Consider the following 115,343-nt stretch of genomic DNA (forward strand, 5'->3'; position numbering starts at 1 on the left):
AGCCGGCTGTCTCCGAGACCGATGTGCAGGCCGGTACCGAGTCGGACGGTGGCGAGCACGGCACCTTGACGATCGCCGACGCCGACGCGATCCCGACCATCACCCTGGAGCCGGTTCTCGGCGCCGAGGAGGGCGACACGCTCACCGTCGTCGCGAAGCCGAGTGGCAAGGCCGAGCGGGACATGGACTACACCGTCGTGATCGCGGGGACCGGTGACAACCCGGCCACCGCCACCGACGACTACACCGCGACCCCGGTGCCGGTCACCATCCTCGGCAGTACCCCAGCGGGAACCGGTGTCGACTTCCTGGAAGTCGACCTGGCGGACGACCAGGCCGACGAGTATGCCGAGACGTTCAAGGTCACGGCCACCAACACCACATACACCTCGGCGGATCCCGTCGAGCAGACCTACGCGATCGCCGACGACGCGAACGACCTGACGCCACAACTGGTGGCCGGTGGCCCGCAGACGGTCGGGGAGAGCACCACGACCGTCGACGTCCCGGTTTCACTGAGCTGGGACGGCCTGCCCAACACGAACGACGCGACATCCACCCAGAAGACGATCACGGTGGACTGGGCCACCGAGGACGGCACCGCGATCAACCCGGGCGACTACGCGACCGCCTGGGACCAGATGACGTTCACGCCCGGCGACCCGCTGACCCAGAACGCCCAGGTGACGATCGCTTCGGACACCGTCTACGAGGCGGACGAGACGTTCAAGGTCAAGCTTTCCGCCCCGACTCCGACCGGCGACAGCACCATCGGCACCGCCGAGTCGGTGATCACCATCGACGATGACGACGACGTCAACAAGCCGACGTACTCGGTGACCGCGACGAGCGTGGCCGAGGGTGCCTCCGCCGAGGTCACGGTGACGCTGACCAAACCGGCGGTCTCCGACATCACCTTCGACGTCAGTGTCGGCACTGTCGGGGCGTCCGCGCCGACCGCCGGCGTCGACGACTACGACGTGACCGACACCACGATCACCGTGCTGAAAGGCGACTCGACCGGCACCGGCGACATCGCGCTGGAGAACGACACCCTCTACGAGGGCACCGAGAACGCGACGGTGATCGTGAAGGCGGCCACCGGCGAGACCGACGTGAAGCCGGGCACCCAGACCGGCGACGTCGAGTACGGCGCGCTGACCATCGCGGACACGGACACCGTTCCGACGATCACGTTGAACACCGTCACCGACGGCGCCGAGGGCGGCACGATCGACGTGATCGCGACGCCGGACGGTGTCGCCGAACGGGACATGGTCTATGCGCTGACCCTGGCGGGTGCCGGCACCGATCCGGCCGAGTCCGCCGACTTCACCGACAGCGCGGCGACGGCGACGATCACCGGCGGTTCGCCGGCGAACACGCCGATCACGCTCCGGTCGATTCCGGTCGCGTCCGACCTGGTGGACGAGAACGACGAGACGATCGGGGTGACGGTCCACAACAACACCCACACGACCGGCGACGTGTCGTCGACCTACACGATCGCCGATGCCGCGAACAACAAGTCGCCGAACGTCGTGGCGACCACCCCGACCGCCGTCAACGAGAACGCGGGTACCGCGGTCGTGCCGGTCGCCCTGAGCTTCACCGGCATCTCCGGGAACGTCGCCACCTCGACCGAGAAGACCATCGAGGTCGACTTCGCGACGGTGGAGGGCACCGCCAAGGAGGTCACCGACTACTCGCCGCTGGACGACAGCCTGACGTTCAGCCCGTGGAACACGACACAGTACGTCACCGTCCCGCTGATCGGCGACGACGCCTACGAACTGACCGAGCAGTTCACCGTCCATCTCGACAACCCGACCGGTGAGGCCGCCGTCACCACTCCGGACACCGTCGTCGAGATCACCGACACGGACCCGAAGCCGACCTTCACGATCACGCCGAGCCGTACGGTGACCGAGGGGCAGACCGCCTCGTACACCGTGACCCTCGGCTCTCCGGCGGCCGACGACGTCACGCTGGAGGCGTCGATCATCGACGTCACCACCACCGACGGTGGCTCCGGTCCGGGTAAGGACGACTACACCGCGCCGGCGAACCCGATCACCATCCTCAAGGGGCAGACCACGGCGACGGTCAGCGTCCCGGTCACCGACGACACCGCTTACGAGGGCCAGGAGACCGCGACGGTACGGGTGTCCCTGGGCACCGGAGAGTCGGAGGCGATCGGTGGTCCCGCCGACGGAACACTGACGATCACCGACAACGACGCGGTCCCCACGATCGCCCTGACCTCGGTGGAGGGTGCCGAGGGTGCCCCGCTGTCGGTCGTCGCCCGGCCGACCGGTGTGGCCGAGCGCGCGATGTCCTACACGCTGACCGCGGCCGGTGACGCGACCGCCGGCAACGACCCCGCCGAGCCCGCCGACTGGACGAACAACCTGACGACGGGCACGGTCCCGGCCGGCACGGCGTCGAACACGGCGCTCGACTTCGGTTCGATCCCGCTGCTCGCCGACACGGTCGACGAGCCGGTGGAGACGGTCAAGGTGACGGCGCACAACTCGACGGTGACCACGCCGGACGTCTCCGCCTTCTACCGGATCACCGACGACCCGCTGGACAAGGCGCCGTCGGCGGCGCTGGGCTCGTCCTCGGTGACGGAGGCGGGTGGCCCGGCGCAGGTGCCGGTGACGCTCACCTTCGACAGCGCCAACGGCGCGACCTCGACCGAGCGGCCGATCTCGATCACCTATCAGGTCCTGGCGGGCAACACGACAGCCTCGGACCGTGGTAACCCGACCACCGCGAACCCGCTGGTGTTCGCACCCGGAACGACGAGTGACGTGATCCGGATCCCGATCGTCGACGACGTGGAGGACGAGTCGGACGAGACGTTCCGGGTGAAGGCCACCGCCGTCAACCCGTCGGACGTCACGTTCACCGCCGACACCGCGTCGGTCGTGATCATCGACAACGACGACCCGGTGACGCCGACGAACCCCGGCGGCCCGAGCACTCCGGGTGGTACGCCGTCGTTCTCGGTCGCGGACGTGGCGGTCTCGGAGTCGGCCGCGAACGCCACCTTCACGGTGACGCTGAGTTCGGCGGCACCCGGTGACGTCGACCTGGCCGTCGCGATCAAGGACGGTACGGCGAGCGACGCGATCACCGGTCCGGGCGGCGACGACTACGACGCCCCGTCGACCTCGCTGGTCATCGCCAAGGGCGCCCGGACCGGTCAGATCACCGTGCCGCTGCGTCCGGACCAGGTCTACGAGGGTGAGGAGACGGCCCAGCTCACGGTGGCCCTGGCCGGCGGTGAGACGGACGCCACCGGCGCGGCCAAGCAGGTGAACCTGACGATCACCGACGACGACGCCCGGCCGACGGTCGCGGTGCAGCCGGTGACCGTCGCCGAGGGGGAGAACGTCACCGTCTCGGGAACCGTCACCGGTGTCGCCCAGCGGGAGCTCACCATCACGGCGCCGACCGTGACCGCTGGTGGCGGCGGTGGTGACCCGCTGGAGGAGAACGAGTTCGACTACGCCGGCGACGACGCGACGGTGCCGGCCGGCACCGCGAGCGGGTCGACCGTGGAGCTGGGCACGATCCAGTTCTCCGACGACACCGTGGACGAGGACACCGAGACCCTGTCGGTGAACTTCGCGCAGAGTGGCACGGCGACCCGTTCCCAGGCACCGACGGTATTCAAGATCACCGACGATCCGGACGACGTCGCGCCGACGGTGACGATCGCCGACGCGGACAGCGCGGAGAGCGCCGGCACTGTCGAACTGGAGGTGTCGCTGGAGTTCACCGGCGACACCACCGGCACCGAGCGGACCGTCACCGTGCCGTGGCGGACCATCGCCGGTACCGCGAAGGCCGGTGAGGACTTCACCGCGTCGTCCGGCACGGTGACGATCACGCCGCCCGCGGGTTCGGCCACGGTCTCGGTTCCGCTGCTCACCGACGATCAGAAGGAGACCGAGCAGACCTTCAGCGTCTTCCTGAGTGGTGCGAAACCGTCGGACGTGACGATCACGAAGCCGAAGGGCATCGTCACGATCGACGACGACGACAAGGCGAAGACACCGACGCTCTCGGCGCCGGGAACGGTCACCGGCAGCGGGCGGATCGCGATCACCGGCCGGGCCGGCGCGGGCTCGACCGTACAGCTGCTGAGTGCGCCCGGCACGTCGGGCGGTGAGTTCAAGGTGGTCCTGACCGCTGTCGCGGACCGGGACGGCAAGTTCGCCTTCAACCCGAACTTCACCGCCGGGTACCGCCTGATGGTGAAGGCCGACAACCTGACCTCGGCGGTACGGACCGTTCAGCTCCGGCAGGATCCGACCATCACCGTGGCCTCGAACGCCCGCGGCGCCGCGACCGTGACGGTGACCGGCGACCCGGCCCGCGGCGGTCAGGACGTGCGTGTGCAGCAGTTGGTGGGCCGGAGGTGGGAGACGGTCGCGACCGGTGAGCTGAACAAGAACGGCAAGTTCACCACCACCGAACGGAACCTGCGCGCCGGTAACCACTCGTTCCGCGCGGTCGTCGCGGCGACGCCGTCGCTCGGCATCCTGGCGGGCACGTCACCGGCGAAGCAGATCCGGGTCAGATGATCGAAGTGTGTCGACAGTGGAGGGCGGCCCGACGGGCCGCCCTCCGCCGTTTAGACATGATGTGAAGGTTTTTATACCGAAAAACGCGTTCCGCCGATAACGGTGCGATACGCCGGTTAGATTACGGATGGCTCGGCCTCACACTGGATCTTGTTTTCCCGGTGTCTGCGCTGCTGAGGGCCGGTACAACACCGCCCCCACCGCCCCTTAGGTGCGGTACCCGAACAGGCAAACCCGTCGCGAGGCGGGGACGCAAAGCCAGGGGCCTCCCCGCTGGAGGTTGCCCAGCCGCCGAAGGAGACAGAAGGACATGCACTATCACACCCGCCGTACGGGGTCGGGCGGTTCCGTGCCGCTCGCTCTGCGCGGTCCGAAATCGGTGCGAACGCTCTTGTCGGCCGCCGTCGCCGGTGCAATCGGCCTCGCGCCCGCCGTCTTCGTCGCGTCGCCCGCGTACGCGATGGTCCCGACCTTCACCGTCACCACGACCGCGACGGCCTCGGCGCCGATCGTCGAGACGGCGACCACCACCGTGTCCGGTGGAGTGACCACGGTCACGCAGAAGAAGGCCACGGTCTTCGTCACGCTGTCGGAAGCCGCCCCTGACGGCGGTGTGGAGATTCCACTGGAGATCGGTGGATCCGCCACGAACGACACGGCCGTCGGTGGTGCCGACTCGGTCACCACCCGCGACTTCACCACGCCCATCACCTCCACGGTGACGATCGACGCGGGCGAGTTCAGCTCCTCGATCGACGTCGAGATCTACGACGACAAGATGGACGAGGACGACACCCAGTTCTTCACCGTCCGCGTCCCGTCGGACTACACCGACATCGCACCGCTGTCCGCGGCGACCCGGGCCACCAAGGTCTACATCGCTGACGACGAGGCCACCCCGACCGTGTCGGTCGGCGACGCGGGAACGGTGACCGAGGCCGACGACGCCTCGCTGCTCTTCCCGATCACCCTCAGTGGCCGTTCCGAGAAGACCGTGACGGTCGAGGCGACCACGGCCAACGGGGTCACCGCGGGCGACAGCTACGGGGCGACCGCGGGCAGCGACTACACGGCGCTGAACAAGACGGTCGTGACCGTTCAGAAGAACTCGGTCTCCGGCGTCGCCGTGGTGCCGGTCCTCAACGACGAGGTCGTCGAGGCCAGCCCGGAGAAGCTGACGCTCTCGATCGCCAATCCCACGAACGCGACTCTGGGTACGCCCACGAGCGGTTCCGGCAGCATCACCGACGACGAGGCCGCACCGACGGTCAAGCTGTCGCTCGACCCGCTGCCGTCCTACGAGACCGACGCGGTGACGACCTTCCGTCCGGAGGGCAACACCGGCGAGGCCGCCAAGACGATCAACGTGAAGCTCAGCGGCACGTCGAGCATCCCGGTGCGTCTCAACTACGAGTTCGTGCCCGGCAACGGCACCTACCCGGCCACGAAGGACAAGGACTACAAGGGCGCCTCCGGCACCCTGACCATCGCGCCGAACCAGACCTCGGCCACCATCCCGGTGACGTTCATCGGTGACACCATCTTCGAGCCCGGCTCGGACAGCGACCGGACGACCAACGACGATCCCGCCACCGACGGCGAGACCTTCGCGATCGTCCTGACCAGCCCGAACGGGTCGGTGAGCGCCGACAACCTGGGTGCCGCGAACGCCACCACCTTCACCATCGGTGACGACGACTCGGGCCCGGCGACCTTCGCCACCAGCAACGTCGAGGTGAAGGAGGGCGACTCCGGAACCACCGTCGTCAAGGTGCCGGTGACGCTCAGCGCTCCGCTGGACATCGACGCGGTCCTGCCGGTCTCGGTGACCCCGATCTCCGCTGTGGACGACGGTGTCAACGAGGGCGACACCGCGGGTGCGAACGACTACGACCCGCCGACCGCCGCCTCGGTGACGATCAAGGCCGGCGAGACCGCCGGTTACGCCGAGGTCGTGATCAACGGGGACACGGTCTTCGAGAAGAACGAGACCCTCACCGTCGGGTTCGACATCGGCAGCATGGACACGGCCCGGCTCTCCGCCACGCCGGCGCCCGGCACGCTGCACACCGCACTGGTGACCGTCACCAACGACGACGCGGCACCGACGTTCACCTTCAGTGACGTCGCCGCGCCGGAGGGCGGCCTGGTCCGGATCGGTGGCACCGTCAACGGCATCGCACAGGACCCGTACACGATCGCCTTCGCGGCCGCCGCCAGCGCGTCCGCGACCGCGAACGCGGCCGGTGCGGTGGAGACCGTTCCGGCGACGCCGGGTGTCGACTACGAGACCACGGCGATCGCCGACTTCACGGTTCCGCGCGGCAAGTCCGGCACCGTGGTGGTCTCCGACCGCAGCACCGCCAACCTGGCGTCGATCTATCTGCTGCCGGACGACATCGACGAGCCCACCGAGACGTTCACGGTGACGGCGACCGAGAAGGGCACCACGCTGGTCGGCTTCGCCAAGTCGGTCGGCACCTACCGGATCACCGACGACCCGTCGGACCTGCCGCCGGCCGCGTCCCTCCAGGACGAGTCGATCGGTGAGTGGGAGCAGTCGGTGGACGTCGGGGTCGACCTGATCCCGAACGGTGAGGCGACCTCGACCACCCAGACGATCAAGATCCCGTACAAGACGGTGGACGGGACGGCCAAGGCGGGCGAGGACTACGTCAAGGCCGAGGGTGTCCTGGAGATCAAGCCGGGCGACACCCCGAAGATCAACGTCAAGATCATCAACGACAAGTGGGCCGAGGACGAGGAGACCTTCGAGGTCCGCTTCGGCAGCCCGGTCTCGCCGGTCGGCGCCTCGGTGGTCAAGAGCACCGGTGAAGTGACCATCAAGTCGGACGACAAGACCGACCCGGTCAAGCCGACGCTCAGCGTCACCGGCCCGGCCAAGGGTGTGGGCGGCGCGACGATCAGCGGCAAGGCCGCCCCGAACGCCACCGTCGAACTGTGGGGCGCGATGCTCCCGGAGACCGACCCGGCCAAGGGCAAGTGGCTGGCCGAGGTCAAGTCCGACGACGAGGGCTGGTTCAAGTTCCCGTCGCGGTCGCTGAGCCAGGGCTGGGTCTTCGCGGTCCAGGCGACGGACATGGTCTCCTCCGCGGTGACCGTCAAGGTCACGCAGAACCCGTCGTTCTCGGCGAGCACCACCAAGGGCAAGCTGAACGTGTCGGTCGCCGGTAACCCGAAGGCGTCCGGCCAGGCCGTCACGGTGCAGCGGCTCTCCGGAGGCAAGTGGGTGAACGTCGGCAAGGGCACCACCAACTCGGCCGGAGCGTTCAAGAAGGCCTACAGCTTCAAGTCGAAGACCAAGCTGACGCTGCGGGTCCAGGTCGGCGGCACCTCGTCGCTGGGCATCAACAGCGGCTGGTCGGCCCAGAAGAAGATCACCATCAAGTAAGCCGTAGTACATGAGACGGGGGCGGCCATCCGGCCGCCCCCGTCCCGCATGTCCGGGTGTCAGTCGACCTCGGCGACAGCCTGGGCGAACTGTGCGGAATAGAGCCGGGCGTACGCCCCACCCGTCGCGATCAGCGAGTCGTGGGTGCCCTGCTCGACGATCGACCCGTTCTCCATCACCAGGATCACGTCGGCGTCGCGGATCGTGGAGAGCCGGTGCGCGATGACGAAACTGGTCCGCCCGCTGCGCAGGGTCGCCATGGCCCGCTGGATCAGCACCTCGGTCCGGGTGTCGACCGAGCTGGTCGCCTCGTCCAGGATCAGGATGCTCGGCTCGGCGAGGAACGCCCGGGCGATGGTGACCAGCTGCTTCTGCCCGGCACTGACGTTGGACCCCTCCTCGTCGATCTTCGTGTCGTAGCCCTCGGGGAGCATCCGCACGAAACCGTCGACGTGAGCCGCCTCGGCCGCCGCGTGCACGGCCGCGAGATCGGGGGAGTCGGCCCCGTACCCGATGTTGTCGGCGATGCTGCCACCGAACAGCCAGGTGTCCTGCAGCACCATCCCGATCTGCTCACGCAGCTGCTCCCGTGGCATGGACGCGATGTCCACACCGTCCAGGGTGATTCGCCCGCCGGTCACGTCGTAGAACCGCATCAGCAGGTTGACCAGTGTGGTCTTACCCGCGCCGGTGGGGCCGACGATCGCGACGGTCTGCCCCGGCTCGACGGACAGGGTCAGGTTCTCGATGAGCGGTTTGTCCGGCAGGTAGCGGAACGACACGTTCTCGAACGCGATCCGCCCGCGCACCCCGTCGAGAGCGACCGGAGCCGGATCCGGGGTCTGCTCGGGCGCGTCGAGCAGGGCGAACACCCGCTCGGCCGAGGCCACACCGGACTGCACCAGGTTCGCCATGCTGGCCACCTGGGTGAGCGGCTGGCTGAACTGGCGCGAGTACTGGATGAACGCCTGCACCTCGCCGAGGGTCAGCGAACCGGACGCCACGCGCAGGCCGCCGACCACGGCGACGAGCACGTAGTTCACGTTGCCGATGAACATCATGGCCGGCTGGATCAGGCCGGAGACGAACTGGGCACGGAAGCTCGAGGCGTACAGCTTCTCGTTGTGTTCCTGGAAGGTCTCCGCCGCCTCGCCCTGCCGGCCGAAGACCTTGACCAGGGTGTGCCCGGTGAACATCTCCTCGATGTGGCCGTTGAGCTGCCCGGTGACCTTCCACTGGGCGACGAACTGAGGCTGCGACCGCTTACCGATCACGGTGGTGAGCCAGATCGACAGCGGGACCGTGACCAGCGCGATCAGCGCCAGCAACGGGGAGATCCAGAACATCATCCCGAGTACGCCGACGATCATCAGCAGGGCCGTCACCAGCTGGGCGAACGTCTGCTGCAGGGTCTGCGCGATGTTGTCGGTGTCGTTGGTGGCGCGGCTCAGCACCTCACCGCGTGGTTGCTTGTCGAAATAGGACAGCGGCAGCCGGCCCAGCTTCTCCTCCACCTGCTGGCGCAGGTCGTAGACGGCGGCCTGCACGGCACGGGTGGTGAGCCGGCCCTGCATCACGCCGAACACCCAGGCGAAGACGTAGATGATCGCCACCCAGGCGAGGACCTGGGCCAGCCGGTCGAAGTCGATGCCCTGCCCGGGCGTGAAGTCGACGCCGGAGAGCAGGGAGGCGAGGTTGTCCTGGCCGGCCGCGCGCAGCTCCTCGACGGCCTGCTCCTTGGTGAGCCCGCCCTGGAAGATCTCCATCCGGCCGATCACCCCGCTGAAGATCACATCGGTGGCGTGACCGAGGAGGTACGGCCCGAGCACCGACAGGAAGACCCCGAGGGCGCCGAAGAGCAGCGCGCCTCCGACGAACAGCCGCTGTGGCTTGAGCAGTCCCAGCAGCCGCTTGGTGGAGCCCTTGAAGTCCTTGAGTTTCTCCGGCGGCCCACCGGCCATCATCATGCGGGCCGCGGGCGGCCCACCTGGAACGGGCCCACGACGTTGAGGTTCGCTCATCTGAATCGCCTCCCCTCAAAAGCAGAAGTGGGCAGAGCGCGATCATGACGCTCGCTTCGCTCGGTCATGCCGCCGCCTCCTCCACGGTCAACTGGGACAGGACGATCTCGCGATAGGTCGGGCTGGTCTCCATCAGGTCCTCGTGAGTGCCGGTGCCGACCACCTTGCCGTCGTCGAGCACGATGATCCGGTCCGCGTCGCGGATCGTGCTGACCCGCTGCGCCACGATCACCACCGTGGCGTCCGCGATGTGCTCGGTCAGGGCCGCCCGCAGTGCCGCGTCGGTGGCGTAGTCGAGCGCCGAGAACGAGTCGTCGAACAGGTAGACCTCCGGGCGGTGCACCAGCGTGCGGGCGATCGCCAGACGCTGACGCTGACCGCCGGAGACGTTGGTGCCGCCCTGCGCGATCGGCGCGTCGAGCTGCCCGTCCATCGACTCCACGAACGAGCGGGCCTGCGCGATCTCCAGCGCCTCCCACAGCTGTTCGTCGGTGGCGTCCGGATTGCCGTACCGCAGGTTGGACGCGACGGTGCCGGTGAACAGGTAGGGCCGCTGCGGGACCAGGCCGATCAGCCGGGACAGCAGGCCGGGCTCGATCTCGCGCACGTCCACCCCGTCGACCAGCACCTGGCCCTCGGTGGCGTCGAAGAGTCGTGGGATCAGGTTGAGCAGGGTCGTCTTGCCACTACCGGTGCTGCCGATGATCGCCGTCACCTCGTTGGGGCGCGCGGTCAGACGTACCCCCGAAAGCACGCCTGCCTCAGCCCCCGGATAGCGGAAACCGACGTCGCGGAGCTCGAGCTCGCCGTGCCGCGACAGCGTGGTGACCGGCGCCGTCGGCGCCGCCACGCTGGACTCGGTGCCCAGCACCTCCTCGATCCGCTCGGCGCACACCTCGGCCCGCGGGACCATCATGAACATGAAGGTCGCCATCATGATCGACATGAGGATCTGCATGAGGTAGCTGATGAACGCGGTCAGCTCGCCGACCTGCATCGACCCTGTGTCGATGCGGTGACCGCCGAACCAGAGCACCGCGACGCTGGAGATGTTCACGATCAGCATCACCGTCGGGAACATCAGCGCCATGACCTTGCCGACCCGCAGCGACACGTCGGTCAGCTCGTCGTTGGCGACGCCGTAACGCGCCCGCTCGTGGTCGTCACGGACGAACGCGCGGATCACCCGGATGCCGGTGATCTGCTCCCGCATCACCTGGTTGACCCGGTCCAGACGCTCCTGCATGGACCGGAACAGCGGCCGCATCCGCGCGATGATCAGGCCGATCACGGTGACCAGCACCGGCACGATGACCAGCAGCAGCGAGGAGAGCGGGACGTCCTCCCGCATGGCCAGCACGATGCCGCCGACGCACATGATCGGCGCTGACACCATCAGCGTGAAGGTGAGCAGGACCAGCATCTGGATCTGCTGGACGTCGTTGGTGGTCCGGGTGATCAGCGACGGTGCGCCGAACTGGCCCACCTCACGCGCCGAGAAACTCTGCACCCGGTTGAAGATCGAGGACCGCAGGTCACGTCCGACGGCCATGGCGGTCCGTGCCCCGAAATACACCGCCACGCCCTGCGCGATGATCTGGAGCAGGGTGATGCCGAGCATGCCGGCGCCGACCCGCAGCACATAGTCGGTGTCGCCCTTGACCACGCCGTTGTCGATGATGTCCGCGTTGAGCGCGGGCAGGTAGAGCGTCGCGATCGTCTGCAGGAACTGGAAGAGCACCACCAGGGTGATCTCCATCCGGTACGGCCGCAGATGCAATTTCAATAGTTTGATCAGCACGCCTGTTCCGTCTCGTCGATGTGAATGCCGTCCAGCAGCAGCGACGCCAGGTCCGCCCCGCTGAACGTGTCGGGCTCCCCGTACGGCCCGAAGGTGTTGGCACCGCAGAACATCAGCAGCAGGTGAGCGGCCCGGTCCGGGGTCACCCGGAGAACGGCCGCGTCGGGCGCGAAGACCGCGGTCACCGCCTCGGCGATCTTCGCCCGGTTGGCGGCCATCTGGGCGACGGTCTCCGGGTCCTGCGCGCCGACCATGATCAGCTTGCGGGCCGCGTGCATGAGGTGCGCGCGCTCCAGGAACTGCCGGTGCACCAGCTCGGCGGCGAGGATCACCCGCTCGCGCAGCGGCAGCGACCTGTCGATCGCGGCCAGGCCGTCGAGGTCGGGTTGGGGGTCGAGCGCCTTGACCACCGAGCAGACCACCAGCTGGCTCTTGCTCTCGAAGACGCCGAAGATCGTGCCCTCGGCCACTCCGGCCGCACTGGCGATCTGCCGGGTGCTCACCTCCAGACCGTGCTCGTGCAGCAGCGGGATGGTCGCCTCGATCAGGGCGGCCCGCCGCTCCTCCGGCGCCATCGCCGGGACGCGTCTGCGTCGGTTCTCCATGGCGGCCACTGTAATGAGCGAGTGCTCACTCAGCCAACTTGTTTTTACCGGTCGAACCGGAACCGGCACCCTGGCGTATGAAAGGAGCGTGAGCACAACGAAGCCGTACCGCCGCGCCATCCGGCACCTGACCACGGGATTCGCCGCTGTTCTGGTGTTTCTGGCCCTGATCGTCCCGGACCAGATCTTCCGGCTGCCGCCCGGTAACTCGATCTTCACCGCGCTCCTCAGAGTTCCGGTCGAGGCGCTGATCGCCGGAGCAGTCCTGCTTCTGCTGCCGCAACGGGGGCGCCTCGGCCGGGCCCGCCGGCCCCTCGCCGCCGGGATCGGGCTGCTGCTCGGGCTCCTCACCGTGGTCAAGATGATCGACATCGGCTTCTTCGCCGTGCTGGCCCGCCGCTTCGACCCGGTCCTCGACTGGATCCTCGTCGACGACGCCTACAACTTCATGGTCGACTCACTCGGCGAACCCGCCACCATCGGCCTCGCGGTCGTGCTGGTGCTCCTGTCGATCGGCCTGGTCGCCGCGATGACCTGGGCCGTCCTGCGGCTCAGCGGCATCGCGTTGAACCACCGGGTCGGCGCCTGGCGCGGCATCGGCACCGTCGCGGCCGCCTGGATCGCCCTGTCCCTCATGGGCACGCAGCTCATCGGGGGCATCCCGGTCGCCTCGCACACCGCCGCCGACCTGGCCGCGCACACCGCCCTCGCGCTGCCCAACGACCTCGCCGACCGCAAGCGGTTCGCCGCCGAGGTGCAGGTCGACGCCTACCGCGACCGGCCCGACGACCAGATGCTGACCGCCTTGCGCGACAAGGACGTCATCATCTCGTTCATCGAGAGCTACGGCCGCGACGCCATCGAGAACCCGGCCTTCAACAGCGCCGTCCTCATCAGCCTCGCCGCCAACCAGCAGGCGCTCACCGCCAAGGGCTTCGCCTCCCGCAGCGGCTGGCTCACCTCGCCGACGGCCGGTGGTGGCAGTTGGCTCGCCCACTCGACGTTCCTGTCCGGGCTGTGGATCGACAACGAGCAGCGTTACCGCAGCCTGGTCTCCTCCGACCGGCTGACCCTCACCCGGGCGTTCAAGAGCAGCAGCCATCGTACGGTCGGAGTCGAACCCGGCATCATCTTCGCGTGGCCGGAAGGCCAGTTCTACGGATACGACCACATCTACGACTCACACACGCTGGGCTACAACGGCCCCGGATTCAGCTGGTCCCCGATGCCCGACCAGTACGTGATGTCGGCCTTCCAGAAGCTGGAGTACGGCTCCACCGACCGGGGCCGGCTGCTCGCCGAGATCACCCTGACGTCCAGCCACACCCCGTGGGCGCCGGTGCCCAGCATGATCGGCTGGGACGAGGTCGGCGACGGCAGCGTCTACGGGCCGGTGGCCGCCAACGCCGAAGGGCCGACCAGCGTGTGGAAGGACGAGAAGCGGATGCGCACCGAGTACGCCCGCTCGGTCGCCTACTCGATGGACAGCCTGCTCGGGCACATGGCCGAGTACGGCCGCGACGACCTGGTCATGGTCTTCCTCGGTGACCACCAGCCGGCCTCCGCCGTGGTCGGCAACGAGGCCACCCACGACGTACCGATCACGATCATCGCGAAGGACCCGGCCGTCCTCGACCGGATCGCAGGGTGGGGCTGGACCGACGGCCTCAAGCCCGACCCGGCCGCCCCGGTCTGGCGGATGGACACCTTCCGGGACCGTTTCCTCGCGGCCTACGGCCCGGAAGGCGACCCGCACTGAGGCCCCGGCCGGGGCTCAGCCCGGGATGACGTCGATGACCTGCCCGGCCGGGAGCCGGGGGGTCTTCGGCGGCGCCGAGTGCGCCGGGTCCAGCGTGCCCAGACGCACCGCAAGATAGGGGAAACCGATGTCGCCGAGCATCCGGCGCAACGTCTGCCGGGTGAACGGGATCTCCACCGGGCTGCTCAGCGGCAGCAGGCTCACCGCCTGCTCGGTCGCGGCCAGCCACAGCCGGCTCAGCGCCTCCCCGCCACGCAGCCAGTCCCCGGCCCCGTCGCCCTCGCCGTAGAGCACCGCGTACACCGCCGCCTTGTCGTGCCCGTCACCGGCGGCCAGGGTGCCCTTCGCCTGGAAGTCCCGCTCGGCCACCGTGGTCAGCGGCACCTCCTCGGGCAGCGCCGACGCCGGGATACCGGTGCCGTCGGCCCGATCGCCGCCCACCCAGGTCGCCGTCTCCGCGGCCAGCCGGTCGTCGTGCGCCTCGGCGTGCTGGGCCCGGTCGACCGCCACGGCCAGCGCCAGCACCTGGTCCCGGCCGAGGACGTGCAGCCGGGCGCCGCTCTCCTCGGTGACCTTCACCAGATGCCGCAGCGTGTCCTCGGGCACCCGCTCGTCGGTGACGGTCCGCCGGTCGGTACGCCGCACCTGCAGCATCTGGAAATGCCGGGTCGCCTCCGGCCGGACCGCAACCTGCTCGACGGCGCGGATCACGGCGAGCGGCTCACCGGCGGGCCGCTCCACCTCGTGCCGCCAGCCCTCGGCCTCCAGCGCCACCTGGGCGTGATGCAGCGCGGTGCCGCAGCTCAGCAGCAGCATCCGGCCTTCCGGATCCTGCTCGCGGAGCTGCCGCTCAGAAACCCCGAACAGCTCCAGGCGGTCCTCCCGGACCACCCAGCGCCACGGTTGCGTGTTGTGGATCGACGGGGCGAACCGTGCCGCATCCGCCGCCTGGACCAGTGCGCGCTTGACCTCGTCGGTGTCGTTCATGTCCCTATCGTGCGCCATCGGACCGGTGCCGGGTACGGCCTTCCGCCCCTAGCGCCGTTACGCTTCTGCGATGTTCAGTGTCGACCTGACCGAAAGTGCCCAGCTTCGCCCACTCGAACCGTGGCAGGCGGAGGAGTTCCTGGCCCACATGGACCGGGCCCGTGCCACGCTCGACCCGTGGATCCCCTGGGCGAGCGTCAGCACCGACCTGGCCAGCGCCACCGCGACCCTCCAGCGGTACGCGGACAACGCCGCCAAGGACAGGCAGCGGCTGTTCGGCATCTGGCTCGACGGGGTCCTGGTCGGCGGCACCATGTTCGTGGCGTTCGACGCCAAGGTCGGCAACTGTGAGCTCGGCGTCTGGCTGGAGCCGTCGGCGACCGGCCGTGGCCTGGTCACCCGGGCGGCCCGGGTGCTGATCGACTGGGCCTTCCGGACCCGGGGCCTGCACCGCGCCGAGTGGCACTGCAACCCCGACAACACCAACAGCTCCGACGTGGCCCGCCGGCTCGGCATGACCAGGGAGGCGCTGCTGCGCGAGGCCTACCCGTGGAACGGTGTCCGCAACGACACCGAGATCTGGGCCGTCCTCGCCTCCGAGTGGAAGTAGATAGCCGGCCGTGTTCGCCGAACCGTCGCTGACCCATCGCCGGGAGGACGGCCTCGACGTCCCCCTGCTGCTCTGGCGCTTCCCGGAACCGCTGCTCGCCGTCTCCAGCGCCGTCCTCGGCGGCGGTGCCGGCCCCCGGGAATGGCTGATCAACGCGTCGGTCGCGATGTCCTACGCCCGCCCCGACCCGGACGCCCACCTGGCCTCGCTCGCCGCCGGCCTCGGCCTGACCGGCCCCGGGATCGGGCTGCTCACCGGCGTCGACGTGGCCGACGCCGTTCACGTCCGCGACGACGACGTCCAGGTCCACGCCACCGTCGGTCTCGGCGCCCCGATCCAGGCGGCGTCGGCTGAGTCCGGTTTCGATCACCGCCCCGCTGCCGATTCCGGGTCCGGCGTCGATCACCGCCCCGGCACCGTCAACATCGTCGTCTGGGTGCCGCAGCGCCTCGCCGACGGCGCGCTGATCAACGCGGTCGCCACCGCCACCGAGGCCAAGGCGCAGGCCCTCACCGACCTCGGGCTCGCCGCCACCGGGACGGCCACCGACGCGGTCTGTGTGCTCTGCCCGCTCGACGGCCCGCCGGCCGCCTACGGAGGGCCGCGGTCGCGGTGGGGCGCGCCGCTCGCCCGCGCCGTGCACCGGGCGGTCCTCGACGGCGGCGCGGTCAACCTGGCCACCGGACGGTCCTGGTCGGACCGCGCGGCCCGTTCCTGAGCGCCCGGGGGGGTCATCCCTGGGCCGATCATTCCTAGGGCCGAGCCAGGCCGGAATCGATCAGGATCCGCCGACCCGCGCCGTCCCGGACGAAAGCAACGAGATCGGCGCCCTTCCCGGGCTTCACCAGCACCAGGCTCACCCGCCCGACCGCGACCGGCTCGGCGTTGAGACCCACCCTCTGCACCGCAGAAGGATCGTCGCTGGCGAAGACGTCCGCGGCCGCACCGCCGGCGATGCGATCGGCCAGATCCAGCCCTTCGCCGTACGAGAGAACGACCTCGACATTCGGATACTGCGCCTCGAACCCGCGCTCCACCTCGACGAACGCCTCGGCCAGCGACTCGTCCACGGCCACCTTGAGCTCGACGAGCCCCGCCTGGGCCCCGTCACCCGTCCCGGTCCCGTCGCCGTTCCCGGTTCCGCCAGCCGTCCCGTTCCCGGCTCCGTCGCCCTGTCTCTGTCCGCCGCCCGCCGACGCGCCCGGTCCGGGTCCGCCGCCCGGTCCCGTGTCGTTCGTCCCCGGTGACGCCCCTGCGCAACCTCCGGCTGCCAGCACGCCGGCCATCAGGACGGTGACGAGTCCCCGCATCGTTCCCCTCCGCTCACTGCATGCGGAACCGCCGGGTTCGGCGATGTCCGCGGCCTCCGATGTCATCGCTACGACTCCGGTCCCCGCCGGCCGGTTCCGGGGGACGGCCGGGCTGTCGGCGTTCCGACCGCTCTGTGGCGGGTCTTCGGGAATGTGCAGATCCACCTCGTCCCGTGAGCGTCAAATCGGCACAAAAAGTGCCACCCTTCCGCCGTTGCGCACGTCACACCCCGACGTCATGCTGGGGTCGTGCCGGAACGCATCGCCGAAGTCACCGCACTGCTCGCCGAGGTCCTGGCGCCGCGTGCCCCGCTCACCGTGATCGTCGACGGCGGCGATCCGGGTGCCGCGGCGAAGTTCGCGTCCCGTCTCGCCGCCGCGTTCCCGTCCACGGCACGCGCCTGGAGCGTCGACGCGGTGCTCGGTCTGATCGGCCCCGGCGGAGGGCTGTCCGACTCGGCGCTCAACGTCCTGGAGCCGGCCACCGACCGCATCCTGGTGTATCTGCGCGGCGGCCCCCGCCACCGGTTCGCCGAGGGCGACGGCGAACGTCGTGCCCAGGTCGTCATCGACCACCGTGACCCCGACTGGCCGGTGATCCGGCACGTGCATCCCGACCTGGCCCACGTGGACCGGTGGTACCTGTCGGAGAGCCGGGCGTTCTTCGCCGCCCGCGCCGCCGACTGGGACACGAAGTTCGGCGACGACATCCCGCGCTACACGGAGGCGGTCCGGCTGGCCGGGGTGCGACCGGGCGACGTCGTCCTGGACATCGGTTGCGGCACCGGCCGTGCGCTGCCCGCCCTGGCCGCCGCCGTCGGCCCCACCGGCCGGGTCGCCGGTCTCGACTTCACCCCCGGCATGCTCAGCGCGGCCCGAGCCGCCGCCCGCGACGAATGCGCCACCCTGCTGCTCGCCGACGCCCGCCACCTCCCGGTCACCGACGCCGCGGCCGACGTGATCTTCGCGGCCGGCCTTGTCCACCATCTCCCCGACCCGGTAGCGGGCCTGACCGAACTGGCCCGGGTGACCCGCCCCGGCGGCACCCTGGCGATCTTCCACCCCACCGGCCGAGCCCAGCTGGCCGCCCGCCACGGCCGGACCCTGCGCCCCGGCGAGCCCCTCTCCGAAGAACGCCTCGGCCCGTTGCTGGCCACCGCAGGGTGGCACCTACACCGCTACGAGGACATCCCCGACCGTTTCCTGGCGTTGGCCACCCGTCGTTGACCCGACCCCGCCGCGTTCGGGGCCATCGGTGCGGCCGCCCCCCGGTGCACGGCCGATGGTCGGGCGACGGCGGAGGCCGACCGCGCCACCGCGGTGACGAGTGCACACACGACGACAGCCGGTGACCTCCCCGCCGGATCTTGCCCGATCGGCCACCGCTTCCGGTGGGTGGGCCGGTCGAGACCGGGCGGGTGGGGGAGACGCCGGGGAACGGATTGGTGAGCGGGGGTGGGAAAAGCGGATGACCGGCGGCGGCCCGGTCGATAGCGTCGCCGGAATGCGCGCGCTTGACGAGAAGGAGATCCGGGGCTCTTTCGTGAACTGCAGCCGTGGCGAGGCCGCCCGGATCCGGATGCCGGCCGGTTTTTCGGGCGGCGACATTCCCTGGAGCGATCTGGATTTTCTCGGCTGGACCGACCCGGGTGCGCCGTTGCGGGCTCTGCTGGTCGTGCCGGACGGTGACCGTCTGACCGGGCTGGTGCTGCGCCGGCCCGAGCCGCGGCGGGCGAGCGCGATGCGGTCCAGCATGTGCCGTGTCTGCCTGACCGATCACGCGTCGTCGGGGGTGGCGTTGTTCGTCGCGCCGCTGGCGGGTGCGGCCGGGCGCAACGGCAACAGTGTCGGTGAGTATCTCTGCGCTGACCTGGCCTGTTCGCTGTATCTGCGGGGGCGGCGGCAGCCGCGGATGCGCCTGGTGAAACGGGAGGAGACGCTGACTCTGGCCGAGCGGATCGATCGGGCCATGACGAACCTCACGGCGTTCACCGCGCGGGTGGCGGCGGGCTGATGTGATTCGTGCCGCCGGCATGGAAGGCTTGCCCGCATGGGCATGGTCAAGGTTGTCGGGCTGGTGCTGCATCCGCGGCGCGACTGCGGCTCCGCGATCGAGGCGATCACCGGCTGGGCCGCCGAGCGTGGGGTGACCGTTCTCGGTCTGCCCGATGAGGTGAGCCGGATCAACGGTTGCACGGCGGTGGCGGTCGGGGCCGAGGAGATGGTGGAGCGGGCGGGGCTGCTCGTCAGTCTCGGCGGCGACGGGACGATGCTGCGCACGATGCGCCTGGTCGAGGGGCGGGAGACGCCGGTCCTCGGGGTGAACGTGGGGCGGCTCGGGTTTCTCGCCGAGGTGGATCTGGCGGGGCTCGGGGACGCGTTGTCGGCGATCGACGAGCACCGTTTCACGATCGAGTCGCGGACCGCGGTGCGCACCACGCTGCCGGACGGGCGGGTGGTGTCGGCGTTCAACGATGTCGCCCTGGTCCGGGTGCCGGGGCACGGGCTGGCGGCGGTCGGCATCCGGGTGGAGGGCAGTGGTTTCGTCAACTACGCGGCGGACGCGGTGATCGTGTCGACGCCGACCGGGTCGACGGCGTACAGCTTCTCCGCGGGTGGCCCGATCGTCTCGCCGAACGTGCAGGCGCTGATCGTGTCCGCGGCGGCGGCGCATTCGTCGTTCAACCGGTCGCTGGTGGTGGACACGTCGGAGCAGCTGGCGCTGGATGTGCTGCCGACCAGTGGACGGCTGGCGATCGAGGTGGACGGGATCATCGAGGGGCACGCCTCGGCCGGGGACCGGCTGGAGATCACCCCGGTCCGGGAGGCTGCCCGGGTGATCCGTTTCGGCCGTACCTCGTTCTATGAGCGGGCCCGTCGCAAGCTGCGGGTGGAGGGCAGCGCGTCGGCGGTCGCGCTCGATCCGGCGGACGCGGTGGTCGTCGACAGTTTCGAGCGTCATCGTTACGAGGTGCTGATCAGCGGAGAGACCGTTGGAACACTCGAATACGCCATGAAACCCGGACAGATCGAGCTACTGAACACCGAGATCGACCAGGCGTTCTCGGGTCGTGGGCTGGCCGGCCGCCTGGCCGCCGCCGCTCTCGCCGCCGCCCGGTCACGCGATCTCACGGTCATCGCCACCTGCCCGTTCGTGGCGGGCTATCTCGAACGCCATTCCGAGAGCTGAGGACAGATCAATGGGCCAAGCCGCGATCCTCACGGTCGACGACGACCCGTCCGTCTCCCGCGCCATCGCACGTGACCTGCGCCGCCGCTACGCCGACCGGTACCGGGTGGTCCGCGCCTCCTCCGGCGACGAGGCCCTGGAGGTGCTGCGCGAGCTGAAACTGCGCGGCGGGCGGGTCGCGGTGATCCTCGCCGACTACCGGATGCCGCAGATGAACGGCATCGAGTTCCTGGAGCAGGCGATGGACCTGTTCCCGCACGCGCGGCGGGCACTGCTCACCGCCTATGCCGACACCGACGCCGCGATCCAGGCGATCAACCTGGTCGACGTCGATCACTACCTGCTGAAGCCGTGGGACCCGCCGGAGGAGAAGCTCTATCCGGTGCTCGACTCGCTGCTCGACTCCTGGGAGGCGACCGGCGAGCAGGAGCTGCCGGACATCCGCCTGGTCGGGCACCGGTGGAGCGAGCCGTCCTTCCAGATCCGTGACTTCCTGGCCCGCAACCTGGTGCCGTACAAATATTTCGGCGCCGACGAGCCGGAGGGCCGCCGCCTGCTGGAGGCGGCCGAGGCCGGGCCGGAGGCGGTGCCGCTCGTGGTGACGGCCGACGGGCGGGCGCTGTCCCGGCCGAGCGTGCAGGAGGTCGCCGAGGTGGCCGGGCTCTCCACCAATCCGGGGCGCGACTTCTACGACCTGATCATCGTCGGCGGTGGGCCGGCCGGGCTGGGCGCCGCCGTCTACGGCGGGTCGGAGGGCCTGAAGACGCTGCTGATCGAGCGGCAGGCGGTCGGCGGGCAGGCCGGTCAGAGCTCACGGATCGAGAACTATCTGGGCTTCCCGGACGGCATCTCCGGCGCCCAGCTCACCGACCGGGCCCGGCGGCAGGCCGACAAGTTCGCCGCCGAGACGATCAGCACCCGTGAGGTCGTCGGGCTGCGTACCGACGGGTCGGCCCGCACGCTCACCTTCGCCGACGGGGGCGAGGTGTCGGCGCACGCCGTGCTGCTGGCGACCGGTGTGTCGTACCGTCCGCTGGTCGCCGAGGGTGTCGCCGGCCTGACCGGGTCGGGTGTCTTCTACGGCTCGGCCGCCACCGAGGGGCCGGCCTGCGCCGGCACCGACGTCTACATCGTCGGCGGCGCCAACTCGGCCGGTCAGGCGGCACTGTTCTTCTCGCGGTACGCCCGCCGCGTCACCCTGCTGGTCCGCGGCGACTCGCTCGAGGCGTCGATGTCGTACTACCTGATCCAGCAGCTGGCGCAGGTGGAGAACATCGAGGTGCGGACCCGTTGCGAGGTGATCGGCGCGCAGGGTGATGGCCACCTGCAGGCGATCACCATCTGCGACAGCAAGAACGGGACGAAGGCGACAGTCGAGTGCGGCTACCTGTTCGTGTTCATCGGGGCCGAGCCGAGGACCGACTGGCTCGGTGACACCCTTCTCCGGGACGACAAGGGCTTCATCCGGACCGGCACCGATCTGCTGGCGAACGGGGAGCGTCCGCGGGGATGGGATCGGGACCGGGATCCGTTCTACTTGGAGAGCAGTGTCCCCGGCATCTTCGCGGCCGGCGACGTCCGGGCCAGCTCGGTGAAACGGGTGGCCTCGGCGGTCGGCGAGGGTGCGATGGCCGTCGCGCTGGTCCACCGCTATCTGGAGGCATAGTCATGACCGAGTGCACCGCAGCGAAGCAAGGGCCGCGAGGGCATGACCGGAGGGCTCAGTAATCATGTCCGACACCACCGACGAGATCCGTCTCGAACCCTGCGAGCCCGGCCGGCTCACCACCGGGGACCTGCGTTCGCTCTTCCTCTTCGCCAAGCTCACCGACGAGCAGCTGGCCTGGCTCGCCGAGCACGGCTGCACCATGCGGGTTCCCGGCGGCGGCCTGGTGCTGCGCGAGGGCGACCCGGCCGTCTCGTTCTTCGTGTTGCTGCACGGCACGATCACGCTGACCCGGCGGGTCGGGCAGGACGAGGTCACCACCACCCGGACCGAGCAGCGTGGCGTCTACATGGGTGCGACCCAGGCGTACCTGCGGGAGGACGGGGTGCCCCGCACCTATCAGGCGTCGATGCGGGCGATCACCGACGCCGAGTTCTTCGTGCTGTCCGCCGACGACTTCGGCTCGCTCATGCGTGACTGGTTCCCGATGGCGATCCACCTGCTCGAAGGCCTCGCCCTGGGGATGCGCAGCTCCCAGGCGGCGATCGGCGAGCGGCAGCGCCTGGCCGCACTCGGTGCCCTGTCGGCCGGTCTCATGCACGAGCTGAACAATCCGGCCGCCGCCGCGGCCCGGGCCACGAGTGCGCTGCGTCAGCGGGTCGCCGCCATGCGGATGAAACTCGGCAAGCTGGCCGCCGGCAAGGTCGCCCCGGACCGGCTGGTGGCCCTGCTCGAGTTGCAGGAGGAGGTCATCGAACGGGCCGCGAAGGCTCCGGCGCTGACCGCCATGCAGACCGCCGACCTGGAGGACGAGCTCGGCGACTGGATGGACGATCGGAACATCACCAGCGGCTGGGACGTCGCTCCGGTCTTCGCGCAGGGCGGTATCGACACCGAGTGCCTCACCGAGCTGGAGTCCCGGCTCGGCTCCCCGGAGCTGCTGGACCAGGCGATCCACTGGATCGGTTACGCCCTGGAGACCGAGCAGCTGATGAGCGACATCGAGGACGCCACCGGCCGGGTGTCCAGCCTGGTGCACGCGGCCAAACAGTATTCCCACGTGGACCGGGCCGCCCACCAGTGGATCGACGTGCACGTCGGCCTGGACAGCACGCTGGTCATGCTCGGTCACAAGATCGGCGAGGGGGTGCGGGTGGTCAAGGAGTACGACCGCGACCTGCCCGAGATCCCGGCTCATCCGGCCGAGCTCAACCAGGTCTGGACCAACATCATCGACAACGCGGTCCAGGCCATGAGCGGGGCCGGGACGCTGACGATCCGTACCTTCCGGGACGACGACCGGCTTGTCGTCTCGGTCGGTGACACCGGCCCCGGCATCACGCCCGAGGTGCGCAAACGCATCTTCGAGCCGTTCTTCACCACGAAGGCGGTGGGTGAGGGCACCGGGCTGGGCCTGGACATCTCGTACCGCATCGTGGTCAACGGCCACGGCGGTGACATCCAGGTGGAGTCGCAGCCCGGCGACACCCGCTTCCTGATCAGGCTGCCGTTCTCCGAACCGGCGTCAGCCTAGGATCCCGCGCACATAGGCCGCCTGTCCGGCGTGCTGGGCGTCGTCGTCCAGCACGCTGACCAGGCGGACCCCGAGGGTCACCGGCGGATCCCAGGCACGGTCGACGATCCGGTCCAGGTCCGCGGGGGTCAATGTCTCCAACCACGCGACGGTACGGGTGAGCACGGCCCCGAAGTAACCGGTGAGGGTCTGCCAGCTCTCCGGCGCGACTGTCCGCACCTGGTCGGCGGTGTGCCCGTACCCGGTGTCGTCCGGATCGCTCTTCAACCCGAACCGTGGCCCCCAGTCACCGGTGACGTAGATCTGCTCGCCACCGATGACCGCGGTGAGATGGTGGTCCTGGACCCGCGTCAGGTGCCAGACCAGCCAGCCGATCGAGTTGGCCCCCGCTCGCGGTGCCCAGCGCAGCTGCTCGGGCGTGAGATCACGGACGGCGGCCTCGATCGTCTCCGGCAACCGGCCGTAGCCGTCCTTCAGGATGTCCCGGACGTCCATGCTCACTCTCCTGTGGTCTCGGCCGGCTGCTCCTGCTCCGTGCCGCTTCCGCCGCCGGTCTCATTCTGCTCCGGAGCCCCGGTCTCCGCGGGGGTCGTCGCCGCCGGGCCCTCGGTCGTCGGGGCCGGCTCGGCCGGGGTGGTGGTGGCGGTGGCGGCCGGGCCGGTGGGTGCCGGTGCCTCGGTCGTCGTGCCGGTGGCGGGGCTGTCCGACGGGGTCACGACCGGCTGCTGCTGGTCGTCGTCGCTGTTCGCACCGGCGGTGTCGAACAGGATGGTCGGGCTGCCGGTGTCGCGGCCGCTCGTCACATCCGCCGCCGACCGGCCGGCGAACATCTCCGCCGTCGTCAGCACACCCATCCCCAGCAGGAAGAAGGCGCCGGTGACGAGCGCGATCCGCTTCCAATGGATCCTGCGGTCGGCTGTGCTCCCGGTCGTGGCCGCGCTGGTGGAGGCGACCTCGCCGGAAGCGTCGGCGGCCTCGACCGATGGTGTGCCGACCGCGGCGGGGGCGATCACGAACGCCGACTGCAGCCGCTTCGTACCGTGGTTGATCGACCGGTGATAGATCTCCGTCCCGATCGAACTGATCAGACTCGCCAGCGCCGCCCCGATCAGCGTGCCCGCGACCCCGAGGAACGAGCCGAGAACCGCCGCCGAGACGGCCGCGAGCGTGCCCGCGACCGTCTTCGGAACATCGATACCGGACCAGAAACGGCCCGCTGCCTGCTCAGACATATCCTCCTGACCCCTGCTCTCCGACCGCGCCGTCCCGCGCGTCCACACGCGCGGTTCGTCGGACGTCGTTGTGCGCGGATCAGGAAGCCTTTACCTCCGTGGAGGTCGCTAAACCCGCCGTCTCGGCCGCGACGTGACGCCGGGTCAGCCGCCGGGTCCGCAGGATGCCCGCGACACCGGCCGCGGCCACCAGGAACTGCACCGACATCGCGACCCGGAAATCGTCGATGTGATAGTCGTTACCGCCGCCGGTGCGGTAGTCGAGGATCAGGCCGATCAGCTCGATCGTCACGAGCGACGCCACGAACCCGCCCACGTTGACCACACCGGTCGCCGTGCCGAGCCGGCTCGGCGGGTTGAAGCTGCGGGCGAAGTCGAACCCGATCATCGAACCCGGGCCGCCCAGGCCGAGAGCGATCACCAGGGCCACCAGCAGCGGCAGCGGAGCCCGCCCGGGCCACGCGATCACCACCGCCCACGCCGTCATGTTGATCGCCACGATGCCCAGCACGAGCCAGGACCGGCGCAGCGGGTGCCGCTGGGTGAGCATGCCGAGGACCGGGCCGGCCAGCATGCCGGTCACCACGAACACGGTCAGCAGCACACCGGCCGTGGCCCGGCTCAGCCCCTGCCCGGCGACCAGGAACGGCACACCCCACATCAGCGCGAACACCGTGCCGGTGAACTGGGTGGTGAAATGCGCCCACAGCCCCAGCCGGGTGCCCGGGTGCCGCCATGAGCTGCCCAGGTCGGTGCCGAGCCGCTGCCAGCTCACCGACGCGCCACTGACCCGCCGCTCCGGAGTGTCCCGCAGAGTGGCCAGCGCCACCAGCGCCACGAACACCCCGACACCGGCGGTGCCGAGGAACGCGGTCGTCCAGCCCGCCCCGGCGAGCACAGCGGCGAGAGGCACGGCCGAGAGGACCTGCCCCAGCTGCCCCATGAGCCCTGTCAACTGGGTGAGCACGGGAACCCGTCTCGCCGGGAACCAGTGCGGCACCAGGCGCAGCACGCTGATGAACGTCATCGCGTCACCCGCGCCGACGAGCACCCGGGCCAGGATCGCCCCGCCCAGGCCGTCGGTGAACGCCATCAGCACCTGACCGGACGCCATCACCGTGGCCCCGGCCAGCACGAGACGCAACGACCCGAACCGGTCCAGCAGCAGTCCCACCGGGATCTGCAGCCCGGCGTAGACGAGCAGTTGAAGGACCGCGAAGACGGCCAGCGCGCTCGCACCGACCCCGAACCGCTCCTGGGCGTCGAGCCCGGCCACCCCGAGCGAACTGCGGTGCAGCACCGCCACCGTGTACGCGGCCAGGCCGGCGGCCCACACCGCCCAGGGACGCAGGGCCATCAGACGCAGGGCCATCAGACGCCTTCCACAGTGCCGGGTAACGTGCGCCTACCACCCTTCTCCGTTACCCACACCCCCGGCAACGTGCGTCTTCTCACTCAGTAAGGTGCGTCTCCAGCCAGCTGAGGGTCTCGCGGAGGAACTCGGCCCGGGCCGCCCGGTGCAGCAGTTCGTGACCCTCGCCGGGGAAGAGCAGATAGCGGTGTGGGTGGTTGCGGGCGGCCAGGGCGGCGACCACCTGTTCGGCCTCGATCACCGGGACGTTCGAGTCGTTGGCGCCGTGCACCACCAGCAGCGGAGCGCGCAGCCGGTCGATCCGGTGGATCGGGGACAGCTCGCGCAGCAGTGCGGCGTCGTGGACCGGGTGACCGTATTTGCTCACCGCCGCCGACGCGATCCACGGCTCGGTGTGGTGGTAGAAGGTGGCGAAGTCCGACATGCCGCAGATGTCGACGCCGACGTCGAACAGGCCGGGGAACCAGGTCAGCGCGGCCAGCGTGAGATAGCCACCGTAGGAGCGGCCCATCACGCCGATCCGGCCGGCGATCCCGGCGCCGCGCAGATACTCCACGCAGGTCCGGACGTCCTCGATCGCGGCGTGCCGCAGCGCACCGTTGTCGGCGTCGACGAACGAGCGCCCGAAACCGGACGAACCGCGCACGTTGGCGGCGAAGACAGCGATGCCCCGGTCGGTCAGCGACTGGAAGAGCGGGCCGTGGCCCGGACGTTCCTGCGCCTCCGGGCCGCCGTGCAGCCACACCACGGTGGGATGGGGGCCGGGGGTGCGCGGCGTGAACAGCCAGCCGGTCAGTGTCAGGCCGTCGTGCGCCGGGAAGGCCCGCAGCTCGGGACGGATCGCGCCGGGCGACGCCGGCTCCGCGGAGACCGCCTCGACCCGTCGGGTGCCGCGCCGCCACACCCAGACGCCGTGCGGCTGCCCCGGTCCCTCGGCGGTGAACCCGAGTGCTGATCCGTCGAAATTCCACACCAGGTCGCCGGCCACCGGACCGGGCAGCGGCGCGACGGCGACCGGGCCGCGATCACCGTCGTGGTCCAGATCGATCAGCGCGACCTCCGATTCGCCGCCCCGGACGTTCCACAACAACGCGGCGGTACGGCCATCGGCCGTCACCGCGAAGTCCTCGATCTCCCGCGGGAGGCCGGAGGGGGAGCCGGGAAGGTCGGAGGTGGGGTGCGGGAGGCCGGAGGGGGAGCCAGGAAGGTCGGAGAGGGAGCGCGGGGACTGGGCCAGCACCTCGACGGCGTCGCCGGCCATCCGGAGCAGGGCGGGGAACTCGCCGTCCTGGCTCAGGGCGTAGACGCAGCCACCACCGGGGCTGAAGATCGCCCGCTCGCCTCGGGTGACCGGTTTCTCCGTGCCGAGGGCCAGGTCACGCAGCATGATCTGGCGGGCGCCGCGGGGACCGTACCGCAGAAGCGCGAAGCGTCCCGCCGGGTCCACGTCGAGAAGGGTGACCAGATCGCCCGCGGTGACCACCGTCCTGGTCCCGGCCGTGACGTCGATCAGGACGGCGGTCGTGAGGTTCTCGGTGAGGGCGAGGACCGGCCGCCCGGGCAGCCACCGCATGTTGTCCGCGGTGTCGGCACCGAACCCGGCGACCTGGTGCAGGTCGGAGCCGTCCGGCCGGACCAGCCACACCTCCTGCCGCGGCGCGCCGCCGGGGGCGATCTGGCAGGCCAGCCACCCGCCGCCGGACGACCATCGCACCGCCGAGACCGGCTCGGGCCCGGTGCCGACGCGGAAGGCCAGCTCGCTGCCGACCGGTTGCACCCAGACGGCGGGCACACCGCCACGGTCGGAGACGTACGCCATGTGCCGTCCGTCCGGTGACAGCGCCGGCGACCAGTTGCCGGCGATCTCCGATCCGAGCGGATGCCACCCGGCGGGCAGCACGGTCACGTCGACGCGGTGGAGCTGGCCTTCCAAGAGGTTCCCCCTGTCTACAACTGCTGCAACCACATCTCCAGCAGCGCGAGCTGCCACAACTGGTTCGCCCCGAGCGTGGTGCGCGGGGTGTTCGGGTCGGCGAGGAGCGCCTCCACGTACTCCGGGCGGAACAGCGCACGTTCCCTGGCGGCCGGCGCGTGCAACGCCTCGCGCACCAGGTCGAGCACCGGGCCCTCCAGGTGCCGGATCCCCGGCACCGGGAAGTAGCCCTTCGGCCGGTCGATGACCTCGTCCGGGACCAGCCCGCGGGCCGCGTCCTTGAGCACTCCCTTGCCGTCGCGGGCCAGTTTCCGCTCGGGCGGGCAGGCCGCCGCGATCTCCACCAGCTCGTGATCCAGGAACGGTACGCGCGCCTCCAGCCCGAACGCCATAGTCATGTTGTCCACCCGCTTGACCGGGTCGTCGACGAGCATCACCTGCGAGTCGAGGCGCAGCGCGGCATCGACGGCGGTGGTGGCGCCGGGCCGGGCGAAGCTCTCCTCGACGAAGGCGCGGCTGACGTCGCCGTCCGGCAGCCATGCCGGGTTGAGCTGCCGTGTCAGGTCGCTGTGCGGGCGGTCGAAGAATTCCCTGGCGTAGGCCGCGGCGGCCTGGTCGCGGGGCACACCGGCGAGCGGCGGATACCAGCTGTAGCCGGCGAAGATCTCGTCCGCTCCCTGCCCAGATTGCACGACCTTGACCTGTTTCGCAACGTCTTCGCTGAGCAGGTTGAAGGCGATGCAGTCGTGGCTCACCATCGGCTCGCTCATCGCCGCCACGGTCCGCTGCACCGCCGGCAGGAACCGGTCCTGACCGATCCTGATCTGGTGGTGCTCGGTGCCGAACTTCTTGGCGATCAGATCCGAGTACTCGAATTCGTCGCCGCTCTCCCCACCGCCGGAGTCGAACCCGATGCTGAACGTGGTGAGCCCCTTCTGACCCTGCTCGGCCAGCAGTGCCACGATGAAACTCGAGTCCAGCCCGCCGGACAGGAGCACCCCGACCGGCACGTCGGCGACCATCCGCCGCTCGACGGCCAGGCGCAGCCTCTCCCGTACCGCCGCGGTCCAATCGGCCTCCTCGAGAGATCGGTCGAACCGGGCCTCCCAGTAGACCCGCTCGGTCGACGTGCCGTCGGCGCGGATCACCCGGACCGTGGCCGGCGGCAGTTTGCGCACCCCGGACAGGATGGTCCGCGGCGCCGGCACCACCGAGTGGAACGTCATGTAGTGGTGCAGCGCGACCTTGTCGATGCCGGTGTCCACCCCGCCGGCCGCGAGCAGCGCCGGCAGCGTCGAGGCGAACCGCAGTCGGCCCGGCGACTCGGCCAGGTACATCGGCTTGATCCCGAGCCGGTCGCGGGCCAGCATGACCGTGCCGGTGTCGTGCTCGGCGACCGCGAAGGCGAACATCCCGAGGAACCGGGTGACGCAGTCCGCGCCCCACCGGTGGTACGCCTTGAGGATCACCTCGGTGTCCGACGTCGAGAAGAACGTGTAGCCGTACCCGGTCAGCTCGTCACGCAGTTGCCGGTAGTTGTAGATACAGCCGTTGAAGACCACGGTGAGCCGCAGCCTCTCGTCGGTCATCGGCTGGGCGCCGGCCTCCGACAGGTCGATGATCTTCAGGCGGCGGTGGCCGAAAGTGATCCGGCCGCCGTCCCAGAGCCCGCCACCGTCGGGGCCCCGGGACTCGAGACAGGGCAGCATCCGCCGGATCGCCTCGGTGTCCGCCCGCCGGTCGCCGTAACAGATCTCTCCGGCGATCCCGCACATAAAATCCTCCTTCTATCCGAGCAGCCAGGTGTCCTTCGAGCCGCCGCCGCGTGAGGAATTGACGATCATGCTGCCGGCCGGGGCGACCCGGGTCAGGGCGGCCGGCGCGACCACCGACTCCCGGCCGGTGAAGACGAAGGCCCGCAGGTCGACGTGCCGCGGCGCGAGCCGGTGACCGTCGAAGACCGGATGGGTGGAGAGGTTCACCACCTCCTGGGCCACCCACCGGTGTGGGGCGGTCCGGATCTGCCGGCGCAGCGCGGCCAGTTCGTCGGCGGTCGCGTGCGGGCCGATCACGATCCGGTCGCCGCCGTAGCCGTCGACCGGCTTGCAGACCAGCTCGTCCAGGCGGGCCAGCACCTCGGCCCGCTGGTCCGGGATGCCGCACAGGTAGGTCGGCACGTCGGCCAGCAGCGGCTTCTCGTTCAGGTAGTACTCGATCAGGCGGGGCACGTAGGCGTACACCGCCTTGTCGTCGGCGATCCCGTTGCCCAGCGCGTTGGCCAGCACGATGGTGTCCGCGTGCAACGCCGACACCAGGCTCGGGCCCAGCGGCATGCCGTCCGCGCCGGGGGAGTGCACCAGGCTGTCCTCGCCCATCCGCAGGTAGATGACGTCCACCGGGTACCGGTGGCCGTTCTTCAGCCGCCACACCCGGCCCTCGTCGACGAACAGCTCGGTGCTGCGGACGACCGGCACCTCCATCGCCTCGGCCAGCATCCGGTGCTCGAACCAGGCCGAGTCGTCCGGCCCCTGGCTGAGCACCACGATCGCCGGATCGTCACCGGCCGCCGGGCCGGCCGCGTCCAGCAGCGCCTGTTTGAGCAGCTTCGGGGTGTCCTCGACGGAGATCAGCGCGGCCGGGCGGGGCAGCTCGGGCAGGACGCTCCAGGTCAGGCGCCGGTTCTGCATGGCATAGGCGATTCCGGACGGCACCCGCAGGTTGTCCTCCAGCACGCACCACTTACCGTCCCCGTCGCGGACGAGATCGACACCCGCCACCTGGGTACGCACGGCGGGCCGGCTGATCAGGGCACCGCTGGCCCGCAGTTCCGGGGATCCGTCGATGACCCACTCCGGCACGATCCCGTCGGCCACCACCTGCCGGTCACCGTAGACGTCACCGAGGAACGCGTTCAGCGCCCGCACCCGCTGGACCAGGCCCTTGCTCAGCTCCGACCAGTCGGCGGCGGGCACGATCCGGGGCACCAGGTCGAACGGGAACAGCCGGGTCGCCGCCTCCCCGGCCACACTGAACGTGATGCCGCGGGCCCGCTGCTCGTCGTCCCGGGCGTCTTCGCGCTGCCGCAGGCCGGTCGCACCCAGCGAGGTGAGCACCGGCAGGATCCCCGCGTACGCCGGGGCGACCCGCCCGCCGGGGAAGGCCTCGTCGCCGTCGGCCACGTACGCCTCGATCAACGCCGGTGCCGGAGGCCCGGCCGGACCGGACTCGGTGACGCCCCCGCGGGTGTCGGCCACCAGCATGTCCACCACATCCGACAGCCGCCCGCGCCGGGCCAGCGCCCGCCGCTGCCGTGCCGCCGAACTGCCCCGGCTCAGCGCCCGCAGCGTCAGGTCGAACACCTGGTCCCAGTCGCCCAGCTCCTCCAGCTGCGGGCGCAGCTCGCCGATCAGGCGCTCCACCGCGACGGCAGCCGGCACCGGAACCGGTGATCGCGGCAGATCCAGCAGATCGCCCTCCAGGCCGGACCGGGCGGCCCGCCACATCGCGGCCCGGTGCAGCGGCGGCCGCGACACCGGGAGGGGCAGGCCGGCCCGGTGCTCGTCCTGCGCGCGCATCACCAGCGCCCGGAAGATCCCGGCCAGCAGGATCACCGTCTCGACATCCGGGCTGGCGTCGGTGACCCGCAGTTCCACGGTCGGCACGTGCGCCGACGGGCGGACGTCGAAGTAGACCATCTTCGGGTCGCTGATCGTGCCCGACGCGATCAGGTCGCTGACCAGCGCCTCGTGCTCGGCCGCCGAGTGCAGCGGCCCGCTGTCGCCGGCGGTCGGCCAGCGCATCCACACCAGCGACCGGACACTGGCGTAACCGGAGTCCTCGCCGAGCCAGTACGGCGAGCTGGTGGAGAGCGCGAGCAGCACCGGCAGCGTCGGGGCGACCCGCTGGGCCACCGCGACCGCCTCGTCCCGGTCCGGCACGCCGACGTGCACCTGGGCGCCGCAGATCAGCTGCTCCCGGACGAGCATCTGGTACTCGTGGAGCATCCGCTGGTAGCGCGACGTCGGCGTGACCGGCAGAGCGTCCAGGTCGACCAGCGGGACGGTGCCGGCCGCGACCAGCCCCAGACCGAGCGACTCGGCCGTCCGGATCGCCTCCCTGCGCCGTGCCACGACGCCGGTGCGCAGGTCGTCGAGGGTGCTGCTGACCGGCGTGTTGGTCTCCACGACCGAGCGGTGCAGCTCGGCGGAGAAGTGCGCGGCGTCCAGCCGGTCCAGGATCTCCGGGGCACGGGGTACGAGCTCCCGCGTCCCGAGGTCGACGACGTGCAGCTCCTCCTCCACGCCGAGCGTCAGGGCGGCCCGGCCGGGGGTGCGGTGGTGTTCAGCCTGGAGTGACTCCGTCATCGGGACCGCCCTCACGAATTCGACATCAAACAGCCGTATCCGTCGGAGCTTCCCCATCGGATGTGGCGAATTGGTGACGTGCCCATTTCGTGCCACGGTCAAGCATGACGATCACGACACGACCGACCGGGCGGTCAGACTGCTCCAGCTCACCGGTACTCTCCCGGTGACGCCCGACACCCGGAGGTCAGGAAATGAGCAGCGTTGTCGTCATCACCGGATCGGCCGGTCTGATCGGATCAGAGGCGGTCCGGCACTTCGCCGGTCTGGGCATGGACGTGGTCGGGGTCGACAACGACATGCGCGGCTACTTCTTCGGCGCCGACGGCTCCACCCAGTGGAACCTGCAGCGGCTGGTCAAGGAGGTCGGCGACCGCTACACGCACCACAACGTCGACATCCGTGACCGCGACGGGCTGGACAAGCTCTTCGCCGGTCTCGGGTCGAGCGTCGGCCTGGTCATCCACGCCGCCGCGCAGCCGAGCCACGACTGGGCCGCCCGCGAGCCCTTCACCGACTTCGACGTGAACGCGGTCGGCACGCTCAACATGCTGGAGGCGGCCCGCCGGCACGCCAAGGACGCCCCGTTCATCTTCACCTCGACCAACAAGGTGTACGGCGACACGCCGAACTCCCTGCCGCTGGTCGAGCTGGACACCCGCTGGGAGCTGCCGGAAGACCACCAGTGGTACGGCGGCATCGACGAGACCATGTCGATCGACAGCAGCATGCACTCGGTCTTCGGAGCCTCCAAGGTGGCCGCCGACATCATGGTGCAGGAGTACGGCCGCTACTTCGACATGCCGACGGCGGTGTTCCGGGGTGGCACCCTGACCGGCCCCGGCCACTCGGCGGCCGAGTTGCACGGCTTCCTGGCCTACGTGATGCGCTGTGTCATGGAGCAGCGGACGTACAAGATCTTCGGCTACAAGGGCAAGATGGTCCGCGACGCCATCCACTCGCACGACCTGATCACCGCTTTCGAGGCGTTCCACAAGGCCCCGCGGGTCGCCGAGATCTACAACATGGGCGGCGGCCGGTTCTCCAACTGCTCGCACATCGAGGCCTTCAAGATCGCTGAGGAGATCACCGGTCTCGAGGCCCAGACGGAGTATGTCGACCAGAACCGGATGGGCGACCACCAGTGGTGGATCAGCGGCACCGGCCGGTTCGAGCAGCACTACCCCGAGTGGAAGCTGACCTACGACGTGCCGGCCATCCTCCGCGAGATCTACGAGGCCAACCAGGAGCTGTGGAAGGTCTGATCCACACTGGATCGGAACCGTTAGATTCGACGCCATGAGCGTCGGGTCGGGACGGGTGGTCGCCGGGCGATACCGGCTGGGTCGGATGCTGGGCCGCGGCGGGATGGGCGCGGTCTGGCAGGCCGAGGACACCCTGCTCGGCCGTGAGGTGGCGCTCAAGGAGGTGTGGGGGCCCGGCCGGCCCGCCGATCCGCAGGTGCGGCGGACGCTGCGGGAGGCGCAGGCCGCCGCCCGCCTCCGGCACCCGTCGATCGTGACCGTCTACGACGTCGTCACCGACGAGGGCGCCCCGTGGATCGTGATGGAGCTGGTCGAGGGCCGTTCCCTCGCCGAGACGATCGCCGAGCACGGCCTGCTCACCGAGGGCCGGACCGCGGAGATCGGTCTGCACGTGCTCGACGCTCTCCGGGTCGCCCACCGCGAGGGCATCGCGCATCGTGACGTCAAGCCCGCCAACATCCTCCTGGAGGAGGGGCGGGTGGTGCTGACCGATTTCGGCATCGCCGCGATCGACGACGCGACGGCACTCACCGCGACCGGCCAGATGGTCGGGTCGCCCGCCTACCTGGCGCCGGAGCGGATCAACGGGCAGCCCGCGACCGCGGCCGCCGATCTGTGGTCACTGGGCGTCACGCTGTACACCGCGGTCACCGGCCGGTCGCCGTTCCAGCGCGAGGACACGCAGGCCACGCTGGCCGCGATCCTGCACCATCGCCCGGAGACCCCGGCGCACGCCGGCCGGCTCTGGCCGGTGATCAAGGGCCTTCTCGACAAGGACCCGGTCCGCCGGCTCGGCGCCGATCAGGCCCGTGAGCTGCTGGCCAACGTGGTCCGGGCGACCGGCCCGTCCGGCGCCGACACCCCGGCCCGGCGGCGTCCTCGTTGGTGGCCGCTGCGGCAGACGCGGCCCGAGGACACACCGGAGGGCCTCCCGGGCACCCTGGTGGCTCCGTCGCCGACACTCGCCGCACCGACGGCCCACCAGCAGTCCGCCGACGCCCCGGCCACACCCGGAGCCCCCGACCCCGACCCGGTCACCGTCGCCGCTCCCGCCCCTGACCCCGATTCCGTCTCCACCCTCGCTTCCGGCGCCGCTCCGGCCGACGTTCCTCCCGCTGCCACCTCGCCCGACTCTCCTGCGGTGACCACCGCCGTTGCCGCCACCGAGGCCGCTGCTTCCGCCACCGTCTCCGTCCCGGCCTCCGTGGATCCGCTTTCCTTCGCTTCGGAAACGGCCACGGTTGTCGCGGCGGGCTCCAGCGATGGAGCCGAGGCCGCCGCTACGACGGAGGCCGTCGGTGCCGGGGAGGGGCCGGAGGCGGCGGCCGTTCCGGTGGCGACGGTGGATCTGGGCAGTGCGGTCGACGACACGACGGGGCTGGTGGTCGCCGAGGCGGCGACGTTGCGCGGGCCCGGGGCGGCGGCCTCGCGAGGCCGCACGGTGACGCCGCTGCCCGCTCATCCCGGGGCGCCGCCTGTGTCGCGCCGGGTGCGGACGGTCCGGGTGTGGCCGGTGGCCGCCGTCGTCGCCGGAGTGCTGCTGGCGGGCGGTTCGCTGCGACTGTTCTGGCCTGAGGACGGACCCGGCGGCGGTGAGCCGGCCGCGGCCGCCCCGAGTTCCGGGAGTGCCGTGCCCTCGGCTCCGGTGTCGGCCTCGGCCGTGGCGCAACCGGTGAAACCCGTCAATCCGAATCTGGACGCCTGCCTCGTGGGCACCTGGCGGTCGGTGTCGACCCAGGTCATCAACCACTTCGAGGGTGTGGACAAGATGTTCACCGGCAAGGGGGGCGTGGTCCTGCGGATCCGGGAGGACGGCAACGCGACCGAGGACTACAGCAAGTCGGCGTCACTGACGGCGACGATCAAGGGCAACAAGTATGTCGAGACGCTGCGTGGACTCCGGAAGTCGAAGATCCAGAGCCGGAACGGCAAGCTCTACGGCAGCGGGTTCTCCGGTGGGCCGACGTACAGGATGACCCGCAACGGGAAGAATCAGTCGATCAAGGTGACCAACCCGACCACGTCGTACTCGCTGACGTACATCTGCTCGGACACCGGCCTGACGGTCTACGGCGACGAGGACACCTCAACCGACTCCTATGAGCGCGTCAGCCGTACCCCATGATCGGGGTTTTGGTCGCCGTTTTCGCACTTCCTGTGGGTTTTCTGTAAGGGGCGTTTACGTAATGACCCGTTAACCAACATTCGGTACATTGCCGAAATGTCCGACTTGACGCAGTTGTTGCGCCGGGACTTGCCGGCGTCCATCGTCGTGTTCCTGATCGCCATCCCGTTGTCCCTCGGCATCGCCGCGGCCTCGGGAGCGCCCCTACTCGCAGGATTGGTCGCCGCAGTGGTCGGCGGCATCGTCGCGGGCGCCCTCGGCGGCGCCCCGTTGCAGGTCAGCGGCCCCGCAGCGGGCCTCACCGTGATCGTCGCGGGCACCGTGGCCGACTTCGGCTTCGCCGGCACCGCCGCCATCGTCGCGGTCGCCGGCCTGGTCCAGATCGCTCTCGGAGCCTCCCGCCTGGGCCGCGCCGCCCTGGCCCTGTCCCCGGCCGTCGTGCACGGCATGCTCGCCGGCATCGGCCTGGTCATCGCGCTCAGCCAGGTGCACGTGATGCTCGGCGGCTCACCGCAGAGCTCGGCCTGGCGGAACCTGGTCGATCTGCCCGGCCAGCTCGCCACCCACCATGGGACGGCCGCGGTCCTGGGCGTCCTCACCGTCGCGATCCTGGTCCTCTGGCCGCGTCTGGTCCGTTTCTCCCTGCTGCCGGCCGCGCTGGTCGCCGTGGTGTCGATGACCGCTCTCTCCACCGCGATGAACGCCGACGTGGACCGCGTCGACCTGCCGGACGAACCACTGTCCGGCCTGATCCGCCCGGCCTGGCCGGACGCGCCGCTGCGCGAGATCACCATCGCCGTGCTGACCATCGCGATCGTCGCCAGCGTCGAATCCCTGCTCTCCGCGGTGGCCGTGGACCGGCTGCACGACGGCCCGCGCGCCGAGCTCAACCGGGAGCTGGTCGGCCAGGGTGTCGCCAACACCGCGTCCGGCCTGCTCGGCGGCCTGCCGGTGACCGGGGTGATCGTGCGCAGCTCGACGAACGTGGCGGCGGGCGCGAGGACCCGCGCGTCGGCGATCATGCACGGCCTGTGGATCGCGGCGTTCGTCCTGCTCTTCGCCGACCTGCTGGAGACCATTCCGATGGCGGTGCTGGCCGCCGTCCTGATCGTCGTCGGGTTGCGGCTGGTCGATCTCGGTCAGATCCGCACGTACGCCCGGCACCGCGAACTACCCACCTACCTGATCACCGCTCTCGGCGTCGTCGTCACCGACCTGCTCACCGGCGTCGCCCTGGGCATGGTCACCGCCGCGGTGTTCATCCTGTGGCGGCTCGCCCGCTCGGAGATCCGCCGGGTCGAGCGCGCGCCCGGCGAATGGCTCGTCACCATCAACGGCACCCTGTCGTTCGTCGAGTCGGCGCGGCTCAGCCGCGAGCTGGGTGCCCTGCCGCCCGGCGCGGTCGTCGACCTCGAACTGCATCTCGACTACCTGGATCACGGGGCGTTCGAGACGATCCGCGACTGGCGGTCCGGCTACGAGCGGGCCGGTGGTTCGGTCAGCATCCGCGAGGTGCACGACTCCTGGTTCCATCAGGCCACCTCGGGCCGGCTCGGCGAGGGTAAACGCACCCCGCGGCTGCTCGGCTCCTGGTCTCGCTGGCAGGACATGGACCAGCAGCGCCGCGACGCCATGGCGGCCGGCATCGCCGAGTTCGAGCGCAGTGTCGCGCCGCTGGTCCGCCCGCACCTGGCCGACCTGGCCCGGGACGGGCAGAGCCCGCAGCAGCTCTTCATCACGTGCGCCGACTCCCGGGTGGTCCCCAATCTGATCACCGCGAGCGGGCCGGGTGACCTGTTCTGCGTGCGCAACATCGGCAACATCGTCCCGCCGCACACCGCCGGTGACACCTCGGTCGGCGCGGCCGTCGAGTACGCCGTCGACATCCTCGGCGTCACCACGATCACCGTCTGCGGCCATTCCGGCTGCGGCGCGGTACGGGCGCTGATGAGCGACGCCGCCCGGGAGGGTTCGGCGCTGGGGGACTGGCTGGCCAACTCCGGTGTCCGGTTCAGCGACGTGAGTGACGAGGAACGCTGCTGCACCGACAACGTGGTCCGGCAGCTGGCCAACCTGCGTACCTACCCGACGGTCCGGGACGCCGAGGCGGCCGGTCGCCTCCGCCTGACGGGCATGTACTTCGACCTGGCCGAGGCCCGCATGTACGAGCTGGACCCGATCCTCGGCGCCGCACGCCCGGTCGCCGCCTGAACCCGGTCCGGCGCCGGGCGACCGGCGCCGGACCGGCGAGTCGTCGCCCACGCAGGGAATGCGCGGGGTCCGGGGTGGCTGGGCGACGGCTGAGGGTGCCGCGTCAGCGGGGGACGAAGACCAACCGGTCGCGGAACAGGTCCAGTTTGGCGGGAGTGAGGCCGTCGCAGTAGACGACCAGTTCCTCGGCGGTGGTGAAGCCGTTGTGCCGGTCGCGGGCCTCGACGATTCGCTCGGCCAGGTCACGGTCGATGGTGAGATAGCGGTGGAGCCATTCGGCGGGGACGTGGTTGACGTCGACCAGGCCACCGTCGTCGTACTGCCGGCCGGGCAGGTCGGGGCGGCCGATCATCAGCTCGTTCGCCATCGCGGGCTGCGTGGCCTGCAACTGGCGGGCCTCCTCGCGCCGGGCGGCCCGCCACTGTGCCGCGGCCAGCGCCGGGTCGACACCGGTGCCCAGCGGCGCGTAGTGGGCGAACCCGTGGTGGCGCTCGGCGGCCCGGCGGAAGAAGCGCTCCCGGACCCTCATCTGCAGTGCCGCGACATGGATCGTCCCGGTGATCCACAGCACCAGGGAGACGAAGCCGACCACCGCGTTCTCGTCGTCGGAGTCGTAACCGGTCGAGGCGGTCGCCCGGGCCACGACGAGCGCGAGGACCGCGGCGAAGTAGCCGAGAGCCAGCGCCGCGTGCAGCCGGGACCGCAGCTTGAGGGCGGCGACCATGACCATCACCGGAGTGCCGTATCCACAGGTGAACAGCGGGATCAGATACCACCACCCGGTCCGCGGTGGGGTCTCGTACTGCCATCCGGGCGCGACGCGTGGATCGGGTTGCATCCCTTGACGGTAGGCCGGTCCTTCAAGCGCCCTATCGTGCGGCGCGCAGAAATTCGGCCAGCTCGGTGTCCTGGCCGGCGGTGAGCGGCTCGCGGGGGATGTCGAAGGTCGCCCCGGAGCGGTGCCGCAGCACGTAGGCGTCGTCGGTGGCGCGGTACGACACGAAGTCGGCCCAGGCGATCTCGGTGGTCGAGTCGTCGATCCGCGAGGTGTAGGACTCGTCGGTGAGGGTCCAGGTGCGCGGCGTCAGCCGGGAGGCGGGCACGGTGATCGCGCGCTGCCACAGCCGGCCGGCGAACGCCAGTGGGATCAGTCCCGCGACGGCCAGTGGAACGGCCAGCAGAAGGGCGTTCGCGCTGAACTCGCCGCCGACGGCGAGCAGCAGCGCGACCGCCAGGATGGTGGCGGCGGCGACGGCGTACGGCTGGGCCTTGCGCTCCGCGCCGGCGGCCAGGACCCGGCGGAAGTACGCACGGGTGCGGGCATGGGTGAACTCGATGTGCACCGATGGATCGTACGAACGTGCCCGCGCCGTCCGTGGCGCGGGCACGCCCAGTCGGGTGTGGACTAGTTGCGGACGATGGTGAACGTGCTGGTCGGGTTCTCGATGTCGCGGTAGTTGTTGCTCATCTGCAGGTTGGTGAAGGTGGCCGAGCCGACCGCGGGACCCTGTCCGGCCTCCGGCAGCGGGTTGGCCCAGATCGCGAACCCGGACTTGGCGTCGTACTCGTCACCGCTCTTCTGCGCTCCGGTGATGGTGACGTTGGTGAAGACGCTGTCCTTGATCGGGTTGACCGGCTGGCCGCCGATGTACTGGGTCTGGAACATGATCCCGGAGTACGTCGGGTCGACGATGTCGACGTTGCTGACCCGGATGCCCTGGAACACCTTCGAGGCGCTGAACATCCAGATCGCCGGGAAGGTCTGCGCGCCCCAGAAGTGACCGCCGGCCCGGACGATCGAGATGTTGTCGAACACGGTCGGCGGGTTGGCCCCGAACCCGTTCATCGGGTAGCCGAAGTCCAGCGAGCTGATCGTGATGCCCGAGTAGACCAGGGTGTCCGCGATGTAGATGTTCTTGAACGTGTTCGCGTAGCCGCCGTAGACCGCGATACCCGCCGCACGCCACGTCAGGATCGTCGTGAGGTTCGAGTAGGTGTTGTTGATCTCGTCGGCGCCGCCCGCGTCGATCGCCGAGAACAGCGCGAAGCTGTCGTCGCCGGTGGCCCGGGCCTCGTTGTTGTCGACCAGGTTGCCGGTCGAGCCGTTGGTCATGTTGACGCCGTCGGCGAAGGTGTTCCGGATCCGCGAGTTCTTGATCACCATGTTGTCGGTGTTCGCGCCCCAGTACAGGCAGACCACGTGCTCGGCCCAGATGTTGTCGATGGTGATGTTCGAGACGTTGGCGAAGTCGAAGACCTTGCCGGGCCCGTCGATGCGGATCGTGTAGTTGCCGAAGAACGCGAAGTCCGCGAACGTCGATCCGTTGGCCGTCGCGTCGGCCCGGAAACCGGCGTCGGTCTCGGACTGGGTGGACGGTGTGTGGAAGCGGGTGTACCAGGGGCCGGCGCCGACCACCTTGATGGCCCGGCCGTACACCTGGAACTTGTTCGAGGTCTGGTAGTCACCGGCCGGGAGGTAGACGCCCAGCTTGGAGGTGTCCTGCCGGGCCGCGTCCAGGGCCGCCTGCACCGACTGCTGGTCGAAGCCGGCCGGCACGACGTACTTGGACGCGTCCGGGTTGGCGACCGGAGCGACCTGCTCCAGGTTGATGAAGTCGATCGCGATGTTGCCGCTGTTGCCGGAGTCCTTCTGCAGCTTGATCGTGCTGCCCGCCGGGAACGAACCGGTCAGCAGGATGTTCGCCTCGTCGTAGATGTGCCGCGGTCCGGTGCCGGAGTTCTGCGGGTTCGCCTCGTTGCCGTACAGCCAGGCGAACTTCGAGTTCAGCGGCAGCGTCCTGTTGAGTGAGCCGTTGACGTACACGTTGATCGAGCTGGTGGTGCCGTCCGGGATGGAGAACCGCGCGACCACGGTGTTCGTCGCCGCCCGGGTGGTCCACTGGACGTACGAGCCGGTCTGGTTCAGCGTGACCGCCTTGCGGCCGGACGCCTCACCGGCCAGGTTGCCGACGATCCGGTTCGGGCCGACGATCGCCGCGCCGCCACCGAGCTGACCGTCCTCGGCCTCGTAGAAGTCGAACGGCAGGTTCGCTCCACGACCCACGAAGAACGGCTTCTCACTGGTGTTGTTGGCCTGCTTCACCGGCAGCTCCGCGGAGTCCACCGCCACCACGGTCCGGACCGTGTACCGGCCGTTCGCCGCGGTCCACGAGCCGAGGTTGAGTGTGGTCGAGGCGCCCGCCGCGAGCGTCCCCGTGTAGGAGGCGGTGAGGGTGCGAACCGTCGTCGAGCCGTTGAGGATCGTCAGCGTGACGCCGTGCGCGCCGGATGAGGTCGCCGCCGAGCCCTGGTTCTTCAGGATCACCGAGAAGGCGACCGTGTTGCCGGCGGCCGGGGTGCCCGGGCTCCACGTGACCGACGAGGCGATCAGGTCGGCACTGCTCACCGGGGTGACGACCAGCGCGGACGGGTGGGTCCAGGAGTTGTTCGCCTCGTTGGTCTCGAAGATCGCACCGGCCTCGTCGACCTTCGCCGACAGCTGGTAGCTGCCGGCGTCGCGGGCGCCGATGCCCACGCTCACCGTCTGCGACTGGCCGGCCGCGAGGGCCGGGACCGCCACGGTGCCGACTTTGGCCGTACCCAGGTAGAAGTTGACGTTGGAGGCTGCCGCCGGAGCGGAGCCCGCGTTGCGGACCGTGGCCGACGCGGTGATCGCGTCCGTCTCCACCGGCGCGGCCGGGGAGTAGCCCGTCGACGTGATCGTCAGGTCCGGGTTCGGAGCCGCGGTGCCGATCACCTGCAGTTCCGCCACCTGGCCGCTGGGCGCACCGGTGTTGGCGGTGAAGGACAGCCGGACGTCCGCGGTGGTCGCCGAGACCGGCACGGTCACCGTGTTCCCGGTCGAGGGATTGAAGGTGTACGTCGCCGAGCCGGCGATCGTCGTGTAGGAGGACGCCGACTGCTCCCGTCCGAGGACGGAGAACGTCTGCTGGCGCGTGCCCCATGCGGTCGACGGGTTCAGCTTGACCACCACCGAGGAGACGGCTGCGTTAGCGCCCAGCTTCACCGTCAGGTTCGCCGGGTACGCGCTGCCCTCCCAATAGGTCGCGGTGTCACCGTCGTTCGCGTTCGCCGCCACGAAGGTGTGGATGACCGACGACGCCTCGATCGGCTTGCCGGCCGCCAGGTCCGTGCCGGTCTGCGGGGTGCCGTTACGGGTCACCGTGTCGCTGTTGCCGGAGACGTTGCCGGCCGCGTCCTTCGCCCGTACGTAGTACGCGACGGTCGCCGAGTCCGGCTGGCTGTCGGTGAAGGTCAGGACGTTGCCGAGCGAGGTACGCAGCACCCCGTTCGCGTAGACGTCGTAACCGGTCACGCCCACGTTGTCGGTGGACGCGTTCCAGGTGAGCCGGATCTGACCGCTCGCCGGCTGCGTGTAGGCCAGACCTCCGGGCGCGCTGGGGGCCTGGTTGTCACCACTGACCGGGCCGTAGATCTCCAGTTCGGACAGCTGGCCGGCCGGCCACGCGGTGTTGCCGGTGAAGTTGAGCCGCACGAAACGGGCGCTCGCCGCGGTGAAGTCGATCGTCACGGTGTTACCGGACGACGGGTTGAACGTGTAACCGGCACCGGCCTTCAACGTGCTGAAAGTGTTGCCGTCGGTGCTGCCCTGGATCGACAGGGTCTCGGTGCGGGTGTTCCAGGCGGTGGCCGGCGGCAGCTTCAGCACCGCCTGGTTGACCTGGGTGGACGTGCCCAGGTCGACCTGCAGCCACTGCGGGAAGGCGTTGTTGTTGCTCTCCCAGTAGGTGTTGGCGTTGCCGTCGCCGGCGTTGCCGGCCGGGTAGACGTCGGTGAAGCTGCTCGCGCTGAAGGTCTTGCCGGCCGCCAGGTTCGGGCCGGCGGCCAGTGCCGCGGGAGCGTGGACGAGCGCGGCGACCACGCTCGTCACCGCCACCGTGGCGAGGATTCTTCGGGACAATTTGGACATCGGGGGAGCGCACCTTTCTTCCGTGAGAGGTGGTGATCGCCGGGCGGGCGGCTTCGGTGGGTGCCGCCCGCCCGGACGCCTACTTCAGCCGCAGCCAGGCCGCGGTGTCCTGGGGAAGGAGATCGCCGTCGAGTGGGCCGCTGGCCAGCAGGACGGTTTCGTGTTCCGGCAGGGGGACGGGCCCGCCGGACAGGTTGAGAACACAGGCGAAATCGGCGCCGCGGGTCCAGGCGAGCACGCCCGCACCGCGGTCCAGCCAGGCGAAGTCCCGATCTTTGAAGGCGCGCAGCCGGATCGCCGAGCGGTAGAGCTCCAACATCGAACTGGGGTCGCCGGTCTGCGCCTGGACGGTTCGGTCCTTCCATTCGGCGGGCTGGGGCAGCCACGGGGCGCCGGTGGTGAAGTCGTAGGGCGGTTCGTCGCCGGACCACGGCAGCGGCACCCGGCAACCGTCCCGGGTGTGGCCCCTCCGGGCGTACATCGGATCCTGAATCTGATCTTCAGGAATCGACTCGTTCTCCCAGAGGCCCAGCTCCTCGCCCTGATAGACGTAGGCCGAACCGGGCAGCGACAGGGTGAGCAGCGCGGCCGCGCGGGCCCGCCGGGTGCCCAGCTCCAGGTCGGCCGGGGTGCCGTCCAGGTTGTTCTCGAAACTGAACGTGGTGTCGGCCCGGCCGTACCGGGTGACATGCCGGGTCACGTCATGGTTCGACAGGACCCAGGTGGGCGGTGCGCCGACGCCGGCGTGCGCGTCCAGGGTGCGTTCGATCGAAGAGCGCATGAGGTACGGGTCCCAAGCGCACCCGAGCAGGTCGAAGTTGAACGCCGCGTGCAGCTCGTCCGGACGGAGATAGTTGGTGAACCGCTCGACGTCCGGCATCCACACCTCCCCGATCAGCGCCCGATCCTCGTACTCGTCGGCGATCCGCCGCCACGACCGGTAGACGTCGTGCACCGCGTCCAGATCGTGGAACGGGTGCGGCTCGCCCTCGACGACCTCGGGCAGTGCCGGGTCCTTGAAGAGCAAGGCGGCCGAGTCGATCCGGATACCGTCGGCGCCCCGGTCGAACCAGAACCGCAGGATGCTCTCGAATTCGGCTCTCACCGCCGGGTGCTCCCAGTTCAGATCCGGCTGTTCCGGAGTGAAGAGATGCAGGTACCAGGTGTCGTCGTCGACCTTTGTCCAGGCCGTACCGCCGAATTCACCCACCCAGTTTGTAGGCATATTTTGGCTTTTACGAAACCAAAAGTAGTCCCGCTCTTTTCCGCCGGCCAGGGCCGCTTTGAACCAGGGATGCTCGCTGGAGATGTGGTTCGGGACGATGTCGATGATGATCCGGATGCCGGCCTCGTGCGCCTCGGCGATCAGCGCCTCCGCCTCGGACAGGTCACCGAAGACCGGGTCGATGTCGCGGAAGTCGGAGACGTCGTACCCGGCGTCGGCCATCGGCGACGGATACCACGGGCTCATCCAGATCGCGTCGACGCCGAGATCCCGGAGGTGACCGAGCCGCGCGCGGATGCCGGCGATGTCACCGACCCCGTCCCCGTCGCCGTCGGCGAAACTGCGCGGGTAGACCTGGTAGATCACCGCGTCACGCCACCACTGATTCGTCATCCCGCTCATCCCTTGAGGCTGCCTGTGGTCAGGCCGGACATGATGTTGCGCTGGAAGATCAAGAAGATGATCACGGTCGGCACGGCGGCGATCACCGAAGCCGCGACCACCACGTTCTGCGGTGTACCGGCAGCGAAGGCGTAGATGCCGACGCTGACCGTGCGGGTCTCCTGGCTCGGCATCACCAGCAGCGGCCAGAGGAAGTCCTTCCACACCGCGGTCACCGCGAAGATCGACACCACGCCCAGAATCGGACGGGACATCGGCAGAAGGATCGACCAGAGGGTCCGCAGCGGTGACGCGCCGTCCATGAAGGCGGCCGACATGATCTCTTCCGGGATCGAGTCGAAGAACCGCTTGAGCAGGAAGATGTTGAACGCGTTGGCGACCATCGGCAGCCAGATCGCGAACGGCGAGTCGAGCAGGCTGACGTCCAGGACCGGCAGGCTGATCACCGTCTGGTACTGCGGGACGATCAGCACCATCGCCGGGATCATCAGCGTCGCCAGCATCGCGCCGAGGATCACGTTGCCGAAGACCGGGCGGAGCTTGGAGAGTGCGTACGCCGCCGCGGTGTCCAGGATCAACTGGAACACCACCGCGCCGGCCGCGTAGTAGATCGTGTTGAACAGCAGCTTCGGCAGGTTCAGGTTGGTCCACGCGTCGACGTAGTTGGTGAACTCCGGATCGTGCGGGAACAACGTCGGCGGAGTCTGCGCGAGTTCCTGGCCCGACTTGAGGGCGCCGGTGACCATCCAGTACAGCGGCCCGATGAAGATCAGCGTGAACGCCGTGACGATGAGGCCGAACAGCGCCCAGTAGAGGAACCGGCCGCGTCCGCGCTGCAGCTGAGCGTGCGAGATGAGGGTTCGAGACATGGTTTCTAGTCCTGTTTCGTGCTCAGCCGGAGATAGACGGCGGAGAAGGCGGCCAGCACCAGCAGCATGATCACACCCAGGGCGGCGGCGCCGTTGAGATCGTTCTGGAAGAACCCGTGCTGGTAGATCAGGTACGCGACCGAGGTGGCCGAGTCCTGCGTGCCCGCGCCGTTGGCCAGGATCAGCGGCTCGATGAAGAGCTGCATGGTCGCGACGATCTGCATCATCGCCAGCAGGGCCAGGATCAGCCGGGTCTGCGGGATCGTCACGTGCCAGATCCGCTTCCACAGACCGGCGCCGTCGAGTTCGGCCGCCTCGTACAGATCGCCCGGGATGTTCTGCAGCGCCGCCAGGTAGATCAGCACCGCGCCGCCCATGTTCATCCAGGTCGACGCGATCACCATGGCCGGCATCGTCATCGTCGGCGACTGCATCCACTCCGACGTGGGCAGATGCAGGAATTTCAGGATCGCGTTGAACAGGCCCGCTTCGCTCGGGTCGTACGCGTAGTACTTGAAGAGGTAGAGCGCCGACGCCGGCGGCAGCATGACCGGCAGGTAGACCAGGATGCGCAGGTAACCCTTGGCGTGACGGAACTCGTTGAGCAGGATCGCGACGAAGAACGGCGCCACGAAACCGAGGATGAGCGCGAGCCCGGTGAAGTAGAAGGTGTTCTTCCAGGCGACCCAGAAGCTCGGATCCTCGATGATCCGGATGTAGTTGTCCCAGCCCACCCAGGTGGTCACACCGCGGCGGGTGCGCTGGAAGCTCATCACGATGCCGCGGATCATCGGGAACCACATGAACAGGCCGAAGCAGAGGACCGCCCCGATCAGGAACGCGTGTCCGGTCAGGTTGTCCCGCAGTTTGCGGCTGGTCTTCGAGGAGACCCCCGCCTCGGCTCTCACCGGGGCGGGGGCGGTGATGACGGCCATCCTCAGCTACCGGCCGCCAGCAGCTGGTTGACCTTCTCCTCGGCGGTCTTGAGCAGCGTGTCGACGTTCGCGTTGGGGTCGGTCAGGACACCCGACATCGCCGAGTCGAGGATCGCGTAGATCGCCTGGGCGTCCCGCGGCTCGCCCACGATCGGCAGCTGCTTCGCCTCGAACAGCGCGAAGTTCTCCACCGGCACGTTCGCGTTCGCCTTGCGCAGGTCGAACTCCTGCTTCTGCGCCTCGGTGCCGTTCGCGAACAGCAGCGGCTGCGGCAGGCCGACCGGGTAGTTCTGCGGCTTGGCCCGCACGTAGTCGAACTGGCCCTTGCCGGGGGTGAGCTTCTGGTAGGCGATCCACTTCAGGCCCGCCTCGACCTGCTCCTTGGTAAGGTCCTTCTTGAAGAAGTAACCCTCACCGCCGCCGAGCGTGCCCTTGGCCAGGTCGGTCTGACCCGGCAGCGGCGCGACCGCCCAGTCCTCGAACTTGCCCTTGAACTGGCTGACGATCGCCTGGGTGGTGTCCGGCGCGCCGATGAACATGCCGACCTTGCCGGCGGCGGCGTTGGTCAGCAGGTCGCCCCACTGCAGGAGCTGGCGGGCGCCCATCGAGTTGTCGCCGTACCGCATGTCCTTGAGGTTCTGCAGGACCTGCTTGCCCTCGGTGGTGTTGAAGGCGGCTTTCTTGCCGTCCTCGGAGAGGACCCGGCCGCCCTGCGAGTAGAGCAGCGAGGTGAAGTGCCAGCCGCCGGTGTTCCCGGCGCTGTACTCCGCGTAACCGGCCACGCTGCTGTCGGCGGCGGTGATCTTCTTGGCCGCCTCGCGCACCTCGGGCCACGTCTTCGGCGGGTTGTTGACGTCCAGACCGGCCTTCGCGAACAGGGTCTTGTTATAGACCAGACCCATCGAATAATTCTTCACCGGTACGCCGTACAGCTTGCCGCCGTCGGTGAAGACCTCCTTCAGTGCCGGGTCGACGCTGTCCCACGTGGCGATGGTGTCCTTGCTGACGTACTGGGTGATGTCCAGCGCCTGACCCGAGTCCAGCACCTGCTGCAGGTCGGTCATGTAGCCGTAGAAGACGTCGGTCGTGGTGCCACCGGCCAGGCGAGCGGTGAAGTCCGGCGGGTTGTTGCACTGCTGGCCGACGCTGATGCTCTTGATGACGATGTTCGGGTTCTCGGTCTGGAACGCCTTGACGTCGGCGTTCCAGTTGTCGAGCAGCTCCTTCTGGGCGGCGACCGGCTGGCAGTCGACCGTGATGGTGACCTTGCCGGCGGCGTCGGCCCCGCCGTCGTCGTCACTCTTCGTGGAACACGCCGTCAGGCTGAGCCCGAGGCCGGCCACGAGCGCTAGCGCCGCAACCTTCCGGTACTGCGGTACGGACATCTGTCCATCCCTTCGGGAACGGGTTATCCATGGCCATCGCTGAATCGCGTTGTCGTCACTACGGTCAGGACTGTTTCCCGTAGTGAGTGGAGTCACTGTAACTACGGGGCCATGTTGCCGCAAGGTTTCGATCGCGCTTTGAAAAAACACGACTGCGCTTTGTTCTCTTTCGCTCTTGTCTGTTTTGGGCACAAAAAAGCCGGCCCCTGTCGGGGCCGGCGACTATCTGTCGGTCTCTACCTGCGGGCCGGGGCGGTCGAGCCGCGGACCACCAGCTCCGGCTCGAAGAGCAGCTCGTCGGAGAACTCGCGGGCCTCGTCGATCTGGCTGACCAGCAGATCCACCGCGGCCTGGCCCATCGTCTCGATCGGCTGCCGCACCGTGGTCAGCGGCGGATCGGTGCAGGTCATGAACGCGGAATCGTCGAAACCGACCACCGAGACGTCGGCCGGAACCGCTTTGCCCAGCCGGCGGGCCGCCCGGATCGCGCCGAGAGCCAGCACGTCACTGGCGCAGATGATGCCGGTCACGCCGCGCTCCACCAGCTTGGTGGCCGCCACCCGGGCGCCCTCCATCGAGAAGCTCGACCGCTCCACCTCGGCCTCGATGTCGGCCGCCTGGATCATCGCGAGCAGCTTGCGGCGCGACGGGATGTGCCCCTCCGGGCCGAGCACCATGCCGATCCGCTCGTGACCCAGCGAGCGAAGATGCCCATAGGCCTGCTCGACCGCCACCGCGTCGTCGGTCGACACCCGGGGAAAACCCAGCTCGTCGACACCCGCGTTGACCAGCACCACCGGCAGGCCGCGCTCGGTCAGCCGCAGGTAGTGCTCGTGCGAGGCGTCGGCCAGCGCATACGACCCACCGGCGAAGATCACGCCGCTGACCTGGTGGTCCAGCAGCATCTCCACGTAGTCGGACTCGGGCACGCCGCCGATCGTCCGCGCGCACAGCGCCGGGGTGAAGCCGCGCTGCGCGAGTGAGCTGGTCACCACCTCGGCCAGAGCGGGGAAGATCGGGTTCTGCAGCTCGGGCAGGACCAGGCCGACGAGCCGGGCCCGCTCGCCGCGCAGTTTCGTCGGGCGCTCATAGCCGAGCACGTCCAGGGCGGTGAGCACCGATGTGCGGGTGGCCTCCGAGACGCCGCTGCGTCCGTTGAGCACCCGGCTGACGGTCGCCTCGCTGACCCCGGCTTTCTTAGCCACCTCGGCAAGTCGTTTGGTCACCACGGAATCCTACGTCAGATTCTTGCAAAAACAGAACTGTGATGTGTTGCCGGTTTGCGGCCACTTGCGAACTGGTTGCCGTGTCCGGCGTGCTCGGCAAGCATATTTCACGCGGCGTGGCGAGGATCCGGCAGTGAAGCGGTTAAGCCGTCGCTCTCCGCATTGCGGCACACGTCATCGGTTCCATCGGCTTTCGTGGCGGCCCTCGCTCCCGGTGCCGCTGACTCCGGCGACGCGCACGCCCTTCGGCGAGCGCATCGTCGATCCGGATCAGGGCCGCGGGCAGCGGCGCCCAACAAAATGCTGGTCAGAGCGGTGGAAGCGTGGGGTCAGCGCACACGATCATTGTTCGGGTGCGCTGGTGGTCGCGATAGCGAGTCTTCAGCCCCATGACATCTGTCAGCCCGAATCCGGTGGTAAAGCGGTCAGGATCCTCGCTCGGCGGGCGCGCCGTTCGGGGCTCGCGCCCGTCCATGCCGTTCGGCGCTCGCGCTCGTCCATGTCGTTCGGGGCTCGCGCTCGTCCATGTCGTTCGGGGCTCGCGCCCGTCCGCGCCGTTCGGGGCTCGCGCCCGTCCATGTCGTTCGGGGCTCGCGCCCGTCCATGTCGTTCGGGGCTCGCGCCCGTCCGCGCCGTTCGGGGCTCGCGCTCGTCCATGTCGTTCGGGGCTCGCGCCCGTCCGCGCGGTTCGGGGCTCGCGCCCGTCCGCGCCGCTCTGCTTCCGTCCGTGCTCCCCAGCGATCTTGACCGAATTTCCACCGGATCCGGTGGCAAAGAGGTCAAGATCCTCGCCGGGCGGGCAGTGTTCCTTCTCGCCGGAGGAGGGCTTCGGCGATCTTGACCGCATCACCACCGGATCCGGTGGGAAAACGGTCAAGATTTTAGGCGGAGGATGCTGTCGCGGTCGTCGTGACCGTTTCGGCGCGGGAACTCGTCGTGGTCGTCGTGGTCGTTTCGGCGCGGAAACTCGTTTCGGTCGTCGCGGCCGCGCGGGGAGGATGGCGCGATGACCGAGACGCCGCTGCACGTGCTGTACCGGGAAGCCGGTGAGCCCGGGGCGATCCAGGCCCTGGACCGGCTCGCCGGAGCCTTGGCCGGGCAGCCGCAATGGCTTGCGGGAGCCCGGGCCGGGCAGCCGCAATGGCTTGCGGGAGCCCGGGCCGGGCAGGCGCACCCGTCCGGCGAGATGCTCTCGCTGATGCCGCTCGCCTTCCGGCCACGTCTTCTCGTCCGGCTCGACGAGCGGTCCCGCAGCGCCGGATGGCGGCTCGCCGTGCGGCGATGGCACGCCGGCGAGTGGATCCTGGAGGCGGAGCCCGGCGACCAGTGGCATGGCGTGCTTGATCTGGTGACGGACTTCGACCGGGACCCGGACGGTGCCGGGCAGATCGCGGTGGCGTTCGCCGCGACCGACCGCGACGGCCGCCGGCGGGAACGGGCGGTCGCGGTGATGGCCGGCCGGCGGCGGCCCGAGCACCTGGCGTTCCTGGTGCTGCGCTGCGACGACTGGGCCGGCCAGGTCCGTGAACGGGCCGGCGCGGCGGTGGCCGCGATGCTGCACGAACGCCCGGAACACCTGCTGCGGGTGGCTCTTCCGATGGCCTCTCACCTGGCCGCCCGGCGCCGGGGCGGAAAGGCGCTGCGGATCATCGAGCGGATGGTGGAGGAGGACTTCGACCGGTACGCCCCGATCCTCCTGGGCGATCGCGATCCTCACGGGCGGCGGCTGGCATTCGGTGTGGGCCGGCGGCTGGAGCGGTGGACGTACCCGGATCTGGTCGATTTCGCCATGCGCGAACCGGATCGGATGGTGCGGTGGGAGGCCGCCCGGACGGCCATTCGTGAGGCGATCCGCCGGGAGGATCTCGCGGTGCTGCGGAACCTCGCTAAGGTCCGGTTCGTCGCGGTCCGATCACTGGCCATGGCCGCACTTTCCGAGTTGGGCCACGATGACGAGGTCACCGTCGCGATCACCGACCCGGCGCCGTTGATCAGGGCATACGCGCGGAGCCGGACCATCGATCCGGCGGCGCGCTACCGGTCACTGATCGCCCCCGCGGCGCTCGGTGACCGGACTGCCGAGACGGTGGCTGCTGGTTCGGCGGCAGGGTCGGCTGCGGCTGAGGCGGTGGCTGCTGGTTCGGCGGCAGGGTCGGCTGCGGCTGAGGCGGTGGCAGCGTCGGCTGGTGCTGGTGCTGGTGCTGGTGCTGGTGCTGGTGCTGGTGCTGGTGCTGGTGCGGTGGCGGCTGAGGCAGTGGCTGCTGGTTCGGCGGCAGGGTCGGCTGCGGCTGAGGCGGTGGCTGCCGGTTCGGCGGCCGCTGATGTCGTGTGCTGGGCGATCGTCGGTCTGGCGGAGATGGGTGACCGCCGGGACGCGAGCGTTCTCACCCCGCTGCTGCGGCATCCCGACTACCGGATCCGGGCCGCGGCGGTGCGTGGGCTGAGGCTGATCGACTCCGTCCCCGTGGAGGAGACGCTGCCACTGCTCACCGACCCGGCGAGAGATGTCGTGCGGGAGGCGTCGCTGGCACTGGGGGTCTACCGGCGCCGGATCCCGGAGGAGTTGCCCTGGACACTGCTGGCCGACCCCCGCCCCGAGGTGCGGCTCGCCGGGTCCCGTCTACTGGCGGATCGTGCCCCGATCGTCCGGCTGGCGGCCGCCCTGACCCTGGCCGCCGACACCGATCCGGTCCTGGCCCACCGTGGCCGCATGGCGGCGATCCGTCTGATCCCCGCGCTGTCCGCCGCCCTGCCGTCCGCCGCCCTGCCGTCCGCCGCCTCGCCGTCCCCCGCCTCGCTGTCCTCCGCCCCTCCAGGACCGGGTCCGGATGCCCGACAGTACCTTCTCGACCTGCTGGAACGCGCCCGCCCCGCCCTCGGCCGGCACTACGAACGGATGTCCGCCGCGGTCGCTGGGCAGCACAGGCAGCTCCGGGGGTGAAACCGGGCGAATGTGCCAGGATCGGGGAAAACGCTTCGCGACCTATGGGGGAGATGGGATGTTTTGCGGAGGCCGGTAGAGAGGGGTCGCTGTCACCATGTCCGACTGGGATCAGAATGACGGCTGGTCGTCGACGGATCAGCAGCAGGACTGGTCGTCGGGGAACGGTCAGAGCGACTGGTCGGCACAGGACCGGCAGCGTGACTCGGTGCACCGGCTGGCCAACGTGAGCAACGACATGGCGGCCGCCACCGACGCGGCGGTGCGTGCGGCCGAGACCGCGGTCCAGGTGATCCAGCGGCTGGAGGCGAGCAGCACCGAGATCGGCAAAGTGGTCCAGCTGATCGCCACGATTGCCAAGCAGACCAACCTGCTCGCTCTCAACGCGACCATCGAGGCGGCCCGGGCCGGCGAGGCGGGACGCGGCTTCGCCGTCGTGGCCAGCGAGGTCAAGGACCTGGCCAACGAGACGGCCACGGCGACCAGCGAGATCGGCACCCAGGTCGGCGGGATCCGGGCGGACACCCAGAACGCGGTCTCGGCCATCGAGGAGATGCAGGGCCTGATCGAGGAACTGGACCGCTGCCAGAAGGTGATCAGCGGGATCGTCGTGGAGCAGCAGCGCGGCTGACGGAGTCATGCGTCATCGGTACCGCGGATCGTCCCGGGACCGCCGGCCGGACTGTGGACAGCCGAGGAATGTGGATAACCTCCGGGACGGCCGGAGCGGTGGGGGAGACTGGGCGCCATGGCTCGCAGATCCCCCAAACCCCGGACTGCCTCTTCCGTGTGCCCGTGCGGGCGTGGCCCGTACGCGGAATGTTGTGCTCCTCTGCACGACGGCAAGCCGGCGGCGGACCCGGAAGCGTTGATGCGCTCGCGTTTCAGCGCGTATGCGCTGGACAACAGTGACTTCGTGCTGCGGACCTGGCATCCGGAGACCCGTCCCGGCTCCGTGGAGCCCGACCCCACGCTGCGCTGGACCAGCCTGGAGGTGCTGGAGCACAGCGGTGGCGGCGTGTTCGACGCCGAGGGCACCGTCGAGTTCCGGGCACACTTCATCGACGGCGGCAAGCCCGGAGTGATGGCCGAGAAGAGCCGGTTCGTGCGGCACGACGGCCGTTGGGTGTACTGGGGGCCGCTGTGATGTGCTGGAAGGGGAGGTGGGTTCGTCATGTCGGCAGAGCGGCCGCTTGAGGACGGCATCGTCAGGGACTTCAAGGTCAACTTGTCGTACGGGGAGTATCTGCGCCTCGACGACATCCTGGGTGGGCAGCACCCGGTCAGTGTCCCGGAGCACCATGACGAGCTGCTGTTCATCGTGCAGCATCAGACATCCGAGCTGTGGCTGAAATTGATCGTCCACGAGCTCCGTGCTGTGCGGGAGCATCTGGCGGCCGACGAGCTGCGGCCGGCGCTCAAGGGCCTGGCCCGGGTCAAGCACATCCAGCGCACCCTGACCGAGCAGTGGTCGGTGCTGGCCACCCTCACCCCGACGGAGTACGCGGAGTTCCGCTCGTTCCTCGGGACGTCGTCGGGCTTCCAGTCGTACCAGTACCGCGCGATCGAGTTCCTGCTAGGCAACAAGAACAGGGGCATGCTCCCGATCTTCGACGACCAGCCGGCGGCCCGCGCGCTGCTGGAGGAGGCGCTGGAGACACCGAGCGTCTACGACGAGTTCCTGCACTTCCTGGCGCGGCGCGGGCACCACGTGCCGGAGGAGATCCTGCACCGTGACGTCACCGAGGCGTATGAGTACCACCCCGACCTGGTCCCGGTCTTCCAGCAGATCTACGAGAAGGCGGAGCAGAACTGGGACGTCTACGAGGCCTGTGAGGAACTCGTCGACCTGGAGGAGAACTTCCAGTTGTGGCGGTTCCGCCATCTCAAGACGGTGGAGCGGACGATCGGCTTCAAGCGGGGGACCGGCGGGTCGAGCGGGGTCTCGTTCCTGCGGGCGGCGCTCGATCTGACATTCTTCCCCGAGCTCTACGCCGTCCGTACCGAGATCGGGGTGCCCCGTTGACCGATGACCTGCCCGCCCGCGCCGCCGCCCTGGACACGGCCGATCCGCTCGCGGCGTTCCGGGAGCAGTTCATCACCCCGCCGCCGGCTGAGCTGCTCTCCTACCTCGACGGCAACTCGCTGGGCCGGCCGTTGGAGGCGACCGCCCAGCTCGTCGACGAGTTCATCCGCGAGCAGTGGGGCGGCCGGCTGATCCGTGGCTGGGACGAGAGCTGGCTGGAGTGGCCGCTGACCCTCGGCGACCGGCTCGGCGCGGCTGCTCTCGGTGCGGCGCCCGGCCAGACGGTGATCGCCGACTCGACGACCGTGCTGATCTACAAGCTGGCCCGGGCCGCGGTGGACGCCCGGCCCGGCCGCCGGACCGTGGTGCTCGACACCGACAACTTCCCCACCGACCGGTACGTGCTGGAGGGCATCGCCGCCGAGCGGGACCTGCGACTGGTGTGGATCGAGACCGACCCGGCCGCCGGGATCACGCCGGAGCAGGTCGCCGCGGTGGTCGACGCCGACACCGCGCTGGTGCTTTTCAGCCACGTCGCCTACCGGTCGGGGTGGCTCGCCGACGTCGCCGCAATCAACCGGGTCGCGCACGCGGCCGGGGCGCTGACCATGTGGGACCTGTGTCACTCGGCCGGATCGGTGCCGGTCGCCCTCGACGAGTGGGGCGTCGACCTGGCGGTCGGCTGCACCTACAAGTATCTGAACGGTGGGCCGGGCGCCCCCGCCTTCGCCTACCTGCGGTCGGAACTGCAGGGAGAGTTGCGGCAGCCGATCCAGGGCTGGATGGGGCACCGGGCGGCCTTCGAGATGGGGCCCGGTTACGAGCCTGCCGCCGGGGTCCGGGCGCTGCTCAGCGGGACGCCACCGATCCTGGCGATGGTGCCCCTGCAAGCCAACCTGGCCATGCTGGAGGCCGCCGGGATCGAGGCGGTGCGGGCCAAGTCGCTGCTGCTCACCGGATATGTGCTGGACCTGGCCGACGAGTGGCTCGCGCCGTACGGGGTGGAGGTCGCCGGTCCACGGGAGCCGTCGCAGCGGGGTGGCCACGTGACGTTGCGGCGTGACGGGTTCAAGGAGTTCCTGGAGCCGCTGTGGGACAGCGGCGTTATCCCCGACTACCGCCGTCCGGACGGCCTGCGGATCGGCCCGGCACCGCTGAGCACCAGCTTCGCCGAGGTGTGCCAGGGGCTGACGGTGCTGCGGGAGCTGCTGGAGAAGGGCCCCCGTTGAGCACGGAGTCGTCCTCCACCGAGACCTCCTCGTCGACCTCGCCGGACGGATCCGAGACCTCCTCGTCGACCTCGCCGGACGGATCCGAGATCGCATCGTCGTCTTCGCCGGACGGATCCGAGATCCCGTCGTCGTCGCCGGAAGTGTGCGAGACCCCGCCCTCCACTGCTGCCGCCTGTTGCGGTGGTCCGGACGGTGGGCCGGGATGTGCCCTGTCGGCCCTGCGGCGTTCCTCCGGTCCCCGGCCGACGGTGACGGTCGCGGAGGAGACTCCGCTCCCGGACGCGCCCTCACCCGTGTCTTCCGCGGTGTCCGGGGCGACCTCCGCCCCGGCTTCCTCGGGCTGGGTTTCCTCAGGCTGGGCTTCCGCGAGCTCGGCTTCCGCGAGCTCGGGCTCGGCGGGGCGCGTTCGGTGGCTGCTGGCTGATTCGATCTGGTGGGGTGGGCGGCTGCGCAAGGGCGTCGCCCTCCGGGTCGCGGCCGACGGGGTGGTCAAGCCGGTTCCGGTCGAGCTCGCGCCTGATGGCGACGACACGCGCCGGCTGCCGGGGACGTTGCTGCCCGGGTTGGTCGACGCGCATGTGCATTCGGCGCTCGTCGACCTCGGCGAGGTCCGGGCCGGGGGAATCGCCGAGGTGTGGGATCTCGGTGGTGTTCCGGCGACGGTCGCCGAGCTTGCCGGGCGGGCACTGGAGGCCGGTTCGGGGCTACCGCGGGTTCGCTATGCGGGACCGTTTCTGATCGCTCCGGGCGGCTATCCGAGCGACCGGCCCTGGGCGCCGGTCGGCAGCTGGCGGGAGATCAGCACGGCGGACGACGCCGGGTCGGCGGTGGCTGAGGCGCGGGCTGCCGGGGCGACCCTGATCAAAGTGACCGCACACGCCGGTGGGCCGCAGCTCACCCCTCCTGTCCTGACGTCCCTGGTCGAGGCGGCACATGTGTCCGGGCTGCGGGTCGTCGTGCACGCCGAGGGGGTGGGGACGGTCGAGGCGGCGTACACCGCGGGGGCCGACGTGCTGGCGCACACCCCATGGACCGAGCGGATCGACGACACGCTGCTCCGTGCCTGTGCCCAGCACATGACCTGGATCAGCACGCTGGACATCCACGGTTGGGGCGCCCCTGACCCGGCCCGGGAGATCGCCGTCGACAACTTGCGGCGCTTCGCCGGGTGCGGCGGGACCGTCCGCTACGGAACGGATCTCGGCAACGGCCCGCTGCCGGCCGGCATCAACGTCCGCGAGGTCGGGCTGTTGCAGTCGGCGGGTCTGACCCCGGACGAGGTTCTGATCGCCATGACCGAGACTGCCGGCTCCACGGTGTCCTGGATCGCGGACGGACTCGACCTGGACGTGAGCCGTTTCGCTGACGTCCTGGCCACCGCCCGGGTCCTCGACGCCGTATAGCCGCCGCGACGCGCAAACGCGTGCGTGGTGACCGGTGGCCCGGATCGAGCCGCAAGTCACCATGCTGACGTTGGTCCGGTGGCCCGGATCGAGCCGCAAGTCACCATGCTCACGTCGGCCCCGTGGGGCGTGGTGACCGGTGGCCCGGATCGAGCCGCAAGTCACCACGCGAAGGGGCCGGGGTGGGTCAGACGGGGACGGCTGAGCCTGTGGTGGCGCTGTGGCGGGCCGCGTCCAGGATCTCCATGGCGCGGACCGAGTCCCACGGGTCCACCGGCAGCGGGGCCTCGCCGCGGACCGCCGCCGCCACCGCTGGGTAGAACGTGTCCCAGCGGCCCCGGCAGCTCTCCACCGGAGCGCCGGTGGAACCGCGGAACAGGTGGCCCCAGCGGTGCTCCGGCTCGACGCCCCAGCGGTCACCGAGACGGGCCGGGGACTTGCCGGCCTTCAGCAGGGTCTCCTGGTAGTCGAGTTCGGGGGAGATGTACGTCCCGGCGGTGCCGGTCACCCGGAAGCGCGGGCCCGGGCCGGCCTGGCGCCACGAACCCCACAGATGCGACTCGACGCCGCCGGTGTGGTGCAGGGCCACGAAGAAGTCGTCGTCGAGGCCGCCGTCGGGGCCGTGCACCTCCGCATACACTCTTTCGACCGGGCCGTGCAGCTGGAGCGCCTGGTCGACGAGGTGGGAGCCGAAGTCGAGGAGGGTGCCGCCGCCGGCCGCGCCGGGAAGCCGCTCGGGGGCCCACCGCTCCATCCTGGACTCGAACCGCCGGACTGTGCCGATCGACCCGTTCTCCATCAGCTTGCGGATGGTCAGCAGGTCCGAATCCCACCGCCGGTTCTGATAGACGGTGAGGAGCACCCCGGCCTCCTCGGCCGTGGTGACGAGCTTGCGGGCGGTGTCGGCGTCGAGCGCGAACGGCTTGTCGACGACGACGGCGAGCCCGGCCTCGATGGCCTCGACCGCCAGGGCGGCGTGGGTGGCTGCGGGCGTGGAGATGGCCACCGCCTGCACGCCGTCGGCGGCGAGGGCGGCGATCGACTCGTACGGTTTCACACCCGGCAGCTGCTCGGCCACCTGGGCTTGGCGCTCGGGCGACGTGGTCACCACGCCGACGAAGTCGATCTCTGCCGCGGAGGCGATCAGCGGCGCATGGAACACCCGGCCGCCGGTGCCGTAGCCGACCAGCCCGAACTTAACCCGTTCGATCATGTCCGGAAGTTTTACACATCGGTTGCCGGCCTGTTGCCACTGATTTCCCCGGTGACATGTGATGCGCAAGACATTACGGAGCGTACGGCTTGATTTTGCGACCACTACGTGTGCGGATCGCGCACATCTGCCGCTTGATCTAGCGAAAGGGCAGGTGCCATGCCTGTCGGATGGATGACGGGGGCAGCCGATCAGGGTGCTGTCGATGAACAATTGCGGGATGGAACCCGCGCAGAAGGACCGGACGCCCTTTTCCGACATCGACGGCCTCTCCGCCCAGATGTCGGAAATCGTGCTCGACGCCCTCACCGAGATGGGCCGGCATCCGGAGATCCAGCGGGTTCGCCGCACGGCCTTCGACATGTTGGGCCCGGCGGCCGGTGAGCGGCTGCTCGACGCCGGCTCCGGTAGCGGTGAGGTGGCCCGGCTGCTCGCCGCCCGGGTCGGCCCGGCCGGCGAGGTCCTGGCGGTGGATCACTCGTCGGCGATCACCGCGGCCGCCGTGAGCAGGCATGACGGCAGTGCCGTGAGCTATCTGACCGGCGACGCGGCGGCTCTCGCCATGCCGGACGACCACGTCGACGGGGTGTGGTGCGAGCGGGTTCTGCAACACGTCGACGACGCTGACGCGACGATTCGCGAGCTGGTCCGGGTGACCCGGCCGGGCGGGCGGATCTGCCTGGTCGACACCGACTGGGGTTCGCTGGCCTTCGACGGCATGCCGTCCGGGCTGGGTGAGGTGGTGCTGGCGCACGTGCGCGGCCACTTCACGCCGCGGCAGCACGACATGGGCCGCACGTTGCGCCGCCGGCTGGTCGGGGCCGGCCTCCGCAATGTCGTCGCCGCGCCGGTGACCTGCCTGTTCACCAGTCCGGAGTCGGCCGCCGTGGTGCTGCCGATGGTCAACCCGCGGGTGCCCGAGGAGACCTGGGCGACGCCGCCCGGCCTGCGCGACGAGTGGCTGGCCTGCGTCGACGCGGCCGGGCAGAGTGGCACCTTCCTGGCGGTCCTCACCATCTGGGTGGTGGCCGGCACCAAGGCCTGACAACCGCCCCCGCCGATCTTGACCGCCTCACCACCGATCCCGGTGGCAAAACGGTCAAGATCGCCAAGGCGAGGCGCGCGACGCGAGGCGATGCGCGACGCGAGGCTGGGTCAGACGGGCTGCATGCGGTGCAACAGACGGTCGAGCGGCATGCTGGCGAAACTGATCCGGACGTCGCTGGAGGCGTACGGCAGCCAGAACCGCCCATCGTGCACGAGCCCGCCGCAGGAGTAGAGCACGTTCGGCACGTACCCCTCACGCTCGATCTCGTCCGGATCGATCAGGCCCTGTGGCAGGTCGGCGATCACCCGGGACGGGTCGTCCAGGTCGAGCAGCATGGCGCCGATGGCGTACCGGCGCATCGGCCCGACGCCGTGGGTGAGCACCAGCCACCCGGCCTCGGTCTCGATCGGCGACCCGCAGTTGCCGACCTGGATGAGATCCCAGCCCCGATGCGGTACGAGGGTCGGCCCCACGTGCTGCCACCGATGTTGTTCGTCGCGGACGCTGAGGCCCAGGGTCTCGCCGTCGGACCGGCACAGCGCGTACTTCTTGCCGTTGATGTAGCGCGGGAACATCGCCATGCCCTTGTTGCGGGCGGCCGGGCCGTGCAGCGTGGTGACCTCGAAGTGCCGCAGGTCCCGGGTGAAGATCACCCGCCCGGCGATGTTGAAGCCGTCGTAGGCGGTGTACGTGGCCTGGTACGCCATCCGCCCGTCCGGGTCGAGCACCTGCACGAAGCGGGCGTCCTCCATGCCCCGGGACTCGGTCGGGGTGGACGGCCACAGCACCCGCTGGTGCATCGGGATGGTGGCCGGGAAGGTGACCGCGTAGTCGGCGCCGACGATGCGCCGGATCGCCTCGAGCGCGGTCGGCGTGGTGGGCCGGGCCAGGAGTTCGGCCGGCAGGTGACCGAGGACCTCTTCGAACTCGTGGTCGTCATACCGTTCCGGCAGCGCGGAGAGCACGTACGCGGAGGCCTCGTTGTCGATCTCCTCCTCGGCGAGCGCCGCGCACAGCTGGTGCCGCATGTGTTTGGCGCCGACCCGCTGGCCGATCATCAGCGGCCCGTCGCGGTCCTCCATCCGGATCGCCGCTCCCGGCCCGATGATGGCGCTGCAGAACCCGATCGACGAGATGTGCCCCTCGCCGATCTGGCGCAGGCTGATCGCCACCCGCAGTTCGCCGGGGAGCAGCTCGCTCTGGTCCGGGTGCGGCACCATCGACGGGTTGCAGAGGGCGGCGGCCTCGACCGAGAACTCGTGGCTGAAGTAGGCGCCGATCAGTGTCCGCGCGGCCGGGGAGAGCTCGATCTCGTTGGGCACCCGGTGCTGCACCACCTCGTAGTGGTGCTGGAACACGCCGAGGATGTCGTGGTGCCGCCCGGAGAAGCGGGTCAGCACGTCGTCGAGCAGCGTGTTGATGTCGCCCTCGTCGAGTTGCAGGATCCGCTCGATCAGGCTGGACGCCCGGTTGTGGATGGCGTGGGCGTCCTCGCCGGGGACGAACAGTTTGATCACGACGCGCCGGCCGTCCGGCGCCATGGTGATGTTGTGCCGGGTGATGTCGGTGGTGTTCACCGTTGCTGTCACGCTAGGCCGCCTGAGGGTCGGGTCGCGCCGCGGCTCGCCAGTGTGCGGGCGTGCTGCATCGTCGAGACGAGCGCGAGGGTGGATTCGGCTCCTTGGTTCAGATTAGGACCATTGGCCGTCAATCCGTCATAACATCCGCCAGTCTCAGCGTCGTACATCACCGTTCCGGTGTCGTTGTCCCCGAAGAACCAGGCGATGGCCTGGAAGAGCGAGGCGTCCCAGTGCTCGTCGCCGGTGACCGCGGCGGCGGTGGCGCACGCGTCGGCGGTGGCCGCCGCCTCGATGGGCTGCTGGTCGAACCGGTGCCGGGCGAGGTCCGGAACACCCGGCCGCCAGCCGCCGACCGGGACGGTGGACAGGTGGCCGTCGTGTTCCTGCATGCCGCACAGCCACGTGAGCATCCGCAGCCCGTCGACGAGCAGTGCCTCGTCGCCGAGCAGGTCGCCGGCGGCGATCACCACCTCGGCGAGCGACGGGTTGGCGTAGGTCAGGTTCGGTTCCGGCCACACCCAGTCCGGGTCGGAGCCGGGCACCCCGATCACCGTGGCGGCGTCGCCGAGCAGCTCGGCGACGGCCGGGTCGTACGGCCCGGCGCGCAGCACCTCGGCCGCGCCGAGACCGGCGAACGCCATCGCCCGGGGCCAGCTGGACCGGCGGGCCAGGCCCTGCCGGAACGCGTTCATCGCCTCGCGCCGGATCCATCCGGACGGGCCGCGGGCCGCGGCGGTGCCGAGCCCCCACATGGCCCGCCCCCACCAGTCGCCGAGGGACGGCTCGTCGGTCCACCGGCGCTCGTAGCTCATCCGGTTGCGGAACGCCCCGTCCGGGCTCTGCGCGTGGGTGAGGAACGCCAGGTAGCGCTCGGCGTGCCGGACCAGTTCGGGCCAGGGCCGGGGTTCGCGGGCGGCGACGAGCAGGCCGCGGGACACGTCGTCCACGCAGTAGCCGTGCTCGCGCCGGGCGATCGCGTTGCGGGCGTGTTCGAGCAGCCCGGTGTCGTCGGAGAGCCGGAACACCTGGTCCCAGCGGGGTTCGGGGATGTCGCGCAGGCCGATGGGCGGCGGGATCAGCCGCAGGGTCTGCCCCATGCCTAGGCGGGGATCGTCGCGGCCGCGAGCGGCCGCCGGTCGGCGATGAGACGGGCGATGAGCGACTGGTACCGCGCGGCGACCGCGGGCCAGCGCAGCGTGGGGCCGCCGGCCAGGCCGGCGAGACGTCCGGGCAGGCCGGGCTCGGCGAGCACGTGACGGATGGCGATGGCCATCGCTTCGGGATCCTGATGGGGTACGAGCAGCCCCGGCCCGTCCGCGAGCAGTTCCACCGCGTGCGGGAACTCGGTCGCGACCACCGGGACCCCGGCGGCGACCGCTTCGATGAGGACTCCGGAGGTGACCTGTTCGGTGGAGTCGTAGGGCAGCACGACCGCGTCCGCCGACCGGATCAGGCGGGACAGCCCGGCCGGTTCGAGGTAGACGTCCGACCACTGCACGCAGTCGTCGACACCGAGTTCGGCGGCGAGTTCCTTGAGCGAGTCGCGGTAGACGTCGCCCTGCTGTTCTAGCACCTTGGGGTGGGTGCGTCCGGCGACGGTGTAGAGCGGCCGCGGTGCGATGTCACCGAGGAAGGCGAGCGACCGCAGCGCCCACTCGATGCCCTTGCCCGGCCCGAGCAGTCCCCAGGTGAGCAGGTGCGGCCGGTCGTGGCCCTCGCGGGGGGTGCTGGTGTGGCTGGCGGCGCCGTGCGGGATCACCGTGATCTTGCGGGGGTTCACGTCGTAGTGGGTGGTGAGCCGCTGCCGGGCGGTGTCGGTCATGGTCACCACGGCGTCGGCGGCCGCGGCGATCTGTTCCAGGACGGCTCGCTGGAGCTTGTCGGGGTGCGTGAGGACGGTGTGCAGCACCACGATGGACGGGATCCGCAGGGCCTGCAGGACCGGCAGCACCTCAGCGCCGGCATCTCCGGGGTAGATGCCGTACTCGTGCTGGATGATCGCGGCGTCGAATCGGTTCAGTGCGGTGGCGGCGGCGACCCAGCCTCCGGGCCGGTCGGTGTTCCACGTGTGCACGACCCGCGGCGCGGCCCGGTCGAGCGCGATCCCACCACTGGTGTTGTCGCCGGCGAGCAGCCGCACCACGCCTGAACCACCGGCGCCGCCGGTGAGATGTGTGGCGAGAGCCGCATTGAATGTCGCCAAACCGCATTGAGTGGGGGGATAAGTGCTCAAAAACCCGTATGTCGCGGGCATGACTGGGCCTTTCTCCTCGGCCGGGCTACGAACCCGCAGCACGGACTCAGCGCGCGCGGGCACGGTGCCGTACACCGCGGGTGAGCGGCGGAAAACGGGATACCCAAAAATGGCCCGTTTAACGCGCAATTCACATTGCGACGTTAACAAGATCTAGCTAATCAACTGATGATTTTTCGGTAAATCGCCAAGTACTCGTCGACCATGCGATCGGCCGAGAAGCGTTGCCGAGCGTGGGCGGAGCAGGTCGCCCGATCGATCTCCGCGATCCCCTGCACTGCGGCAACGGCCTCGTCGACGGTGTCCACGAGGCGGCCGGTGACACCCTCGTCGACCACTTCGGGCATCGAGCCTTTCCGGTACGCGATGACCGGAGTGCCGCAGGCCATCGACTCCACCACGGAGAGCCCGAATGGTTCCGCGAACCGGATCGGGTGCAACAGCGCCGCACCGGAACCGAGGATGGTGTCGCGCTCCTCCGGTCCCACCGAACCGAGATAGATGACCCGATCGCCATCGATGAAAGGCTCCACGCGTTCACGGAAATAGTCGGCGTCCTGCACGATTCCGCACATCACCAGCCGCCGCCCGGCACGTCGCGCGATCTCGATCGCGATGTCGGTGCCCTTGTCCGGATGGATGCGCCCGAACAGGATGAGGTCGTCGCCGCCGCCGGCGTGGAACGGCAGCCCGGCCAGGTCGACGCCGTGGTGGACGGTGGCCAGGTAGTCGAGGTCGGGGGAGCGGTCGCTGTCCGAGATCGACACGAAGTGCGACCGGGCCCGCTGGTAGGCCGGCAGGATGTTGCGCCCGGAGAAGCCGTGCACGGTGGTGAGCATCGTGGTGCGGCAGTGTGCCGAGAAGGCCAGCGGCAGCCAGTCCAGGTGATTGTGGATCAGGTCGAACTCGCCGGACCGCTCCAGCGCGTGGCTGACGTGGATCGCCTCCCAGACCCGGCCGTCGATCGCGTCGTTCTCCTCGTAACCGGTCGGGACCACGCCGTCGAGCGCCGCCTTGGTCAGCGAGTCGAGAGTCGCGAAGAGGGTCACGTCGATCCCGCGCTGGACCAGTCCCTCGGCCAGCAGGCTGGTGATCAGCTCCCATGGCCCGTAGTGCCGCGGCGGTGTACGCCACGCGATCGGCCCCAGCATTGCGATCTTCATGACAAACCAGATTTTCCGCCTATAACCACGTGGTCAGTATGCATCGCCGGTGAGCGACGCGTTCTCGTGTTAGAGAAGACGAATGACGGATTCGTGGTGGAAGCAGTCGGTCGTCTACCAGATCTATCCGCGCAGTTTCGCGGACTCCGACGGCGACGGCATGGGCGACCTGCGCGGCATCATCGACCACCTCGACCACCTGGCCGAGCTGGGGGTGGACGTGCTCTGGCTGTCCCCGGTCTACCCGTCCCCACAGGACGACAACGGCTACGACATCAGTGACTACCAGGACATCGAACCCCTCTTCGGCAGCCTGGAGACCTTCGACGAGCTGCTGGCCGGCGCACACGACCGGGGCATGAAGATCATCATGGACCTGGTGGTGAACCACAGCTCCGACGAGCACCAGTGGTTCCTGGAGAGCCGGTCGGCCAAGGACCACCCGAAACGGGACTGGTACTGGTGGCGGCCGGCCCGTCCGGGCATGGAACCGGGCACCCCCGGCGCCGAGCCGACCAACTGGGGCTCGGTCTTCGGCGGCTCGTCCTGGGAGTTCGACGAGACGACCGGCGAGTACTACCTGCATCTGTTCTCCCGGAAACAGCCCGACCTCAACTGGGAGAACCCGGAGGTCCGGCAGGCCGTCTACACGATGATGCGCTGGTGGCTGGACCGGGGCGTGGACGGCTTCCGGATGGACGTCATCAACATGATCTCCAAGGACCTGGCCCTGCCGGACGGACGGCTGAACGCCGGATCCGCCTACGCCGACGGTTCCGCCGCGTTCATCGGCGGTCCCCGCCTGCACGAGTTCCTCCAGGAGATGCACCGGGAGGTCTTCGAGGGGCGCGAGGGTCTGCTGACCGTCGGCGAGATGCCTGGCGTCACGGTCGACGAGGCGATCCTGCACACCGACCCGGAGCGGCGCGAGGTCGACATGGTCTTCCAGTTCGACCACGTCTGGGTGGACCGGGGGCCCGACCCGTGGCGGCTCGTCCCGTTGCAGCTGACTCAGCTCAAGGCGATCCTCGGCCGCTGGCAGGCCGGACTCGCCGAGGCCGGGTGGAACAGCCTCTACTGGAACAACCACGACCAGCCGCGGGTGGTCTCGCGGTACGGCGACGACAGTCCCGCGCACCGGGCCGCCTCGGCCAAGATGCTCGGCACCGTCCTGCATCTGCACCGCGGCACGCCCTACGTCTACCAGGGCGAAGAGCTCGGCATGACGAACTACCCGTTCGGCGGGATCGGCGACTTCCGTGACATCGAGGCGCTGGGTCAGTACCGGCAGGCGGTCGAGCTCGAAGGCCGTACCCCCGAAGAGGTTTTGACCGTTCTGCGGGCGCGCGGCCGGGACAACGCCCGCACACCCATGCAGTGGGACGACTCGCCGCACGGGGGCTTTTCCACCGGGACGCCCTGGCTGCCGGTCAATCCCAACCACCGGGAGATCAACGCGAAGGCGCAGCGCGCCGACCCGGACTCGGTCTTCCACTACTACCGCCGGCTCATCGAGCTACGGAAGACCGAACCCACGGTGGCCGGCGGCGACTTCACCATGCTGCTGCCGGACGACGAGCGTCTGTATGCCTTCACCCGCCGCCTCGGCGGCACCGAACTGCTGGTGATCGGCAACTTCTCCGGCGTCGAGGCGCATGCCGGGATCGACGGCTGGGACGACGCCGAGCTGGTGCTGACCAATCTGGAGGCGCCGAAGGACCTGATCCTGGCGCCGTGGCAGGCGGTGGTCTATCGGCGCTCGGTCTGACGCATCATCGCGCCGAGCGCGGCGAGGGTGACCCGCCGCCCGGCCAGCCGGCTGGCGCCGATCATGACCCGGTTGCGGGCGCCGGTGATCAGGCTGGGCGGCGTGTTGCGCCGGTCCAGTGCCTTGATGGCCAGGTCGACGACGGTGTCGGCGCTCATCCGCGTCGTCCCGCCGTCGGCGCCCTGGCCGGCCACGTCGAAGAACTCGGTCGCGGTGGCACCCGGCGACAGAGCCATCACCTTGAGCCCCGTGCCGCGTGACTCGGCCCAGAGCGCCTCGGTGAAGTTGAGCACGAACGCCTTGGTCGCCGCGTAGACCGCCAGCGTCGGGCTCGGCTGGTAACCGGCGATGCTCGCCACGTTGACCAGCACCCCGCCGCCGTGTGCCCGGAGCTGCTCGATGAACGCGCGGCTGATCTCGGTCAGGCTCGTCACGTTGAGCGTGATCTCGTCGGTGATCCGCTGCGGGTCGGCCTCGTGGAACAGGCTGTGCGTGCCGAACCCGGCGTTGTTGATCAGGCTGGTCACGGTGAGGCCGCTCTCGGCCACCGCGGCGGCGAGTTTCGCCCCCGCGCCCGGCTGGGCCAGGTCCATGCCGATCGTCGTGACGGTCACGCCGGGCAGCTCGGCGGCCAGCGCGTCCAGCCGGTCGGTGCGCCGGGCGACGAGCACCAGGTCGGAGCCGCGGGCGGCCAGGCGGCGGGCGAAGAGGGCACCGAGCCCGGAGCTCGCGCCGGTGATCAGGGTGGTCTGGTTACGAAAGTCGACGGCCATGGTTGTCACGCTATGCCGATCTGGCACTCAGTGTCAATCGGGCATGGCGTGTTAGGGTGGCGGCATGTCGTCGCTCTGGTCCCGGACCCGCAACGCCGTCTACGGCGAGATCACCCGGACCGCGATGGAGCTCTTCCTCACCCGCGGCTTCGACGCCACCACCATCGACGACATCGCCGCCGCGGCGGGCATCTCCCGGCGCTCGTTCTTCCGCTATTTCGGCACCAAGGAGGACGTCGTCCTCGGCGACCTCATCGCCAGCGGCGACCTCATCCGGCAGGCGCTGGAGGCCCGGCCGGACGGTGAGGACGCGTGGACGGCGCTGTGCAACGCGCTGCACAGCGTCAAGGACACCGCCTACGACGACGAGACGATGCTCAAGATCTTCCGGATGGTCCACGAGACGCCCTCGCTGCGTGCCCGCAGCATCGAGAAACACCTCCAATGGCAGGCGCTGCTCACCCCCGAGGTCCGGCGGCGGCTGGGCGCGGATCCCGCGGACCCCTTGGACGTACGGGCGGACGCGCTCGTCGCGACGGTCATCACCTGCCTCGACGTCGCCGGAGAGGCATGGACCCGGGCCGGCGGTCAGGTCCCTCTCGAGTCCCTGTTCGACGCCGCGGCCGCCGCCGTCCGCCGCTGAGTCACCGTCGTCAGGCCCGCAGGCTGCCGGGGGAGACGCCGAAGGCACGTTTGAAGGCGCGGCCGAAAGCGGCCTCCGACTGGTAACCGAACCGGTGCGCGACCGCGGAGAGCGGCTCGGTGGTGGAGCGCAGGTGAGTCCGGGCCGACTGCATCCGCCAGTCCGCCAGGTAACGCATGGCGGGCTCGCCGACCAGGGCGGTGAACCGCTCGGCGAACGCGGACCGGGACATCCCCGCCTCGCGGGCCAATGACACCAGGCCCCAGTCCCGCCCGGGGGAGCGGTGGATGGCGGCGAGCGCCCGGCCCACCTGCTCGTCGCGCAGCGCCGCCAGCCACCCCTGCCGGGCCTCCGGCGCACCGGCCAGCCAGGCCCGGATCGCCTGGACCACCAGCACGTCGGCGAGCCGGGTCAGCACCGTCTCCCCGCCGGGGCGCAGCTCCTGGGCCTCCCGCGCGATCAGTCGGAGCGTGCTGTTCAGCCAGCCGGCGTCGTCGGCGTCCCACCCGTCCATGTGCAGGACCGGCGGCAGCTGCCGGGCCAGCCGGTCGCCGGCCGCGTTGTCGAACCGCAGCACCCCGTAGGTGACCTGGGTCAGCTCGCCACCACCGCCGTGGCGCAGCAGCTCGTAGCAGTCGCTGAGCATCTCCACCGGCAGCTCGAACAGCGGGTCGGCGGGCACGTCCGGTCCGCTGCGGAAGACGTGCGGGGTGCCGTGCGGCAGCAGGGTGAGGCTGCCGGCGGCCAGGTGCAGCGGCTCGCTCCCGTCGATCTCCAGGCGGCAGGAACCGGCGGTCACCACGACCAGGGCGAGACAGCCCTCCAGCTCGGGCACCGCGATGCCCCAGGGGGCGGTGAGGTCGGTGCGGCAATACAGCGTGCCGCTGAGCCGTAGCTGGTGCAGCGCTTCCCCGAGTGGATCCGTCACCCCGCCATCATATGCAGATAATCCTCGAAGCTGGACGATCTGCATTGAGAAGCGGACTGCAAATGATTGAGCGTCCGATACGACGGCGGGAGCATGGAGCCACAGCAGACAACGTGAATGGGGGAAGACATGATTCTCGTGACCGGGGCCACCGGGAAGACCGGACGCCGCGTCGTCGACAGGCTCACCGCGGCCGGGCTCGCACACCGGGCGGTCGGCCGGAGCAGTGAGCCGCCGTTCGCCTGGGAGCGGCCGGAGACCTGGCCCGCCGTGCTGGCGGGGGCGGGGGCGGCGTACATCGTGCATCCCGAACTGGCCGCGACCGGCGCACCCGCGGTGATCGAGGAGTTCGCCGCCGCCGCGTCGGCCGCCGGCGTGCGGCGCCTGGTCCTGCTCTCGGGTCGCGGCGAGACGAACGCCGAGCTCTCCGAGCGCGCCGTCCAGGGCTCGGGGCTGGTGCACACCGTGGTGCGGGCCAGCTGGTTCGCGCAGAACTACACCGAGGGGCTGCTGCACCCGGGCCCCGGCGGCGGGGCGTTCGCGCTGCCGGCCGGTGGGGTGCGGGAGCCGGTCGTGGACGCCGAGGACATCGCCGACGTCGTGATGGCCGCGCTCACCGATCCGCGGCACGACGGGCGGCTCTACGACGTGACCGGGTCGCGGCCGCTCACCTTCGACGAGATGGCCGGGGAGATCAGCCGCGCCGCCGGGCGGCCGGTCCGGTACGCGCCGGTCGGGCTCGACGAGTTCCCGGAGCTGCTGACGCCGCACGTCGGGCCGGACCAGGCGGAGATGTTCGTGCAGCTCTGTGCCGAGGTCTTCGACGGGCGCAACGAGAAGGCCGGCGACGGGGTCCAGGAGGCCCTGGGCCGCGAGCCGCGGGACTTCACGGCGTTCTGCCGCGACGCCGCCGCGACGGGGGTGTGGTCGTGGTGACCACGCGGACGCGACCGGTCGCGGCCCGGACGGCGCTGCCGCAACGGGCCGTGCTGACGGTCGCCGGGCTGGTGATCGTCCTGATCGGCGGGGCGAGCCTGCTGGCGCCCGTGTGGTTCCGCGAGGTCAACGGCATCCGGATGGAGGCCGGCGCGGCCCTGCTCAGTGAGACCCGGGCGGCCGGCGCCCTGCTGCTCGCCGCCGGTGTGACGGTGCTGCTCGGCGCCTTCGTACCCCGGCTCGCGCGGATGGCGGCGGCCGTCGGGGCGGTCGGCTATCTCGCGACCGCCCTGGCCCGGCTGGTGAGCCTGGTCGCCGACGGCTCACCGGGCGGCGGGCTGCTCGTCGCCGGCGTGGTGGAGCTGGCGCTCGGCCTGGCGTGCCTGCACCTGCTCCGCCCACCCCGCTGACGCCCGATCCCCGGTGCCCGATCGGCGTCAGCCGGCCGGGCACGGGGTAAGGCGGAGACATGACCAGTCATGTGATGCGCGGTGGGCAGCGGTCGATGTCGCAGTGGTGGGCGCTGGCCGGATTCGGGGCGGCGGTGGCGGCGGCCGCCCTGCTCGGCGGGCTCGGTGTGGCCGGCACCGCCGGGGAGTACCAGAGTCTGCGGCAGCCGGAGTGGGCGCCGCCGTCAGCCGTCTTCGGGCCGGTCTGGACGGTCCTCTACGCGATGATCGCGGTCAGCGGCTGGCTGGTCTGGCGGCGTACCGGGTGGTCGCCGGCGCTCAACTGGTATGCGGCGCAGCTGGTGCTGAACGCGATCTGGACGCCGATCTTCTTCGGGTTCGGGCGATACGGGCTCGCGCTGGCCGACATCGTGGTTCTCTGGGTACTGATCGGTGTCACGGTGTGGAAGTTCCGGCCGATCTCCCGGACCGCGGCGGGCCTGCTGCTGCCGTACTGGGCCTGGGTCACCTTCGCGACCGCCCTGAACGCCGCGATCTGGCAGATGAACCAATAATCTGAACTTTTTTCACAGAACTCCCCACCTGTCACGCCGGTAACCGGCAGGGTGGCTTGTGGTCGCCGGGGCATCCGAAATGACCCCTTTATGCCGGCGGCCGGGGAGTTCACATGCGCCGCACTCGGCTCACCGCACGCCTTGCCGCCGCCACTCCGGCGATCGCCGTCGCGATCGCCGGAGCCAGTGTCGCCCTGCGACCGCCGGTCCCACCGGCCCGGACGGCGGGCGCCGAGCCCGTCCTCCAGACGTTCGCCCTGGCCGAGCCCGGGATGCGCCTGGTGGCGGCCCGGTCCCCGGTCGTGCCGCGCACTGCTGAGCTGGCCCGGCGGGCCACCGCGCCGTTCAGCCTGGTCGGCGTCACCTGGGCGGATCCGCGATCCGCGCCGCAGGGCGCCATCGAGGTACGGACCAGGCACCTCACCACCGGGGCCTGGTCGTCCTGGCAGCTCCTGGAGACCGACAACCCGGACGCCTCAGCCGGCGGCCCGGGCGTGCGCGGCAGCAGCGACCCGCTCTGGGTCGGCCCGTCCGACGGGGTCCAGGCCCGGGTCATCGCCCCCGGCGGCGATGAGCTGCCGGCCGGCCTCCGCGTCGACCTGATCAACCCGGACGCCCGGGAGACCGCACCGATCCCGGTGAAGAGGCCGGCCCCCGCGATGAGGCCGGCCGCGGAGGTGAACAACGCCGGCGAGGTACCGGTCGTCCTGCCGGTACGGCCGGTCCCTCGCCTGGTCACCAGGACCGGCTGGGGTGCCGACGAGTCGATCGTCAAGGAGCCGCCGGAGTACACCGGCTCGGTGCACATCGTGTTCGTGCACCACACCGCCTCCGGCAACGGCTACGACTGCGCGGACTCGGCGAGCATCGTCCGCGGCATCGAGCGCTTCCACGTGAAGAGCAAGGGCTGGAACGACATCGGCTACAACTTCCTGGTCGACAAGTGCGGGCGGATCTTCGAGGGGCGTGGGGGCGGCGTGCACCGGTCCGTGCTGGGCGCGCACACGCTCGGGTTCAACGCCAACGCCAGCGCCGTCGCGGTGATCGGCGACTATCGGTCGGCTCCGATCCCGGCGGCGGCGCGGGCGTCGGTGGCGCAACTGGCCGCGTACAAGCTGGGGGCCTGGAGCAACCCGCCGCTCGGCAAGGTCGGCCTGGTCTCCGGCGGCAGCGACCGCTACCCGGCCGGGCAGACGGCGCTGCTGAACCGGATCGCCGGGCATCGCGACACCGGCCGGACCGAGTGCCCGGGCAACGCCCTGTACGCGCAGCTCCCGGCGATCCGGACGACGGCCGGCGCGGCCCCGGCCGGGTTGCGGTACCGCGGGGTCAACGGTGCCACGGCGTACGGCGGGAAGTACTACACCAGGAGCGCGGCCGGACCGGCGTGGGACCTGTCGACGCCGACCCGCATGATGGACCGCTTCGAGGTGTGGGCCGACGGCCGGCTGTCGGCGGCCGCACCGAGTGGGCACCGGCAGGCCGCGGTGCGGCTCGAACCGGGCGAGCACAAGGTCACCGTCCGGGCCGTCCACCTGTCCGGGAAGATCGCCGAGACCAGTACCGCCGTGGTCGTCGACCCGGTGGCACCGGAGTTCAGCGAGCCGCCGCTGGTGGCGCTGCGCGAGGGCACGGTCGGGGTGTCGGTGCCGGTGCGTGTCGGCTGGACGGCCACCGACACGTCCGGCCTGAAATCGGTACGGGTGCGCGGCGCGGCCTCGGAGAACCTGTCCGGTGGCACCCGGCAGTACGCCGGCACGGCCCGGCTGGGTGACCCGGCGACCTGGGCGGTCACGGCCACCGATCGCGCCGGGAACGTGGCGAGCGCCGCGGTCACCCGTACCCCCGTGTTGTTGACCGAGGCCGAGGCGACGCGGACCGGCACCTGGCGGGCGATGCGGGACCAGGGGCTCCTCGGCGGTGAGGCCCTCGCCGCGTCGGCCGCCGGAGCGTCGCTGACCTGGACCTTCACCGGAAGCTCGGCCGCTGTCGTGGCCGGCCGGACGGCGGCCTCGGGCCGGGTGCGGATCTACGTGGACGAGGAGTTCCAGGGGATCGTCGACCTGCGGTCCGCGGACGCCGGGAACGGGCGGGCGGTGTGGGCGCGGTCGTGGCGCACCAGCGGCACGCACACCGTCCGGGTGCAGGCCGAGGGCACCACGGGACGGCCGTCGGTGGTGCTGGACGGGCTGGTCTACCTGCGTTGACCGGTCAACGCCGGATAGTCCCGAAGGGTGATCGCGTCGGCCTTGTCGAACTGCATCTCGGCGATCTGCCTGGACGGCCACCGGGTCATCATCCGGGCCATCAGGATGCGTGCCCCGATCATCGCGCGGGAGCGGGGTGCGGCCATCCGCATCCCGCCCGGCGGCAGCTGGATGCCGGCCGCGACGTAGTCGGCCATCTCCCGCTGGTAGGCCGCGAACGCCCGCTCCGGGTCGCCGGCACCGGCCAGCTCCCCGGCGAGCACGTAGGCGCCGACCAGGCTCATGCTGGTGCCCATCCCGGCCAGCGGTGACCCGCAGTAACCGGCATCGCCGATCAGCGCCACCCGGCCGCGCCACCACCGGTCCACCCGGACCTGGTTGAGCGAGTCGCAGTAGAAGTCGGGCGCCGCCGGCATCGCGGCCAGCAGCTCCGGGACCCGCCAGCCGACGCCGGCGAGCTTCCCGGCGATCACCCGCTCGGCCTCGGCCCGGGGCAGCCGGTCGAAATCGGGCGACGGGTGCAGGAACGACAGGCCCGCCTTCGCCGTGCCGCCGTTCTCCGGCCGCAGGTAGGCACCCCGCCCACCGGTCGCGGTGTGCATCAGCAGCCAGTGGTCCAGGTCGCCGGGATCGCCGACGGTGAAATACGCCGTGTAGCCGCCGAGATAGCGCACGAACCGCTCGTCCGGCCCGAACACCAGCCGCCGGGTGCTGGAGTGCACCCCGTCGGCACCGACGATCACGTCGAACCGCTCGGTGCCGCCGCTCGCGAACCTCACCGCGCCGTCGTCGACAGCGGTGATCCGGTCGCCGAACCGGTAGTCGGCCCCCGACGCCGCCTCCAGGAGGATCTCGGCCAGGTCGCCGCGCGCGATCTCGATCTCGGCGACGATGCCCTCACCGCCGAACGCCGTGGCCGGCACCGCGGCGAGCCGGCGTCCGGACGAGCTGACCAGGGCGAATCCCCGCTCGTCGACCTGCCGCGCACGGATCCGCTCGCGCAGGCCCATCCGCTCCACGACGGTACGGGCCACCCCGCGCACGTCGATCGCGTGCCCGCCCGGCCGCGGCGCCGCACTCCGCTCCACCACTGTCACGTCGGCGCCGGCCCGGTGCAGCCAGAACGCCAGAGCCGGCCCGGCGATCCCGGCACCGGAAATCAGAACCCGCATGTCCCCGCCTCCTTGCGTACTCTGTACATCGATGTACTAGAGGCTAGAAGTGGCTTGGAGAAGAAGCGAACCGCACTAGTACGGGAAGGCCGGTGTACTACCGTGGACGCGCCATACCGCCGGATCGTCGCCGACATCCGGCACCGCATCGAGAGCGGCGAGCTGCGCCCCGGCGACCGGGTCCCCTCGGCCCGCGCCATCACCGCCGAGTGGGGCGTCGCCATCGCCACCGCCACCAAGGCCCACGCGGCACTGCGCGACGAGGGCCTGACCGTGGCGCGCCCCGGCGTCGGCACGGTGGTGGCCGGTCCCGCCCCGCCCCGGGAGACCGACCTGAGCCGCGAGCGGATCGTCGCCGAGGCGGTCGCCGTCGCCGAGCGGGACGGCATGGCCGAGCTGTCCATGCGCCGCATCGCGACCGGGCTGAACGTCTCGACCATGTCCCTCTACCGGCACGTGCCGAGCCGGGACGAGCTGATCCAGGCCATGATCGACTCGGCGCTGGGTGAGTTGCGGGTGCCGCCGCGCTACACCGGCGACTGGCGGGCCGACCTTGACCGGTGCGCCCGTGCCCTGTGGGAGATCTTCCAGCGGCACCCGTGGCTGGGCCCGTCGATGTCGATGACCCGGCCCCAGCCGGTGCCGAACGCGCTGCGTCTCGGTGAGTGGATCATGGGTGCGCTGAGCCCGACCGGCATCGGCGTCACCGACCGGTTGATGGTCCAGGTGCTGCTCTTCAGCTTCGTCCGCGGCGTGGCGAGCGGGCTCGAACCCGAGGCGGAGGCCGTGCGGGACACCGGGATGACCGACGAGCAGTGGATGGACCACCAGGCCGCCGCCTTCGCCGCGTTCACCGCCCGGCATCCCGCGCCGCACTACGAGCAGTTGTTCCGGGGCGAGCTCGACTTCGAGTTCGATCTGCACATCCTGTTCGAGTTCGGGCTGGCCCGCTTCCTCGACGGGCTGGAGGTGTGGATCAACCGCTGATCCGTGGATCAATCGCTGATCGTCAGGACCACCTTGCCGCGGCCGTGCCGGGACTCGACCGCCGCGTGCGCCTCCCCGATCGCCTCGAACGGGTAGACCCGGACCGGCATCACCACCGACCCGGCCGCGGCCAGCGCGATCACCCCGGCCAGCCGTTCCGGGGACCGGCCGGCCCGGACCACCGCGGCACCGTGCTCGGCGGCGGCCCGGTCGTCGACGATCGTGCCGACCCGCTCCGGCGCGACCCCCAGAGCGATCGACTGTGCGATCGCCGCACCACCGGCGGCGTCCAGCGAGACGGTCGGCTTCAGGCCGGTGGCGGTCACCGCCGCGATCAATTCCTCGCCGTACGGGACAGCGACCGCCCCCAACCGCCGGAGGTGGCCGTGGTTGCTCTCGCTCGCCGTACCGATCACGGTCGCCCCCGCGAGGCGCGCCAGCTGGATCGCCACCGTGCCGACACTGCCGGCGCCGGCGTGCACCAGCAGCACGTCGTCAGCGGACACCCCCAGCTCCAGCAGCGCACCGCTCGCCGTCTGGGCGGCCGCGACCAGCCCCGCCGCGGTGGCGAAGTCGAGGCTGTCCGGTTTGGCGACCACGTTCGCCGCCGGGACCGTCAGCAGCTCGGCCGTCGCGTTCAGCATCGTCGAACCGAGAACCGCGTCGCCCGGCGCCAGACCGTCGACCCCCTCGCCGACGGCTTCGACGACCCCGGCGTACTCCTGCCCGCTCTGCTGGGGGAACTTCGCCCGTACCCACGGCATGGTGCCGCGCCGCACCGCCACATCGAACGGCTGGACACCGGCGGCCCGCACCCGCACCAGCACCTCGCCCGGCCCGGGCACCGGATCGGGCAGCTCGGCGATCCGCAGCACCGCGGGCGACCCGTACTCGTCGAACACAGCAGCTCTCATGCCCGGAGTCTGCAAGCTGAATGAAGGTTGAGGTCAACCCCCGGTCATCGGTGCGGTGGTCGTCCGGGGGTGTGGTTGTCAGACCGCTCGTCGTGCGGCTCGATACGGTAAGCGGGTGTCTCAGATCCCGTGGTGGGGACTGCCCCTGGTGGCTGTCGTGTTCGCGCTGGCCGGTGCCGCGGCGGCGCAGCTCGTCTTCGCACGTAACAACGTTCTGCTGAACCGGACACGCCGGGACCGGCAGTGGTATGACGAACGCAAGGACGCCTACGTCCGGTTGCTGGCGGCTTTCGAGCATGCGACGCACCGGCTGCGGGCCAGCTTCGACGCGGGGGAGAAACCGCCGTCGGCGCTGGTCTACGTCGACCAGATCGGCCCCGCGCTGATGCCGGTGCGCCTGCTCGCCTCCGGGCCGGTGCGGAGTGCGGCTCTGGCCGTACATCTGCAGCTGGAACGTCTGCACGGGGAGATGAATCCCGCTGGAGTGGTCGGGGTGCAGCCGCAGACCCACTTCCGGGAGTTGCTGGCGCAGGTGCCGCTGGTGATGCAGCAGTTGGAGGCGGCGATCCGTGAGGAGCTGGGGATCGTGGACACGCCACCGGCGGTGCCGTCGCTGAACGGGCGGGCCAGCTGACCCCTTTCTGCAAACGTTTGCATCGGGCAGTATCGAGCCCGTGACCGATCAACTCTCCCTCGATCCCGTCTCCGCCGCCATCGCCGAGTGCGGGCTCGTCGCCGTCCTGCGTGCGCCGACCGCCGACGGGTTCTCCGCGGTGGCCGACGTCCTGGTAGCCGCCGGTGTCACCGCTCTCGAGGTCACCCTGACCTCGCAAGGTGCGCTGGAGGCGATCTCCGGCCTGCGACGGCAGCTGCCCGACTCGGTGGTGATCGGCGCCGGCACGATCCTGACCGACGAGGACGCGAAGGCGGCCGTCGACGCGGGCGCGACCTTCCTCGTCTCGCCGGTGAGCGGCCTCGGCCCGCAGCCGGTGCCGTTCTATCCGGGCGCGTTCAGCCCGACCGAGGTGTTCGCGGCGCACCGGGCCGGTGCCCCGCTGATCAAGCTGTTCCCGGCGGGCGGGCTCGGCCCCGGCTATCTCAAGGACGTGCGTGGCCCGCTGCCCGAGGTGCGGATCATGCCGACCGGCGGCATCGGCCTGGACGACATCGCCAAGTGGCTGAGCGCCGGTGCGGTCGCGGTCGGTGTCGGCGGGCCACTGATCGGCGACGCCGCCACCGGGGGCAGCCTCACCGCGCTGGCCGCCCGGGCCCGGCACGCGGTCGACGCCGTCAGCTACGCGCGCTCATGACCGGTCTGCTCACTCTCGGTGAGGCGATGGGCATCTTCGTCGCCGACGGCATCGGCCCGCTCGACCGGGCCCGCGGCTTCACCCTGGGGGTCGCCGGCGCGGAGAGCAACGTGGCCATCGGTGTCGCGCGGCTCGGTGGCGACGCGACGTGGCTGGGGCGTCTCGGCCCGGACGCGACCGGCGCGCTCATCGTGGCACGGCTGCGGGCGGCGGGCGTACGTGTCCTGGCCCTCCCCGACGAGGCACACACCGGCCTGATGATCCGTTACCAGCGGTCGAGCCGGTTCATCCAGGCCGACTATCACCGGGCCGGCAGTGCGGGCTCGCGCCTGACCCCGGCCGACGTGCCGGCCACCGAGATCGCCGCAGCCGGGATCGTGCACGTCACCGGCATCACCCCGGCGCTGAGCGACACCTGCCGGGCGGCCGTGTTCCACGCCGTGGAGCAGGCCCGGGCGGCCGGCGTCCCGGTGTCGGTGGACGTCAACTACCGGGGCAAGTTGTGGCCGGCCGCCGAGGCCGCCCCCGTGCTACGTGATCTGGTGTCGCGCGCCGACGTGGTGTTCGCGTCGCCGGAGGAGGCGGCGCTGTTCGTGGACTCCGACGATCCGGTCGACGGTCTGGCGAAACTGGGCCCGGCCGAGGTGATCGTGAAGGACGGGGCGCGCGGCTGCGTGGCCCTGATCGACGGGGAACGGCACGCACTCCCGGCGCTGACGGTGACGGCGGTCGACACGGTCGGGGCCGGTGACGCGTTCGTGGCCGGCTATCTGGCCGACCGGCTGGCGGGGGCGGGAGCGCAGCGGCGGCTGCGGACGGCGATCGCCGCGGGCGCTTTCGCGGTCACCGTCCCGGGTGATTGCGACGGCCTGCCCGACCGGGCTGAGCTGGCAGCTCTCTCCGGCGGCGACATCCTCCGCTGATTCGGTGGGTTAGGGCGCGGAGGGAGCGGGTACCGATTGCACGACGGCAAATTCATCGATCCGAGGAGGCCGTTATGCAACCGACGCCGTTCACTCCGTGGACATGGCGGGAGCCGTCGCCGCTGGGCAACGACCCGGTGACGGCGGAGGCCGCCGACGAGTACGGGACGACCGGCGTGGACCTGGTCGGCTACAAGGTCGAGGCCACCGATGGACACATCGGCTCGATCGACAAGGCCAGCTACGACGTGGGCAGCTCGTTCCTGGTGGTCGACACCGGACCGTGGATTTTCGGGTCGAAGGTTCTCCTTCCGGCCGGCACGGTCCAGACGTTCGACCACGACGAGCGGAAGGTGTACGTGGACCGGACCAAGGAGCAGATCAAGAGCTCCCCGGAGTACGACAAGGACACCTTCGAGACGCCGGAGTACCGGGAGCAGGTCGGCGACTACTACACCGGTAGTTACCGCGACTACCCTCGCTGATCCTCGCCAGAACCCGCCGCCCCGCCCGTATCCCCCACGGGCGGGGCGGCGTGTCGTATGTCCAGGTAGTCCGACAGCCGGGCCGATCCGGTCAGCATGGCCCGGCTGCGGGCGGTGAGCCTGGCCCGCCACTGCGCGATCGACGCCGTCAGCGGCCCGGGCCCGCCGGCCGCGCGGACCTGCGCGATCACCGTCGCGATGTGCTCGAGGAGGTAGCCGCCCCGGCGTAGTAGATGGGCCAGCTCGGCGTCGCGGACGTCGTCGGGGGAGTAGATCCGGGCGGTCCGCGACCGGGCCGGTGCCAGGATCCCGGCGCGCTCCCATTTGCGCAGCGTGGCGGGGGTGACGCCGAGCCGGTGGGCGAGCATGCCGACGGAGACCGGCCGGTCCGGGAGATGCCCGGGCGCCGGCGTCTCGACCAGGGCCGCGGCGACCGCTGTCACGGTGTCGCGGTCGCGGCGCAACTGCACGTGGGCGGCGTCGATCACGGCGAGTGCGGCGTCCAGGTCGTCGCGGAGCACGGCTCGCATGATCTCGCCGGCGGACGGGTAGCCGTACCCCGGAAGCAGCCCGAGGTAGGCGGCGAGCGCCCCCACATGGTCGTCGGTGTAGACCCGGTAGCCGCTCGCCGTGCGCCGGGCCGGCGGGATCACCCCGGCCTCCTCGTAGTTGCGCACGGCCTGCGCCGACAGCCCGTGTGCCCGCGCCAGATCCACCGGCCGGTGAACCCCGTTTTGAGACTTCAGAGGTCGCTCCCCAGGCAAATCATTCAAAAGCTTCAACCGCTGGTTCAACGATACGGTTGAGGTCATGGCTTTCCACACCGAGCTGCGATCCCTGATCTCCGCGCGCCGTCCGCGCCTGCTGGCGCTGGGCGAGCCCTACCACGGCGAGCCGGCGTTTCCCGGCCTCCGCAACCGGATCCTCGAGACCCTCGTCGGCGAGGGCTTCCGCTCGATCGCGATCGAGTCGGACCGGGCCGCCGCGCTCGCCGTCGACGACTACGTGCAGGGCCACCGCGACGACCTGGACCTGTCGACCGGCATCAGCCACGGCTGGGGCGAGCACCCGGCCACCCGCGACCTGGTCGCCTGGCTGCGCGCCCACAACGCCGGCCGCCCGGCGGAGGAGCGCGTCACCCTCCACGGCTTCGACGCCCCCACCGAGATCGAAGCCGCCCCCAGCCCCGCCGTTCACCTGCGGAAACTCCGGGACTATCTCGGCGTCGCGGCACCCGAGCTGGACGACCTGGCCGGCGAGGACGCCCGATGGACGGCTCCGGAGATCATGTACGACGCGGCGCGATCACCCGGCCGGTCACCGGAGGCTGCCGCGCTGCGAGGTCTGGCGGAGGATTTCACCACCATCTTGTACGGCCACGCGCCCCGCCTCATCCAGGAGACATCCCCGCGTGCCTGGCATCAGGCGAGGGTGCTGGCTGCCACGGCGATCGGGCTGCTCACGTACCACGCGGCGATGGCCGGCCCGGGCAGCCAGTCGGAGCGGATCGGCCGCCTCCTCCAGACCCGCGACGTGCTGATGGCCCGGAACCTGCTCGACATCCTGGAGTCCGAGCGGGACCGTGGCCCGGTCCTGGTCGCCGCCCACAACACCCACCTCCAGCGCGGCCCGAGCCGATGGGAGACCCACTGGGAGGGTGTCGACTACGCGGCCGAGTGGTCCGGTGCCGGTTCGATAGTCTCCGCGGTGCTCGGCGACCACTACGTGTTCGTGGCCGGGAGTCTCGGCGCGAGCGGTCCCGCCGGGCTGGACGTGCCCGGGCCCGGCACCTACGAGGAGCGGCTCGGCCCCGAGACCGGCATCTTCCCGCCACCCACCGGCGGCGACCAGCGTGACACCGATCTGCTCGGCCACTTCCCGCTGACGGCCGCTCTGGTCGAGGGCGCCGACGCGATCCTGCACATCGGCCACGGGCCGGGCGCCGCCGTCGCCGCCCGGATCAGCGGCCTGCCCGGCGTGACCGGGACCCGCATCGAGCCCGGCTCCGAGATGCCGCCGTACACCTGGGGTGACCGGTTCTTCTTCGCCGGCGAGGACCGGATGCGCCCGTTCGCCACGATCGTCGGGCACGACGTCCCGGACTTCGACGAGCGCTCGGCCCTCTCCGCCGACGGCCGCCACCGGCTCAACATCGAGGTCGGCCGGGACGAGTTCCGGAACCTGTTCGGCTACGGCCCGGAGGAGTTCGCCGCACACCAGGAGGAGATCGACTTCGCCGAGACGGACCGGCTGATGCCGCACCCGGCCTACGCGGTGCAGGGCTGGGCCTGTGTGGTGAACCCCGGCCCGGGGACCGCCGAGGAGGTCGCCCGGCTGCTGGAGCGGGCCCGCACCCGGTCGGCGGCCCGGCAGCGCTGACCGGATCGTTCCGGGCCCGGGCGTGATGATGCCTTCTGCGCCCGGCCCAGGAGGCGTTGGATTCAGGTATGACAAACGCACTCGTCGTGATCGACGTTCAGGAGTCCTTCCGCGCCCGGCCGCTCTGGGCGACGACTGACAACCCCGACGTGGCGAAGAAGGTGGGACAGCTCGTGGACGCGGCCCGCGCCGCCGGTGACCGGGTGATCTGGGTGGTCCACGCCGAACCCGGAACCGGTAACACCTTCGACCCGGCCAGCGGACACGTGCGGGTGATGGACGAGCTGTCCCCGGCCGAGGACGAGCCGCTGCTGACCAAGACGGTGCACAACGCGTTCACCACGACCAACCTCCAGCACCTGCTCACCGTGGCCGGCGTCCGCTCGATCACGGTGTGCGGCCTGCGGACCGAGCAGTGCGTGGAGACCACCGCCCGGTTCGCCTCCGACCTCGGCTACGAGGTGACGTTCGCCATCGACGCGACCGCCACCAACCCGATCCCGCACCCGGACGCCCCCGCCGGCCAGACCGTCGAGGAACTGCTGGCCGATCCCCGTACGCTGTCGGCGGCGGACGTGGCGGCCCGCACCGTCTATGCGCTGTCCGGCCGTTTCGCCACCGTCAAGACCGTCGCCGAGATCATCGGCGACTGACCGTCCGGATCGCCCGGCGGGGAGTTGGGGGTTGACCGGATCGTGAACCGGGTGCTGTTCGTCCTCACCCCGCAGGTACACCTGCTCGACCTCGCCGGCCCGGCGCAGGTGTTCTCCACCGCGCCGGGCTACCGGCTGCACTACGTGGCCGAGGCGTCGCCGGTGCCGACCTGGCAGGGTGTGCCGCTCTGCGCCGAGCTGGAATGGCCGGCCCTCGACGCCGGTGACCTGCTGCTGGTGCCGGGCTGGCGCAGTGGCTACGGCTTCTTCACCCCGGCCACCCTGGAACGGATCGCCGCCCACCACGCGGCCGGTGGCACTGTCGCGAGCGTCTGTGCCGGTGCCGACGCCCTGGGCCGGGCCGGACTGCTCGACGGGCGGCGCTGCACCACCCATCACGATCTGCAGGACGCGTTCGCACGCCGCTACCCGAAGGCGACGGTCACCCGCGACGTCCTCTACGTCTGCGACGACCGGGTCGTCACGTCGGCCGGCATCGCCAGTGGCATCGACCTGGCCCTGCACCTGGTCGCCCAGCGGCACGGCCCGGCGATCGCCGCCCGGGTGGCCCGCGAGATGGTGGTCTACGGCCGCCGCAACGGTGACGAACAGCAGAACAGCGCCATGCTCCGGCACCGCGCCCATCTGAGCGACGTCGTGCACCGGGTGCAGGACCGTATCGACGCCGACTTCGCCGCAGTGCTCCCGCTCGCCGGGCTGGCCGCCGGAGCCGGAGTCAGCGAACGCACCCTGACCCGCCTGTTCACCGCCGCGACCGGCCGAACCCCGCTGCGCTACCAGCAGTTGCTCCGCCTGGAACGAGCCGAGTACCTGATCGGCCACGGCTCGACAGCCGAGTCCGCGGCCCGCGCGGTCGGCTTCACCGACGCCCGCATGCTCCGTCGTCTACGAGCCCGCTGAAGATCAACCCTCGTCACCCGTTCCGGGGCAGCGGGAGCCTCCGAGGTCGTAGCGGTGCCGGTGGAGGGGGTGACGTCTTGGGCCGCACTCGGCCCGGAAGTCGCCATCGGTCCGGACCGGCGTCTGCCTTGTCCGGACCGGCACGGGAATTGTGTGGCCGTACAAGATAATGAATCAACGGGAACGGCCGGGCCCGTCTGGCACCGGGGCCCGGCCGTTTCACCGGTGGTTCGCGCTCACGCGGGGGGATAGCGATGGGGGGTCGCTCCGCGGAACGGCGAACCGCTATTTGTAGGTCACGTTGGCGGTCGTGAACTTGCAGTTGGTTCCGTCGCCTCCGGTGCTCGCCTTGTAGGTGGCGACCTTGGTGGGTTCGGCGCCGGTCTTGTTGCCCTTGTAGGTGACGCAGATGGAGATCTTCTTGCTGCTGTCACCGATGATCGTGATGCCGGAGAAGGTGGCGGTGTCGCCGAAGTTCGAGTTGATGCCGACCAGGCTGGAGCCGGGGGCGGTGACCTCGATGTTCTTCAGTACGACGGCCCGCTTGTACTGGGTCGAGCAGTTGCCGCAGGACCGGTAGAGCTTGCCGAAGTCGCTGACCGCGAAGCCACTGATCGTCAGGGTGCCGCCGCCGTTGTGCTGGAACACCTTGTCGTCGGCGCCCTTCGCGCCACCACCGGTGACCGTGTACTTCGCGCTGGAGCCGCCCTTGAAGGTCGCCGCGTCCTCGCCGACGTTCTCCCACCACACGTTGGAGATGGTGCAGGAACCGAGGCAGTGCACGCCGTCGGCGGCCGGGGAGCCGATGATGACGTTCTTCAGGGTCGCGCCGTCGGCCAGGGTGAACAGCGGGTCCTGGCCCTCGTCCTGGTCGTCGGTGCCGAGCGCGCCGCTGCCGACGTAACGTTTCAAACCGCCGTCGAGTGTCCCGGAGACCGCCTTGGTCGCGGTGAGCTTCACCGTGCCGGTCGCGGTCGGCCAGGTCGCGGCGGAGGCGCCCTGCGTGTAGACGACCGCACCGAGGCCCAGGCCGACGGAGGCGATCGCCACGACTCCGGCACGCCACCGCTTCCGCAGATTCTTGAACACGATCGGCCTTTCATGGGGATGAGGATCGGGGAACGAGATAAATGCTCGCGCCCATTAGCAGCCCCTGTCAACTCGCTTAATCAATAAATTAACCAGCGAATTGAAAATGAATGGAGAAATGCATTCCACTGATTAAGTGTGCATTTCGCGCGGAAAGGTTGCCTGTAATTTTGAGCTACCCTCCGGCTACGGAAAGTCGATATCGGTGTCGTCCGCGACGTCGCCGACCGGGACGATCCGGACCGGGTTGGCGCGCAGGTAGTCGCGGGCGCCCCGGTCCCCGGTGGCCGACGCCGACACCCCGGCCCAGTGGTCGCGGCCGAGCAGCACCGGATGCCCCCGCCGCTCGCCGTAACCGCCCATGACCAGCGCGCCCGGAGCGGCGTGGGCCAGGATCCGGCGGACCGCCGCGGCCGGGACACCGGGCATGTCCACCAGCAGCACCACCACCGCCGTCGCATCGGTCGCCGCCAGTGCGGCCAGGCCGGCCCGCAGTGACGAGCCCATGCCGGTCGCCCAGTCCGGGTTGACCACCGTCGCCGGCAGATCGGGCGCGGCGGCCCGGACCTCGTCGGCCGCCGCGCCGAGCACCACGGTGACCTGCGCGCAGCCGGCCTCGTGCAGTGTGGCCGCGGCCCGCTGCACGAGGAGCCGGCCCTCGTACCGGACCAGCGCCTTCGGCATGCCGTAGCGTCGGCCCGCCCCGGCCGCCAGCACCAGTCCCGCGACCGTCATCGCGGCAGTGCCAGACCCCGGACCGCGGCCAGCGGCAACGCCGTCCTCGGGTGGTAGGCGGTCCGCCACAGCCCGCCGTGCGCCGCCGCGACCGCCTCGTCCTCCCACGCCGCCGGGGCCGCCGACCGCGGCTTGCGGATCTGGTGCACCAGCAGCAGCGCCATCAGGCGGCTCGCCGTCTCCGGTTCGAAGATCTCCACGTCGAAAAGGTGGGCACCCGCGTAGGCGGCGGCGAGCAGGCGATTGCTGATCACCGATCGGGTACGCGTCGGCGGCGCCACCGCGAAGCTGACCACCCCGTCGCGGCGGGTGAGCGTGGCCCGCCAGCGGTGGATGCGCTTGGCCAGCGCGTAGTTCGGGCCCTGCTGCGGGACCAGGCTGTCGTTGAGACCGGGGACCTCGCCGCACGGGTAGTTGGGGCGCAGCAGCCGGCCCCCGGACACCACAGCGCCCAGCTTCGATCGGGTGGAGCGGGCCGCGTACCGCGCACGGGAGTGGGTGACGGCCGCTTCCGGCGTCGCGTACACGTCGGTCGGGGTGGCCAGGAACGCCAGCGCCGTGTCGTGCCGGTGGTGCCGCAGGTGCGTGCCGAGCGCGTCGACGGCCGCCGCGAGCAGCGGGTACGCGCCACCGGGGGCGTACACGTAGTTGCCCAGGACCAGCCGCCCGTCGAAGCCGAGCACCCACTGCGCCACCGCGCCCAGGTCACCGAGCAGGTCGGCGCCGGGGGTCGTACCGCTCACCGGGGCGAGCAGCCGGCCGGCCGTGACCTTGCCGCGCACCCGCTGCCACAGGTCGTCCCGGGGCAGGTCGAGGGCGAGGACCGTGCCGCCCCAGCCGAGGAACGAGCCGACCGGGCCCATCTCGGTGCCGGCCCCGGCCGCGACCAGGGTCTGATCGCTCAGGTCCAGCCAGTCCGGCGACCCGGCCACCTCCCGGACCGCGTCGGCGCAGGACTCCTCGATCACCCCGGCGGCCACCCAGGCGTCCAGCCGGCGCAGCAGGGCGTCGCCGCGCAGCAGCTCTCCCCGGTACGGCAGGACGACCTCGGTCTCCGGCCGGCCCTCGCCGGTGACCTCGACCGTCTCCAGCGGACGCTCCGGCGCCGCCATCAGTGCCTGGGCCAGCGTGAAGTCGCCGTCGTCACGGCGGAACCGGATGCGGGCCTGCACCGACGCCAGGCCGGCCTCGGCGATCTCGTAACCGGCCGTGCCGTCGGCGGCCAGCCCGGCCTCGACCAGGGCCTTGAAGTGGCGCGGGTAGCCGCGCCGCCAGTCGGTCTCGCGCTCGGCGGCGGCAGCGGCGGCCGGATCCACGGACCGCAGCGCGTCGGCGACGACGGCCCGGCCGAACGCCGTGCTGGAGGGTCGTCCGGTCTCGTCGGAGGGGAAGTTGATCAGGGGGGCGGTGTGATCCACCGCGCCAGTATCGCCGCCTCCTACCAGGGGAGGAGAAGCCCTCCTTCGACCGGCCGCCGATGCGGCCCCCGGACGGACGATCCGGCGGCTGGAACGGGCGAGGGTGAGTCCATGACCACCATCGATTCACCCACTGCGGGAAGCGCGCCCGCCCTGCGGAGCGAGGCCCGCTGGAACCGGCCGCTGCTCTGGCTCACCGCCGCCTCAGCGGTGCTGGCCCTCATCGCCCTGACCGGGATCTTCGTCGACGATCGGATCCTCACCGGCGTACCGATCTGGCTCAAGCCGTTCAAGTTCGCCGTCTCGTTCGTGTTCTACGCCTGGACGCTGGCCTGGATCCTGGCGATCCTGCCGCGCCGCAGCCGTGCCGGCGAACGGGCCGGCGTCGTCATCCTCGGTGTGGCGGTGGTCGAGCTGACCATCATCGTGACCCAGGTGATCCGGGGGACGACCAGCCACTACAACGTCAGCACCCCGCTCGACGAGCTGCTCTGGGACATCATGGGCCCGTCGATCATGGTGCTGTTCTTCGCCCAGGTGGTGATCGCGGTGGCCGCGTTGCGGCAGCGGATCCCGGACCGGCCGGCCGCGTTCGCGATCCGGCTCGGACTGGGCATCTCCCTGCTCGGCATGGCGATCGCCTTCATCATGACCTCGCAGATGACCGACAGCGGACTGATCGGCGCGCACTCGGTCGGCGTGCCGGACGGCGGGCCGTCGATGCCGGTCACCGGGTGGAGCACCACCGGCGGGGATCTGCGGATCAGCCACTTCGTCGGGCTGCACGCCCTCCAGGCGGTCCCGCTGCTCGCCTTCGGGCTGGGGCGGTGGACCCGATTGACGGAACAGGCCCGGGCCCGGCTTGTGCTGATCGGCGGGAGCGCGTACGCCGTACTGGTGATCCTCCTGACCTGGCAGGCGCTGCGCGCGCAACCGCTGCTGCAACCGGACGGCCTCACCCTCGCCGCGTTCGGCGCCCTGGCGGCCGTGACCGCCGTCGCGGGTGTCGCCGCCACCAGGGGTCGTCCGTGACCGCGACCCTGTTCGACCTGACGTTCCTGCTGGCCGCGCCCTTCTGGGCGTTGATGATCCTGCTGCCGAAGTGGTCGTGGACGACCCGGATCGTGCGCAGCCCGCTGATCGTGTTGCCGATCGTGGCGATCTACGCGGCGCTGATCGTCCCGGATTTCGCGAACGTCTGGTCGAGCGTGTCGAACCCGACCCTGGACGGGGTGGCCGAGCTGCTCGGCTCCCCGGCCGGGGCGGCGGCCGGATGGGCGCACATGATCGCCTTCGACCTGTTCGCCGGCCGATGGTCCTACCTGGACAGCCGGGAGCGTGACGTCCCGGTCCTGCTGATGGCGCCGATCCTGTTCCTGACCATCATGCTCGGGCCGATCGGGCTGGCCACCTACCTGGCGGTGCGACCGCGCCGGCCCGAGCGCCTAGGCTGACCGGCATGGGCTGGGCGGGTCGCCTCTTCAACGCGCGGGAGACGCTCCCGCGGATGCTGCTGCTCATCCTCAGCGGCATGGCCTACCTGCTCGTCATCTGCGGGACGCAGACGCCGCCGACCGGGCCGCAGTGGGTGCTCGCCGGTCTCGCGTTCGCGTCCGGGATCCTGCTGCACCGGCGCCAGCCGATCAACCTGCTGGTGCAGACGGTTCTCTTCGGGGTGGCCCTGGCGATCCTGGAGGACTCGACGATCAACCAGGTGGGCACCGCGTGGGCGCTCGGCGAGCTGGCCTTCTGGGCGCCGCGGGCCGTCCACGTCGTGGCCGGCGCGGTCATGGTCGGGGTGACCTATCTCGTGTTCGGGCTGCCGGGTTCGGGAGTCACCCTCTTCGAGGCGCTGGTCGGGCTGGCCACCAGCCTGGGCACTCCGATCCTGCTCGGCGTGGTCGGGCGGACCACCCACGAGCTGGGGCAGCAGGCCGCCCGCCGGGCGGAGTCGGAGCAGCGTGCCGCCCGCGCCGACGAGCGCGCCGCCATCGCCCGTGAGCTGCACGACGTGGTCGCCCATCACATCGCCTCGGTGGTGCTGCGGGTCGGCGTGGCGCGGCACGTCCTGCCGGGGCTCGACCCGAGGGTGACCGACGTCTTCGACGACGTCCACCGGACCGGGACGGAGGCGCTCACCGATCTGCGGCAGCTGGTCGTGGTCCTTCGCGACCCCGAGGGGGTACGGGGTGACGCCGCCCTGACCGCGATCGAGCCGTCGGCCCTGCCCGCGGCCCTGGACGGCGCGGTGGAGAAGGCCCGCCTGGCCGGTGTGATCGTGGAGGCGGAGGTCGACCCGGCGATCGGCGCCCTGGACGCGGTGCGTGGCCTGGCCGTGCTCCGCCTCACCCAGGAGGCGCTGACCAACGTGGCCAAGCACGCCGGCTCGTCGGCCACGGCCGTGCTGCGGGTCGGTGTCAGCGGCTCCGATGTGGAGTGGTCGGTGACCGACGACGGTGGTCTGCCGGCCGGCCACCGCAACGACCTGGTCGGTGGTGGTCACGGGCTCACCGGCATGCGGGAGCGGGTCGAGGTGCTGGGCGGGACCCTCACCGCCGGCCCGGAGGGGAAGGGATGGCGTGCGAGCACGGTGCTGCCGGGATGATCCGGGTGCTCCTGGTCGACGATCAGCAGCTGATCCGTGCCGGGTTGCGGATGCTCTGCGACGCCGAGCCCGGCATGGAGGTGGTCGGTGAGGCCGGTGACGGGCGGGCCGCCGTGGAGCTGGCGGCCCGGCTGGTGCCCGACGTGATCGTGATGGACCTGCGGATGCCCGGGGTCGACGGGATCACCGCGACCAGCCGGATCGTCGGGGCGCGCCCGGCGGCCCGGGTGCTGGTGCTCACCACGTTCGGTGACGACGACCACCTCTATCCGGCGCTGCAGGCCGGCGCGTGCGGTTTCCTGCTCAAGGACGCCCCGCCGGAGGAGCTGCTGCACGGCATCCGGCAGGCCGCCACCGGGGAGAGCCCGTTCAGCCAGGACGTGTTGCGCCGGCTGGTCCGCCGCGCGGTCGACGCCCGCCCCGAGCCGCGCGGCCGGGTCGAGGGGCTGACCGCCCGCGAGCGGGAGGTGCTCGACCTGGTCGGTGAGGGCCTGAGCAACACCGAGATCGCCGACCGCATGCACATCGGCGTGACCACGGTGAAGACGCACATCACCGCGCTGATGACCAAGACCGGCAGTCCCAACCGGGTCCGCCTGGCCCTGCTCGCCCACCGCGCCTGACTCCTCAACCGGGGGGTTCCGCGACCGATCACCCCGGGCATGCGTAAGTGGATCGCCGCGGCGGCTGCCGCCTCCGTCATCGTGTCCCCGGTACCGGCGCAGGCCGCTACCGCCGAGCCGACCGGCCGTTACATCGTCACGTTGAAGGACGGCGTGCCGGACGTCCTCGCCGGCCGTCTGCTGCGTCAGTTCCGGAGCTTCCCCGGATACGTCACCGAGATGACCGCGGCCCAGGCGGCCCGGGTCGCCGCCGACCCGGCGGTCCGGCACGTCGAGGCGGACCGGAAGGTCGCCCTGACCGGCACGCAGAAGAACCCCACGTGGGGCCTGGACCGCATCGACCAGCGGAGTAGGTCGCTCACCAAGAGCTACCTGCCGTCGGCCGACGGCGACGCGGTGCACGCCTACGTCATCGACACCGGCATCCGGACCAGTCACCAGCAGTTCGGCGGCCGGGCCGTCTCCGGCTACGACTTCGTCGGCCGTGACGCGAAGGCCGACGACTGCAACGGTCACGGCACGCATGTGGCCGGCACGATCGGCGGGTCCTCGTACGGCGTGGCCAAGAAGGTCAGGCTGGTCGGCGTCCGGGTGCTGGACTGCGAGGGCCAGGGTTACATCTCCGACATCATCGACGGCATCGACTGGGTGACGCAGAACGCGGAACTGCCAGCGGTGGCCAACATGAGTCTCGGCGGCGGTTACAGCCCAGCGCTGGACTGGGCCGTGGAGGACTCGATCGCGGCCGGGATCACCTACGTGGTGGCGGCCGGCAACGAGGACACCGATGCGCGGCTGGGCAGCCCGGCCGACGTGCCGGCGGCGATCACCGTGGCGGCGACCGACAGCAGGGACCGGCGGGCGTCGTTCTCCAACTACGGCGGCGGGGTGGACATCTTCGCGCCGGGCGTGAACATCAAGTCGGCGGTCTCGGCGAGCGACACCGCCACCGCGAAATACAGCGGTACGTCCATGGCGTCGCCGCACGTGGCCGGCGCGGCCGCGCTGCTCCTGGACGCCAATCCGTCCTGGACCCCGGCGCAGGTGCAGGCCAAGCTGATCGCGAACGCCACGAAGGGCAAGGTCACCGACCGGGCCGGCGCACCGAACCGGCTGCTCTTCGTCCCCGCGCCGCCGAAGGCTCCGGTGATCGCCACCGGTCAGACCCCGCAGGGCTGGGTGGGCACCCCCTACACCACGCGGCTGACGCTGGCGGCCGGCCGTCGCGGCAGCTGGAAGCTCGACTCCGGGACGCTCCCGGCCGGTTTGACGCTCTCCTCGTCCGGGGTGATCTCGGGTACGCCGGAGGTCGCCGGCCGGTACACGGTCACGGTCCGGTTCACCGACTACGTACCGCAGTCGGTGACGAAGCGGGTGGTCATCCCGCTGGTCGCGGACCTGCCGGTGATCCAGACCGAGGTGCTGCCCGACCTGATCAACGACGTCGGGTTCGAGCAGCGGTTCGACCTGTCCGACAGCCGGGACGGTGTCTGGACGGTGGCGTCCGGTGAGCTGCCGGCCGGGCTGAGCCTGTCGACGGACGGCCTGCTGAGCGGCCTGCCGACCGTTGAGCCGGGCGCTTCCTACACCTTCACGATCCGCTTCACCGACGTCTGGAACCAGGCGGCCAGCAGGACGTACACGCTGACCGCCCGCTGAGTCCGCGAATGCGCCGCCGTCCTCACCAGTCGAGGGCGGCGGCGTATTTCTGTGCGATGGCGGTGGACTCGGGCAGGTCGCTCTCCAGCACCGGGAGGCCCGGCCGGACCACGATGCCGCCCAGCTCGACCAGCAGCTGACGGAGCAGGGCCTCGGCCGCGGCGGCCTGCGGCGCGACACCGGCGGTGACCACCGGGACGGTGAGCTTGCCGGCCAGGGCCTGCGCCGGGAGCTGGTCGAGCAGCACCTTGAGCACGCCGGTGTAGCTGCCCTTGTAGGTGGGCGTGGCCACGACCAGGAGGTTGGCCTCGCTGATCACGGCGAGCGCGGCCCTCGTCGCCTCGTCGCCCGGGGTGAGCAGCCCGGTGCCGAGCGTGCCGACCTCGATGACGTGCGGCTGCGGGGAGCCGAGCTGCTCGGCGATCGCCTCGCCGACCGCGACGGCCAGCGTCGACGTCCTGGATCCGGCCCGGGGGTTGCCGGACACCACCACGATTCCCGTCATGTCGGTGTGACCTTTCCTGGAGTTCAGCCGGGGTCCGGCGCGTGACCGAAATCCTAGTTCCCCGATAGGGAATTGTCACCACGGAGGATATGATGCCTGCCACTGCCTATCTAACTGATAGGAAATGTATCCTTGCGGCACCCACCGTGTCCCGCCTGAAGGAGTGCTCATGTCCGTCCTGGCCGTCGCCCACCCGCACGCCACGTACCCCCGCCCGGTCCTGCTACGGCCGGTGCCCGACCCGCCGCCGGAGCAGCAAGTGGACGATGACCAGGCCCCCGTGACCGTGACGATCAGCATCGCGGGCGGGGCCGGTGGCCGGGAGCGCGTGCTCGCCGCGCTGCGGGAGCTGGTGGACGCCGCCGGCGCCACCACCGCCGTCGAGCTGGACGGTGTGCCCGCCGTCCCGGCCGGTGCGGGTGCCGCCGAGATCCGTCTCGACCCGCGGGCGCGCACCGCGTTCCGTGGCGGCAAGCTGCTGGAGCTCAGCCGCCTGGAGTACGACCTGCTCCTCTTCCTGGCCCGTCACCCGCGTCAGGTGTTCAGCCGTTCACAGCTGCTCACCCACGTGTGGGGGCACCGGCACACCACGAACCGGACGGTCGACGTGCACGTCAGTCGCCTGCGGACCAAGCTTGACGACCCGGAGCTGATCACCACGGTGTACGGCCTGGGCTACCGGCTCGCCGACGACGCCCCGATCGCCGTCGTCGAGCGGTAGTCAGGATGTAACCGTGTGTCGATGTAGCCGCCGCGCCGGCCGGTGACCCCGAGGTCGCCGGCCGGTTGCGTTTCCTCCGGCTTCATCCCGAACGGGTAATAGGTCCGCGATATGCAAGGGTTGTTTTAGCTGTTCAGGAGCTTGTTGATCGACGTTTGATGATCGTTAACAACTCTTGCCATCAGATAGAGAGATTTAAATACTTGCGAGCACGCGGTGCGCCGGATCGGGCGTACCGGCCCCTACCCGTTCCCCCTGGGAGGAACCGTGCTCAACCCGAAGCTTCGCCGACCGATCGTCGGCCTTGCCGTGGGCATCCTCGTCGGAAGCGGACTCGCCGCCACCCCCGCCGCGGCCGCTCCGATCGCCGACCCCACGGCACTCGCCAACACCCTGGATGCTCGTCTCGGCGCCCGTGACGCGGGCTCCTATATCGACGCCTCCGGCCGGCTCGTCGTCAACGTGACCGACGCCGCCACCGCCGCCGAGGTGAAGGCCACCGGCGCCACCCCGCGCTTCGTCGCCCGCAGCGGCGCCACGCTGGCCGCCGCCGACGAGAACCTCAAGGTCAACCTGAAGACCCCGGGCACCGCGTTCGCCGTCGACCCGGTCACCAACCAGGTCGTCGTCTCGGTGGACGAGAGCATCACCGGCGCCAAGCTCGCCGCGGTCCAGGCGACCGTCGCCAAGCTCGGTGACGCCGCCCGCATCGAGAGCGTCCCCGGCAAGATCAGCCTGCGGATCTCCGGCGGCGACGCCATCTACGCCCCCAGCGGCGGCCGCTGCTCGCTCGGCTTCAACGTCCGCAACAGCGCCGGCACGTACTACTTCCTGACCGCCGGCCACTGCACCAACATCTCGTCGACCTGGACCAACGGCTCGGCCACCCTCGGCACCCGGGCCGGCACCAGCTTCCCGGGCAACGACTACGGCATCGTCCGCTACACCAACACCACCATCACGAAGACCGGCGGCGTCGGCACCTCGGTCGACATCACCTCGGCGGCCACCCCGGCCGTCGGCGCGACCGTCACCCGCCGTGGCTCCACCACCGGCACCCGCTCCGGCCGGGTCACCGCGCTCAACAGCACGGTGAACTACGCCGAGGGCTCGGTCTCCGGTCTGATCCGCACCACCGTCTGCGCCGAGCCCGGCGACAGCGGCGGCTCGCTCTACTCCGGCTCGGTCGCGCACGGCCTCACCTCCGGTGGCAGTGGCAACTGCACCAGCGGTGGCGTCACCTACTTCCAGCCGGTCGTCGAGGCCCTGAGCGCGTACGGCGTCTCGGTCTTCTGACACGCACCTGCGGCCCGGCGGTGACGCCCATACCGTGAGCTCTCCGAACAGGGCCGGGCCGATACGGACACCCGCCCCCGATCCACTGGATCGGGGGCGGGTGTCGTGTATCACAATCGGTGAATGACCACAGTGCACAGCAGCCGTAAGGTGCAACGGGACGGGAAGGCGCCGGGCTGCCCGGTCCGGGTCGGTGACGACGGCGTCTGGCACATCCAGGACTACGCCACCGCGCGGCAGTTCCTGCGGCACACCGACACCCGCCAGGCCGGTCTCGGCATCGAGAACGCGTTGCGCCACCAGCACCGGATGCGCCTGCCGATGCTCTACCGGGACGGGCCGGAGCACCGTGAGCAGCGACGCCAGACCGCCCGCTACTTCACCCCGAAACGGGTCGAGACCGCCTACCGGGACCTGATGCACCGGCTCGCCGGCCAGCAGTGCGAGGTGTTGCGCCGGCGCGGGGCGGCCGACCTGTCGGCGCTCTCCTTCCAGCTCGCGGTGGCCGTCGCCGCCGAGGTTGTCGGTCTCACCGAGAGCCCGCCCGGGATGCCGCAGCGGCTCGACCGGTTCTTCCGCATCCCCGACCCGGACGCCCGGGGACTCGCGGCGGCCCGGCAGAAGGCGTTCAACAACTTCGTCCTGCTGTCGTTCCTCTGGCGCGACGTGCGCCCGGCCGTCGCCGCCCGCCGCCGGACCCGCCGCGACGACCTGATCTCACATCTGATCGACGAGGGCTGCTCGCTCCCCGAGATCCTCGGCGAGTGCGTCACCTTCGCGGCCGCCGGCATGGTCACCACCCGCGAGTTCATCACCGTCGCCGCGTGGCACCTGCTCACCGACGAGTCGCTGCGCGCCCGCTACACCGCCGCTGACCCGCCCGGGCGGGCCGCCGTCCTGCACGAGATCCTGCGGCTCGAACCGGTCGTCGGCGACCTGCTCCGGTGGACCACCGCCGACGTCGAGGCCGGCGGCGTCACCATCCCGTCCGGCGCCCGCGTCGAGGTCGGGGTGGCCGCCGCCAACCTGGACGCCGCCGAGGCCGGGGAGCGACCCGGCACGGTCTGCCCCGGCCGCCCGGTCGGGGCGGGCCTCTCCTTCGGTGACGGCGCCCACAAGTGCCCGGGCGCCCACATCGCCATCCAGGAGACCGACATCTTCCTCAGCCGGCTCTTCGCGATGCCCGGCCTGCGGATGATCCGGGAACCGACCGTGACGATCCGGCCGGACATCGCCTCCTACGAGATCAAGGGCATGATCCTGGCGGTCTGATCACGCGTGGTCGTGGGTGCGCTCCTCGCCACGGCGGCGCAACATCTTCAGCCCCGGCAGGCCGGCGATCGCCAGGTGCAGGTCCTCGGTCACCTCGAGCAGCTTGTGCAGGTCGGGCCCGACCTGGTCGAGCTTGCCCAGCAGCGGCATCACGTCGTGGACCAGGTGCCGCTGGAGAGCCGGCAGCTCGTCGATCATCCGGATCGCGGCGGTCACCTCGTCGGGGGTGAGCTCGGAGACGAACCGGGCGGCCAGCGGGGCGGCCTGGCGCAGGGTGGGCGAATAGTCACCGACCATCCCCTCGACCTCGCCGGCGACGGAACCGGCCCGGGTCACGATCGAGGAGGCGTCGTCGACCGTGGCGCCCGCCCGGGTCGTCAGGGAGGTGACCTCGTCGACGGCGGCGGCCGCCCGGGTGGAGATCGCGGTGACCCCGTCGACGGCGGCGGCCGCCGCGGTGGTGATCGCCCTGGCCCCGGCCACCGCGGACTCCGCCTCGGCGGTCACCGCGGACACCCGCCCGATCAGCTCCTCGGCCTGCGCCAGCGCCAGGCCGGCCCGGGTGAGCAGCAGCTCCGTCTGGCCGATCAGGGCGACCGCACGCACCGGGATCGTGGCGGCGGCGGCCGCCGTCTCGATCACCTTGCCGGCGGCGGCCGCGGTCAGTTGAACGGCTCCGGACACGAGAGAGAACATGCACCCATTGTGCTCCGGTTGCGCACCCTGCGATCGGTGACGGGCTGTGGCCGTGGCGGAGCCGAGCGTCGAAAGTCGGGAATACACAGGATTCAGGTGCGGCATACGGCGGCGCGACACGGCAGTATGCATGGGTGCGACGTTCCCGGAATCTCATCGTGACGGTGGCCGCCCTCGGTATTCTGGGGGGCTCGGTCCTGGTGGCGAAGGGTCTCCTGGCCGACGGCGGCAGCGGTGGGTCCGGTGCCGGAGCCCTCACCGGGGCCTTCCAGAACGAGCCGACGGCGTCCCCCACGCCGACCGGCCCCAGCCCTGAGGAGCTGGCCGCGATCGAGCGGGCGAAACGGGTCAAGGCTCTCGACACGGCGCTGAAGAAGTATGCGGCCGGCAAGCCCGAGTTCTCCGTAGCGGTCTTCGACCGGAAGACCGGCGAGACGTACGCCTACCGCGGCGACGAGAAATACGAGACCGCCAGTGTCGTCAAGGTGCAGGTGCTGGGCTGTCTCCTGCTCACCGCCCAGGACGCCGGCCGCAAGCTGACCAGCAGCGAGAAGGCCCTGGCCGACAAGATGATCCGGTACAGCGACAACGACGCGACGACCTCGCTCTACAACAAGGTCGGCAAGATCAGCGGGCTGTCCGCCTGCAACAAGCGCCTCGGCCTCACCCAGACCAAGGTCAGCGGCTCCTGGGGCCTGACCCGGACGACGGTGAAGGACCAGGTGAAGCTACTCGACCGGTTCGTCGACGAGGAGAGCGAGCTGACCGAGGCCTCCCGGGAGTACGCGCACAAGCTGATGAGCACCGTCGCCCCGGATCAGGACTGGGGCGTCCCGGCGGCGGCCCAGAAGGGCGAGGACGCCACCGTGAAGAACGGCTGGCTGCAGCGCTCCACCGAGTCCAACCTCTGGATCATCAACACGGTCGGCCAGATCACCGACGACGACACCGACGTGTCGATCGCCGTGCTGTCACACACCAACGCCACGATGCCGGCCGGCCAGAGCCTGGTGGAGAAGGTGGCGAAAATGACCCGCACCCATCTGAAGTACTGACCGGAGATGTTCACCGGGCCGGCTCCGTCGGCTCGTGACACCGTTCCCGGTGGTTTCGGTCACTCGACGATCGGCCGAGCTCAGGACCGGCCGCGGGCCGGTGCGCCGGTGGCACGCCGTTTCGAGAACCAGGTGATCGACTGGTTGACCAGCAGGATGATCACGACGGCGGCGGCCACACCCTGCCACGGCTCGGGGAAGAGCGACCCGCCGAGCAGGCCGATCGTGGCGTAGACCGCCGACCAGAGCAGGCAGGCCGGCAGGTTGGCGACCACGAACGTGCGCCACGGCAGCCCGGCGAACGCGGCGGCCAGCAGCACCGGCACCCGGCCGCCCGGGATCAGCCGGGACACCAGCAGCACCGGCACCTGCCGGCTCCGCAACCGGTCGCGCACGCCGGCGAGCCGGGTCTCGTCACGCAGCCAGCGCAGCCGGCGGGCGAGCTGCTCGCCGCCGAAGCGGCACAACGCATACATCACCAGGTCGCCCACGTAGGCCCCGGCGGCGCCGGCCAGCACCACCGGCACGACCGCGTAGGCATGCAGATGGAACGCGTACGCCGCGGTCGCGCTGACCGCGGCCCCGGTCGGCACGATCGGGACGATCGCCCCGAATGCCACCACCAGGAACAGCCACCCGGAAGCGCTCAGGGCGGCCGTCACGCGTGCACGCCCAAGGTCTCGCCGTGCGCCAGCACCCGCACCCGGCTGTCCGGCGCCACCACCGCCGCGAACTCGGCGAACCTCGGGCCCGGCTGGTCGAACATGTGCCGGCGGACCCGGCCCATCCCGATCGGCCACAGCGTGCCGTAGTGCACCGGCACGGCCCAGGACGCCTTCACCCGGCGCAGCGCCTCGGCGCCGTCGGCCGCGTCCAGGTGACCGTGCGCGCCCAGCGTCGGGCCCCAGCCGCCGACCGGGATCAGCGCCAGGTCGAGGGGACCGATGTCGTGCATCTCGTCGAACAGGCCGGTGTCACCCGCGAACCACGTCCGCGTGGCGCCCTCGACCACGAAGCCGATCGCCGCGGCACGCTCGCGTGACCACGGGCCACGGCCGCCGTCGTGCCGGGCGGGGACGGCCTTCACCCGTACCCCCTTGATGTCGGTCTCCTCCCCGGGCCCCAGCTCGACGCAGCGTCGCGCCGCGCCGGGAACCGCCCGCGCCGCGAACGCCGCGGCCCCGCGCGGCACCACCAGGACCGGATCGCCGGGCACCGCCCGCAGCGAGGGCACGTGGAAGTGGTCGGCGTGCAGGTGGGAGAGCAGGATCGCGTCGGGCGGGCCGGGCAGCCGCGGCGCCGGGCCGGCGATCCGCCGCAGGTGGGCGAGCCGGCCGGTGAGCACCGGATCGGTCAGCAGGGTCACGCCGGAGTCGGCGAGCCACACGGTGCTGTGCCCCCACCAGGTGACCTCGGTCGTGCTCACCGCCCCACGGTACCCAGGCGCCGCAGGGCCGACCCGCACGCGCGGGCGAAGGCGTGCTGGAACATCACCCCGAACGGGCCGGCAACGCGCATCAGCCTCCCGGCGGGCCGGCTGAACGCGGTGACCGTGAACCAGACCCGGTCGTGCTCGTCCCGCTCGACCAGGAACGCCTCCTCGCCGATCGCCGGATGGCCGGGCCGGGTGCCGTAGGCGAAACCGATCCGGTCGCCCTCCTCGACGGTCCACACCACCTCGCACGGCGCCCGTAACGGCCCGAGCCCGACGGTGAGCAGCACCCCGGGCGCGGCGCGGCGGGCGTCGGCGACGATCCGGGCGCCGATGGCCCGGTGCATCCGGAAAGTCAGGATCGCCTCGCCGGCGCGGGCCAGCGTCTCTTCGCCGCGGCCGATCCGGGTGCGGTGGCGCAGATGCCGGTAACCGGCCGGGAGCCGCCCGGACCGGGTGAATCCGACATGCGGATAGGTAACTTCGGTCACCGGACAAGTGTGCCCTTCTTCGGATCGCCACCGACTGTCGAGTCGCCGCCGTGACATGACTCCGGCACACTGAGCGACGTGACTGGACCCCGCTGCGCCGTCGTGGTGAACCCCACCAAAGTGGCCGATCTCGATCAGTTGCGCAGGACCGTCGAGCGAGGCCTCGCCCGTGCCGGGTGGCCCGCCCCGCGGTGGTATGAGACGACCCCCGAGGACCCGGGCCGCGGCCAGGCGAAGAAGGCCGTCGCCGAGGGCGCCGAGCTGGTCTTCGCGTGCGGCGGTGACGGCACGGTGACCGCCGTCGTCACCGCCCTGGCCGGATCGGACGTGGCGCTGGCCGTGCTACCTGCCGGCACCGGCAACCTGCTGGCGGCGAACCTGGGCCTCGGCAACGACCCGGCGACCGGCCTCGAGGTGGCGCTGGAGGGCGGCCGCCGGCGGATCGACGTCGGCGCGATCGACGACCGGTGCTTCGTGGTGATGGCCGGGATGGGCTTCGACGCGCAGATGCTCGAGGACACCTCGGAGAAGGCGAAGAAGCGGATCGGCTGGCTGGCCTATGTCGGCGGCGCCGCGAAACACCTGCTGGACCGGCCGATGCGGACCCGGATCCGGCTGGACGGCGGCCCGCCGATGCCGCGCCGCCCGGCCGCCGTGATCGTCGGCAACGTGGGCCGGTTGCAGGGCGGGGTGCGCCTGCTCAGCAAGGCCGAGCCGGATGACGGCAAGTTCGACGTCGCCATCCTCAGCCCCACCAACCTGGCCCACTGGGCGGCGCTGGCCTGGGCCGTGGTGAGCCGCCGGGAGCGGGTGCCGCTGATGGAGACCTACACCGCATCGCGGGTTGAGATCTACAGCAACCGGGCACAGGCGCGTCAGCTCGACGGCGACACCATCGCCCCGGGCAAGGTCATGAAGATCCATCTCCGGCCGAAGGCGCTGCTGCTCTGCGTGCCACAGCCGGACGCCGACCCGGATCTGGCGTACGACGCGTCCGCCGTCGCCCGCCGTGCGAAGGAGAAAGCTTGAGCAGTACCGAGCCGGTTCCCGAGACCCGGATGATGCCGGGCGACAAGCTCTCCGCCGACGACGCCCTCCACGCGTTGTGGCACTACGGGCGCTGGCCTCTGCTGCACGACGCGTTCGTCCGGTTCCGTTACGGCGACGGCTTCAGCCACTCCCGGGCGTTCGCGTTCCAGCTGTGCCTGGCCATCGTCCCGTTCCTGATCGCGCTCTCCGGCCTGGCCACCGATCTCGGTGTGGAGGACGGCGGCCGGATCGTCGCGGACACCGTCATCGCGCTCACCCCGGGCGCCAGCGAACCACTCGTCACCGAGCTGCTGGTGGACGACGACCGTACCGAGGAGGCCGGTGAACTGGCCCTGACCCTCGGTCTGATCACCGGCCTGTTCGCTCTGACCAGCGCGATGGCGCAGATCGAGCGGGGCGCCAACCGCATCTACGGTGTGGAGCGCGACCGCCCGGCCCTGCGCAAGTACCTGCGGGCCGTGGTGCTGGCACTGGTCGCCGGCCTGCCCGCGCTCTTCGGGTTCCTGCTGCTGGTGGCCGGGCGGGCGACCGGAGACTCGGCGGAGGAGCACTTCGGCCTGAGTCCCGGCCTGCGGGTGGCGTGGGACGTGGTCCGGTGGCCGCTGAGTCTGGTTCTGATCGTCTTCGCGGTGGGCCTGCTGTTTCGTCACTCGGTCCGGCGCAACCAGCCGGCCCTGTCGTGGCTGCTGTTCGGTGCCGTCGTGTCGACGGTGCTGTGGTGGCTGGCGAGCCTGCTCCTGGCCGGGTACATCCGGTTCAGTGAGGGGTTCGGCGCCACCTACGGCCCGCTGACCGCGATCATGGCGCTGCTGCTCTGGGCCAACCTGACCGGCATCGCGCTCTTCCTCGGGCTGGCCTTCGCCGCCCAGCTGGAGGCCCGGCGGGTGGGTGTGCGACGGCCGGCGCTGGAGGACCGCTGGGAGCCCGACGCGGAACCGGACATCCCCGCCCAGCGCGAACCCGGTGTATCGGCGGAGCCCTCCGGGTAAGGAACGGCGCACCTCTCCCGGACGAAATCAGGAGTACGCCGTGACCGAGAAGCGAGCCCGCTGGGCGCCGGTACGACATTTCGCCGAACGCAGCGTGCTCGGCCTGGCCGCGGTGACGGCGATCGGCCTCGCCTTCGGCACCCTGCTGCTGCTCGTCCGGTTCCACTGGCAGCCGCTGCTCGGGCTGGACCGGTCGGTGGCCGACGGCCTGAACAGCTGGGCGTCCGGCTCGGACACGATCGTCGCGGTCCTTCAGCAGATCGCCTCGTTCGGCGGTCGCGGATTCATGATCCCGCTGGTGGCGCTGCTGGTCGTGGTGCTGCTGATCCGGCGCCGGCCGCGCCCGGCGCTCTACCTGGTGGTCACCGGTGCCGGCGCACTGATCCTGGACCCGTCGCTGAAGGCACTGATCGGCCGGCTGCGGCCGGTGGTCGAGGTCCCGGTGGCGACCGCGCCCGGCAACAGTTTCCCGAGCGGGCACGCACTCGGTTCGATGGTCGTCTACGGCATGATCGTGCTGGTCTTCCTGCCGGCGATGCGACGGCGGTGGCGCCCCTGGTTCGCCGGGCTGGCCGCGGTGATCGTGGCCGCTGTCGGGTTCACCCGGATCGCTCTGGGTGTGCACTTCCTCTCCGACGTGATCGGCGGCTGGCTGCTCGGGGTGGCGTGGATCAGCGTGACGGCGTACGCCTTCCGGATCTGGCGCCGTGAGGCGGGCCGCCCGGTGCCGGCGCTCGCCGACGGCCTCGAACCGGAGGCCGGGCCGGACCTGCGCCCCGCACCGGCCGAGGAGGCCGTCCTGCCGCACCCGTGGGCCAAGGGCGCCGAGCTGCTGGTCGGCTGGGTGTTCGTGTTCGGCCTGCTCTACCTGGTCGGCTACTCGGCGAACCGCTGGGAACCCACTTTCGACGACGGCGTCCCGCGCTGGCTGCAGACCTTCCGCACGCCCGGCCTCGACGATCTGAGCTGGATGGCGAGCAAGGCCGGCGACACGCACGCCATCCTGATCATCTCGCTGTTCTTCTGCCCGCTGGCGCTGGCCCTGTGGCGGCAGTGGCGGCCGATCCTGTTCCTGGCCCTGGCCATGATGGGTGAGCTCACCCTCTTCCTCTGCGCGGCGGCCGCGGTCGGCCGGGACCGTCCGTCGGTCGAGCAGCTCGACGGGCAGATGCCGACCTCGTCGTTCCCGTCCGGGCACATCGCCGCCACCATGTGCCTCTGGGCCGCCATCGCGATCATCGTGATGGCCCGGGTCCGGCAGCCGTGGCGCTGGATCTTCCCGGCCCTCGCCGTGATCATGCCCTTCATCGTGGCGCTCTCCCGGATGTACCGCGGCATGCACCATCCCACCGACGTCCTCGGCGCGGCCCTGCTCACCGCCGGCTGGCTGACCGTCCTCTGGTTCGTCGTCCGCCCCAACGCGCACGCCGGGACCGCCTCCGAAGCGGCCGCGGAGGCCGAGCAGGTGACCCGTCGCCCGGTGGCGGTCGGATGACGCTGCGGCTGATGACCTGGAACATCAAGAACGGCGGCGGCGATCGCCTTCCGGCGATCATCCGGGTCATCCACCGCGAACAGCCGGACGTTCTCTGCCTCCAGGAACTGCAGAAATTCCGGAGGTACGGGCCACGCCTGCACGCCCTCGCGGAAGAGGCCGGCATGACCGTTCACCTCGCACCGGCAGGGTTCGCGCAGCCGGTCGCGGTCCTGGTGCGCCCGCCCCGGCGGATCCTGCGCCGGTCCACGGTCCGCTGGCGGCTGCACCACGCGGTGGCGATCGCCGTCGCCGAGACCACGGCCGGCCCGCTGACCGTGGTGAGCGCCCACCTCAACCCGTTCTCCCCGTACCGCCGCTACCGCGAGGCCCGCTGGCTGTCGGCCCGCTACGGTGCGGCCCGCCGGATGACCCTGATCGCCGGCGACATGAACGGTCTCGCCCCGGACACCGACCACACCGCCACGGTCGGCGCCCTGCATCCGCTCTTCCGGCGGCGGCACCTCGGGCCGGACGGGACCCCGGACACCGCGGCCCTGACGGCGTTCCGGACGGCCGGGTTCACCGACCTGTGGGCCGCCGTGGGTTCGGGCGACGGGCGTACCGTGCCGACCGGTTTCGCCGGCCGTGAGTTCGGGGCCATGCGCCTGGACTACCTGCTGGCCAGCGCGCCGCTGGCGGCCCGGGCCACGCGGGCGTGGGTGGTCCGGGACGAGGAGACCGCCCAGGCCTCCGACCACTACCCGGTCCGCGCCGACGTCGCCCTGTAGCGCCGTTGCCGCGAGCCGGTTCTCTAGCCTCGGGGTATGACGATCGAGTTCCCGTCGCCCACGATCCCCGCCGACGATCGGGCCGAGGTGTTCACCCGCTACCTGGACTACTTCCGGGAGACCCTGCTGGCGAAGACGGCCGCGCTGCCGGCACCGGACCTGCGCACCAGCCGCCTGCCCTCCGGCTGGACGCCGCTGGAACTGGTCAAACACCTGCGGCACGTGGAGCGGCGCTGGATCGAGTGGGGCTTCGAAGGCCGTCCGGTCGACGACCCGTGGGCCGACCAGCGCGACGACCGCTGGCACGTCGACGAGGCGGAGACCCTGGAAAAGCTGACGGCGGAGCTGCGGGAGCAGGGTGCGTACACCACCGCGGCGATCACCGGCAACGCTCTGGACGCCGTCGGCCGGCCCGGCCCGCGCTGGGGCGGCGGCGACCCGGCCACCCTGGAGCGGGTCTGCTTCCACCTGGTCCAGGAGTACGCCCGCCACCTCGGCCACCTGGACATCGTCGCCGAGCTGGCCGGCGTACCCACTGGCGAGTGAAGACCGAAGCCGGCTCTCACCGCTGTACCACACGGCGTGAAGGCGGGTTCAGGCCGCGATGATCCGGTCGCGTCCGGAGCGTTTGGCGGCGTAGAGATTGCGGTCGGCGGCCGACAGCAGCGCGGTGAAGGTGCTCCGGCCCTCCGGCGCCGTGGTGATCCCGATGCTCGTGGTCACCGGGAGCGTCCCGGTGATCGGCTCCCAGCTGTGCGCGCGGATCCGCAGGCGCAGCCGTTCGCAGCGGGTGGCCGCCTCCTCGGCGTCCACCCCCGGATAGACCAGCAGGAACTCCTCGCCACCCATCCGGGCCGCGAACGCGGAGCCGGGCGCCGCCTCCTCCAGCAGCTCGGCCACGTGCTGGAGCACGGTGTCACCGGTGGCGTGCGAGAGGGTGTCGTTCACCCGCTTGAAGTGGTCCAGGTCGACGATCGCCAGCGACACCGGACGGCGGTGGGCGGCCGACTCCAGCAGCAGGGCCGGCACCCGCTCGTTGACGTAGCGCCGGTTGTAGAGGCCGGTCAGCGCGTCCCGGTGGGCCATCTCCCGGAAGTGCTCACTGGCCCGCCGGGCCTCGTTCGCCTCGAAGACGGCCTGCAACGCCCGGGCCCGGGCGTCCCGCTGGACCGACTGCAGCGCGGTCACCTCGGCGTGGAAGGCGCGATGCTCCTCGTACGCCTCCGCGTAGCGCCCGGTGTCGGCGAACAGGGCCGCCTGCTCCTGCCGGACCCGCGCGCCGATCCCGGCCAGCCCGCGGGTGCCGCACACCGCCCGGGTGGCGTCCAGGGCCTCCTGAGCGGCGTCGTAACGGCCGGCCAGGCGGCGGGCCTGGGCGAGGGTGAGCTGGCACTCGGCGACCGCGTCACCCTCGGTCGCGGCGACCAGCTCGGCCAGTACCGGCGACAGCAGCTCCTCGACCGCGTCGTACCGGCCGCCCATCAGCTCGACCTGCGCCATCGTGTCGAGCTCGTTGGCGGTGAACCGGAACCCGGTACGGGCCTGGAGGTCCCGCATCTGCCCGACCAGCATCCGGGCCTCGGGCTCGTCGTCGACCTCGACAGCCGTGTACGCCATGTTGTTCAGGATCGACGACATCACCTCGTGGTCGCCGGCCTCGGCGGCGAACGTCAGCGCCTCCTGGGCACGGCGCCGGCCGTCCTCGTGCGAGCCGCTGTCGTCGAGCGAGACCGAGAGCGTCATCAGATGCCGGGCCCGCAGACTCGGCGGCACGTCGTCGGTGAGGAACGAGACGCTCTGCACGGCGTGGGTCAGCGCGTCGGAGAAGTCACCCACATGGCGGTAGAAGACCGACAGCTCCCGGTGGGCGCGAGCCAGCAGATTGAGATGCTCGTGCTCCTCGGCCCACACCCGCACCTGGTGGGCGTGCTGACCGCCCTCGCCGGTCCGGCCCTCCCGCAGCAGGACTCCCGCCTGCAGCAGCATGGCCCGCTGGACCAGTTCCTCGGCTCCCAGTTCGGTGGCGCGCTGCCGCAGCCGGCAGGCGGGCTCCCAGAGGGTCCGGAACGCCGACGGTGGCCGTCCCTCGAGCTCCACCGCGGCGGATTCGAGAGCGCTGAGCTCCTGATGAGACTGGGTGGGGACGCGGCTCGCCGTCTCCGTCGTCACAGTCCCTGCCTTCCTGTCGCCGCCATGACGACAAACATTCCTGTGCCCGGGTAGCTTTCCGGGTCGCGACGGGTTGCGGATCGGTTGCGGGCGGGCCGTCACCGTGCGGTGCACACCGGCGCGGCGGCCGCGATCTTCCGCGCGTCCTGCCGGATCGCCACCGTGATGCAGTAGTCGTAGCGCTCGCTGAGGCTGTAGGCGACGTAGTCGGTCGCGCCGGCCGGCAACTCCGCCACGGTGACCGGCGGCCGGTCCGACCTGGCCACCGTGACCAGCACCTCGCCGGTCGCGTCGGCCGGATAGTCCCACTGCAGGGTCACGCTCGGCCCGTCGTCGCGAAGCGTCACGTTCCGCGGGGAGCCGGGGTCGGATGTCGTGGTCAGCGACTGGGCCGCGGACGTGGTCGTGGCGGTGCTCGGCTGGGCCGGTGGCGTTGCCGCCTGGTCGGCGCCGGGAAGCATCACGATCACCACCGCGGCGGCAGCCGCGACACCGGCGGCCAGCACCGTGGCGAGCAGCAGCGGATGTGCGGCCCGCGGGCGGCGGCCGCGCTCCGGCAGCCGCCGCGAGTTGGGCGGATCGGTGAGAGTGCTGGCCCGGGCCGAGCCGATCGGCAGGGGACGGCCGTCCTCGCCGTAGTCGGGCGCCCGGTTGCCCGGCAGCGGGGGAGGGGTATCGGCGCGGGCGTGCCGGCCGGTCGGATCGCCGGGTAGCCGGTGCACGTCGCTGAGGTAGAGCGGCTGCTGGTAGACGGTCCCGTTGGGGTCGGTGGCCCGGTTGTCCGGCGGCATCTCGTCGTCGAACCGGTCGGGGACGTCGAATCGGGGGCCGTCGGACCGGTCGGGGTCGCCGAACCGGTCGGGGTCGTCGAATCGGCCGGGGTTGTCGGACCGGTCCGGGGCGCCGAACCGGGCGGGGTCGTCGACGGCCGGGTAGACGGTGCCGGCCGGGTCGGTGGGCCGGTCGTCGGGCGGCGGCTGGCCGGGCGCATGGGCCGGGAACGCCGCGGGCCGGTCACCGGCCGGGTCGGCGACGGTGGGCCGCCGAGGGAACGGGCGGAACGGCCGGCCGCCGGTGGTGTCACGGCGGCCGCAGGTGTGCCGGCCGGACGGCTTGCCGGCGACGAGCGCGGCGGCCTGGCGGGCCAGCGGGTGATCGGCCGGCAGGTGGCGGGCGCTGAGCGCGCTCGCCTGGGCCAGGTGCTCGGCCGACTCGGCGTCGAGCCCGCACTCGCGCTCCATCGCCCCCAGCCGGGCCAGCATCTTGATCCCGGCCGGTGCGGCGTCGCCGTGCACCCGGCTGTGCCGCCGCCAGGCGCGGGCCAGCCGGGCCCGGGCGGTCGAGCAGTGGCCGGCGGAGTGCTCGGCGGTGGCCAGGTCGGCCTCGGCGGCCAGCACCCGGGGCGAGTCCGGCCCGTCGATCAGGGCCAGCTCACCGACCAGGTCGTGATAGACCGACGATGCCCGGCCGTGCTGGCCGATCCGCTGGAGCACCGCCGCATGCATGGCGGCCGTCGCGATGGTCCGCTCGTCGGTGCGGCCGTGCAGGCGCTCCTCGGCCGAGTGGGCGAAGGCGGCCCAGAGCCGGGCCGACTCCGGGTCGCCGAGGGCGATCAGGACGCGGGCGTGCAGAGCGGCGGCCACCGCGAGGTCGGCGGTGGCCCGCCGGGGATCGGCGTCGGCGGTCCGCAACACGTCGTCCAGCACGGCCCGGGCGCCCGCGAGATCACCGGCGGACGACAGGGTCTGCGCCTGGGCGGTGAGTTCCGCGAGTGGAGGGGCCATGTATCCCATAGTGCTCACGCGAACACCATGGGTACAAGTTTCCGGTACCGAAGTGGACAGGGTAGAAACACGATGTGTCCCCGATTGCGACCGTGAAACGTGAACTCCTCGTCCGCCACCTGCAAGCATGGGCTGCTGGTGCGCTTCATCACGCTCGCCGTGCCACCTATGTGCACGGCTACGCCGACGGCGACGGCGGGGAGGCGGCCGAGGCGGCTGTGCGGGTCCTCACCGATCTGCCGGGACTGGCCCGTGGACGCGAACTGTCCATGGTGGCCGTCGGCGACGACGTGACCGGGCTGGGGCAGCGGCTCGGGGTGGCGCAGCGCGACGCGGGGGCGGCGGCCGGGCTGGCCGTGCTCCCGGTCGGCGGCGGGACGGACGAGCGGCTTCCGGTCGCGTTGAAGGCGGCCGGCGCGTCACGCGTACCCCTGATGGGTTTTCTCGATGCGACCGGCGCGAGTGCGCCACCCGCGGTGACCACCGTCTCCGCGATCGCCGCAGGCCGGCCGGCCGAGGTTCTGCTGGTGCTGCCGCCCGGCGCCGACATCGACCCCTATCGGGGCCTGGGTCTGCCGTTGCTCACCGTCGCCGAGCTGGCGACCGGGCCGGAGCCCGGCGAGACGGTGGCCTTCGCCACCACCTCGGGAAAGAGTCTGGAGACCTTCAAGGAGGCGCTCTGGGCGGTCGACGAGTTCGCGGGGGTACGGCTACGCGACCCCGCCGATCCGGAGCGGCATCTGATCGACATCTCGCTGAACCCGGACCCCGGTCCACTGCGGCGGGAGATGACCGCGCATCTGGAACGGGTGGGCGAGGCGACGGTGGCCGAGCTGCGCACCTTCGCGCTGACCGAGACCGTCTATCGGGCCGCCGACGCGACAAGGGTTCTGCACACGCTGATCGACAGCGGCGCCGTCGCCCGCGAGCCGGCACACGGCCGGCTCGGCGGCGACGTCCTGATTCGCCGTTAGCGGCGGCTCTTGTCCTGCTTCCACGACAGGGGGCCCGGCAGGTCGACGCGGTGGGCGCGGGTCTTGGAGTTCCACGACCAGCGGCCGATCTTCAGGCTCCAGGACGAGTAGCCGTTCTCGGTGAAGTTCAGCACCAGCGGACCGATCTTCTTCCGACTGCGGTAGACGATGCCCATCGGACCTCTCCCATCTCGTTTCTGATGGACGGGACGATTCCCGATGGGGCCGATCCACAAACGTCAGCGCGGCTGCCAGGCGTCGGGGCGGGTGGTCAGTTTGCGCACATGCGCCGGCATCCGCCCGCTGATCAGCTCGGCGAGGCTCACCTCGTCGACCACCTCGCGGACCGCGGCCCGCACCGCGACCCACAGGTTCGGCAGGTTCTCGGCGGCCCCCGAATACTGAGTCTCCTCCGGACGGAGGCCGCGCACACCGGCCAGCGGGCCGTCGACGGCCCGCAGGATCTGGCCGATGGTCACATCGCGAGGTGGGTGCGACAGCGTGTAGCCACCCTCGGCACCACGCTGCGCCCGCACCACGCCGGCACGGCGCAGGTCGGCGAGCACTGCCTCGAGGAACTTCCGAGGCATCTCTTGGTCTTGGGCAATGGCCTGGGCGGACATCAGTGCGGGGTAGGCCTGCGCCAAACTGAGGGCGGCCCGGACCGCGTAGTCACCGCGCGCGGAGATCTGCACCTGACTATCATGCCCCGCCCGCGCATCCCGGATGCACATACCCCAGGGAGTTGTGGGAATTCCGCTCAGTCCGCGGGGTGCCGCTGCTCCGGGATCCCCCCTGGACCGGCCGTCGTGGACCCGCCGCGGAACTGCCCCGGGCTCAGGCCGGTCTCCCGGTGGAAGAAGCGGCCGAAGTTGGTCGGCTCCCCGAAACCCAGGATCCGGCCCACCTCGGCGACCGACAGCGGCGTCGCCGCGAGCAGCCGCCGCGCCTGGAGCGCGACCCGGTCGTCGACCACCTGCTTGGCGGTCCGGCCGGTCAGGGCCAGGCTGGCCCGGGTCAGGGTCCGCACCGAACAGCCCAGCTCGGCCGCGTAGTCCTCGACCCGGCGGGTGTGCGGGTACCCCTCCTCCAGCCGGCGCTGGAACCGCTCGAAGGTCCGGCCCTCGACATGACCGGCCGGATCGGTGAGCGGATCGAGCGACCGCAGGCGCAGCAACACCGCGGCCAGCTGATGTCGCAGGAGAGCGGCGGTGACCGGCCCCGGTGGGCCGTCGGCGTCCGCGGTCAGATGGGCAAAGGCGGCCCGGAGGATCTCCGGACCGGGCAGGGACAGCGGCCGCGCGGCCGGCCCGGACGGATCGTCCGGGACCAGATCCGGCAGCTCGTCCGGTCCGAACAGCCCACGCCGGAAGACGATCGTGGCCGTGTCGTCCGGTGGCTCGCCGAACCGCACCGCCTGCCCCGGACGGATCCAGAGCGCCGTACCCGGCCCGCAGAGGTGTTCGATGAAGTCGACCTCGGCGAACAGGGGTCCGGTGACGGTGAGCACGAGAGCGTGACTGTCCAGCAGGCCGGTGGCGGTGCCTGGCGCCACCGGCAGAGCGCAGCCACCGATCCCCGACCAGTCCGGTGGAAGACGGGTGGGCGCCGGCTCGGTGTGTTGAATGAGTGCTGACATCGCGCCTGACGGTAGTCGTCGATGTCTCCTCGCGCATCCACTAGCGCACCGACTGAGGTAAATGTCCGATTTCTAGCTCGGTATTCGCTATACGTCCGATTCCGATTTCTTTTCGGAGATCGATTATTTTTCCGGTTATAAAGGGCGACCCGCACGGACCGGCAGTGTCCGCGCGGGTCGCCCTGACTCGCTGATGTCGCCGACGGGTCAGCGGCCCGCCAGCAGCCGGTTGACGGCCGCGTCGACGTCCAGGTGATCGGACTCGCGCCCACGGGGCACCACCACGTAGGTGCGCCGCAGGAAGCGGACCAGGACGCTGCGCGGCACCTCGAACAGCGCGTTCCCGTCGGGTGACGACAGGGCCAGCGCGACGAAGTCGCCCCTGGGGGTGGCCCAGGGCCACACCCGGACGTCTCCGATCCCGGCCGGCTCGTCGAGCCCGGTCACGAGGAGTTCCCGCGCGAAGGACCAGCTCACGGCTTCCCCACCGGCTGATTCTGCGTGGAACAACACGTGAACCGCATACGGGTCGGCTGGGTCGTACCGCAGACTGGCGCGTACCGGCAGTGCCGTCGCGTCAGGCGCTACGAGCCGCAGCGAGGTTTCGACCTCGACGGTCGTTGGACGAATGGTACTCATGGACGAACTCCCCCCGGCACCGCTGCGAGGCTGGTGAACCCCGCGGTTCCCATACTCAGGTGATCCTTGTAGTTACGCTCCGCCATACGCTGATCTCACCCAGTAGTGGGAAGGCGGTTCCGAAAACCCTTCCACGCAGGACGCAAAGCGATATCTTGTCCTGTTCTGCCCGTGTACTCGGTTCCGCCTGGCATCAGTGGTCCAGCAGTTGACTTACTCCGGTAACGTCCATTCCTCCCGGGTAGTGACGGGGCTCCCGGACACTGGGGGATGAAATGAACCTAAAACCGGACGACGGGGTTCTCAGACGTGCGTGTGCTTGACCGTATCCGGTCCAACCCCACCGGCCGCCTGGCTCTCAAGATCGGGGTCGGCATCGTCGGCGGCCTGGTCGTCGCCATCGGCATCATCCTGATCCCGTTCCCCGGCCCCGGCTGGGCGATCGTGATCCTCGGGCTCGCCATCCTGGCCGTCGAGTTCCACTGGGCCAGGGGCGTCCTCGAGTTCACCAAACGGCACGTGCAGAGCTGGACCCACTGGATAGCCCGGCAGTCGCTGCCGCTACGAGCCCTGATCGGTGTGGTCGGGATGCTCTTCATCAGCGCGGTGGTGTGGGCGAGCGTCAAGGTCAGCATGGACATCGACCTGGTCCAGGTCAGTCTGGACTGGTTGAGGACGCACTGACCCCCTGGTTCGCAAACCGGTGGTGCGGTCTAGTAGAGTTCCATCTCGTTGAGGGCGATTAGCTCAGCGGGAGAGCGCTCCGTTCACACCGGAGAGGTCACTGGTTCGATCCCAGTATCGCCCACGAGTACTTGAGCTGCGAAAAGGTCCACCGCGATGATCAAATGCGGTGGACCTTTTGTCATGGTTCTGGGAGCAGGCTGGGTTGACCTCTCCTGGATCAGGATTGTGCTGCTCCCTGCTTGACCTCTACCAGGTCGCAATGGAGCTCACCCAAGGGTGGCATCGCTCGTATCGCACCCAAGGTCGAATCGTCCTGTGGCCGACAGGTCGCTCGCGTGTGAACGCTCTCCTCCGCCGCCCGCGCGACTGGCCGGGAGATCGACTGTGATGGCTTTGGTGCGTAGGCTTCCGCGCAGGACTTGATCAGCGGGGGATTGCCTTGAGTGCCTTGCGAAAGGCCGCGATTGCGGTGCTTTCTTCTCTTCTTCTCACTACTACGGTGCCGGCTCCGGCGTCGGCGGGCGAGGTCACCGCTGCGGCCGCGCCGACGATTCCCTACGTCTGGCCCTATCCCGGTTCATATGTGCGGACTGGAGTCGACGTCACCATCGAGGTGCGTGTCGCCGCCGATGTCGACCATGTCGTGGTCTATGACGGTAAGACCGGCGAGAGGCTGACGGAGCTCACCGGTGCGCCGCGTGCGACGTGGCGGTATGTGTGGACGGCGTCCGCCGGCAGCGTGTCGCCCGATCTCGAGCCGGTCAGCACGACCGGTGTGGTCGGCGCACGGGTGAGGACCGGCTACGGCTTCGATGACGTGCCGCCGGTGGTGGATTCGCTGTTCTTCCAGTTCCCCGGCGGTGGTGGCAGCCAGGTGACCGACCGTGTTGGCCCGTCCGGCACCCTGTCGTACGGCATTCAGGAGAACACCTGGGCGACCGTGGACATCTGGTCGATCGACGGGGTGGTCATCCCGGAGATGCAGGAGGGTGACTGGTCCTACCCGCCGCGGGCCGAACCGTATCTTCTGCGGATTCAAGTCATGGACGGGGCCGGTAACTGGGGCGAGCGTACCTTCTCGCTCCGGGTCGATGCGACCGCGCCGACCGTGACGTCCGTGGTGCCGGCGAACGGAACCCGGGTGCGGGGCAGTCTGGTGCACAGCAGCCTGGTGGCCAGCGACGAGTCGGGTATCAACAGGGCTCATCTCGTCGGCGCCTACGAGGATGTCACCGCGCCGTATGCCGCGTCCGTGCCGGCGGGTGCCGACGGGCCTCGTGTGCTGACGTGGCGTGTGTGGGACATGCTCGGCAACATCACCACTGTCGAGCGGACCGTGACGGTGGACAACACCGGGCCGGTGGTGACCTGGGTGGGTCCGGCCAACGGGGCCCTGATCCGCGGCGCCAGGATCTCCTCCGGTGTGACCGCCGCGGATCCGGCCGGAGTTCTGAAGGCGCAGCTGTCCGGTGCGGTGGCGGATACGTCGGCGCCGTACTCGTCGACGATCGCGGCGGGTAAGGACGGTGTGCGGACGTTGACGTGGACGGTCTGGGACCGGCTCGGCAACACCACCGTGCTGCGCCGCTCGGTCACGGTGGACAACACGAAGGCCAAGGTCGCGTTCGTGAAAGCGCCGAAGAACAAGGCCAAGGTCAAGGGAACCGTCAAGGTCACGGCCTCGGCCAGTGACCGCAACGGCGTCACCCGGGTCCAGCTGCTGATCAACGGCAAGGTCGTCGCCACCGATCTCAAGGCGGCCTACCAGTTCTCGATCAACACCAGGAGATACGGCAAGAAGATCAAGATCCAACTGCGGGCGTACGACAAAGCCGGCAACGTGACCACGACGTCAGCCCGCACCTGGTACCGCAACTGACGTAGGCGATCGAGACAACCCGGCCCGCAGCACGCGGGCCGGGCTGTCGTCTCCTGTTGCCCAACTCAGATCACGGTGTTCCTGTGGGTGGGCTGTGTGCAAGATCACGTTCTATGGTGGAACGTTTGTCTGAATCTGATCAGATCGAAGTCTGGCCATCTGTCTATCAGCCCCATAGTGTTCCGATGCCGCTACGTGATGATCGGGGGACGCTGTGTGGCGAAGGATGCTGCCTGCCTGTTTGACGCTGTGTTTAGTGATCGCAGGTCTCGCGGTGCCGACCCTGGCAGGCCCTGTCGTGGCGGCATGCGGTGACGTCGCGGAGACCGAAGCGGCTGCGGTCGCGTTGGCCGCTGAGTGTGGCCAGCCGGTAGCGGTGGATCTCTCCCGAACCGAGTACTCCCAGGTTGTCGTCCAGCCCGACGGCCGTATGACCTTCGAGTCGTCGGTGCAGCCGCAGCGAGTCCGGCGTGGTGCCGGTTGGTCGGACATCAACCTGGCCCTGAGCCGTGGCGCAGACGGGCAACTGCGGCCAGCGGTGTCGCTGGCCGACGTGGTGTTCTCCGGCGGCGGCACGGCTCCGCTGATCACCTTCACTCGTGCCGGCCGGGCGATGACCATGTCGTGGCCGGGCGTTCTGCCCATCCCGAGTATCACGTCGAACGATGCCACCGCCGATTACTACGCCACCTACGCCGAGGTGCTGACCGGGGTTGATCTGGTGGTCCGGGCGACCGAGACCGGCTTCACCCACGTCCTGGTGATCAAGTCCGCCGCGGCGGCGGCGCAGTCGGCGATCCGGGAGATCCGGCTGGACCTGGGTGGTGACGCCGAGGTTCGTTCTTCCGGTGGGGTGCTGGAGGTCGTCGGTAATGGCGCCGTCCTGGCCTCGACCGAGCCGGCAGTCATGTGGGACTCGCGGGCGTCGGTGTCTGCGGCGACCGCCACGACGCGGGCCTCTCGGGCTGTGCAGGCGGCCGTCTCGTCGTCGACGCACGAGAATGCCGGTGATGGTGCTCGGGTGGCCGCGGTGGGAGTCGCGGTGGCTGGTGACGACCTCGTGTTGCGACCGGATGCGACGTTGCTGGCGTCGGCGGCGTTCCCGCTCTATGTCGACCCGGCATGGTCGGTAGCAAAGGCCAAGTGGGCGTACTCGACCGACGACGGATCCAACAACAGCGACACCAGCGTGGCCCGCGTCGGCCGGAATCCGGACGGCGGTGCGCTCTACCGGTCGTTCTTCCAGTTCAACACCGCCAACTCCTGGCTGTCGTTGAAGGGAAAGTACGTTCACGACGCGCGGGTGGACATGAAGCTGGATCACTCGTGGTCCTGCGACAAGACGGAAACGTCGATGCACTGGACCTCGGCGATCAATGCCACGCCGAAGGCTTCGTGGGCGTCGATGGACCTGTTGCGTTACTTGGCCAGCGCCTCGGGCCGGGCCAACGAGGCCGGTGGCTGTGGAAACATCCAGGGCGACATCGACATGATCTTCAAGGGCGACGCCGTTACCGGCTTCATGCGCGAAGCGGCCGCCAATGGATGGAATCACATCACTGTCGGCTTCACCGCCCGGGCGAAGGACGGTTCCGGCGAGTCGACGCAGAACCGCTGGAAGAAGTTCTTCCCCAACAACGCCGTGTTGCGGGTGGACTATGACAGCCGCCCGTTCGCTCCCACCTTCCTGCAGGCCGCAACGGTCAACTGCGGTCCTGGCGTGGTGACGGTCGGAACGGTGGCGCCGACGCTGTCTGCCTGGTTCACCGACTCCGAGGGCGACAACGACTCCCTGACAGGCGCCTTCGAGTGGATCGAGGTTCCTGCCGCGGGGATGGCGGCAGTCACGAACACCTCGCCCGGTCGGCTGGCCGCCCCGGCGAAGAAAACCAACATCACTCCGGTCACGCGGGCAACGACCACCTCGGTGCAGGCGGAGAAGGAGAAGACGTACGCCTTCCGCGCCAAGGCCACCGACAAGGCCCCTTACCTGCAGGACAGTGAATGGTCCGCCTGGTGCCAGTTCAAGGTCGACACGGACGTTCCGTCAGTTGAGGGAACCGTTCTGACCTGGCCCTCCGGGCCGGGCCAGAAGGCCCGGATCCGGATCTCGTCAGACGACGCCGACGTCACCAAGTTCCAGTACGGCTGGGACGAAGCAACCACAGTAGTTTCAGCTTCCACCGATTCGAACGGCATGAAGTACGCCGACGTCGACGTCACTGCCCAGACGTTTGGAACGAACAGACTGAAGCTGAAGGCCATCGACACCGCTATCAACGAGGGCGTCAGCTATGCGGTCTTCTCGGTCGGCGGGAGCCCGGCCGTGCCCGTCGCCCGTTGGGGCCTGGAGGAATACCCCGGCGTCACCCGGCAAGAGGCGCTGACCGACCGGGTTCCGGCCCCCACGGACTCGTCGCTGACCGCGACGAGTCTGGTCTGGGAAAGAAATCTCCGTCTGCAGGACGGTTGGACGGCCACGTTCAACGGAACATCATCGGCCGCCACCGCGGTCGGCCCAGTGGTGAATACCGCCACGTCGTTCAGCGTCGCCGGCTGGGTCCATCTCAAGGAACTGCTGCCGACCACGCACATCACGTTCGCGTCCCAGGACGGCACGGACGCGGCCGGCTTCGAGCTCGGAGTTCGCCAAGCTGGCACGACACCGGCGCCGTACTGGTCGTTCGGTATGAAGGACACCAGCGCACAGTCAAGTGCCACTGTCGCGGCCCTGTCGTCTTCCGCACTTACCGTCGCGGATATCGGCCGGTGGACCCATCTTGCCGGAACCTACGACGCCGTCGAGAAGAAGCTGCGTCTATACGTCAACGGCAAGAAGGTTGCAGAGACGAATCGCACTGCGACTCCGTGGTCGGCTGCCGGCAGGTTCGCTGTCGGTCGTGGCTTCACCGGCGGCACCGCCAGCGGATTCTGGAACGGGTCGATCGCCGACGTGCAGGCCTTCGACCGGGTCCTGGTGCCTGAGGACTTCACCGGAAAACTCGCCTCAGCCCCAGACTCCGGGGGCTTCGACGAACCGGGAATCCTGACGCCTGTCCAAGCCAGTGGATGGAACTTCGAGAGTGCCGTTGCCTGCGAGACCGCCGACCTGCGTGACACCTGCGAGGCCCCCGACAACACAGGTTGGGATCGCCGGCTCGCACTGACCCGCGGCGCGGACGTCCGCAACGGGTCCAACCAGTCACTCAGTGGCAGCGCACTGTGGCTCGATGAGCAGTATTTCCCGGCGGGGGACGGGACAACGCCGCAGGTGACGTCCGAGTACGGTCGTTCGGCAGCGAAGACCGGCTACACCGCCCCGGACAGCAGTGGCAGGCAGTTCAATATCTGGCAGGACAAGCAGGTACTGCGTACCGATCAGTCGTTCACCGTCGCGGTGTGGGTGAAGCTCGATCCCGGGCAGACCGGCAGCCATCACATCGTCTCTCAACGAGGAGTGAACGAGAGCGCCTTCGGGCTGCGATATCACGCAGCCTCCGGTAAATGGGTCTTCGGGCTCGGGTCGCAGGACGTGCCGAACGCGGCAGCGACCACGATGTACAACCTCAAGTCGACCTCAGATGCCGTGGTCGGCCCGTGGACCCACCTCGCGGCCGTCTACGACGCCGCCGCCCAGCAAGCCCGGATCTACGTCAACGGACAGCAGGAGGCCACGCTCGCCGTGCCTGCCGCCCCGTTCAACGCAACCGGGCCACTGCTGGTCGGCCGGACTCTCTACCACGGCGTTTTGACCGACAAATGGCACGGCGGTCTCGACGACCTGAATGTCTTCCAAGGCGCGATGAGCAACGCCGCAGTGGCGGTGATGTATGACCGCCAGCGCGGCGACGCAACCAGCG

At 70.5% G+C, this 115,343-nt stretch carries 95 protein-coding genes, 1 tRNA gene and 1 riboswitch (1 of these 97 running past the window's edge); of the genes, 53 read left to right on the forward strand and 43 right to left on the reverse strand.

Translation table 11 applies throughout. From position 1 onward, the window contains the following. On the forward strand, window positions 1-4,598 hold a 4,598-nt coding region (locus ACFO0C_RS06270; protein ID WP_378065576.1), incomplete at its 5' end, for a beta strand repeat-containing protein. Window positions 4,599-4,815: 217 nt separating this feature from the next. Further along, window positions 4,816-4,894: riboswitch (cyclic di-GMP riboswitch) on the forward strand. A gap of 83 nt (window positions 4,895-4,977) precedes the next feature. Next, window positions 4,978-8,010 (forward strand): Calx-beta domain-containing protein, encoded by a 3,033-nt coding sequence (locus ACFO0C_RS06275; RefSeq protein ID WP_378065577.1) that lies wholly within the window; start codon window positions 4,978-4,980, stop codon window positions 8,008-8,010. Window positions 8,011-8,069: 59 nt separating this feature from the next. Here the strand turns inward: ACFO0C_RS06275 and ACFO0C_RS06280 are convergent, their stop codons facing one another. From ACFO0C_RS06280 to ACFO0C_RS06290, 3 genes are all read right to left on the reverse strand, one after another. After that, window positions 8,070-10,031, reverse strand: coding sequence for an ABC transporter ATP-binding protein (locus tag ACFO0C_RS06280; RefSeq protein WP_378065578.1), 1,962 nt, complete (start codon window positions 10,029-10,031; stop codon window positions 8,070-8,072). A gap of 64 nt (window positions 10,032-10,095) precedes the next feature. Beyond that, a complete protein-coding gene (locus tag ACFO0C_RS06285) occupies window positions 10,096-11,832 on the reverse strand; it encodes an ABC transporter ATP-binding protein (RefSeq protein ID WP_378065579.1) in 1,737 nt (578 codons plus the stop codon). Next, entirely contained in the window at window positions 11,826-12,437 is a 612-nt protein-coding gene (locus ACFO0C_RS06290; protein WP_378065580.1) for a TetR/AcrR family transcriptional regulator, read from the reverse strand. Before ACFO0C_RS06290 ends, ACFO0C_RS06285 begins: the two co-directional genes overlap by 7 nt. Window positions 12,438-12,525: 88 nt before the next feature. On the opposite strand from ACFO0C_RS06290, the gene ACFO0C_RS06295 reads away from it, so the two are divergent. Next, window positions 12,526-14,196: a sulfatase gene (locus tag ACFO0C_RS06295; RefSeq protein WP_378065581.1), complete on the forward strand. Its 1,671-nt coding sequence runs from the start codon at window positions 12,526-12,528 to the stop codon at window positions 14,194-14,196. A 15-nt stretch (window positions 14,197-14,211) separates the two neighbouring features. On the opposite strand, the gene ACFO0C_RS06300 is transcribed toward ACFO0C_RS06295, so the two are convergent. Beyond that, a complete protein-coding gene (locus ACFO0C_RS06300; RefSeq protein WP_378065582.1) occupies window positions 14,212-15,183 on the reverse strand; it encodes an Acg family FMN-binding oxidoreductase in 972 nt (323 codons plus the stop codon). Window positions 15,184-15,253: 70 nt separating this feature from the next. Here ACFO0C_RS06300 and ACFO0C_RS06305 point away from each other — a divergent pair, with 70 nt between their 5' ends. Together ACFO0C_RS06305 and ACFO0C_RS06310 are read left to right on the forward strand one after the other, a co-directional pair. After that, window positions 15,254-15,793 carry a GNAT family N-acetyltransferase gene (locus tag ACFO0C_RS06305; RefSeq protein ID WP_378065583.1) on the forward strand — a complete coding sequence of 180 codons (540 nt, stop codon included), beginning with the start codon at window positions 15,254-15,256 and terminating at the stop codon, window positions 15,791-15,793. 10 nt (window positions 15,794-15,803) lie between these two features. Next, the gene (locus ACFO0C_RS06310) at window positions 15,804-16,511 is read left to right on the forward strand and encodes an adenosylcobinamide amidohydrolase (RefSeq protein ID WP_378065584.1); all 708 of its coding nucleotides are present in this window, start codon (window positions 15,804-15,806) and stop codon (window positions 16,509-16,511) included. A 34-nt stretch (window positions 16,512-16,545) separates the two neighbouring features. On the opposite strand, the gene ACFO0C_RS06315 is transcribed toward ACFO0C_RS06310, so the two are convergent. Further along, window positions 16,546-16,863, reverse strand: a complete 318-nt coding sequence (locus tag ACFO0C_RS06315; RefSeq protein WP_378065585.1) for a molybdate ABC transporter substrate-binding protein — start codon at window positions 16,861-16,863, stop codon at window positions 16,546-16,548. A gap of 489 nt (window positions 16,864-17,352) precedes the next feature. Here ACFO0C_RS06315 and ACFO0C_RS06320 point away from each other — a divergent pair, with 489 nt between their 5' ends. The 5 genes from ACFO0C_RS06320 to ACFO0C_RS06340 all read left to right on the forward strand — a co-directional run bounded on the left by ACFO0C_RS06320 (window position 17,353) and on the right by ACFO0C_RS06340 (window position 23,493). Next, on the forward strand, window positions 17,353-18,330 hold the full coding sequence (locus ACFO0C_RS06320; protein ID WP_378065586.1) for a class I SAM-dependent methyltransferase: 978 nt from the start codon (window positions 17,353-17,355) through the stop codon (window positions 18,328-18,330). 277 nt (window positions 18,331-18,607) lie between these two features. Next, entirely contained in the window at window positions 18,608-19,117 is a 510-nt protein-coding gene (locus ACFO0C_RS06325) for an FBP domain-containing protein (RefSeq protein ID WP_378065587.1), read from the forward strand. A gap of 36 nt (window positions 19,118-19,153) precedes the next feature. Next, window positions 19,154-20,293, forward strand: coding sequence for an NAD(+)/NADH kinase (locus tag ACFO0C_RS06330; protein WP_378065588.1), 1,140 nt, complete (start codon window positions 19,154-19,156; stop codon window positions 20,291-20,293). A 10-nt stretch (window positions 20,294-20,303) separates the two neighbouring features. After that, window positions 20,304-21,959: an FAD-dependent oxidoreductase gene (locus tag ACFO0C_RS06335; RefSeq protein WP_378065589.1), complete on the forward strand. Its 1,656-nt coding sequence runs from the start codon at window positions 20,304-20,306 to the stop codon at window positions 21,957-21,959. Window positions 21,960-22,023: 64 nt separating this feature from the next. Then, window positions 22,024-23,493, forward strand: a complete 1,470-nt coding sequence (locus ACFO0C_RS06340) for an ATP-binding protein (RefSeq protein ID WP_378065590.1) — start codon at window positions 22,024-22,026, stop codon at window positions 23,491-23,493. On the opposite strand, the gene ACFO0C_RS06345 is transcribed toward ACFO0C_RS06340, so the two are convergent. The 6 genes from ACFO0C_RS06345 to ACFO0C_RS06370 all read right to left on the reverse strand — a co-directional run bounded on the left by ACFO0C_RS06345 (window position 23,485) and on the right by ACFO0C_RS06370 (window position 32,394). Beyond that, the gene (locus tag ACFO0C_RS06345; RefSeq protein ID WP_378065591.1) at window positions 23,485-23,988 is read right to left on the reverse strand and encodes a mycothiol transferase; all 504 of its coding nucleotides are present in this window, start codon (window positions 23,986-23,988) and stop codon (window positions 23,485-23,487) included. The two genes, ACFO0C_RS06340 and ACFO0C_RS06345, sit on opposite strands and share 9 nt — an antisense overlap. 2 nt (window positions 23,989-23,990) lie before the next feature. After that, window positions 23,991-24,725 carry a hypothetical protein gene (locus ACFO0C_RS06350; RefSeq protein ID WP_378065592.1) on the reverse strand — a complete coding sequence of 245 codons (735 nt, stop codon included), beginning with the start codon at window positions 24,723-24,725 and terminating at the stop codon, window positions 23,991-23,993. 79 nt (window positions 24,726-24,804) lie between these two features. After that, window positions 24,805-26,097 (reverse strand): MFS transporter, encoded by a 1,293-nt coding sequence (locus ACFO0C_RS06355; RefSeq protein ID WP_378065593.1) that lies wholly within the window; start codon window positions 26,095-26,097, stop codon window positions 24,805-24,807. 79 nt (window positions 26,098-26,176) lie between these two features. Then, on the reverse strand, window positions 26,177-28,030 hold the full coding sequence (locus ACFO0C_RS06360; protein WP_378065594.1) for a S9 family peptidase: 1,854 nt from the start codon (window positions 28,028-28,030) through the stop codon (window positions 26,177-26,179). Window positions 28,031-28,044: 14 nt separating this feature from the next. After that, window positions 28,045-29,805, reverse strand: coding sequence for an N-acetylglutaminylglutamine amidotransferase (locus ACFO0C_RS06365; RefSeq protein ID WP_378065595.1), 1,761 nt, complete (start codon window positions 29,803-29,805; stop codon window positions 28,045-28,047). Window positions 29,806-29,817: 12 nt separating this feature from the next. Beyond that, entirely contained in the window at window positions 29,818-32,394 is a 2,577-nt protein-coding gene (locus tag ACFO0C_RS06370) for a glutamate--cysteine ligase (protein WP_378065596.1), read from the reverse strand. A 194-nt stretch (window positions 32,395-32,588) separates the two neighbouring features. On the opposite strand from ACFO0C_RS06370, the gene ACFO0C_RS06375 reads away from it, so the two are divergent. The 3 genes from ACFO0C_RS06375 to ACFO0C_RS06385 all read left to right on the forward strand — a co-directional run bounded on the left by ACFO0C_RS06375 (window position 32,589) and on the right by ACFO0C_RS06385 (window position 37,995). After that, window positions 32,589-33,659, forward strand: a complete 1,071-nt coding sequence (locus ACFO0C_RS06375) for an NAD-dependent epimerase/dehydratase family protein (RefSeq protein ID WP_378065597.1) — start codon at window positions 32,589-32,591, stop codon at window positions 33,657-33,659. A 34-nt stretch (window positions 33,660-33,693) separates the two neighbouring features. Beyond that, window positions 33,694-35,784 (forward strand): serine/threonine-protein kinase, encoded by a 2,091-nt coding sequence (locus ACFO0C_RS06380; RefSeq protein ID WP_378065598.1) that lies wholly within the window; start codon window positions 33,694-33,696, stop codon window positions 35,782-35,784. A gap of 96 nt (window positions 35,785-35,880) precedes the next feature. Then, complete coding sequence (locus ACFO0C_RS06385; protein ID WP_378065599.1) at window positions 35,881-37,995, forward strand: SulP family inorganic anion transporter; 2,115 nt, start codon at window positions 35,881-35,883, stop codon at window positions 37,993-37,995. Between the two features lie 103 nt (window positions 37,996-38,098). Here the strand turns inward: ACFO0C_RS06385 and ACFO0C_RS06390 are convergent, their stop codons facing one another. From ACFO0C_RS06390 to ACFO0C_RS06425, 8 genes are all read right to left on the reverse strand, one after another. Further along, the gene (locus tag ACFO0C_RS06390) at window positions 38,099-38,833 is read right to left on the reverse strand and encodes a ComEA family DNA-binding protein (RefSeq protein WP_378065600.1); all 735 of its coding nucleotides are present in this window, start codon (window positions 38,831-38,833) and stop codon (window positions 38,099-38,101) included. A 31-nt stretch (window positions 38,834-38,864) separates the two neighbouring features. Continuing rightward, window positions 38,865-39,338: a YcxB family protein gene (locus ACFO0C_RS06395; protein WP_378065601.1), complete on the reverse strand. Its 474-nt coding sequence runs from the start codon at window positions 39,336-39,338 to the stop codon at window positions 38,865-38,867. A 62-nt stretch (window positions 39,339-39,400) separates the two neighbouring features. After that, the gene (locus ACFO0C_RS06400; RefSeq protein ID WP_378065602.1) at window positions 39,401-42,946 is read right to left on the reverse strand and encodes a discoidin domain-containing protein; all 3,546 of its coding nucleotides are present in this window, start codon (window positions 42,944-42,946) and stop codon (window positions 39,401-39,403) included. Window positions 42,947-43,025: 79 nt separating this feature from the next. Next, window positions 43,026-44,564 (reverse strand): glycoside hydrolase family 13 protein, encoded by a 1,539-nt coding sequence (locus ACFO0C_RS06405; RefSeq protein WP_378065603.1) that lies wholly within the window; start codon window positions 44,562-44,564, stop codon window positions 43,026-43,028. A 5-nt stretch (window positions 44,565-44,569) separates the two neighbouring features. Further along, window positions 44,570-45,442 (reverse strand): carbohydrate ABC transporter permease, encoded by an 873-nt coding sequence (locus ACFO0C_RS06410; RefSeq protein ID WP_378065604.1) that lies wholly within the window; start codon window positions 45,440-45,442, stop codon window positions 44,570-44,572. 5 nt (window positions 45,443-45,447) lie between these two features. Next, complete coding sequence (locus ACFO0C_RS06415) at window positions 45,448-46,377, reverse strand: carbohydrate ABC transporter permease (RefSeq protein ID WP_378065605.1); 930 nt, start codon at window positions 46,375-46,377, stop codon at window positions 45,448-45,450. A gap of 2 nt (window positions 46,378-46,379) precedes the next feature. After that, window positions 46,380-47,762, reverse strand: a complete 1,383-nt coding sequence (locus ACFO0C_RS06420; protein WP_378065606.1) for an ABC transporter substrate-binding protein — start codon at window positions 47,760-47,762, stop codon at window positions 46,380-46,382. A 236-nt stretch (window positions 47,763-47,998) separates the two neighbouring features. Continuing rightward, complete coding sequence (locus ACFO0C_RS06425) at window positions 47,999-48,988, reverse strand: LacI family DNA-binding transcriptional regulator (RefSeq protein ID WP_378065607.1); 990 nt, start codon at window positions 48,986-48,988, stop codon at window positions 47,999-48,001. A gap of 1,006 nt (window positions 48,989-49,994) precedes the next feature. On the opposite strand from ACFO0C_RS06425, the gene ACFO0C_RS06430 reads away from it, so the two are divergent. The 6 genes from ACFO0C_RS06430 to ACFO0C_RS06455 all read left to right on the forward strand — a co-directional run bounded on the left by ACFO0C_RS06430 (window position 49,995) and on the right by ACFO0C_RS06455 (window position 56,590). After that, the gene (locus ACFO0C_RS06430; protein WP_378065608.1) at window positions 49,995-51,929 is read left to right on the forward strand and encodes a HEAT repeat domain-containing protein; all 1,935 of its coding nucleotides are present in this window, start codon (window positions 49,995-49,997) and stop codon (window positions 51,927-51,929) included. Window positions 51,930-52,026: 97 nt separating this feature from the next. Then, window positions 52,027-52,560, forward strand: coding sequence for a methyl-accepting chemotaxis protein (locus ACFO0C_RS06435; protein ID WP_378065609.1), 534 nt, complete (start codon window positions 52,027-52,029; stop codon window positions 52,558-52,560). A 156-nt stretch (window positions 52,561-52,716) separates the two neighbouring features. Further along, window positions 52,717-53,076: a YchJ family protein gene (locus ACFO0C_RS06440; protein WP_449190915.1), complete on the forward strand. Its 360-nt coding sequence runs from the start codon at window positions 52,717-52,719 to the stop codon at window positions 53,074-53,076. Window positions 53,077-53,103: 27 nt separating this feature from the next. Beyond that, on the forward strand, window positions 53,104-53,955 hold the full coding sequence (gene kynA / locus ACFO0C_RS06445; protein WP_378065611.1) for a tryptophan 2,3-dioxygenase: 852 nt from the start codon (window positions 53,104-53,106) through the stop codon (window positions 53,953-53,955). After that, complete coding sequence (gene kynU, locus ACFO0C_RS06450) at window positions 53,952-55,184, forward strand: kynureninase (protein ID WP_378065612.1); 1,233 nt, start codon at window positions 53,952-53,954, stop codon at window positions 55,182-55,184. Before kynA ends, kynU begins: the two co-directional genes overlap by 4 nt. Then, window positions 55,181-56,590, forward strand: a complete 1,410-nt coding sequence (locus tag ACFO0C_RS06455; protein ID WP_378065613.1) for an amidohydrolase — start codon at window positions 55,181-55,183, stop codon at window positions 56,588-56,590. Before kynU ends, ACFO0C_RS06455 begins: the two co-directional genes overlap by 4 nt. Window positions 56,591-56,777: 187 nt before the next feature. Here ACFO0C_RS06455 and ACFO0C_RS06460 read toward each other — a convergent pair whose 3' ends face one another. Continuing rightward, entirely contained in the window at window positions 56,778-57,803 is a 1,026-nt protein-coding gene (locus ACFO0C_RS06460; RefSeq protein WP_378065614.1) for a Gfo/Idh/MocA family protein, read from the reverse strand. Window positions 57,804-58,023: 220 nt separating this feature from the next. On the opposite strand from ACFO0C_RS06460, the gene ACFO0C_RS06465 reads away from it, so the two are divergent. Next, window positions 58,024-58,848, forward strand: coding sequence for a methyltransferase domain-containing protein (locus tag ACFO0C_RS06465; protein WP_378065615.1), 825 nt, complete (start codon window positions 58,024-58,026; stop codon window positions 58,846-58,848). A 110-nt stretch (window positions 58,849-58,958) separates the two neighbouring features. On the opposite strand, the gene ACFO0C_RS06470 is transcribed toward ACFO0C_RS06465, so the two are convergent. The 4 genes from ACFO0C_RS06470 to ACFO0C_RS06485 all read right to left on the reverse strand — a co-directional run bounded on the left by ACFO0C_RS06470 (window position 58,959) and on the right by ACFO0C_RS06485 (window position 63,848). Beyond that, on the reverse strand, window positions 58,959-60,440 hold the full coding sequence (locus ACFO0C_RS06470; RefSeq protein WP_378065616.1) for a glycoside hydrolase family 130 protein: 1,482 nt from the start codon (window positions 60,438-60,440) through the stop codon (window positions 58,959-58,961). Then, window positions 60,437-61,528, reverse strand: a complete 1,092-nt coding sequence (locus ACFO0C_RS06475; protein ID WP_378065617.1) for a glycosyltransferase — start codon at window positions 61,526-61,528, stop codon at window positions 60,437-60,439. The genes ACFO0C_RS06470 and ACFO0C_RS06475 overlap by 4 nt, the downstream gene beginning before the upstream one ends. Window positions 61,529-61,530: 2 nt before the next feature. After that, a complete protein-coding gene (locus ACFO0C_RS06480) occupies window positions 61,531-62,685 on the reverse strand; it encodes a glycosyltransferase (protein WP_378065618.1) in 1,155 nt (384 codons plus the stop codon). Between the two features lie 161 nt (window positions 62,686-62,846). Further along, window positions 62,847-63,848 carry a glycosyltransferase family 4 protein gene (locus tag ACFO0C_RS06485; protein WP_378065619.1) on the reverse strand — a complete coding sequence of 334 codons (1,002 nt, stop codon included), beginning with the start codon at window positions 63,846-63,848 and terminating at the stop codon, window positions 62,847-62,849. An 82-nt stretch (window positions 63,849-63,930) separates the two neighbouring features. Here ACFO0C_RS06485 and ACFO0C_RS06490 point away from each other — a divergent pair, with 82 nt between their 5' ends. After that, window positions 63,931-65,616, forward strand: a complete 1,686-nt coding sequence (locus ACFO0C_RS06490; RefSeq protein ID WP_378065620.1) for a glycoside hydrolase family 13 protein — start codon at window positions 63,931-63,933, stop codon at window positions 65,614-65,616. Here ACFO0C_RS06490 and ACFO0C_RS06495 read toward each other — a convergent pair. After that, complete coding sequence (locus ACFO0C_RS06495) at window positions 65,598-66,389, reverse strand: SDR family NAD(P)-dependent oxidoreductase (protein WP_378065621.1); 792 nt, start codon at window positions 66,387-66,389, stop codon at window positions 65,598-65,600. The genes ACFO0C_RS06490 and ACFO0C_RS06495 overlap by 19 nt on opposite strands. 64 nt (window positions 66,390-66,453) lie before the next feature. Between ACFO0C_RS06495 and ACFO0C_RS06500 the strand changes: the two genes are divergently transcribed. After that, window positions 66,454-67,032 carry a TetR family transcriptional regulator gene (locus ACFO0C_RS06500; RefSeq protein ID WP_378065622.1) on the forward strand — a complete coding sequence of 193 codons (579 nt, stop codon included), beginning with the start codon at window positions 66,454-66,456 and terminating at the stop codon, window positions 67,030-67,032. Window positions 67,033-67,042: 10 nt separating this feature from the next. Here ACFO0C_RS06500 and ACFO0C_RS06505 read toward each other — a convergent pair whose 3' ends face one another. Next, window positions 67,043-67,960 (reverse strand): AraC family transcriptional regulator, encoded by a 918-nt coding sequence (locus ACFO0C_RS06505; RefSeq protein ID WP_378065623.1) that lies wholly within the window; start codon window positions 67,958-67,960, stop codon window positions 67,043-67,045. 129 nt (window positions 67,961-68,089) lie between these two features. Here ACFO0C_RS06505 and ACFO0C_RS06510 point away from each other — a divergent pair, with 129 nt between their 5' ends. From ACFO0C_RS06510 to ACFO0C_RS06525, 4 genes are all read left to right on the forward strand, one after another. Next, complete coding sequence (locus tag ACFO0C_RS06510; protein ID WP_378065624.1) at window positions 68,090-68,896, forward strand: NmrA family NAD(P)-binding protein; 807 nt, start codon at window positions 68,090-68,092, stop codon at window positions 68,894-68,896. Continuing rightward, the gene (locus tag ACFO0C_RS06515) at window positions 68,893-69,306 is read left to right on the forward strand and encodes a DUF4345 domain-containing protein (RefSeq protein ID WP_378065625.1); all 414 of its coding nucleotides are present in this window, start codon (window positions 68,893-68,895) and stop codon (window positions 69,304-69,306) included. Before ACFO0C_RS06510 ends, ACFO0C_RS06515 begins: the two co-directional genes overlap by 4 nt. Before the next feature lie 59 nt (window positions 69,307-69,365). Beyond that, the gene (locus tag ACFO0C_RS06520; RefSeq protein ID WP_378065626.1) at window positions 69,366-69,860 is read left to right on the forward strand and encodes a TspO/MBR family protein; all 495 of its coding nucleotides are present in this window, start codon (window positions 69,366-69,368) and stop codon (window positions 69,858-69,860) included. A 113-nt stretch (window positions 69,861-69,973) separates the two neighbouring features. After that, complete coding sequence (locus ACFO0C_RS06525; RefSeq protein WP_378065627.1) at window positions 69,974-72,067, forward strand: peptidoglycan recognition protein family protein; 2,094 nt, start codon at window positions 69,974-69,976, stop codon at window positions 72,065-72,067. On the opposite strand, the gene ACFO0C_RS06530 is transcribed toward ACFO0C_RS06525, so the two are convergent. After that, a complete protein-coding gene (locus tag ACFO0C_RS06530) occupies window positions 72,055-73,239 on the reverse strand; it encodes an FAD-dependent monooxygenase (protein ID WP_378065628.1) in 1,185 nt (394 codons plus the stop codon). The genes ACFO0C_RS06525 and ACFO0C_RS06530 overlap by 13 nt on opposite strands. Window positions 73,240-73,341: 102 nt before the next feature. Between ACFO0C_RS06530 and ACFO0C_RS06535 the strand changes: the two genes are divergently transcribed. Continuing rightward, window positions 73,342-74,226 (forward strand): GntR family transcriptional regulator, encoded by an 885-nt coding sequence (locus ACFO0C_RS06535; protein ID WP_378065629.1) that lies wholly within the window; start codon window positions 73,342-73,344, stop codon window positions 74,224-74,226. A gap of 8 nt (window positions 74,227-74,234) precedes the next feature. Here the strand turns inward: ACFO0C_RS06535 and ACFO0C_RS06540 are convergent, their stop codons facing one another. After that, a complete protein-coding gene (locus tag ACFO0C_RS06540; RefSeq protein ID WP_378065630.1) occupies window positions 74,235-75,140 on the reverse strand; it encodes an NADP-dependent oxidoreductase in 906 nt (301 codons plus the stop codon). A gap of 115 nt (window positions 75,141-75,255) precedes the next feature. Here ACFO0C_RS06540 and ACFO0C_RS06545 point away from each other — a divergent pair, with 115 nt between their 5' ends. The 4 genes from ACFO0C_RS06545 to ACFO0C_RS06560 all read left to right on the forward strand — a co-directional run bounded on the left by ACFO0C_RS06545 (window position 75,256) and on the right by ACFO0C_RS06560 (window position 77,858). Then, on the forward strand, window positions 75,256-75,774 hold the full coding sequence (locus tag ACFO0C_RS06545) for a hypothetical protein (RefSeq protein ID WP_378065631.1): 519 nt from the start codon (window positions 75,256-75,258) through the stop codon (window positions 75,772-75,774). 40 nt (window positions 75,775-75,814) lie between these two features. Continuing rightward, window positions 75,815-76,450, forward strand: coding sequence for a bifunctional 4-hydroxy-2-oxoglutarate aldolase/2-dehydro-3-deoxy-phosphogluconate aldolase (locus ACFO0C_RS06550; protein WP_378065632.1), 636 nt, complete (start codon window positions 75,815-75,817; stop codon window positions 76,448-76,450). After that, entirely contained in the window at window positions 76,447-77,373 is a 927-nt protein-coding gene (locus ACFO0C_RS06555; protein ID WP_378065633.1) for a sugar kinase, read from the forward strand. The genes ACFO0C_RS06550 and ACFO0C_RS06555 overlap by 4 nt, the downstream gene beginning before the upstream one ends. Before the next feature lie 74 nt (window positions 77,374-77,447). After that, window positions 77,448-77,858 carry a PRC-barrel domain-containing protein gene (locus tag ACFO0C_RS06560; RefSeq protein WP_378065634.1) on the forward strand — a complete coding sequence of 137 codons (411 nt, stop codon included), beginning with the start codon at window positions 77,448-77,450 and terminating at the stop codon, window positions 77,856-77,858. On the opposite strand, the gene ACFO0C_RS06565 is transcribed toward ACFO0C_RS06560, so the two are convergent. Continuing rightward, a complete protein-coding gene (locus ACFO0C_RS06565) occupies window positions 77,846-78,604 on the reverse strand; it encodes a MerR family transcriptional regulator (RefSeq protein ID WP_378066072.1) in 759 nt (252 codons plus the stop codon). The two genes, ACFO0C_RS06560 and ACFO0C_RS06565, sit on opposite strands and share 13 nt — an antisense overlap. A 64-nt stretch (window positions 78,605-78,668) precedes the next feature. Here ACFO0C_RS06565 and ACFO0C_RS06570 point away from each other — a divergent pair, with 64 nt between their 5' ends. From ACFO0C_RS06570 to ACFO0C_RS06580, 3 genes are all read left to right on the forward strand, one after another. Further along, window positions 78,669-80,237 carry a DUF6194 family protein gene (locus ACFO0C_RS06570; RefSeq protein ID WP_378065635.1) on the forward strand — a complete coding sequence of 523 codons (1,569 nt, stop codon included), beginning with the start codon at window positions 78,669-78,671 and terminating at the stop codon, window positions 80,235-80,237. Window positions 80,238-80,305: 68 nt separating this feature from the next. After that, window positions 80,306-80,890 (forward strand): isochorismatase family protein, encoded by a 585-nt coding sequence (locus tag ACFO0C_RS06575; protein WP_378065636.1) that lies wholly within the window; start codon window positions 80,306-80,308, stop codon window positions 80,888-80,890. A 42-nt stretch (window positions 80,891-80,932) separates the two neighbouring features. After that, entirely contained in the window at window positions 80,933-81,811 is an 879-nt protein-coding gene (locus tag ACFO0C_RS06580) for a GlxA family transcriptional regulator (RefSeq protein WP_378065637.1), read from the forward strand. A gap of 285 nt (window positions 81,812-82,096) precedes the next feature. On the opposite strand, the gene ACFO0C_RS06585 is transcribed toward ACFO0C_RS06580, so the two are convergent. The 3 genes from ACFO0C_RS06585 to ACFO0C_RS06595 form a co-directional block, all read right to left on the reverse strand. Then, complete coding sequence (locus tag ACFO0C_RS06585) at window positions 82,097-82,900, reverse strand: pectate lyase (RefSeq protein ID WP_378065638.1); 804 nt, start codon at window positions 82,898-82,900, stop codon at window positions 82,097-82,099. A 186-nt stretch (window positions 82,901-83,086) separates the two neighbouring features. Continuing rightward, window positions 83,087-83,635, reverse strand: a complete 549-nt coding sequence (locus ACFO0C_RS06590) for a nucleotidyltransferase family protein (RefSeq protein ID WP_378065639.1) — start codon at window positions 83,633-83,635, stop codon at window positions 83,087-83,089. After that, window positions 83,632-85,053 carry a hypothetical protein gene (locus tag ACFO0C_RS06595; RefSeq protein WP_378065640.1) on the reverse strand — a complete coding sequence of 474 codons (1,422 nt, stop codon included), beginning with the start codon at window positions 85,051-85,053 and terminating at the stop codon, window positions 83,632-83,634. The genes ACFO0C_RS06590 and ACFO0C_RS06595 overlap by 4 nt, the downstream gene beginning before the upstream one ends. Window positions 85,054-85,164: 111 nt before the next feature. On the opposite strand from ACFO0C_RS06595, the gene ACFO0C_RS06600 reads away from it, so the two are divergent. The 5 genes from ACFO0C_RS06600 to ACFO0C_RS06620 are packed head-to-tail and all read left to right on the forward strand — an operon-like array spanning window position 85,165 to window position 89,940. Further along, window positions 85,165-86,085, forward strand: a complete 921-nt coding sequence (locus ACFO0C_RS06600; RefSeq protein ID WP_378065641.1) for a hypothetical protein — start codon at window positions 85,165-85,167, stop codon at window positions 86,083-86,085. Then, window positions 86,082-86,507 (forward strand): ABA4-like family protein, encoded by a 426-nt coding sequence (locus ACFO0C_RS06605; RefSeq protein ID WP_378065642.1) that lies wholly within the window; start codon window positions 86,082-86,084, stop codon window positions 86,505-86,507. Before ACFO0C_RS06600 ends, ACFO0C_RS06605 begins: the two co-directional genes overlap by 4 nt. A gap of 5 nt (window positions 86,508-86,512) precedes the next feature. After that, entirely contained in the window at window positions 86,513-87,658 is a 1,146-nt protein-coding gene (locus tag ACFO0C_RS06610; RefSeq protein WP_378065643.1) for a sensor histidine kinase, read from the forward strand. Beyond that, window positions 87,655-88,281 (forward strand): response regulator transcription factor, encoded by a 627-nt coding sequence (locus ACFO0C_RS06615; protein ID WP_378065644.1) that lies wholly within the window; start codon window positions 87,655-87,657, stop codon window positions 88,279-88,281. Before ACFO0C_RS06610 ends, ACFO0C_RS06615 begins: the two co-directional genes overlap by 4 nt. Before the next feature lie 39 nt (window positions 88,282-88,320). Further along, window positions 88,321-89,940 (forward strand): S8 family serine peptidase, encoded by a 1,620-nt coding sequence (locus ACFO0C_RS06620; RefSeq protein ID WP_378065645.1) that lies wholly within the window; start codon window positions 88,321-88,323, stop codon window positions 89,938-89,940. Window positions 89,941-89,962: 22 nt separating this feature from the next. On the opposite strand, the gene ACFO0C_RS06625 is transcribed toward ACFO0C_RS06620, so the two are convergent. After that, a complete protein-coding gene (locus ACFO0C_RS06625) occupies window positions 89,963-90,445 on the reverse strand; it encodes an NADPH-dependent FMN reductase (protein ID WP_378065646.1) in 483 nt (160 codons plus the stop codon). A 169-nt stretch (window positions 90,446-90,614) separates the two neighbouring features. Between ACFO0C_RS06625 and ACFO0C_RS06630 the strand changes: the two genes are divergently transcribed. The 3 genes from ACFO0C_RS06630 to ACFO0C_RS06640 all read left to right on the forward strand — a co-directional run bounded on the left by ACFO0C_RS06630 (window position 90,615) and on the right by ACFO0C_RS06640 (window position 93,734). Beyond that, window positions 90,615-91,166 (forward strand): winged helix-turn-helix domain-containing protein, encoded by a 552-nt coding sequence (locus ACFO0C_RS06630; protein ID WP_378065647.1) that lies wholly within the window; start codon window positions 90,615-90,617, stop codon window positions 91,164-91,166. Window positions 91,167-91,433: 267 nt separating this feature from the next. Then, window positions 91,434-92,462: a S1 family peptidase gene (locus ACFO0C_RS06635; protein WP_378065648.1), complete on the forward strand. Its 1,029-nt coding sequence runs from the start codon at window positions 91,434-91,436 to the stop codon at window positions 92,460-92,462. 123 nt (window positions 92,463-92,585) lie between these two features. Further along, entirely contained in the window at window positions 92,586-93,734 is a 1,149-nt protein-coding gene (locus ACFO0C_RS06640; RefSeq protein ID WP_378065649.1) for a cytochrome P450, read from the forward strand. Here the strand turns inward: ACFO0C_RS06640 and ACFO0C_RS06645 are convergent, their stop codons facing one another. After that, entirely contained in the window at window positions 93,735-94,430 is a 696-nt protein-coding gene (locus ACFO0C_RS06645) for a hypothetical protein (protein ID WP_378065650.1), read from the reverse strand. 134 nt (window positions 94,431-94,564) lie between these two features. Here ACFO0C_RS06645 and ACFO0C_RS06650 point away from each other — a divergent pair, with 134 nt between their 5' ends. Beyond that, on the forward strand, window positions 94,565-95,485 hold the full coding sequence (locus ACFO0C_RS06650) for a serine hydrolase (RefSeq protein WP_378065651.1): 921 nt from the start codon (window positions 94,565-94,567) through the stop codon (window positions 95,483-95,485). An 80-nt stretch (window positions 95,486-95,565) separates the two neighbouring features. Here the strand turns inward: ACFO0C_RS06650 and ACFO0C_RS06655 are convergent, their stop codons facing one another. The 3 genes from ACFO0C_RS06655 to ACFO0C_RS06665 are packed head-to-tail and all read right to left on the reverse strand — an operon-like array spanning window position 95,566 to window position 97,408. Next, window positions 95,566-96,147 carry a DedA family protein gene (locus ACFO0C_RS06655; RefSeq protein WP_378065652.1) on the reverse strand — a complete coding sequence of 194 codons (582 nt, stop codon included), beginning with the start codon at window positions 96,145-96,147 and terminating at the stop codon, window positions 95,566-95,568. Beyond that, complete coding sequence (locus ACFO0C_RS06660; RefSeq protein ID WP_378065653.1) at window positions 96,144-96,911, reverse strand: MBL fold metallo-hydrolase; 768 nt, start codon at window positions 96,909-96,911, stop codon at window positions 96,144-96,146. Before ACFO0C_RS06660 ends, ACFO0C_RS06655 begins: the two co-directional genes overlap by 4 nt. Next, window positions 96,908-97,408 carry a DUF1990 family protein gene (locus ACFO0C_RS06665; RefSeq protein WP_378065654.1) on the reverse strand — a complete coding sequence of 167 codons (501 nt, stop codon included), beginning with the start codon at window positions 97,406-97,408 and terminating at the stop codon, window positions 96,908-96,910. Before ACFO0C_RS06665 ends, ACFO0C_RS06660 begins: the two co-directional genes overlap by 4 nt. Window positions 97,409-97,486: 78 nt before the next feature. On the opposite strand from ACFO0C_RS06665, the gene ACFO0C_RS06670 reads away from it, so the two are divergent. From ACFO0C_RS06670 to ACFO0C_RS06690, 5 genes are read left to right on the forward strand one after another with little or no spacing between them, the layout of a single operon-like run. Next, window positions 97,487-98,437 (forward strand): diacylglycerol/lipid kinase family protein, encoded by a 951-nt coding sequence (locus ACFO0C_RS06670; RefSeq protein ID WP_378065655.1) that lies wholly within the window; start codon window positions 97,487-97,489, stop codon window positions 98,435-98,437. Continuing rightward, on the forward strand, window positions 98,434-99,447 hold the full coding sequence (locus ACFO0C_RS06675; protein ID WP_378065656.1) for a YihY/virulence factor BrkB family protein: 1,014 nt from the start codon (window positions 98,434-98,436) through the stop codon (window positions 99,445-99,447). Before ACFO0C_RS06670 ends, ACFO0C_RS06675 begins: the two co-directional genes overlap by 4 nt. 40 nt (window positions 99,448-99,487) lie before the next feature. Beyond that, complete coding sequence (locus tag ACFO0C_RS06680; protein ID WP_378065657.1) at window positions 99,488-100,942, forward strand: phosphatase PAP2 family protein; 1,455 nt, start codon at window positions 99,488-99,490, stop codon at window positions 100,940-100,942. After that, window positions 100,939-101,712, forward strand: a complete 774-nt coding sequence (locus ACFO0C_RS06685; protein ID WP_378065658.1) for an endonuclease/exonuclease/phosphatase family protein — start codon at window positions 100,939-100,941, stop codon at window positions 101,710-101,712. The genes ACFO0C_RS06680 and ACFO0C_RS06685 overlap by 4 nt, the downstream gene beginning before the upstream one ends. 36 nt (window positions 101,713-101,748) lie before the next feature. Continuing rightward, entirely contained in the window at window positions 101,749-102,258 is a 510-nt protein-coding gene (locus ACFO0C_RS06690) for a mycothiol transferase (protein ID WP_378065659.1), read from the forward strand. 48 nt (window positions 102,259-102,306) lie between these two features. On the opposite strand, the gene ACFO0C_RS06695 is transcribed toward ACFO0C_RS06690, so the two are convergent. After that, window positions 102,307-103,881, reverse strand: a complete 1,575-nt coding sequence (locus ACFO0C_RS06695) for a GGDEF domain-containing protein (protein WP_378065660.1) — start codon at window positions 103,879-103,881, stop codon at window positions 102,307-102,309. A gap of 98 nt (window positions 103,882-103,979) precedes the next feature. After that, complete coding sequence (locus ACFO0C_RS06700) at window positions 103,980-105,665, reverse strand: fibronectin type III domain-containing protein (RefSeq protein ID WP_378065661.1); 1,686 nt, start codon at window positions 105,663-105,665, stop codon at window positions 103,980-103,982. Window positions 105,666-105,757: 92 nt separating this feature from the next. Here ACFO0C_RS06700 and ACFO0C_RS06705 point away from each other — a divergent pair, with 92 nt between their 5' ends. Further along, window positions 105,758-106,639, forward strand: a complete 882-nt coding sequence (locus tag ACFO0C_RS06705; RefSeq protein WP_378065662.1) for a hypothetical protein — start codon at window positions 105,758-105,760, stop codon at window positions 106,637-106,639. Here the strand turns inward: ACFO0C_RS06705 and ACFO0C_RS06710 are convergent. The 4 genes from ACFO0C_RS06710 to ACFO0C_RS06725 form a co-directional block, all read right to left on the reverse strand. Continuing rightward, window positions 106,636-106,815 carry a DUF4236 domain-containing protein gene (locus tag ACFO0C_RS06710; protein ID WP_378065663.1) on the reverse strand — a complete coding sequence of 60 codons (180 nt, stop codon included), beginning with the start codon at window positions 106,813-106,815 and terminating at the stop codon, window positions 106,636-106,638. The two genes, ACFO0C_RS06705 and ACFO0C_RS06710, sit on opposite strands and share 4 nt — an antisense overlap. 63 nt (window positions 106,816-106,878) lie before the next feature. After that, window positions 106,879-107,334, reverse strand: a complete 456-nt coding sequence (locus tag ACFO0C_RS06715) for an RrF2 family transcriptional regulator (protein WP_364508059.1) — start codon at window positions 107,332-107,334, stop codon at window positions 106,879-106,881. A gap of 65 nt (window positions 107,335-107,399) precedes the next feature. Then, window positions 107,400-108,278 carry a helix-turn-helix domain-containing protein gene (locus tag ACFO0C_RS06720; protein WP_378065664.1) on the reverse strand — a complete coding sequence of 293 codons (879 nt, stop codon included), beginning with the start codon at window positions 108,276-108,278 and terminating at the stop codon, window positions 107,400-107,402. Window positions 108,279-108,485: 207 nt separating this feature from the next. Continuing rightward, complete coding sequence (locus ACFO0C_RS06725; RefSeq protein ID WP_014446635.1) at window positions 108,486-108,917, reverse strand: SsgA family sporulation/cell division regulator; 432 nt, start codon at window positions 108,915-108,917, stop codon at window positions 108,486-108,488. A gap of 309 nt (window positions 108,918-109,226) precedes the next feature. On the opposite strand from ACFO0C_RS06725, the gene ACFO0C_RS06730 reads away from it, so the two are divergent. From ACFO0C_RS06730 to ACFO0C_RS06745, 4 genes are all read left to right on the forward strand, one after another. After that, window positions 109,227-109,601, forward strand: coding sequence for a TIGR02611 family protein (locus ACFO0C_RS06730; protein ID WP_378065665.1), 375 nt, complete (start codon window positions 109,227-109,229; stop codon window positions 109,599-109,601). 52 nt (window positions 109,602-109,653) lie between these two features. Continuing rightward, a tRNA-Val gene (locus ACFO0C_RS06735) sits at window positions 109,654-109,725 on the forward strand. A 378-nt stretch (window positions 109,726-110,103) separates the two neighbouring features. Continuing rightward, entirely contained in the window at window positions 110,104-111,483 is a 1,380-nt protein-coding gene (locus ACFO0C_RS06740) for an Ig-like domain-containing protein (protein ID WP_378065666.1), read from the forward strand. A gap of 256 nt (window positions 111,484-111,739) precedes the next feature. After that, a protein-coding gene (locus ACFO0C_RS06745) for a LamG-like jellyroll fold domain-containing protein (RefSeq protein WP_378065667.1) crosses the window boundary here: on the forward strand, window positions 111,740-115,343 show its 5' portion. The gene runs 323 nt beyond the window's last position; the window shows 3,604 of its 3,927 coding nt (coding positions 1-3,604); its start codon is at window positions 111,740-111,742; the stop codon falls past the right edge of the window.

It is taken from the genome of Actinoplanes subglobosus, assembly GCF_042650585.1.
In the GTDB taxonomy this organism is placed as follows: domain Bacteria; phylum Actinomycetota; class Actinomycetes; order Mycobacteriales; family Micromonosporaceae; genus Actinoplanes; species Actinoplanes subglobosus.

Excerpts from the sequence above, each read along its gene's own strand:
- ACFO0C_RS06280 (WP_378065578.1), bottom strand. The coding sequence starts at position 10,031 with ATGAGCGAACCTCAACGTCGTGGGCCCGTTCCAGGTGGGCCGCCCGCG.
- ACFO0C_RS06290 (WP_378065580.1), bottom strand. The coding sequence starts at position 12,437 with ATGGAGAACCGACGCAGACGCGTCCCGGCGATGGCGCCGGAGGAGCGG.
- ACFO0C_RS06300 (WP_378065582.1), bottom strand. The coding sequence starts at position 15,183 with ATGAACGACACCGACGAGGTCAAGCGCGCACTGGTCCAGGCGGCGGAT.
- ACFO0C_RS06305 (WP_378065583.1), top strand. The coding sequence starts at position 15,254 with ATGTTCAGTGTCGACCTGACCGAAAGTGCCCAGCTTCGCCCACTCGAA.
- ACFO0C_RS06325 (WP_378065587.1), top strand. The coding sequence starts at position 18,608 with ATGCGCGCGCTTGACGAGAAGGAGATCCGGGGCTCTTTCGTGAACTGC.
- ACFO0C_RS06330 (WP_378065588.1), top strand. The coding sequence starts at position 19,154 with ATGGGCATGGTCAAGGTTGTCGGGCTGGTGCTGCATCCGCGGCGCGAC.
- ACFO0C_RS06335 (WP_378065589.1), top strand. The coding sequence starts at position 20,304 with ATGGGCCAAGCCGCGATCCTCACGGTCGACGACGACCCGTCCGTCTCC.
- ACFO0C_RS06340 (WP_378065590.1), top strand. The coding sequence starts at position 22,024 with ATGTCCGACACCACCGACGAGATCCGTCTCGAACCCTGCGAGCCCGGC.
- ACFO0C_RS06345 (WP_378065591.1), bottom strand. The coding sequence starts at position 23,988 with ATGGACGTCCGGGACATCCTGAAGGACGGCTACGGCCGGTTGCCGGAG.
- ACFO0C_RS06350 (WP_378065592.1), bottom strand. The coding sequence starts at position 24,725 with ATGTCTGAGCAGGCAGCGGGCCGTTTCTGGTCCGGTATCGATGTTCCG.
- ACFO0C_RS06355 (WP_378065593.1), bottom strand. The coding sequence starts at position 26,097 with ATGGCCCTGCGTCTGATGGCCCTGCGTCCCTGGGCGGTGTGGGCCGCC.
- ACFO0C_RS06365 (WP_378065595.1), bottom strand. The coding sequence starts at position 29,805 with ATGTGCGGGATCGCCGGAGAGATCTGTTACGGCGACCGGCGGGCGGAC.
- ACFO0C_RS06370 (WP_378065596.1), bottom strand. The coding sequence starts at position 32,394 with ATGACGGAGTCACTCCAGGCTGAACACCACCGCACCCCCGGCCGGGCC.
- ACFO0C_RS06375 (WP_378065597.1), top strand. The coding sequence starts at position 32,589 with ATGAGCAGCGTTGTCGTCATCACCGGATCGGCCGGTCTGATCGGATCA.
- ACFO0C_RS06380 (WP_378065598.1), top strand. The coding sequence starts at position 33,694 with ATGAGCGTCGGGTCGGGACGGGTGGTCGCCGGGCGATACCGGCTGGGT.
- ACFO0C_RS06385 (WP_378065599.1), top strand. The coding sequence starts at position 35,881 with ATGTCCGACTTGACGCAGTTGTTGCGCCGGGACTTGCCGGCGTCCATC.
- ACFO0C_RS06390 (WP_378065600.1), bottom strand. The coding sequence starts at position 38,833 with ATGCAACCCGATCCACGCGTCGCGCCCGGATGGCAGTACGAGACCCCA.
- ACFO0C_RS06400 (WP_378065602.1), bottom strand. The coding sequence starts at position 42,946 with ATGTCCAAATTGTCCCGAAGAATCCTCGCCACGGTGGCGGTGACGAGC.
- ACFO0C_RS06405 (WP_378065603.1), bottom strand. The coding sequence starts at position 44,564 with ATGACGAATCAGTGGTGGCGTGACGCGGTGATCTACCAGGTCTACCCG.
- ACFO0C_RS06410 (WP_378065604.1), bottom strand. The coding sequence starts at position 45,442 with ATGTCTCGAACCCTCATCTCGCACGCTCAGCTGCAGCGCGGACGCGGC.
- ACFO0C_RS06415 (WP_378065605.1), bottom strand. The coding sequence starts at position 46,377 with ATGGCCGTCATCACCGCCCCCGCCCCGGTGAGAGCCGAGGCGGGGGTC.
- ACFO0C_RS06420 (WP_378065606.1), bottom strand. The coding sequence starts at position 47,762 with ATGTCCGTACCGCAGTACCGGAAGGTTGCGGCGCTAGCGCTCGTGGCC.
- ACFO0C_RS06430 (WP_378065608.1), top strand. The coding sequence starts at position 49,995 with ATGACCGAGACGCCGCTGCACGTGCTGTACCGGGAAGCCGGTGAGCCC.
- ACFO0C_RS06435 (WP_378065609.1), top strand. The coding sequence starts at position 52,027 with ATGTCCGACTGGGATCAGAATGACGGCTGGTCGTCGACGGATCAGCAG.
- kynA (WP_378065611.1), top strand. The coding sequence starts at position 53,104 with ATGTCGGCAGAGCGGCCGCTTGAGGACGGCATCGTCAGGGACTTCAAG.
- ACFO0C_RS06460 (WP_378065614.1), bottom strand. The coding sequence starts at position 57,803 with ATGATCGAACGGGTTAAGTTCGGGCTGGTCGGCTACGGCACCGGCGGC.
- ACFO0C_RS06465 (WP_378065615.1), top strand. The coding sequence starts at position 58,024 with ATGGAACCCGCGCAGAAGGACCGGACGCCCTTTTCCGACATCGACGGC.
- ACFO0C_RS06475 (WP_378065617.1), bottom strand. The coding sequence starts at position 61,528 with ATGGGGCAGACCCTGCGGCTGATCCCGCCGCCCATCGGCCTGCGCGAC.
- ACFO0C_RS06480 (WP_378065618.1), bottom strand. The coding sequence starts at position 62,685 with ATGCCCGCGACATACGGGTTTTTGAGCACTTATCCCCCCACTCAATGC.
- ACFO0C_RS06485 (WP_378065619.1), bottom strand. The coding sequence starts at position 63,848 with ATGAAGATCGCAATGCTGGGGCCGATCGCGTGGCGTACACCGCCGCGG.
- ACFO0C_RS06490 (WP_378065620.1), top strand. The coding sequence starts at position 63,931 with ATGACGGATTCGTGGTGGAAGCAGTCGGTCGTCTACCAGATCTATCCG.
- ACFO0C_RS06495 (WP_378065621.1), bottom strand. The coding sequence starts at position 66,389 with ATGGCCGTCGACTTTCGTAACCAGACCACCCTGATCACCGGCGCGAGC.
- ACFO0C_RS06500 (WP_378065622.1), top strand. The coding sequence starts at position 66,454 with ATGTCGTCGCTCTGGTCCCGGACCCGCAACGCCGTCTACGGCGAGATC.
- ACFO0C_RS06510 (WP_378065624.1), top strand. The coding sequence starts at position 68,090 with ATGATTCTCGTGACCGGGGCCACCGGGAAGACCGGACGCCGCGTCGTC.
- ACFO0C_RS06520 (WP_378065626.1), top strand. The coding sequence starts at position 69,366 with ATGACCAGTCATGTGATGCGCGGTGGGCAGCGGTCGATGTCGCAGTGG.
- ACFO0C_RS06525 (WP_378065627.1), top strand. The coding sequence starts at position 69,974 with ATGCGCCGCACTCGGCTCACCGCACGCCTTGCCGCCGCCACTCCGGCG.
- ACFO0C_RS06530 (WP_378065628.1), bottom strand. The coding sequence starts at position 73,239 with ATGCGGGTTCTGATTTCCGGTGCCGGGATCGCCGGGCCGGCTCTGGCG.
- ACFO0C_RS06540 (WP_378065630.1), bottom strand. The coding sequence starts at position 75,140 with ATGAGAGCTGCTGTGTTCGACGAGTACGGGTCGCCCGCGGTGCTGCGG.
- ACFO0C_RS06555 (WP_378065633.1), top strand. The coding sequence starts at position 76,447 with ATGACCGGTCTGCTCACTCTCGGTGAGGCGATGGGCATCTTCGTCGCC.
- ACFO0C_RS06560 (WP_378065634.1), top strand. The coding sequence starts at position 77,448 with ATGCAACCGACGCCGTTCACTCCGTGGACATGGCGGGAGCCGTCGCCG.
- ACFO0C_RS06570 (WP_378065635.1), top strand. The coding sequence starts at position 78,669 with ATGGCTTTCCACACCGAGCTGCGATCCCTGATCTCCGCGCGCCGTCCG.
- ACFO0C_RS06575 (WP_378065636.1), top strand. The coding sequence starts at position 80,306 with ATGACAAACGCACTCGTCGTGATCGACGTTCAGGAGTCCTTCCGCGCC.
- ACFO0C_RS06590 (WP_378065639.1), bottom strand. The coding sequence starts at position 83,635 with ATGACGGTCGCGGGACTGGTGCTGGCGGCCGGGGCGGGCCGACGCTAC.
- ACFO0C_RS06600 (WP_378065641.1), top strand. The coding sequence starts at position 85,165 with ATGACCACCATCGATTCACCCACTGCGGGAAGCGCGCCCGCCCTGCGG.
- ACFO0C_RS06610 (WP_378065643.1), top strand. The coding sequence starts at position 86,513 with ATGGGCTGGGCGGGTCGCCTCTTCAACGCGCGGGAGACGCTCCCGCGG.
- ACFO0C_RS06615 (WP_378065644.1), top strand. The coding sequence starts at position 87,655 with ATGATCCGGGTGCTCCTGGTCGACGATCAGCAGCTGATCCGTGCCGGG.
- ACFO0C_RS06620 (WP_378065645.1), top strand. The coding sequence starts at position 88,321 with ATGCGTAAGTGGATCGCCGCGGCGGCTGCCGCCTCCGTCATCGTGTCC.
- ACFO0C_RS06625 (WP_378065646.1), bottom strand. The coding sequence starts at position 90,445 with ATGACGGGAATCGTGGTGGTGTCCGGCAACCCCCGGGCCGGATCCAGG.
- ACFO0C_RS06630 (WP_378065647.1), top strand. The coding sequence starts at position 90,615 with ATGTCCGTCCTGGCCGTCGCCCACCCGCACGCCACGTACCCCCGCCCG.
- ACFO0C_RS06640 (WP_378065649.1), top strand. The coding sequence starts at position 92,586 with ATGACCACAGTGCACAGCAGCCGTAAGGTGCAACGGGACGGGAAGGCG.
- ACFO0C_RS06645 (WP_378065650.1), bottom strand. The coding sequence starts at position 94,430 with ATGTTCTCTCTCGTGTCCGGAGCCGTTCAACTGACCGCGGCCGCCGCC.
- ACFO0C_RS06685 (WP_378065658.1), top strand. The coding sequence starts at position 100,939 with ATGACGCTGCGGCTGATGACCTGGAACATCAAGAACGGCGGCGGCGAT.
- ACFO0C_RS06690 (WP_378065659.1), top strand. The coding sequence starts at position 101,749 with ATGACGATCGAGTTCCCGTCGCCCACGATCCCCGCCGACGATCGGGCC.
- ACFO0C_RS06700 (WP_378065661.1), bottom strand. The coding sequence starts at position 105,665 with ATGGCCCCTCCACTCGCGGAACTCACCGCCCAGGCGCAGACCCTGTCG.
- ACFO0C_RS06710 (WP_378065663.1), bottom strand. The coding sequence starts at position 106,815 with ATGGGCATCGTCTACCGCAGTCGGAAGAAGATCGGTCCGCTGGTGCTG.
- ACFO0C_RS06720 (WP_378065664.1), bottom strand. The coding sequence starts at position 108,278 with ATGTCAGCACTCATTCAACACACCGAGCCGGCGCCCACCCGTCTTCCA.
- ACFO0C_RS06725 (WP_014446635.1), bottom strand. The coding sequence starts at position 108,917 with ATGAGTACCATTCGTCCAACGACCGTCGAGGTCGAAACCTCGCTGCGG.